This window comes from Enterobacter sp. CFEC122, assembly GCF_052983755.1.
In genome coordinates, this window is sequence record NZ_JBRIQR010000012.1 from 57,672 (window position 1) to 140,784 (window position 83,113).

At 59.0% G+C, this 83,113-nt stretch carries 72 protein-coding genes, 5 tRNA genes and 1 pseudogene (1 of these 78 running past the window's edge); 36 read left to right on the forward strand and 42 right to left on the reverse strand.

Going from position 1 to position 83,113, the window contains the following annotated elements; translation table 11 throughout:
• A protein-coding gene (locus ACVCAM_RS10580) for an isocitrate lyase/PEP mutase family protein (protein ID WP_407223600.1) crosses the window boundary here: on the reverse strand, positions 1–421 show its 5' portion. It extends 356 nt beyond the left edge of the window; only the first 421 of its 777 coding nucleotides appear in the window; it begins with the start codon at positions 419–421; its stop codon lies off the left edge, out of view.
• Positions 422–578: 157 nt separating this feature from the next.
• Positions 579–776: pseudogene (locus ACVCAM_RS10585) on the reverse strand (nucleotidyltransferase domain-containing protein); the annotation flags it as partial.
• 387 nt (positions 777–1,163) lie between these two features.
• Between ACVCAM_RS10585 and ACVCAM_RS10590 the strand changes: the two are divergent.
• Both ACVCAM_RS10590 and ACVCAM_RS10595 read left to right on the forward strand, forming a co-directional pair.
• The gene (locus tag ACVCAM_RS10590) at positions 1,164–1,520 is read left to right on the forward strand and encodes a hypothetical protein (RefSeq protein ID WP_407223601.1); all 357 of its coding nucleotides are present in this window, start codon (positions 1,164–1,166) and stop codon (positions 1,518–1,520) included.
• Between the two features lie 105 nt (positions 1,521–1,625).
• Positions 1,626–2,186 carry a YceI family protein gene (locus ACVCAM_RS10595; protein WP_407223602.1) on the forward strand — a complete coding sequence of 187 codons (561 nt, stop codon included), beginning with the start codon at positions 1,626–1,628 and terminating at the stop codon, positions 2,184–2,186.
• Here ACVCAM_RS10595 and ACVCAM_RS10600 read toward each other — a convergent pair.
• The 3 genes from ACVCAM_RS10600 to ACVCAM_RS10610 are packed head-to-tail and all read right to left on the reverse strand — an operon-like array spanning position 2,178 to position 4,031.
• Positions 2,178–2,969: an anti-sigma factor family protein gene (locus ACVCAM_RS10600; RefSeq protein WP_407223603.1), complete on the reverse strand. Its 792-nt coding sequence runs from the start codon at positions 2,967–2,969 to the stop codon at positions 2,178–2,180. The genes ACVCAM_RS10595 and ACVCAM_RS10600 overlap by 9 nt on opposite strands.
• Positions 2,966–3,523 (reverse strand): RNA polymerase sigma factor, encoded by a 558-nt coding sequence (locus ACVCAM_RS10605; RefSeq protein ID WP_032675368.1) that lies wholly within the window; start codon positions 3,521–3,523, stop codon positions 2,966–2,968. The genes ACVCAM_RS10600 and ACVCAM_RS10605 overlap by 4 nt, the downstream gene beginning before the upstream one ends.
• Positions 3,504–4,031: a tetratricopeptide repeat protein gene (locus ACVCAM_RS10610; RefSeq protein ID WP_008502544.1), complete on the reverse strand. Its 528-nt coding sequence runs from the start codon at positions 4,029–4,031 to the stop codon at positions 3,504–3,506. The genes ACVCAM_RS10605 and ACVCAM_RS10610 overlap by 20 nt, the downstream gene beginning before the upstream one ends.
• 757 nt (positions 4,032–4,788) lie before the next feature.
• On the opposite strand from ACVCAM_RS10610, the gene ACVCAM_RS10615 reads away from it, so the two are divergent.
• The 4 genes from ACVCAM_RS10615 to ACVCAM_RS10630 all read left to right on the forward strand — a co-directional run bounded on the left by ACVCAM_RS10615 (position 4,789) and on the right by ACVCAM_RS10630 (position 19,715).
• Positions 4,789–14,853 carry a BapA/Bap/LapF family large adhesin gene (locus tag ACVCAM_RS10615; protein ID WP_447093591.1) on the forward strand — a complete coding sequence of 3,355 codons (10,065 nt, stop codon included), beginning with the start codon at positions 4,789–4,791 and terminating at the stop codon, positions 14,851–14,853.
• An 80-nt stretch (positions 14,854–14,933) separates the two neighbouring features.
• A complete protein-coding gene (locus ACVCAM_RS10620; protein ID WP_025912356.1) occupies positions 14,934–16,337 on the forward strand; it encodes a TolC family outer membrane protein in 1,404 nt (467 codons plus the stop codon).
• Positions 16,334–18,535 (forward strand): type I secretion system permease/ATPase, encoded by a 2,202-nt coding sequence (locus ACVCAM_RS10625; protein ID WP_025912357.1) that lies wholly within the window; start codon positions 16,334–16,336, stop codon positions 18,533–18,535. Before ACVCAM_RS10620 ends, ACVCAM_RS10625 begins: the two co-directional genes overlap by 4 nt.
• Before the next feature lie 10 nt (positions 18,536–18,545).
• Complete coding sequence (locus tag ACVCAM_RS10630) at positions 18,546–19,715, forward strand: HlyD family efflux transporter periplasmic adaptor subunit (RefSeq protein ID WP_086374946.1); 1,170 nt, start codon at positions 18,546–18,548, stop codon at positions 19,713–19,715.
• 83 nt (positions 19,716–19,798) lie between these two features.
• On the opposite strand, the gene ACVCAM_RS10635 is transcribed toward ACVCAM_RS10630, so the two are convergent.
• The 3 genes from ACVCAM_RS10635 to ACVCAM_RS10645 all read right to left on the reverse strand — a co-directional run bounded on the left by ACVCAM_RS10635 (position 19,799) and on the right by ACVCAM_RS10645 (position 22,483).
• Positions 19,799–20,308, reverse strand: a complete 510-nt coding sequence (locus tag ACVCAM_RS10635; RefSeq protein ID WP_025912358.1) for a DUF6622 family protein — start codon at positions 20,306–20,308, stop codon at positions 19,799–19,801.
• A gap of 85 nt (positions 20,309–20,393) precedes the next feature.
• Positions 20,394–21,575: an aminotransferase-like domain-containing protein gene (locus ACVCAM_RS10640; protein WP_008502551.1), complete on the reverse strand. Its 1,182-nt coding sequence runs from the start codon at positions 21,573–21,575 to the stop codon at positions 20,394–20,396.
• A 20-nt stretch (positions 21,576–21,595) separates the two neighbouring features.
• Positions 21,596–22,483 carry a LysR family transcriptional regulator gene (locus ACVCAM_RS10645; protein WP_023294388.1) on the reverse strand — a complete coding sequence of 296 codons (888 nt, stop codon included), beginning with the start codon at positions 22,481–22,483 and terminating at the stop codon, positions 21,596–21,598.
• A 97-nt stretch (positions 22,484–22,580) separates the two neighbouring features.
• Here ACVCAM_RS10645 and ACVCAM_RS10650 point away from each other — a divergent pair, with 97 nt between their 5' ends.
• Positions 22,581–23,183: a short chain dehydrogenase gene (locus ACVCAM_RS10650; protein ID WP_008502553.1), complete on the forward strand. Its 603-nt coding sequence runs from the start codon at positions 22,581–22,583 to the stop codon at positions 23,181–23,183.
• Here ACVCAM_RS10650 and ACVCAM_RS10655 read toward each other — a convergent pair.
• The 7 genes from ACVCAM_RS10655 to ACVCAM_RS10685 form a co-directional block, all read right to left on the reverse strand.
• On the reverse strand, positions 23,177–23,911 hold the full coding sequence (locus ACVCAM_RS10655) for a class I SAM-dependent methyltransferase (protein ID WP_407223605.1): 735 nt from the start codon (positions 23,909–23,911) through the stop codon (positions 23,177–23,179). The genes ACVCAM_RS10650 and ACVCAM_RS10655 overlap by 7 nt on opposite strands.
• 126 nt (positions 23,912–24,037) lie before the next feature.
• Entirely contained in the window at positions 24,038–25,417 is a 1,380-nt protein-coding gene (locus ACVCAM_RS10660; protein ID WP_407223606.1) for an amidohydrolase family protein, read from the reverse strand.
• A gap of 1 nt (position 25,418) precedes the next feature.
• Positions 25,419–26,375, reverse strand: coding sequence for a carbamate kinase family protein (locus ACVCAM_RS10665; protein WP_407223607.1), 957 nt, complete (start codon positions 26,373–26,375; stop codon positions 25,419–25,421).
• Entirely contained in the window at positions 26,372–27,925 is a 1,554-nt protein-coding gene (locus tag ACVCAM_RS10670) for a xanthine permease (protein WP_447093592.1), read from the reverse strand. The genes ACVCAM_RS10665 and ACVCAM_RS10670 overlap by 4 nt, the downstream gene beginning before the upstream one ends.
• Positions 27,926–27,936: 11 nt before the next feature.
• Entirely contained in the window at positions 27,937–29,352 is a 1,416-nt protein-coding gene (locus ACVCAM_RS10675; RefSeq protein WP_407223608.1) for a YlbE family protein, read from the reverse strand.
• The gene (fdrA, locus tag ACVCAM_RS10680) at positions 29,352–30,893 is read right to left on the reverse strand and encodes an acyl-CoA synthetase FdrA (protein WP_407223609.1); all 1,542 of its coding nucleotides are present in this window, start codon (positions 30,891–30,893) and stop codon (positions 29,352–29,354) included. The genes ACVCAM_RS10675 and fdrA overlap by 1 nt, the downstream gene beginning before the upstream one ends.
• Positions 30,894–31,001: 108 nt before the next feature.
• Positions 31,002–31,607: an ankyrin repeat domain-containing protein gene (locus ACVCAM_RS10685; RefSeq protein WP_021241968.1), complete on the reverse strand. Its 606-nt coding sequence runs from the start codon at positions 31,605–31,607 to the stop codon at positions 31,002–31,004.
• Positions 31,608–31,926: 319 nt separating this feature from the next.
• Between ACVCAM_RS10685 and ACVCAM_RS10690 the strand changes: the two genes are divergently transcribed.
• Complete coding sequence (locus ACVCAM_RS10690) at positions 31,927–32,856, forward strand: LysR substrate-binding domain-containing protein (protein WP_008502561.1); 930 nt, start codon at positions 31,927–31,929, stop codon at positions 32,854–32,856.
• Here ACVCAM_RS10690 and ACVCAM_RS10695 read toward each other — a convergent pair.
• On the reverse strand, positions 32,853–33,011 hold the full coding sequence (locus ACVCAM_RS10695) for a YqaE/Pmp3 family membrane protein (protein ID WP_008502562.1): 159 nt from the start codon (positions 33,009–33,011) through the stop codon (positions 32,853–32,855). The genes ACVCAM_RS10690 and ACVCAM_RS10695 overlap by 4 nt on opposite strands.
• Positions 33,012–33,201: 190 nt before the next feature.
• On the opposite strand from ACVCAM_RS10695, the gene ACVCAM_RS10700 reads away from it, so the two are divergent.
• The 3 genes from ACVCAM_RS10700 to ACVCAM_RS10710 all read left to right on the forward strand — a co-directional run bounded on the left by ACVCAM_RS10700 (position 33,202) and on the right by ACVCAM_RS10710 (position 34,291).
• A complete protein-coding gene (locus ACVCAM_RS10700) occupies positions 33,202–33,501 on the forward strand; it encodes an ArsR/SmtB family transcription factor (protein ID WP_008502563.1) in 300 nt (99 codons plus the stop codon).
• Between the two features lie 9 nt (positions 33,502–33,510).
• A complete protein-coding gene (locus ACVCAM_RS10705; RefSeq protein WP_021241967.1) occupies positions 33,511–34,032 on the forward strand; it encodes a rhodanese family protein in 522 nt (173 codons plus the stop codon).
• Between the two features lie 79 nt (positions 34,033–34,111).
• Complete coding sequence (locus tag ACVCAM_RS10710) at positions 34,112–34,291, forward strand: hypothetical protein (protein ID WP_008502565.1); 180 nt, start codon at positions 34,112–34,114, stop codon at positions 34,289–34,291.
• A 38-nt stretch (positions 34,292–34,329) separates the two neighbouring features.
• Here the strand turns inward: ACVCAM_RS10710 and stpA are convergent, their stop codons facing one another.
• Positions 34,330–34,734: a DNA-binding protein StpA gene (stpA, locus tag ACVCAM_RS10715; protein ID WP_008502566.1), complete on the reverse strand. Its 405-nt coding sequence runs from the start codon at positions 34,732–34,734 to the stop codon at positions 34,330–34,332.
• 493 nt (positions 34,735–35,227) lie between these two features.
• Here stpA and alaE point away from each other — a divergent pair, with 493 nt between their 5' ends.
• Complete coding sequence (gene alaE, locus ACVCAM_RS10720; RefSeq protein ID WP_008502567.1) at positions 35,228–35,677, forward strand: L-alanine exporter AlaE; 450 nt, start codon at positions 35,228–35,230, stop codon at positions 35,675–35,677.
• 32 nt (positions 35,678–35,709) lie between these two features.
• Here the strand turns inward: alaE and ACVCAM_RS10725 are convergent, their stop codons facing one another.
• Positions 35,710–36,054: a DUF2002 family protein gene (locus ACVCAM_RS10725; RefSeq protein ID WP_008502568.1), complete on the reverse strand. Its 345-nt coding sequence runs from the start codon at positions 36,052–36,054 to the stop codon at positions 35,710–35,712.
• Between the two features lie 160 nt (positions 36,055–36,214).
• Here ACVCAM_RS10725 and ACVCAM_RS10730 point away from each other — a divergent pair, with 160 nt between their 5' ends.
• The 13 genes from ACVCAM_RS10730 to leuA all read left to right on the forward strand — a co-directional run bounded on the left by ACVCAM_RS10730 (position 36,215) and on the right by leuA (position 51,051).
• A complete protein-coding gene (locus ACVCAM_RS10730) occupies positions 36,215–36,541 on the forward strand; it encodes a DUF883 domain-containing protein (RefSeq protein ID WP_008502569.1) in 327 nt (108 codons plus the stop codon).
• 243 nt (positions 36,542–36,784) lie between these two features.
• Positions 36,785–37,024, forward strand: a complete 240-nt coding sequence (gene nrdH, locus ACVCAM_RS10735) for a glutaredoxin-like protein NrdH (protein ID WP_407223610.1) — start codon at positions 36,785–36,787, stop codon at positions 37,022–37,024.
• Positions 37,021–37,431: a class Ib ribonucleoside-diphosphate reductase assembly flavoprotein NrdI gene (gene nrdI, locus ACVCAM_RS10740; protein WP_045353541.1), complete on the forward strand. Its 411-nt coding sequence runs from the start codon at positions 37,021–37,023 to the stop codon at positions 37,429–37,431. Before nrdH ends, nrdI begins: the two co-directional genes overlap by 4 nt.
• Entirely contained in the window at positions 37,404–39,548 is a 2,145-nt protein-coding gene (gene nrdE, locus ACVCAM_RS10745; protein WP_407223611.1) for a class 1b ribonucleoside-diphosphate reductase subunit alpha, read from the forward strand. The genes nrdI and nrdE overlap by 28 nt, the downstream gene beginning before the upstream one ends.
• Positions 39,549–39,557: 9 nt before the next feature.
• Positions 39,558–40,517 (forward strand): class 1b ribonucleoside-diphosphate reductase subunit beta, encoded by a 960-nt coding sequence (nrdF, locus tag ACVCAM_RS10750; RefSeq protein WP_348581898.1) that lies wholly within the window; start codon positions 39,558–39,560, stop codon positions 40,515–40,517.
• A 330-nt stretch (positions 40,518–40,847) separates the two neighbouring features.
• Entirely contained in the window at positions 40,848–42,050 is a 1,203-nt protein-coding gene (gene proV, locus ACVCAM_RS10755) for a glycine betaine/L-proline ABC transporter ATP-binding protein ProV (RefSeq protein WP_008502574.1), read from the forward strand.
• Positions 42,043–43,107, forward strand: a complete 1,065-nt coding sequence (gene proW / locus ACVCAM_RS10760) for a glycine betaine/L-proline ABC transporter permease ProW (RefSeq protein WP_008502575.1) — start codon at positions 42,043–42,045, stop codon at positions 43,105–43,107. The genes proV and proW overlap by 8 nt, the downstream gene beginning before the upstream one ends.
• Positions 43,108–43,116: 9 nt before the next feature.
• Positions 43,117–44,112, forward strand: coding sequence for a glycine betaine/L-proline ABC transporter substrate-binding protein ProX (gene proX / locus ACVCAM_RS10765; RefSeq protein ID WP_021241961.1), 996 nt, complete (start codon positions 43,117–43,119; stop codon positions 44,110–44,112).
• A 186-nt stretch (positions 44,113–44,298) separates the two neighbouring features.
• Complete coding sequence (locus ACVCAM_RS10770; RefSeq protein ID WP_023325947.1) at positions 44,299–45,483, forward strand: MFS transporter; 1,185 nt, start codon at positions 44,299–44,301, stop codon at positions 45,481–45,483.
• Between the two features lie 314 nt (positions 45,484–45,797).
• Entirely contained in the window at positions 45,798–46,328 is a 531-nt protein-coding gene (mprA, locus tag ACVCAM_RS10775) for a transcriptional repressor MprA (RefSeq protein ID WP_008502578.1), read from the forward strand.
• Between the two features lie 126 nt (positions 46,329–46,454).
• Positions 46,455–47,627 (forward strand): multidrug efflux MFS transporter periplasmic adaptor subunit EmrA, encoded by a 1,173-nt coding sequence (gene emrA, locus ACVCAM_RS10780; RefSeq protein ID WP_021241959.1) that lies wholly within the window; start codon positions 46,455–46,457, stop codon positions 47,625–47,627.
• Positions 47,628–47,643: 16 nt separating this feature from the next.
• Positions 47,644–49,191, forward strand: a complete 1,548-nt coding sequence (gene emrB, locus ACVCAM_RS10785; RefSeq protein ID WP_008502580.1) for a multidrug efflux MFS transporter permease subunit EmrB — start codon at positions 47,644–47,646, stop codon at positions 49,189–49,191.
• 204 nt (positions 49,192–49,395) lie between these two features.
• Positions 49,396–51,051, forward strand: a complete 1,656-nt coding sequence (gene leuA, locus ACVCAM_RS10790; protein ID WP_407223612.1) for a 2-isopropylmalate synthase — start codon at positions 49,396–49,398, stop codon at positions 51,049–51,051.
• Here leuA and ACVCAM_RS10795 read toward each other — a convergent pair.
• The 19 genes from ACVCAM_RS10795 to mltB form a co-directional block, all read right to left on the reverse strand.
• Positions 51,038–51,802: an AraC family transcriptional regulator gene (locus ACVCAM_RS10795; RefSeq protein WP_032638030.1), complete on the reverse strand. Its 765-nt coding sequence runs from the start codon at positions 51,800–51,802 to the stop codon at positions 51,038–51,040. The two genes, leuA and ACVCAM_RS10795, sit on opposite strands and share 14 nt — an antisense overlap.
• Before the next feature lie 64 nt (positions 51,803–51,866).
• The gene (luxS, locus tag ACVCAM_RS10800) at positions 51,867–52,382 is read right to left on the reverse strand and encodes an S-ribosylhomocysteine lyase (RefSeq protein ID WP_008499539.1); all 516 of its coding nucleotides are present in this window, start codon (positions 52,380–52,382) and stop codon (positions 51,867–51,869) included.
• Between the two features lie 153 nt (positions 52,383–52,535).
• A complete protein-coding gene (gene gshA, locus ACVCAM_RS10805; protein ID WP_008499540.1) occupies positions 52,536–54,080 on the reverse strand; it encodes a glutamate--cysteine ligase in 1,545 nt (514 codons plus the stop codon).
• A gap of 83 nt (positions 54,081–54,163) precedes the next feature.
• Positions 54,164–54,592 (reverse strand): YqaA family protein, encoded by a 429-nt coding sequence (locus ACVCAM_RS10810; protein WP_021241956.1) that lies wholly within the window; start codon positions 54,590–54,592, stop codon positions 54,164–54,166.
• Entirely contained in the window at positions 54,589–55,155 is a 567-nt protein-coding gene (gene yqaB / locus ACVCAM_RS10815; RefSeq protein ID WP_021241955.1) for a fructose-1-phosphate/6-phosphogluconate phosphatase, read from the reverse strand. Before yqaB ends, ACVCAM_RS10810 begins: the two co-directional genes overlap by 4 nt.
• 117 nt (positions 55,156–55,272) lie before the next feature.
• Positions 55,273–55,349 (reverse strand) — tRNA-Arg (locus tag ACVCAM_RS10820).
• A 28-nt stretch (positions 55,350–55,377) separates the two neighbouring features.
• Positions 55,378–55,454, reverse strand: a tRNA-Arg gene (locus ACVCAM_RS10825).
• Positions 55,455–55,483: 29 nt separating this feature from the next.
• Positions 55,484–55,560: transfer RNA gene (locus ACVCAM_RS10830), tRNA-Arg, on the reverse strand.
• A gap of 64 nt (positions 55,561–55,624) precedes the next feature.
• Positions 55,625–55,701, reverse strand: a tRNA-Arg gene (locus ACVCAM_RS10835).
• 4 nt (positions 55,702–55,705) lie between these two features.
• Positions 55,706–55,798 (reverse strand) — tRNA-Ser (locus ACVCAM_RS10840).
• A 342-nt stretch (positions 55,799–56,140) separates the two neighbouring features.
• On the reverse strand, positions 56,141–56,326 hold the full coding sequence (gene csrA / locus ACVCAM_RS10845) for a carbon storage regulator CsrA (protein ID WP_000906486.1): 186 nt from the start codon (positions 56,324–56,326) through the stop codon (positions 56,141–56,143).
• A 241-nt stretch (positions 56,327–56,567) separates the two neighbouring features.
• Positions 56,568–59,195 carry an alanine--tRNA ligase gene (alaS, locus tag ACVCAM_RS10850; RefSeq protein ID WP_227880432.1) on the reverse strand — a complete coding sequence of 876 codons (2,628 nt, stop codon included), beginning with the start codon at positions 59,193–59,195 and terminating at the stop codon, positions 56,568–56,570.
• Between the two features lie 131 nt (positions 59,196–59,326).
• Positions 59,327–59,827, reverse strand: coding sequence for a recombination regulator RecX (recX, locus tag ACVCAM_RS10855; RefSeq protein ID WP_447093593.1), 501 nt, complete (start codon positions 59,825–59,827; stop codon positions 59,327–59,329).
• A gap of 68 nt (positions 59,828–59,895) precedes the next feature.
• Positions 59,896–60,954, reverse strand: a complete 1,059-nt coding sequence (gene recA / locus ACVCAM_RS10860) for a recombinase RecA (protein ID WP_008499546.1) — start codon at positions 60,952–60,954, stop codon at positions 59,896–59,898.
• 89 nt (positions 60,955–61,043) lie between these two features.
• Positions 61,044–61,541 (reverse strand): nicotinamide-nucleotide amidase, encoded by a 498-nt coding sequence (gene pncC, locus ACVCAM_RS10865; protein WP_008499547.1) that lies wholly within the window; start codon positions 61,539–61,541, stop codon positions 61,044–61,046.
• A gap of 130 nt (positions 61,542–61,671) precedes the next feature.
• Positions 61,672–62,556 (reverse strand): metal ABC transporter substrate-binding protein, encoded by an 885-nt coding sequence (locus tag ACVCAM_RS10870; protein WP_128301404.1) that lies wholly within the window; start codon positions 62,554–62,556, stop codon positions 61,672–61,674.
• Between the two features lie 14 nt (positions 62,557–62,570).
• On the reverse strand, positions 62,571–63,431 hold the full coding sequence (locus ACVCAM_RS10875) for a metal ABC transporter permease (RefSeq protein ID WP_021241951.1): 861 nt from the start codon (positions 63,429–63,431) through the stop codon (positions 62,571–62,573).
• On the reverse strand, positions 63,428–64,081 hold the full coding sequence (locus ACVCAM_RS10880; protein ID WP_128301403.1) for a metal ABC transporter ATP-binding protein: 654 nt from the start codon (positions 64,079–64,081) through the stop codon (positions 63,428–63,430). The genes ACVCAM_RS10875 and ACVCAM_RS10880 overlap by 4 nt, the downstream gene beginning before the upstream one ends.
• Positions 64,082–64,381: 300 nt before the next feature.
• On the reverse strand, positions 64,382–65,482 hold the full coding sequence (gene mltB, locus ACVCAM_RS10885; protein ID WP_008499552.1) for a lytic murein transglycosylase B: 1,101 nt from the start codon (positions 65,480–65,482) through the stop codon (positions 64,382–64,384).
• A gap of 251 nt (positions 65,483–65,733) precedes the next feature.
• Between mltB and srlA the strand changes: the two genes are divergently transcribed.
• From srlA to gutQ, 7 genes are all read left to right on the forward strand, one after another.
• Positions 65,734–66,297 carry a PTS glucitol/sorbitol transporter subunit IIC gene (gene srlA / locus ACVCAM_RS10890; protein WP_003862164.1) on the forward strand — a complete coding sequence of 188 codons (564 nt, stop codon included), beginning with the start codon at positions 65,734–65,736 and terminating at the stop codon, positions 66,295–66,297.
• Positions 66,294–67,253 carry a PTS glucitol/sorbitol transporter subunit IIB gene (gene srlE / locus ACVCAM_RS10895; RefSeq protein ID WP_008499553.1) on the forward strand — a complete coding sequence of 320 codons (960 nt, stop codon included), beginning with the start codon at positions 66,294–66,296 and terminating at the stop codon, positions 67,251–67,253. The genes srlA and srlE overlap by 4 nt, the downstream gene beginning before the upstream one ends.
• A gap of 12 nt (positions 67,254–67,265) precedes the next feature.
• The gene (srlB, locus tag ACVCAM_RS10900; RefSeq protein ID WP_008499554.1) at positions 67,266–67,628 is read left to right on the forward strand and encodes a PTS glucitol/sorbitol transporter subunit IIA; all 363 of its coding nucleotides are present in this window, start codon (positions 67,266–67,268) and stop codon (positions 67,626–67,628) included.
• Between the two features lie 14 nt (positions 67,629–67,642).
• A complete protein-coding gene (gene srlD, locus ACVCAM_RS10905) occupies positions 67,643–68,422 on the forward strand; it encodes a sorbitol-6-phosphate dehydrogenase (protein ID WP_008499555.1) in 780 nt (259 codons plus the stop codon).
• 92 nt (positions 68,423–68,514) lie between these two features.
• Positions 68,515–68,874, forward strand: coding sequence for a transcriptional regulator GutM (gutM, locus tag ACVCAM_RS10910; RefSeq protein WP_032653148.1), 360 nt, complete (start codon positions 68,515–68,517; stop codon positions 68,872–68,874).
• Positions 68,875–68,937: 63 nt separating this feature from the next.
• The gene (gene srlR, locus ACVCAM_RS10915; RefSeq protein WP_008499558.1) at positions 68,938–69,711 is read left to right on the forward strand and encodes a glucitol operon DNA-binding transcriptional repressor SrlR; all 774 of its coding nucleotides are present in this window, start codon (positions 68,938–68,940) and stop codon (positions 69,709–69,711) included.
• Entirely contained in the window at positions 69,704–70,669 is a 966-nt protein-coding gene (gene gutQ, locus ACVCAM_RS10920) for an arabinose-5-phosphate isomerase GutQ (protein WP_063616796.1), read from the forward strand. Before srlR ends, gutQ begins: the two co-directional genes overlap by 8 nt.
• Here the strand turns inward: gutQ and norR are convergent.
• Positions 70,666–72,177, reverse strand: coding sequence for a nitric oxide reductase transcriptional regulator NorR (norR, locus tag ACVCAM_RS10925; protein WP_320751228.1), 1,512 nt, complete (start codon positions 72,175–72,177; stop codon positions 70,666–70,668). The genes gutQ and norR overlap by 4 nt on opposite strands.
• Positions 72,178–72,365: 188 nt before the next feature.
• Here norR and norV point away from each other — a divergent pair, with 188 nt between their 5' ends.
• On the forward strand, positions 72,366–73,808 hold the full coding sequence (gene norV / locus ACVCAM_RS10930; protein WP_407223613.1) for an anaerobic nitric oxide reductase flavorubredoxin: 1,443 nt from the start codon (positions 72,366–72,368) through the stop codon (positions 73,806–73,808).
• A complete protein-coding gene (gene norW / locus ACVCAM_RS10935; RefSeq protein WP_407223614.1) occupies positions 73,805–74,938 on the forward strand; it encodes an NADH:flavorubredoxin reductase NorW in 1,134 nt (377 codons plus the stop codon). The genes norV and norW overlap by 4 nt, the downstream gene beginning before the upstream one ends.
• An 81-nt stretch (positions 74,939–75,019) precedes the next feature.
• Here norW and ACVCAM_RS10940 read toward each other — a convergent pair whose 3' ends face one another.
• The 4 genes from ACVCAM_RS10940 to ACVCAM_RS10955 all read right to left on the reverse strand — a co-directional run bounded on the left by ACVCAM_RS10940 (position 75,020) and on the right by ACVCAM_RS10955 (position 79,959).
• A complete protein-coding gene (locus ACVCAM_RS10940) occupies positions 75,020–76,042 on the reverse strand; it encodes a HoxN/HupN/NixA family nickel/cobalt transporter (protein ID WP_021241944.1) in 1,023 nt (340 codons plus the stop codon).
• Between the two features lies 1 nt (position 76,043).
• Complete coding sequence (hypF, locus tag ACVCAM_RS10945) at positions 76,044–78,260, reverse strand: carbamoyltransferase HypF (RefSeq protein ID WP_447093594.1); 2,217 nt, start codon at positions 78,258–78,260, stop codon at positions 76,044–76,046.
• A 5-nt stretch (positions 78,261–78,265) separates the two neighbouring features.
• The gene (gene hydN / locus ACVCAM_RS10950; RefSeq protein WP_008499565.1) at positions 78,266–78,811 is read right to left on the reverse strand and encodes an electron transport protein HydN; all 546 of its coding nucleotides are present in this window, start codon (positions 78,809–78,811) and stop codon (positions 78,266–78,268) included.
• Between the two features lie 134 nt (positions 78,812–78,945).
• Positions 78,946–79,959 carry a LacI family DNA-binding transcriptional regulator gene (locus tag ACVCAM_RS10955; RefSeq protein ID WP_023325960.1) on the reverse strand — a complete coding sequence of 338 codons (1,014 nt, stop codon included), beginning with the start codon at positions 79,957–79,959 and terminating at the stop codon, positions 78,946–78,948.
• Between the two features lie 213 nt (positions 79,960–80,172).
• Here ACVCAM_RS10955 and ascF point away from each other — a divergent pair, with 213 nt between their 5' ends.
• Both ascF and ACVCAM_RS10965 read left to right on the forward strand, forming a co-directional pair.
• Positions 80,173–81,624: a PTS cellobiose/arbutin/salicin transporter subunit IIBC gene (gene ascF / locus ACVCAM_RS10960; RefSeq protein ID WP_008499568.1), complete on the forward strand. Its 1,452-nt coding sequence runs from the start codon at positions 80,173–80,175 to the stop codon at positions 81,622–81,624.
• Positions 81,625–81,642: 18 nt separating this feature from the next.
• Positions 81,643–83,067, forward strand: a complete 1,425-nt coding sequence (locus ACVCAM_RS10965; protein WP_021241941.1) for a 6-phospho-beta-glucosidase — start codon at positions 81,643–81,645, stop codon at positions 83,065–83,067.
• The last annotated feature ends 46 nt before the right edge of the window (positions 83,068–83,113 follow it).

Genomic DNA, 83,113 nt, shown 5'->3' on the forward strand with positions numbered 1-83,113 from the left:
TGTAATTTTCGCTTCTCAGCGTATCGCATACTGTTCTCAGGTTACGGGAAAAATCAGAGGCATCGTCAAGCTGACGAACCCCGTTTATGACTCGGCTGTCTTCGAGATTAACGCCTGCGACGCCTGTCTGAGCAAGGCGCCGCAGATTGTCTGCTATCTCTTCGGCTGAATCACCATACCCTGCTTCCATGTCAACGCTCAATGGCAGGCTGCTGGCAGCCCGGATCCGGGTGACCATATAAAATAACTCATCAAACGGCACTCCCTGCCCGTCGTCATATCCCAGTGTGGACGCTATAGCTGCACTGGACGTTCCCAGAACCTGGTAGCCTGCTTTTTGCGCTGCGACAGCACTGGCGGCATCCCAGACGTTGGCGATAAGAAGAGGCTCATGCTGATAGTGGCGTTCGGCAAAGTTCATATTCATATCCTCTCGATAGATTGAAAATGAATCTAAGCACTCAGGAAGAACCTCACAACCGAAATTCAGACGACCATTTTTTAGCAAACGTCGTCTGAACATGGGGGCGGAACAGACCAAAACCTTTCAGGCCCGGGCTCCGGCTTTCAGCATGGCTAAGCAGACGAGGTTCTCCCACATGTTCCCCGGTGAAAGCATGGAGCAGGTGACCCAGTGTTCCGGCGAACACAATACGCTGAGCCATGATTTCGTCATAGTAGAGAGGGTCTACCACAACGACAAAATTAAGATCGGAGTATTGATCGAACCCGCCATGAACAAGCGAGCCGCCAGCGAGAAGGGAGTGAATCTGCGATCATTCCACCACAATCACTACGTCCAGCCCTGACAGAGCTCATTCATCTTCTCGCTTGAGAAGCTATCCTCTCCCTTTGACCAACATCAACGACACCGCCCCTCCCCCTATGGAGAATAAAAAAAACACCCCTACCCAGCGCTACGGAATAGCCGCTTAACCCGGAAGGAACGCCACCATGTACAGACCCATAACCGTCATAATATTCATTCTCCTGACGCTCGCCGCCCTCGCGGAAATAGGCGTATTATCCTTTGGATAATCCTCAGGCGAAATACCTCTCATCAGGGCATGTTGATCTCATTACAGTTTTTTCCTAAAGCCATCCCGTTTCGCCTGTGCCATGCTGAATCACGCTCATAACCGATAACGTTAAATGAGGATATTATGAAAAAAACAATTATCGCATTATCTGCCGTTCTGCTGGCTTCCCCAGTATTTGCTGCGACCACACATGCAACTGACGATACCGTCGCGGCGGCGAACGCAAACGCCAACGAGGCGAAGCAAAAACTGCACGAAGAGCAGAACAAAGGTGAAGAGCTGAAGCTGAAACAGAAGCATGCTGCGGAAGGTAAAAGCGAAAGCTTTGGCAGCAAGGTCAGCGAAGATTCCCAGGAAGCCTGGCATAAAACCAAAGAAGGCACCGAGAAAGGGTGGGATGCCACCAAAGAAGGCGCGGAGAAAGGCTGGAACAAAACCAAAGAAGGTGCCAGCGAGCTGGAAAAGAAAGTCACTGAGTAATTAGTTATCCTCACGAAAAGGTCGCACTTGCGGCCTTTTTTATTTCTTCGAATATAATTAGCACCTCAGGCGTTTACGCAGTGCGCACTTATCGGAGAAACCACTATGTATCGCCTTTTGGCCTTTCTGACCGTTCTGCTGTTATGCCCTTCCCTGCATGCTGCCCCGAAAAGCTACCTTATCGACACCAAAAACACCGCCATTCGGCTCTCGTGGCACGCCTTCGGCGGCATCCTCTCCTGGGCGACGTTCAGCGGCGTGACGGGTGCCGTAACGCTCAATCCGGATAACGACGTTGACGACCACATCCACGTCACCATTCCCGTGGCCACCCTGGTGGCCTCAAACACGCTGCTCACCTGGCAATTAAAAAGCGACATGTTTTTTGATGCGGAGCACTACCCGACCATCGAGTTCATCAGCTCTCGCGTGGTCGACCAGGGCGCCGGACGGTTCAGGGTGTTCGGCACGCTGACCGTGCGAAACATTGCCCGGCCGGTGATCCTGGAGGCCGCGGTGAAAGACCCGCATGCGCAGGCCCCCACGCTGGACGCCACCACGGCGATCTCGCGCGCGTCCTATGGGATGGATAAGTTTGCCCTGGTCGTGGACGATCGTATTGCCATCGCCATTGCGATACAGACTAACAAGGTGCCGTCATCCTGAGATCACGCGCTGCAGCCGCTCAGCGTTTCCCCGCAGGTGAGACGGCGGGTTGCGGCCAATCAGGACAAACTGATAGCCCGCCTCCTGCCACCACGCCAGGTTCATGCTGTGCCGCTGCTCCTGTTGGAGCGAGACCGTCGTCTTCTCATCAACAGGCGAAATACAGAGGGCCATCGGGCCGTAGTCGGCGTTGATCCAGGCTATCTGCGCGATAGACGTCGTTTCATAGCGCAGCATGCGCACCATTTTAAGCTCTGCCCCCTGCAGGGTAAGCTGCGACAGGTTTAGCGTCATGCCGATGTCCTGCGCGGCCCGTTCCAGCCCGCGCTGCAGAACCGGCGTTGCGCCGTCCATATCCAGCAGCGTCTCGACGCTGTACAGGGACATATATTGCGCTTCGAGGTCGCGGATATGGGCGTTCTCATCCGCAGGCGCTGCTGAGGGACGCAGCAGATACCCCAGCCCGGAACCCACCAGCAAAAAGCTGGCCGAGGCGGCGATCAGCGCCCGTCGGCTGACGCCAGCCGCCGTCGAGACCTGCGGGTCGGGAAGTGCCGCGAGACGCGCCTGCATCCTCTCAAGAGGTGCATCATCCAGCAGGGAGGCAAACGCCCCGGCGTAATCCTGGCTGCTTTTCATCAGTTCGTCGGTTCGCCCGGCGAGGCGTTCGTCACATTTTAACTGTTCTTCAAATAACTGCGCGTCGGCGCGGCACATCTCGCCATCTATCCAGGCCACGATGGCGTCGTCGTTATAGGGCGGTGCAAAACGGTGCGCGTTCAAGAGCGTTTCTCCTTTACCGGAGGCAGTGCGTCAGCGGATTTGGCAAGCCGAGCCCGCGCCGTCGCCAACCGGCTCATCACGGTACCGATCGGCACCGCCAGGGTCTCCGCCGCCTCCTGGTAGGTAAAGCCTTCGACATAAACCAAAAATACCGCGTTGCGCTGGGCTTCGGGCAGCGCATTAACGCGCTGCATCACCTTCAAGTAATGAAGGCGCGTCTCATCCTGTTCGCGGGTGTCGGGCGCCAGCAGCTCGTCGCTGGGGACAAATCCCTGCCCCTGGCGAACGTGTCGTGCCCGAAGCTCAGAGATCCAGATAGAGTGCAGGATCGCGAACAGCCACCTGTCGATGCGCGTGCCCGGCGTATACTGGCCGCTTCTTTCAAGCGCGCGCACGCAGGTGGACTGAACCAGCTCTTCGGCGATATCCCTGTTTCGCGACAGCACCAGCCCATAGCGCCAGAGGCGCGGCAGGTGTGCGGCAAGCTGTTGACGAACCTCACGGGTTGCGATGGGTTTTCCCTCCACGAGAAGATCAGGATTCCGGGTGTCCATTAATGGCGGCCTGCAGGTCACGGTACTCCTCGCAGGACTGGCCACAGATTCCGGCAATGACCTTCAGCTGTTCTTTCGCGAGGTCGGGACGTCCTTTCACCATCCACGCTTCACCGAGATACTCCCGGGCTTTGGCGTAATCCGGGGCGATAGCCAGCGCACGCTGGTAATAACCAATCCCTTCGTCCGTTCGGCCCAGTTTGCGCGTGGCGAACCCGCGATAGTTCCACGCTTCAGCCGTGTTGCCATTTTTCAGCGAATCCAGCAGGTTCAGCGCCGCCTGGTACTCGCCTTTCTTCGCGAGATGGTACGCATAGTTGGTTTTGTCCTGGTCGCTGAGGCTGCTGCTCTTGTCCGGCACGCATTTCTGCGTGGCGCTGTCATACACCTGTCCGGAAGGACAATCAGGCGTTTTGCTCTCGGTACTATTATTGCCCATGGCCAGCGCCAGCGGGGACAGCAAAGAAAAAATCAGCACCGGGATCAAACGAAACGAGGTTGTGCGCATATAAAACTCCAGGGTGAGTGGGGAGTGACGTCAGTAAACGTCCGGGTGAGGATTTTTATTCATTCTTCGGTGAATTTTTTTCTGTCCTAAAACCCTGCCTGCACTTCAGTTGTAAAGGTAATAAACCAGGTTATTTTTTGTTTTCTCGTTATTATTCCTTGCGCCTATTAGCAGAGTTTTAACCCTGTACAAGAATATATTTCATTACCTAAGTGACATAATATATCTTACATCAAAAACGTTACCCTAACTTAAACACACATTAAGCGCACTTAAATAACAACGTTTGACATGATATTTAAAATGCTCCCTACCAATTATCATACTGGGTCATAAACGTTAAATAACAGAACCACAAAAGAAAACAAAAAGACAATAAAAACAATTATATAAAAAACAACAATTATAAAAAAGAGCAATCCATTAATGCCCCACTCATTGTTTCCATCTTTATTTACCAAAGCTTAATTTGCACAATCCTCATTTTCTGTCTATATCATTTTTATATTCCAGAAACCAATTCCTCTATTAATTACAGGGTTTTATAAAATACAAAACACCCATTAAACGGTTTTTTCATAAGTCATTAGATTCGCTCTGATGTTGCCACTCTGACGCATGGCGGGCATCGTGCGCGCTGAATTCTACGGTGAACGCTGTTTTATAACAGCAACTGCGCCGGGGGCGCCCTTTACCTTCAGCAGAGATGGCCCGTCTTGCTCGCCGTTCATGACACTTCTGCTGGAGTAATAACAAAATGAGCCAAATCTCTGTTATTTCAAAACTTACTGGCGTAGAAACGACCCTGGAAGGCACACAGGTTACGCTGAACCATTCCTCTGTCGTTGAGCTTCACGTCGAGCGAGCGAGCGTCTCCCACTTCGCGCGAAGCGGTAACGACCTGCTGGTGACATTGCACTCCGGCGAGGTGATCACCCTTAAAAACTTCTATGTGGCGGACGCGCAGGGCGTGAGCCAGCTGGTTCTGCAGGACAGCAACGGCGCATTATGGTGGATTGAAGATCCGACCGGGGCCGCCACGTACGAATCTATCGCGTCCACGGACGTGCTGCTTGCGGCGTCAGGAAGTGACGCTGGTGGCGCCGCCATCTGGCCATGGGCCCTGGGTGGTATTGCCGCTGCAGGGGGCATCGCGGCCGCGGCAAGTAGCGGCGGCGGTGGCGGCGGTGGTGGCAGCAGTAACAATTCGGCCGATCCGGATACGACTGCACCAAATGCACCTTCCGGCCTTAAGTTCTCCTCAGACGGTAAAACCGTCACCGGTTCCGCCGAACCCGGCAGTACCATCACGCTGAAAGACGCGAACGGCAACGTCATTGGCACAGGAAAAACGGGCAGCGACGGCAACTTTAGCGTCTCCCTCGGGACACCGTTGACCAACGGCGAGCAGGTAACCGCCACCGCAACGGATAGCGCCGGGAATACCAGCCAGGGTTCAAGCGTCACCGCACCGGATCTCACCGCACCCGATGCACCAACGATTGGCAGCGTAATCGACGATATCGCCCCTCAGACGGGGACGGTGACCAACGGCGGCAGCACCAACGATCGGCGGCCGCAGCTCTCCGGCACCGCCGAAGCAGGCTCCACCGTGACGATTTATGACGGCGGAACAGCCATTGGCACCGCGGTCGTCGCCAGCAATGGCACATGGACATTCACCCCGTCCGTCGACCTGAATGAAAGCACCCACCAGATTACCGTACGGGCAACCGACGCCGCCGGCAACACCGGGCCAGCCTCACCGGTATTCACCCTCACCGTCGATCTTACCCCTCCGACAGCGCCCACCGCGATTGTGCTGCTCGACGATACGGGCCTTATCCGAGGAACAATCACGTCGGGCGTGCCTACCGATGCCTCGCAGCCGATCCTGGCGGGAACGGGCGAACCCGGTGGAACCATCAACATTTACGATAACGGCGTGGCGATTGGCACAACGACGGTGCTGCCTAACGGTACATGGAGCGTTACCCCAGGGGGCCCGCTCCCGGACGGAACGCACTCGATCACCGTCACTGAAACCGATGCCGCCGGAAACCAGAGTACGGCCTCTGAGCCTATCATCTTTACCGTGGACACCACGCCGCCGTCAGCCCCAGGAAACCTCGTGGTGTCGAATGATGGCGGCACCATCAGCGGCATCGGAGAAGCAGGCAGCACGGTGACCATTCGTGAAGGCGATTTCACCCTTGGCACAGTGGTTGTTGATAGCCAGGGGAACTTCAGCCTGACGCTGAGCCCGCCGAGGATCAACGGCGAAATCCTGACCGCTGACGCCACCGACACGGCGGGCAACACCAGTCCGACCACCTCCGCGGCGGCACCGGACATTACCCCGCCGCAGACCCCGGTCATCCTGTCGGTGATTGATGACGTCCAGGCCACCACCGGCCCGGTGGCCCAGAATGGGCTGACCAACGACCGGGCACCGACCCTGAACGGCACGGGCGAGGCAGGTTCGACCATCACGATTTATAACGGCAGCGATGCCCTCGGTACGGTGGTTGTTCCCTCCTCCGGCCAGTGGAGCTTTACGCCGCCCACACCGCTGACCGACGGCACCTGGGTGCTGACCGCGAAGGCGACGGATCCCGCCGGTAACCCGAGCGGGATATCAAACACGTGGACAATTAACGTTGACGGGACGGCACCTGGCGCCCCGGTGATTTTACAGGTTGTAAACGATATCCCAGGGCAGACTGGCGCGATCGACGTGAACGGGACCACCAACGACGCCACCCCGACGCTCAGCGGTACCGCTGAAGCAAACGCGACGATCAGCCTGCGCGTGGACGGTGTTGAAATTGGTACAACCGTCGCCAATGGCCTCGGCGTATGGAGCTTTACCCCTTCCTCCCCAATCGGTGAAGGCCCCCACGCTCTGACCGCCGTCGCGACCGATGTGGCAGGCAACCCCGGCCCCGTCTCCAACACCTGGACTCTGACGGTTGACAGCGTCGCGCCTGCGGCGCCGGTCATTACCCAGGTGCTGGATGATGTGCCGGAGCGCCTCGGCGCCCTCAATTCTGGCGACAGCACCAACGACACCACGCCAACGCTCAACGGCACGGCTGAACCGGGCTCAACCGTTACCATTCGCCTGGATGGTGCCGATCTTATTACGATCCCGATTGACGGCAGCGGCACCTGGACCTATACCCTTCCCACGCCGCTTGACGAAGGTCCTCATACCTTTAGCGTCGTCGCCACCGACGCGGCGGGTAACACCAGCCAGCCGTCAGACGACTTCACCCTGAACGTCGATATCACTGCGCCAGCGGCGGCCACCATCGTCACCGTGACCGACGACGTCGGCGGCGTACTGGGTTCGCTCAACAGCGGCGATACCACGGATGACACTCGCCCCCTGCTGCAGGGCACCGCCCCTGCAGACACGGTGATCACCGTCTATGACGGCACGACTCTGATCGGCACCGCCATCCCCAACGGCAGCGGCGGCTGGAGCTTCACGCCCGTGACCCCGCTCACCGACGGTCCGCATTCCCTGACGGTGCACGCCACGGACGCCGCGGGCAATACCACCATCTCAACGCCATTTGAACTGACGGTGGATACCGTTGCGCCTGCCACGCCGGATATCCCGGCCATTACCGTCAATCCTGACGGCACAGCAACGCCGCTGAACCCGGGCGAAATCACCCGCGACACCACGCCGACTCTGAGCGGTACCGGCAATCCGGGTGATACCGTGACGATCTACGACAGCGGCGTCAAAATCGGCGACGCTGTCGTGGACAATACCGGCAACTGGACCTGGACGCCGCCATCCCCCCTGGCTGGCGGCACCTATGACATCACCCTGACCGTCACCAACGTGGACGGCACGGGCAACGAAAGCGCCCCGTCGCAGCCGGTTACTATCACCATTGATACCGAGGCGCCGGCTACGCCTGCGGCACCGATCGTCACCGACAGCGTCACCCAGATCACCGGCCCCGTCCCCAATGGCGGCACCACCAACGATCCGCGCCCGGTGCTGAGCGGCACCGGTACGCCAAACGACGTTATCAACATCACTGACACCGTTAACGGTACACCGACCGTTGTGGGCACCGTCACGGTAGACAGCAACGGCAACTGGAGCTGGCGTCCCGGCAGCGACATTGCCGAGGGCAGCCACGCCTATACCGCCACCGCCACGGATGAAGCGGGCAACGTCTCTGACCCGTCGTCAGCGATTACGATCATCGTGGATACCCTGGCGCCGGATACACCGGTGATTAGTGCAGTGGGCGGTGCGCCTGATGGTGGCTTTATCACAGATACCACGCCGACAGTGGGCGGAACCGGGGTTAACGGTGAGACGGTGATCGTCTACAACAACGGCGTCGAATTGGGCCGTGTCGTGGTGGTGAACGGAGAATGGAGCCTGACGCTTCCAGCGCAAACGGACGGCCCGCTGAACATTACCGTAGCGGGCGTGGACGCAGCGGGCAACCTCAGCGCGCCGAGTTCGGTCTTTACCGTCACGCTCGATACCGTTGCGCCCGGGATACCGCAAATTAATGCCGTCTCAGACAGCCAGCTCACCAACAACGTGCTCTACACCCGCGACGGCACGCCGACCCTAACCGGGACCGGCGAGCCCGGCACCACCGTTATCGTCTCCGTCGACGGTACCGCGTCAGGTGTGCCGATCACGATCCAGCCGGACGGCAGCTGGAGCTGGACCGCAGGCACAACGCTCCTGGATGGTTCGCATACCTTTACTGTCTCGTCAGTCGATCAGGCAGGCAATCCGTCAAACGGTTCAGCGTCACTGAGCGTGACGGTGGATACCCAGGACCCAACCGCACCGGGCAATCTTAGCCTTGCTCCAGAAGGTACACCGCTGACCGGTACCGCCGAAGCAGGCGCACTCATCACCGTTAAGGATAGTGGCGGTAACGTCATTGGTACCGGGGTGGCGACCGGCGGCAGTTTCTCCATTGCGGTCAGCCCGGCCCCGCAGGATGGCGCGACCCTGACCGTGACCGCGACCGATGCTTCCGGACGTACCAGCGTTGATGCAACTTATAACGTCACCGGTACGCTTCCGAATCTTCCTGACGTGCCCGTGATCGTGGCCATCAACGATGACGTCGACCCAATCATTGGCGACGTGAAAGGCAAAACGACCAACGACACCACCCCAACCCTCACCGGTACGGCTCAGGCGGGAAGCCAGATCGCTATCTACCTGGACGGTGGCGTGACGCCCGTCTCGACGGTCACTGCCGACGGCAGCGGCAACTGGAGCTATACGCCGGCCGCGCTTGGCGAGGGGCTGCACACCTTTGAGGTGACTGCGACCCTCAACGGCCAGACCAGCGGCCGCTCTCCGGCGGCCAGCGTCACCGTTGACCTTACCGCGCCGGGCACGCCGACCATCGGCGCCGTGATTGACGACGTTGGTCCGGGCACCGGCCCGCTGACCAGCGGCCAGACCACCAACGACAACCAGCCGACCCTCACCGGCACCGGCGCGGTGGGCGATACCATCTCCATCTACAACAACGGCGTGCTGCTGGACAGTGTGGTAATCGGCAATACCGGCACCTGGAGCTACACCACGCCTGTCTTGGCAGAGGGCAATCACGTCCTGACCATCCGCGAGACCGATCCGGCGGGGAACCAGAGCGGTCCTTCGGCGGGCTTCACCGTCGTGGTGGATTCCGTTTCCGCCACGCCGGTCATCACCAACGTCACGGATAATGTGGGCAATGCCGCCACCACGGTGGTCAGCGGCGAGCTCACCAACGACGCCACGCCAACCCTTACAGGGACAGCGGACGCAAACAGCGTGGTGACCCTTTTCGACGGCGGCACGCAGATTGCCGTAGTGACGGCTGACAGTACCGGCGCATGGACGTTTACCCCTGATACCGCCCTCGGCGAAGGCTCGCACAGCTTTAGCGTCCGGGCGACCGACCCGCAGGGTAACCTCAGCGCGGTCTCCGCCCCCTGGAGCGTGGTGATTGACCTGACTGCACCGACGGTTCCGACGCTGGATAATGTGAGCGACGACGTCCCTGGCGGCGTCCAGGGTAACCTCACCAGCGGCCAGGTGACCAACGACAGCACCCCAACCATCAGCGGCACCGGGCTGGCGGGCAGCACTATCCACATCATGAATAACGGCACGCAGATTGGTACAACGACCGTTGACGGAAGCGGGAACTGGTCCTTTACGCCGACCGCGCCGCTGGGCGACGGCAGCTACGCCCTGCGCGCGTATGCAACGGATACTGCAGGCAACGCCTCGGCCAACTCATCGGTCTTCACCTTTACCGTGGATACCGCAGCCCCCGGCGTGCCGGTGGTGACCAGCGTGGTTGATGATATCGGTCCGGTCACCGGGACGCTCACGTCGGGTAACAGCACCAACGACGCGCGTCCGACCTTCAGCGGCACGGGCGAAGTGGGTTCTACCGTGCACGTGCTCGTTGATGGCAACGAAATTGGCACTGCGGTGGTGAATGCCCAGGGCAACTGGAGCTTCACCCCGGGCAGCGATCTGGCCGAAGGTCCACACGCCATCACTTTTAACGCGACCGATGCGGCAGGCAACACCGGCGCCACAACGGCACCGTTTAACCTGACGGTCGATACGGGCGTGCCGTTAGCGCCGGTCATCTCGACCGCGGGTGACAACGTGGGCAGTATTCAAACCCCGCTCTCTTCCGGGCAGAGCACCGACGACACCACGCCGACGCTGAACGGCACCGCGACCGCCAACGCCACGGTCACTGTTTATGAGAACGGACAGCCGGTCGGCACCGTGCAGGCGGACGGCACCGGCGCATGGAGCTTTACGCCATCAGCGCCGCTGGGCAACGGCAGCCATACCTGGACCGCCACGGTCACCGATGCAGCGGGCAACGTCAGCCCGACCTCGCCGGGCTTTACACTGATTGTTGATACCGCGGCACCGAACGCGCCGGTTATCAGCCAGGCGATAGACGACGTGGGCAGCATCACCGGCCCGCTCACGTCCGGGCAGACAACCGACGACACCGTACCTCGGCTTGTTGGAACCAGCGAACCGTTTGCCACCGTGAAGATCTATGAGGGCACCACTCTGGTCGGCACGGGCACCGCGGACGGCAGCGGCAGCTGGAGTATCTTGCTCACCACCACGCTGGCGAGTGGCCCGCACAGCTTTACCGCGCAGGCCACGGATGCGGCAGGCAATACCAGCGTGTCGTCCACCAGCTTCAGCCTCACCGTCGACACCACGCCGCCTGCGCTGCCGGTGCTGACCAGCATTCTGGATGACGTGGGCAATGCGGCGACGCCGGTTGCCAACGGTGGGTTCACCAACGACGCGCAGCCGACCCTCAGCGGTACGGCGGAAGCGGGAGCCACGGTGAAAATCTTTGATAACGGCGTACAGATCGGCAGCGTGACGGCGACCGGCGGCGCGTGGAGCTTTACGCCATCTCCGGCGCTGAGCAACGGCGCGCACACGTTGACCTTCACCGCCACCGATGCGGTGGGCAACGCCAGCGCCCCCACCGCCGGATATGTCATTAACGTCGATACCCTCCCGCCAGCCGCGCCGGTCATCAGTTCGGTCATTGATGATGTCGGCAGCGTCACCGGGCCCGTGACCGGTACGAACCCGACTAACGACACCCGTCCAACGCTGAGCGGGACTGCCGAAGCGAATGCCACGGTCCGGATCTACGACGGCATCACGCTGGTGGGTACGGTCACCGCCGATGGCAGCGGCAACTGGACCCTGCCACAAACCACCACCACGCTGACGCAGGGCACGCATAACTTCACCGCCACGGCCACCGATACGGCGGGCAACACCAGCGTGGCGTCTGCCGTGACGACGATTATCGTCGATACGACCGCGCCAACGGCACCGACCGGCACCTTCAACGCCGACGGTAGCGTCCTGACCGGGAGCGCGGAGGCGGGCAGCACCGTCACAATCCGCCTTGCGGACGGTTCAACGGTGACCGCCATTGCGGGCAGCAACGGCACCTACAGCTACACCTTCACGAACAAGCAGGTCGAAGGCCAGACGCTGCAGATCACCGCGACCGACGTCGCGGGCAACACCTCCCTGCCGGGCTCCGCCCTTGCGCCGGTGGTGCCGCTCTCCGCCAGCAATAACGTTGAGGAGCTGAACCTCAGCACCACGGCGACCGTGACCAACAGCCAGTACAGCGACTACGGCTTCCTGCTGGTCGGCGCCGTGGGCAACGTCCTGACGCTGCTGGGCAATGACACCGCGCAGGTGAACTTCACGGTGGGCAACGGCGGCAGCGCGGACATCGTGGTAAACGCCAATGCCACGGGGGCGGTGCTCTCTCTGCTCAATACCCTTGAGCTGGTGGTGCAGCACTACGTCAACGGTGTCTGGACAACCGTGGTGGATACCGGCCAGCCGCAGTTTGCCGATCTCCTGACCCTCGGCGCCACCGGCGTCTCGCTGAACCTGACCGGGCTGGCCGACGGCAACTACCGCGTGCTGAGCTACAACACCAACCTGCTGGCGACCGGTTCCTACACCAGCCTCGACGTGGCGGTGAAAGAGACCGGTCCGGGTACGGTCACGGGCGATACCAGCCTCAACGGCAACGTGATCCTCGATACGGACCCGACCGCCGGCAGCGACAACGCGCCGGCCGGCACCACTATCTCCACGGTCACTAACGCGCAGGGCGTGACCACCAGCGTGAACGCCGACGGCACGGTGATCCAGGGCAAATACGGTACGCTGACCATCAACCGCGACGGCAGCTATACCTACAACCTGACCGACACCAGCGCCGCGGTCGTTGGCCGGACGGAGAGCTTCACCTACACCATCACCCATAACGGCGTCAGCGCGTCGGCAAACCTGGTGCTGTCTCTGGGTGCCGGTACGGTCATCAACGGCATTGTGGCAGTGGACGACACGGCCTCGCTGACCTTTGACACCACCGTGAGTGAGGTGAATAACGGCGCCTCGTCTCAGAACGGTTTTACCCTGGTGGGCATTAATCTCGGCAGCACGCTGGGGCTTAACCTGCTGGACGACCTGACCAACCCGATTATTTACAACGTGGAGGAAGGGACGACCCGCACCATGACCATCCAGGCCTCCGTGGGGGGCGTGGCGCTGGCATCGGTGTTCGATCTGTACGTCTATAAGTTCAACAATGCGACCCAGACCTTCGAGCAGGTTCGCGTCGAGTCGGGCTGGCTGCGCGCGCCGCTGCTGGGGGGCACGTCACCGCAGCTGACGCTGAACCTGCCTGCCGGGGAGTACCTGTTCCTGCTGAATACCGCGTCCGGGATCACTGCCCTGACGGCCTACACGCTGAGCGTCCTGCAGGACCATGTCTACAGCGTGGCAAGCATCAGCGAAACGACCACGGGCGACGTGCTGGCGAATGACCCGGTTCCAGCGGGCACGCTGGTTACCGAAGTGAACGGCGTGACGGTCAACAGCAGCGGCACCACCACCATTCAGGGGGAATACGGCACGCTGACCATCAATGCGTCCGGTCAGTACACCTATACCCTGAGGAGCGGCGTAGGCGCGGACCATATCAGCACGCCGGATACGTTCGTCTACACCGTTACCGCGCCTGACGGCTCGAAGGATACGGCATCGCTCAACATCACCCCAACCGCGCAGGCAATGAATGCGGTCAACGATGTCAGCGCCACGATGGACCTTACCTCGGTGCACCACACGTCGGTCTACTCGGATACCACCGTGGGCGTCGCCAGCTGGACGACGGCCCTGTTCTCATCAACCCAGGGCAGCGGCAGCGGAACCTTCGTGGTCGACCCGAACACCGCGCTGCACAACGCGTCGCTGCACTTTAGCGTGGCCTCGCTGCTGGCGCTGGGCGGGCTGACGGTGAACTGGACGATTAGCGATGCCAACGGCGCGATCCGCAGCGGCTCCTTCAGCGGCGCCTCGCTGCTGGGCGGCAGTATCGACGTCCCGCTGACCGGGCTGGATCTCAACGCCGGGACCTATACGCTGAGCTTTACCGGTAGCGTACCGGGGCTCAGCGTCGGGACCATCACCATCACGCCAAGCGTAAACGGCACCACCTACTCGCTGAGTAATTTCGACGTCACCGGCAGCCACACCGTCAACGGCAATATCTTTGACGGCACCGACTCTGGCGGCGTGCTGGATCAGCTCCACTCGGTGGATACCCGTCTGAGCGTGACCGGCTACAACGGCGTAACCACCACGCTGGATCCGTATACCGGCAGCGCAACGGTGAACATTGTCGGCCACTACGGCACGCTGGCGATCGGCGCTGACGGCCATTACACCTATACCCTCAACAGCGGGGTATCGCTCTCAACCATGACCTCGAAGGAGACCTTCAACTACACCCTGACCGACTCTGCCGGAAGAACGGATACCGCTACGCTGACCATCAATATGGCGCCGCAGTTCATCAGCTCGGAACATAACGACGCCATCACCGGTACGGCCTACGGCGATACGCTGATTTACCAGGTGCTGAACAGTACGGTGGGGAATGCCACGGCGGGTAACGTCAGCAGCGCCGGAGGCGATCACTGGACCGGGTTCTCGCTGGCGCAGGGAGACAAGATCGACATTGGCGATCTGCTGGTGGGCTGGGACGGTAATACCGCCTCGTTGGGGAATTATATCCATGTCACACAAAGCGGTAGCAACACTGTGATCTCCATCGACCGTGATGGTGCAGGGTCCACCTACACTAATACTGCACTCGTTACGCTTGATAACGTTCAGACCACGTACGACGAGCTTGTTAACCAGCAACACATCATTACCTGATAGCACCTGCAACAGATGACCCGGGCGCACAGCGCCCGGGCATTAATAATAAAGCTGTACTTTTTTATTAGGGACATGACATGGGAATGAAGATGCCTTACTGGTGGCTCTCGTGCTGCCTGATATCTGTGCCCGCTTTCTGCGCAAATCCGGCGGCAACCATCAATACCGGACAGCTTCGCGAAACGCAGGAACTCCCCTCGCTCAACGGTCGCGTGGCCCCGGTGGCTGGCAACGCCGCGCCCGGCTCATTACAGCTTGGCGAGGCCGTCAACCGTGCCGTCACCTGGCATCCGGCCATCAGCGAAGCCGTGGGCAAACTTTACCAGCAGAGCGAAGAGGTGGACGTCGCGAAGTCAAAATACTATCCGCAGATTAATGCCGGCGTGGACAACGGGTATTCCCACGACGGCGACCAGAACGGCTTTACGCCGTCGCTGGTGCTTTCCCTCTCGCAAATGCTCTACGACTTCGGCAAGGTGGCCAGCCAGGTACGCGCCGAAAGCGCCGGCGTGGCCCAGCAGCAGGCTAACGTGCTGGTGAGTATCGACACCATCGCCCACGATACCGCCATCGCCGTGGTACAGGTGCAAACCTGGCAGCAGATGGTCGACACCGCCAAAGAGCAGCTTGAGGCCCTCTCCTCCATTGGCACGCTGACCCGCCAGCGTAACGACGAGGGGGCTACGTCGCTCTCTGACGTGGTACAGACCGATGCCCGTATCGAAGGCGCGCGCGCGCAGCTGATGCAGTACCAGGCCAGCCTGGACAGCGCCCGCGCGACGCTGATGAGCTTTCTCGGCTGGAACAGCCTGAACGCGATCAGCAATGATTTTCCGCAAAAGCTGGCCCGCAGCTGCGATGTCGCCGAGCCGGACGACCGCCTGGTCCCTGCGGTGCTCGCCGCCTGGGCGCAGGCTAACGTCGCCCAGGCTAACCTCGACTACGCCGACGCGCAGATGACGCCCACCGTCTCGCTGGAGCCGGAGGTCCGCCACTACATGAACGATCGCTACGCGGGCAGCGACACGCGGGATCGCACCCAGTATTCCGCCTGGGTGAAAGTGCAGATGCCGCTCTACCAGGGCGGCGGCCTCACCGCCCGGCGTAACGCCGCCGGACACGCGGTGGAGGCGGCACAGTCCACCATTCAGCGCACGCGCCTTGACGTTCGCCAGAAACTGCTGGAAGCCCGCAGCCAGGTGATGAGCCTGCAAAGCACGCTGCAAATTCAGGGTCGCCAGGAGGCGCTCAGCGCACGCACCCGCGAACTGTACCAGCAGCAGTATCTTGACCTCGGCTCGCGCCCGCTGCTCGACGTGCTCAACGCCGAACAGGAGGTTTATCAGGCGCGCTTCACCCAGCAGCAGACCCTCGGTCAGCTGCACCAGCTGCAGCTCAACTGCCTGTATAACACCGGGCAATTGCGTCATGCGTTCGACCTTGATAACCGCACCATCCAGACCGTGGAGATCCAGCCATGAAGCAGCGTGATATCCCGCAAGGTGAAAACATGACGGATGCGGCCCTGGCCCAGTGGGCGCAGGCCTTTGGCTTTATCGCCACCCGCTACCGCGTCGCCTGCTCGCCCGGCGCGCTGATCGCAGGCGCACCGTGGCTGAAAGGCAAACCGATGGTGCCCGCCCTCACCCAGCTGGCGCGTGAGGCGGGGCTGTCGTTTCAGCTGCTCACCGCTGACCAGCAGTCAATCAACAGCTGGCGTCTGCCGGTGGTGGTGGCGCTGAATGACGGCCGGGTCGGGGCGATCGAGCACTTCGACGGCGACGATACGCTGGAAGTCAGCTTCTTCGGCGATGAGACCTACACCAACCGGCTGTCGATGACGGCCATGCTGCCCGCCATCCGCCACGTCATTGCCCTGCGTCCCCTTGCCGCGCTGAAGGACAGCCGCGTGGATGCCTATATTTCAAAGTACCGCCCGGACTGGCTCTACCGGCTGGTGATGCGCGATCTCCGCCCCTACAGCTGGGTGATGCTCGCCGCGCTGTTTATCAACGTGCTGTCGCTTTCCGGGATCGTCTTTTCCATGCAGGTCTATGACCGGGTGATCCCCGCCCAGTCCTACCCGACGCTGTACGTCCTGACCATCGGGGTGCTGATCGCCACCCTGTTTGGCTTCGTGCTGCGCGTGGCGCGCGGCCACATTATGGATCTGCTGGGCAAGCGCTCGGATATGCGCGTCTCGGATCGCGTCTTCGGCCACGCGCTGCGGCTGCGCAACAGCGCGATTCCCCGCTCAACCGGGAGCTTTATCTCACAGCTGCGCGAGCTGGAGCAGATCCGCGAGATGGTCACCTCGTCCACCATCTCGACGATTGTCGACCTGCCCTTCTTTTTACTGTTCGTGGTGGTGCTGGCGATCATCGCCCCACAGCTGGCGTGGATCGCCCCGGTCGCGGCGGTGATCATGGTCCTGCCCGGCCTGCTGCTGCAGAAAAAGCTGGCGGAGCTGGCAAAGCAGTCGGCCCATGAATCAACCCTGCGCAATGCGGTGCTGGTGGAGAGCGTGCAGGGGCTGGAGGACATCAAGCTGATGCAGGCGGAAAACCGCTTTTTGCAACAGTGGAACAGCTATATCCAGATCACCGCGGAATCCGGCCTGCGCACCCGCGAGCTGACGCAGAACCTGATCAGCTGGGGGATGACCATTCAGAGCCTGGTTTACGCCGCCGTGATTGTGGTCGGCGCGCCGATGGTGATCGACGGTACCCTGACCACCGGCTCGGTGGTCGCCGCGTCGATGCTGGCCTCCCGCATGATCGCCCCGATGGCGACGCTGTGCGGCGTGCTGGCCCGCTGGCAGCAGGTCAAAGCGGCAAAAGAGGGGCTGGACAGCATCATGCAGCTTCCCACCGAAAACCAGCGCGAGGAGACGCCGATCCGCCAGGACGTGCTGCGCGGCCACTACCTCTTCGAGCAGGCGCAGTTCCGCTATCAGCCGGACGATCCGCGCATGGCGCTGCGCATTAACCGCCTTGAGATCGGGCCGGGTGAGAAAGTGGCGATCCTCGGACGCAACGGCGCGGGCAAATCGACCCTGCTGCAGGCGATGGCGGGCGGGATGGACCTGGCGGCGGGCGAGCTGCGGCTCGACGGCTTCAGCCTGCCGCATCTCGACGTGGCGGACGTGCGGCGCAACGTCGGCTTTATGACCCAGAACGCGCGGCTGTTTTACGGCACCCTGCGCGAGAACATCACCCTCGGCATGCCGCGCGCCACCGACGAAGAGATCTTCGAGGCGCTGGAACTGACCGGCGCGGCGGGCTTCGTGCAGAAGCTGCCCAAGGGGCTGGACTACCCGATCATGGAAAACGGCGTGGGGCTCTCCGGCGGGCAGCGCCAGTCGATTCTGCTGGCGCGAATGCTGCTGCGCGATCCGAATATCGTGCTGATGGATGAACCCACCGCGTCGCTCGACGAGCACACCGAGCGGGAATTCATCCAGCGTCTGGGCGACTGGCTCGGGCACCGCACCCTGATCGTCGCCACCCATCGCGTACCGGTGCTGGAGCTGGTGGAGCGCGTCGTGGTGTTGAAAGAGGGCATGCTGGTGATGGACGCGCCAAAAGCCCAGGCGCTGAGCAACAGCCGCATGCAGCAGCAACAGCAGCAACAGGCAGCAACCGGACGGGAGTGGAAAAATGAAAATCAGTCAGCGTGACGTGGCGGCAATGGACGATCTGGATAACGCCCTCGACTCCGAAAGCGGCTACACCGGCGCGCGTCGGATCGTGATCTTCTCGCTGCTGATGTTTGTGGTGCTGGGCGTCTGGGCGTGGTTTGGCGTGCTGGATGAGGTGTCAACCGGATCGGGGAAAGTGATCCCCAGCTCGCGCGAGCAGGTTTTACAGTCGCTGGACGGGGGGATCCTCACCGAGCTGAACGTCCACGAGGGCGATCAGGTGCAGGCCGGGCAGGTGCTGGCGCGGCTTGATCCGACCCGTTCCGAGTCAAACGTCGGCGAAAGCGCGGCGCGCTACCGCGCCTCGCTGGCCTCCAGTGCCCGCCTGTACGCCGAGGTAAACGATCTGCCGCTGAAATTCCCGCCGTCGCTGGCGAAATGGCCGGATCTGATTGCCGACGAAACCCGGCTGTACAACTCGCGCCGCGCGCAGCTGGAGGATACCCAGCGGGAGCTTCGCGCCGCGTTAGATCTGGCGAATAAAGAGCTGGCCATTACCCAGCGGCTGGTAAAGACCGGGGCCGCCAGCCACGTGGAGGTGCTGCGCCTGCAGCGGCAGAAAAGCGATCTGGAGCTGAAGCTCACCGACGTGCGTTCGCAGTATTACGTCCAGGCGCGCGAGGCGCTCTCCAAGGCCAACGCGGAGGTGGATATGGTGTCGGCGATCCTCAAGGGCCGCCAGGATTCCGTCACCCGCCTGACGGTGAAATCGCCGGTGCGCGGGATCGTGAAAAACATCAAGGTCACCACCATCGGCGGGGTGATCCCGCCCAACGGCGAGCTGATGGAGATCGTGCCGGTGGACGATCACCTGCTGATTGAAACCCGCCTCTCGCCGCGTGATATCGCTTTTATTCATCCGAACCAGGAGGCGCTGGTCAAAATCACCGCCTACGACTACGCCATTTACGGCGGGCTGCACGGCGTGGTCGAGACCATTTCCCCGGACACCATTCAGGACGAGGCCAAGCCGGAGGTGTTTTACTACCGGGTGTTTATCCGCACCAGCCAGGATTACCTGGTCAATAAGGCGGGCAGGCATTTCTCGATTGTGCCGGGGATGATTGCCACGGTAGACATTAAGACCGGCGAGAAAACGGTGCTGGATTATCTGATTAAGCCGTTTAACCGGGCGAAAGAGGCGCTGAGGGAGCGGTAGTCAATCGCCGGGTGGCGGCTGCGCCTTACCCGGCCTACATGGTTTTCTCCCTCTCCCTGCGGGAGAGGGTTGGGGTGAGGGCATCAGACCGGAACCCTGGCGACATACACTCCAACATAGCGCGCAAATTTCCCGATAAAGACGCCGGCAAACATGCCGCCGGAGACGATCGCCAGCGCGCTCATGGCGGGCTGCTGCATCGTCTGGGGAGAGACCGCGCTCATCACGCCCAGCACATACTTCACCCCGAACGCCAGCATCATAAACGGCAGCGCGGTGTAGTCGGCCTGGCGGTAAAGGCTGCGCGGCGCCTCTGCGCGGGTAATCACAGCCTGCTTAATCAGGACATACCCCAGCGCGGCACCGGCAAGGATCCCCGCCGTCCACAATGCAACAGTCCCGGGAGTCAGCGTGCGATAGACTATCAGATCGTAAATATCCCAGATAAGAAAGATGCCCGGAATAATGGCAAGCCGCTCCAGCGTCACGGTGGCGGGCCGTCGGGCTTTAAGGCCGCGGGAGATAAGGAAGATAAACAGCACCCACACCCAGACGGGCGTGTGCTTCACAACACCGATCAGAAATTCAAACATGGAGTTCTCCATGGACGATTGCGGCCCGTGCCGCCCTGAACGCGTATTGCGCATAACGGCAAAACCACCGTTATGCGCAGGTCTTTTACAGCGATTTTTTCAGGCGTCGAACCGCTTCTATCAGCTGCTCATCCGTTGGGGTGACGAATGACATGCGCAGCGTTGTCTGGTCCGGCTCGTTGCAGTAGAAAAATTCGCCCGGCACAAAGACCACGCCGTTGCTTAAGGTTTTTTCCAGCCAGCGGGTAGTGTTCATGCCGTTGTTCATTTTCGCCCACAGGAACATGCCGCCCTTCGGCTTGTGGAACGACATCACGTCGCCCAGCTCGGCTTCCAGCTCCGTGGCGAACGTCCGGTATTTCTGGCGATAGGCCTCGCGGATCGTTTTAATCTGATCGGCCAGACGGCCGGTCTTCAGGTACTCGTATGTCATCAGCTGCGACAGCGTGCTGGTGTGCAGATCGGTGGTTTGCTTAAGGTTCACCACCGCGCGCTTCAGCCACTCCGGTACCACCACCCAGCCCACGCGGGTACCCGGCGCGAGGATTTTAGAGAAGGTGGAGGTATACACCACGTTCTCTTCGTTGCCGATATCTTTGGCATGGGCAATTAACGGGCGGAAGACGTCATCGGTATAGTTAATTTCGCTGTACGGATCGTCTTCGATAATCACGAAGTCATAGCGCTTCGAGAGTGCCACCAGCTGTTTACGGCGCGCCTCAGACAGCGTAACGCCACCTGGGTTACCAAAGGTTGGAACGATATAGACCGCTTTGATGGTTTTCTTTGCCACCAACGCCTCAAGTTCATCGACCTTCATGCCGTCACCGTCGGTGCCGACGGATTCAAAGTTGGCCTGCGCCAGGCCAAAGACCTGCAGCGCAGCAAGATAGGTTGGACGCTCAACGACAACCGTATCGCCCGGATTCATTAACGCGCGCGCCAGCACGTCCAGAGATTGTTGAGAGCCGGAGGTAATGACGACATCATCGGCCTTACAGGTGATGCCGCGCCCCTCGCAGATGCGTTTAATTTCCTCGCGCAGCCCCGGCACGCCTTCCGTCAGGCCATACTGGAATGCTTCCCCAAAATGCTGCGATAAGACGGCATCAGAGGCAATTTTCAGCCCTTCGCGATCGAACAGGTCCGGGTTTGGGATACCCCCACCCAGCGAAATCACGCCCGCCATTTTGCTATGTTTTAATAATTCACGGATGGCAGAGGATTGCAGGCCCTGCGCGCTGCGGGCGAGTTTGTTTGCAGACATTCTTTGATTACCTTCTTTTTTTATATTGTGCCCAATCTTAGCAGAATATGGGCAATAAATTCCGTCAGCTTAGGCAGCGGCCGCAAATCCTGACGCCACAGTAAATGCACCGGCCTCGGCGCGGGCGTGAACGGTTCCATTACCCGAACCAGCCTGCCGCTTGCCAGCTCTTCCGCCACCAGCACCTCCGGCTGCAGCAACAGCCCCGCCCCCGCGCGCGCCGCCATGCGTAAGCCATAGCCGTCGTTACACCTTAATACAGCATCGCGTTTCCAGCGCACCTCCCCTTCCACGCCCGGCAGCCGCCACTCGTTGCGCGCGGTCCACACCGTGTGCGAAAGACAGAGGTGATCCACCAGATCGTCTGGCGTTTGCGGCGTGCCGTGTTGCGCTAAATAGTCCGGCGCGGCACAGATCACCATGTTGTAGGGGCACAGGTATTTCGCCACCAGATCGTCGTTGTGAATGTCGCCAATGCGAATGGCCAGATCGACGCCCTCTTCCACCAGATCGACCATCCGGTTAGTCAGATCCAGCTCGATGCGTACCTCCGGGTAGCGCTGCAAAAAGGTTGCCGTCAGCGGGGCGATCGCGCAGCCGCCAAACGACGTAGGCGCCGTGACGCGCAGGGTTCCTGCGGGGGTGGCACGCAGCCGTTCAACCGCGCTTTCGGCAATCGACACCTGCTCCAGAACCCGTCGGGCTTCTTCAAAATAGACGCGTCCGGCATCCGTCAGGCTCTGGCGGCGCGTGTTACGCTCCAGCAGTCGGGTGCCCAGCTGTGCTTCCAGCAGCGCAACGTATTTGCCCACCATCACCGCCGACATCTCCAGCCGTGCCGCCGCGCCGGTGAAGCTGCCGCTTTCCACCACGGCAATAAACGTCTCCATGCTGCGAAGCTTATCCATATTCCAAACCTCTGGTTAGCAATCTTCTAACTTTAGCCCAGTTTATCCGACTTTTAATTTATTAAAGAATGAAGGCTCACAACATAAGGAGTCGGCTATGAAAATCGTCATTATTGGTGCCAGCGGTACGGTCGGTCGTGCGGTAACGGATGAGCTGAGTCGTCGCCACGAGGTCATCCGCGTGGGCCGCACGCAGGGCGACGAGCAGGTGGATATCACCTCGCAGGCGAGCGTTCAGGCGCTGTTTGAGAAAATCGGCCCGGTGGATGCCATTGTGTCCGCCAGCGGCGGCCTCTACTTCGGCCCACTCGCGACCATGAAGGACAGTGACTTCAACCAGGGCCTGCAGGATAAGCTGCTCGGACAGGTGCGTCTGGCGCTGACCGGCCAGCACTACCTGAACGAAGGCGGCTCGATTACGTTGATAAGCGGGATCGTGGCGCACGAGCCGATTGCGCAGGGGGTAAATGCCACCACGGTGAACGCGGCGCTGGAAGGGTTTGTTCGCGCCGCAGCCTGCGAACTGCCGCGCGGGATCCGCATCAACCTGATTAGCCCAACGGTGCTCACCGAATCGGTCGACACGTACGATGGCTTCTTCCCGGGCTTCGAAAGCGTGCCTGCCGCCACGGTGGCGCAAGCCTATCGTCGCAGCGTGGAAGGCGTGCAGACCGGGCGGGTGTACAAGGTCGGCTACTGAGCCTTGCGGGCGGCGATCAGCACCAGCATCGGGCGCTCCGCCTCTTCGGCCAGCGCGGGCCAGGCGTCAATCTGCGCCTGCGTTGGCCCCCATTCGTTGACGTTGCTTATCGTTAATCCGGCTTTAATCAGCGCGTTAAGCGTGGTGCCCAGCGTACGATGGTATTTGATCACCCCGTCCGCCAGCCAGTTGCTGACGCGCTGGCCTTCGTCCTGATAATGATTCACGCCCCAGAACCGCTCGCCGTTATCGTCGGTCAGCCAGCCCTGACGCGAGGCGCAGGTGTAAATCGGGTGCTCCATGGAAAAGACCAGGCTGCCGCCGGGCTTGAGCGCGCGCTGAACCCTGGCGAATAACGTGTCCAGTTCCGGAAGGTAGTGCAGCGCCAGCGAGCTGTAGACGAGGTCGAGGCTGCTTTCGTCGAGCTTGAGAGCGTCCAGATCGCTGCGCTGATAGTGAATCTGTGGATCCGCCGTAAGCTCCGCTGCGCGGGCGAGCATCTTTTCGGAGATATCAACGCCCGTGACCTCAGAGGCGCCCAGTTCGCGCGCGGCGCGGCAGAACCAGCCGTAGCCGCAGCCGAGATCGACAACCGATTTACCGGTTAAATCCGGCAGCATGGCCTTAAGCACGGGCCACTCCGGCGCACCGTCCAGCCCCTGCACCGAGCGCGGAAGCTGGGCGTAGCCTTCGAAAAACGCCGGGTTGTCGTAGATGTTTTGTGCCATGGCAGATCCCTCTTTAATAATGTGACTGCCAGTATAAAACATTGCCGGGTGGCGCTGCGCTTACCCGGCCTACGATTTGAGGGTTTCAGTAGGCCGGGTAAGGCGAAGCCGCCACCCGGCTCGCTTTTAGCCCACCGTACCCCAGACCAGATTGCCCTTATGGAACGTCGCGGTGCGCGGGGAGATGCGCGCCACGGCTTCGGCGGAACAGGAGGCGTTCACCAGCACAAAGCTGGCGTCGTCCTGCGCTTTCGGCCACACGCGTTCGCCTTTGTCGTTCAGCGGCAGCACGTCGCCGGTCGCAATTCCCAGCGCGCGGGAGAGCGTCTGCTCGTTCGGGCGGATGTAGAGATGGGCGTAGAGATTCGCTTTTTCCAGCATGTCCCCCAGACCGTACGGTGACCAGTGGTCGATTACGCTGTCGGTGCCGGTCATCACAAACACGCCCTTGTCCCGCAGCTGCTTCAGCGGCATATGCAGGGCGCCAATCGGCACGGTGGAGGTGATAGTCACCTGCTGCGCCGCCATGCGGGTGGCAATCTCATCCACCTGCTGCTCGTTGAGCGTTGCCAGCGCGAAGGCGTGGCTGATGGTCAGTTTTCCCTTCAGCTCCGGCGTTTTCTCCACGGTTTCCACCATGTAGTTCACCGCCGCCACGCCCGCCGGGCTGGTTTCGTGCAGGTGAATATCCACCCCTTTGTCGTAGTCCAGCGCAATCTGGAACATCAGATCGAGGGATTTCTCCATCGCCCCGTCGACGTTGGTCGGGTCCAGCCCGCCCACGTAGTGCGCCCCGGCCTGCATCGCTTCGCGCATCAGCTTTTCGGAATTCGACAGCAGCAGCCCGTGCTGCGGAAACGCCACGATCTCGCAGTCAAATCCGGGCTTGCGGCGCGCCAGCACCGCCTGCAGGTTTTCGAGATTCTTCAGGCCGGAGGTCGGCTCGATATTGCAATGGCTGCGGGCGAGGGTGGAGCCTTTCGACTGGATCAGGTCGATCAGCTTTTCCGCACGCTCCTGGGTGTAGGGCTGGAGCTCAGGCAGCAGCTTCTGTTCCAGGCGGATCATATCCTGAATGGTGGTGCCCGCCGGGCGGTTGAGGGAACGCCACGGGCCGCCGTAAAAGGTTTTATCCAGGTGGATGTGCATGTCGCGCATTGCCGGGAGCATCAGCGTGTTGCCCGCATCGTAGTGCGGCAGCGTGGCGTCGTCGTGGCGCTTGTTGTCGCGCAGGGCGACGATCTTCCCGTCCTTGATCTCCAGCGTTTTCAGCTCGGTGCGGGTGCTCGTCGCCACGTTGCCGTCAAAATTAAACCCGGCTTCGAGCAGCACGTTGTCCAGATAGTAATGTTTCGCGGTGATGGTCATCGGTTTACCCGTCTCGCAGGTTGGTTTTGCGGAGTCGGCAGCATACGCGACGGAACCGGTCGCGCCAAACAGCGCGCAGGCGGTCACCATTTTGCCGCTCTGGCTGATGAATTCACGGCGGCTTTTATTTTCACTCATCTTATCTTCCTTCAGTCACAATATGGGTACCGGTTTCTCCGCGCAGCGCGGCGGGCAGGCAGTCCGGCGAGGTGATAATCACGCGCTTGCCGCCGTGGTGTAAAAACGCCAGCGAGGCGACGATTTTGGGCAGCATGCTGCCCGCCGGGAAATGGCTCTCGTCTTTGTAGCGCGTCATCTGCGCCACGCTCACCGTGTCCAGCGCCTGCTGGTTTGGCTTGCCGAAGTTGACGCACACCTTCTCCACGCCGGTGGTAATCACCAGCACGTCGGCGCGGATCTCGCGCGCCAGCAGCGCGGTGGAGAGATCTTTATCAATCACCGCGTCGACGCTCTGGTAATCGCCCTGCTCAGTGCGCACCACCGGAATACCGCCGCCGCCCGCGCCAATCACCACAAAGCCTTTTTGCGTCAATGTCTTGATCGCATCGGCCTCGACAATGCGCAGCGGCTGTGGGGAGGCCACCACGCGACGATAGCCCCGGCCCGAATCCTCAACAAAGTGCCAGTCCGGATGCGCACGCTGCAGCTCGTCGCGCTGCGCCTCGCTGAAGAACGCGCCGATCGGCTTCGTGGGGTGCGTGAAACCGGGATCGTTTTTATCCACCTCCACCTGCGTGACGACCGTGACCGCTTTTTGCTCCCCGCGCGCGGCAAGGCGGTTGTTCAGCGCCTGCTGAATGAGGTAGCCGATGCCGCCCTGGGTGTCCGCCACGCAGTTTGCCAGCGGGGTCAGCGGGAGCCCTTCCCGCTCGTGGGCGATTTCGGCGCGGCGCAGATCCAGCCCCACCTGCGGACCGTTGCCGTGGGTGAGCACGATGTCATAGTCGGAGGCCAGCATTTCGAGCACCGACTCTGCCACCGCTTTAACCGCCTGCGCCTGATGTTCAATCGACTGGCTGGCGTTGTCTTTGATAATGCTGTTGCCGCCGATGGCAACGACCATAAGCTCTTTCATACGTGTTCCTTCTCAACAGTACCCGACGCAGCGCTCGTCACTTCCCGGCTGTCGAGAAAATGCTTCACCACAAACATGCCGCCCATCATCAGATACGCGGTGACGAACATCAGCGAACTGCCTTCGGCAAAGCCCACCACCGGCGCGTGGATCACCCCGAACAGCGCCAGCAGTGCCCCGCCCGCGGCAGCCACGGCGCCGCGCAGCGGTTTATTGATGATGGCGAAAATGACGATACAGCCCCAGAGCATACTGGCGAGCGGTGCCCCGTTCCCCAGATGGACGAGTCCTTCGTAGTAGATCCCTTTGCTGTGCAGCACGTCGGTACCGATTTTGGCTGCATTCGTGCCCGCCGCCCCCATCACGCTGTTCATCATGGTCAACGCCCAGTTGGCGATCCACGGGAACAGGCAGATGAAGATCACCGGCACTTCCACTTTCGGCGTCTCCCTCACCACCTGGTTGGCGGTGACGACGCCGATAAACACCAGAATCGGCACGATGGCGGTCATCGGGATGATGGCGAGCATAAAGGCTCCCAGCCCGAACAGCGGCACGATGAACATGGTCACGCCGGAAGCCAGCGTGTAGCCGATGCTCGCGCCCATCGCTTTCCAGCCCGGGTGGCCGACGTAAACCGTCACCGGGAACGGGTTGCCCATCAGGCAGCCGAGCATGGAGGCCAGACCGTTCGCCAGCATGACTTTACGCGTCGGGTATTCATCCCCCGCCGCGTGAGCGCTTTCGATGTTCTCCAGGTCAAAGATGTAGTTCGCCAGCCCCAGCGGCACGGCAGAGGCCAGATACGGCAGCGCATGCGGCAAGCCCTGCAGGAAGCCCTCCACATGCACCTGCGGCGGGTTAAAGCCGAACGATGACATGGAGGCTTTGATCGCTTCCGGGCTTTGCAGACCGGAGATCCACGCCAGGGCCGTACCGGCAATCAGCAACAGCAGACCGGTCGGGATTTTGGCGAAAATCGGCTTTTTACCGAACCAGTTGATGAAGATCAGCAGCAGGACGATGAACGACACGGTCGGCGCTTCGAACGCCTGCAGCATCGGGTTCATCGCCAGCAGCAGCAGGCCCAGGCCGGAGAGGCACGACAGCAGCACGGTGCGCGGGATCATCTTGCGGATGGTTTCACCGAGGAACGAACCGCCCGCCAGGATCATCGCCTCCACGAAGCACCACACCAGGCCAATCTGAATCGCGAACTCCGCATCGCCCGTTTGCTGATAGACCGGCATCAGCACCAGGAAGGTCACGGTAAAAATGGACGGCGCGCTGGGGCCGGACGGCAGCGCGGTGACGTCCGTACGCCCGGTCTGGCGCGCCATCTGCATGCCGAACCACGCATAGCAAATACTCGCGGCCAATACCGCCAGCCCGAAGGCTGGCGCAATGCGTCCATAAACAATCTCCTTCGGGATGCCGACGACAAAAATGAGCAACCCCATCATGGTCAGCAGATTGGTCAGGTTGTTGGTCATCAACCCGAAATACGCCGCCCAGTCACCTCTTTTCCACTCCAGTTTCATGTTTTTCATGGATGCATGCCTTATAAAAAGTAGCGATCGCGGAAGGTCAACAGCGCCTTTTCAAAACAGCTAAACGGCGGGTGAACGATGCCCGCCCCTATCATGCCGATGCCCGCGTCTTTGTGGGCAATGGCGGTATTGATGACCGGCAGAATGCCGCTGCCCGCGACCTTCGTGATGTCGATGGCGGTCGGGATCCCCATAAAGGAGAGCAGCGGAATGGTGACGTTCGGGTTTTCACCGAGGGTGATTTCGCGCATCTGACGGGAGAAGTCGATGGCTTCCTCCACCGTGCCGCCCACCAGCGCCACGATTGCCGGGGCCGTCGCCATCGCAAAGCCGCCGATGCCGTAGGTTTCGGTGATCGCGCTGTCGCCGATGTCCAGCCCGGAATCCTCCGGCTTATAGCCCGCGAACATCGGGCCAATCACCTGCTGCGCCGGGCCGGTGAACCACTGCCCCGGCAGGCCGGAAACGCGCAGGCCGAACTCGTAGCCGTTACGCGCCATGGTGGTAACCACGGTGCTGTATTCAATGCCGTGGGCGGCGTCCAGCGCGGCTTTACACATCGCCATCCACGTCGGGCCGGAGAAGTAGTCGCTGCTGGCGACAAACTCGAACACCTCGCGCTGCTGCGCTACCGGATAGCCCGCCTGGATCAACCCCGGGGTCAGCGCCTGGATCAGCAGCGTGGTGCCCGCATTGTTGCGGTTGTGGCACTCGTCGCCCATGTGCAGCGCCTGGGCCAGCATCAGGCGCAGGTCGATTTCGCCGATAATCTTCATCGCGTCGCGCAGCATCGGGCCGAGCACGTCGCGCATCCAGTTCAGACGATCGATCACGCTCTGGTCGTTGGCCCCCATGCGCAGGATCTTCGCCATCTGCTCGCTGAGGTTGGTGAAGGCGCGGTTGCCGTAGGTTTTGTTCTCAACAATGTGCATAAACATCGACGCAGAGGTGACGCCCGCCATCGAGCCCACGCAGTCGTGCTCGTGGCACGGCGAGAAGGCGATCTCCCCTGAGGCGGCAAGCCGTGCCGCGTCGTCCAGATCTTTCGCCAGACCTTCAAACACCAGCGCCCCGGTGACCGCGCCTTTCATCGCGCCGCACATGTTTTCCCAGGAGACTGGCGGACCGGCGTGCAGAATGGTGGTGCGGGTCATCCCCGGCACAACGTTAATCGCCTGGTCATAGCCCACCAGCACCGGATGGGACTGAATAATGCGCTCCAGGGCGATTTGGTTGGCGGCGGCGATCTTCTCCGCCAGCGGTTTTTTCGCCAGCTGGTCGAGCGCTTCCACCACCTGCATATTGCCCTGCCCCGGCGGCGTCCAGTCGAGCTGGGTGACGGGAACGTGCTGTTTTTTGAGATCGTCACTGAACATCGCGATGCCGACGTTAATCACGTCCAGCGGCTGGTTAAATAAGATAGTCATTATGCTTTCTCCCCTTTGCAGACAAATTCACGGGCCAGTAATCCGGTGTTGGTGCTGCTGCTGGCCCAGATGACGCCGGCATCGGTGAGCCGCTGGCACTGCTGCGCCAGCTGCTGCGGATCCTGATCGGTACCCAGCACGTAGCCGAGGATCTCCAGCGGACGGTTATCGGCTTTCGCAATGGCCTGCGCCTCTTTGATGGCGTCGAGCATCACCCCGACCGGATCCTCGTGCGCGCCGAAGCCCAGCACGAAGTCCATCACAATCACCCCCACTTCCGGATCGCGGGCTTCCTGCAGCAGGCGGCTGATGCGGTTGGTCGGGTCGATCATCGGGTGCGGCTTGCCGTTGGTGAACTCATCGTCGCCAAAGTCGAGGAAGGTATGGGCTTTACTGACGCTTATGTCGCTCAGGCGCTTCGCCGGATCCGGCTGAATGTTGCTGTAAACGTCGTCGAATTTCGCAAGCGCCGCAAACATCGCCTCGTCGCACAGGGTGCCGCCGCAGAACAGGCCGCGAATGTATTTCTGCTGCGGGGTCAGGCGGGCGCGCACCGCTTCAATCAGCGGCCAGTTGAGCGGGTGCAGGTCCAGAGACGCTTTTTTGATGCCGGTGAGCAGGACGGCCTTCAGGGCCGCCTCTTTGGTGCCGCGCGCAAACTGCAGCCCGTCTTCATCTGCTGGCGGCTCATTGCGCCCAAGGAAACAGACGACAACGGGCTTGCGGCAGGCGCGCGCGCGGGCCAGCACTTTTTCGGCCACGGCGGGGGCCGGCGGCTTGGAGATCAGCGCAATCACCTCTGTGCCCTCGTCGGCCTCCAGCATCCCGATGGCATCAAGCATCATCAGGCCGCCGATCTTCTCGCTAAGATCGCGCCCGCCGGTGCCAATCAGCTGCGACACGCCGCCGCCGAATTCATGGATGCGCACGCTCAGCTCCTGGCTGCCGGTGCCGGACGCGCCGACGATGCCAATCGGCCCGCGACGCACCGCGTTGGCGAAGCACAATCCCGCGCCGTTGATAATGGCGGTGCCGCAGTCCGGCCCCATCATCAGCAGTCCTTTCTGGTGCGCCAGCTGCTTCAGCGCCAGCTCGTCGTCGAGCGACACGTTATCGGAGAAGAGCATCACGTTGAGATCGTGTTCCAGCGCCTGGCGCGCTTCGCGGGCAGCGAAGGTGCCGTTGACGGAAATCACCGCGAGGTTGCTCTCCGGGCGATGTTTTTTGGCGCTGGCAATCGTCGCGTAGCGCGCTTCATGGGAGCCCGCGCTCTCTTTACGCGTGAACAGCGCTTCGATGGCCGCCAGGGTTTCATCATTCGCCGCGTCGCCTTTAATGACGATCATCAGGTCGCCGTTTTTCGCCTCATTTAATTCCGGCGTTAACAGCCCGAGGTTTTTTAATACGCCCTTATTCATTTCCGTCGCCATGGCGACAAAGGCCTGCTCGACGCCCGGCAATTTATTGGCTTTGGTGGAAACGGACATTAATGACACGGAGTCAAAATACGTATTCTTTTTAATCACGATTTTCGTTGGCATTATTTGCACCTGTTTACGGATAAAAGGGGGCCGCCGTCGCGCAAAATGCACGTCGGTAAAAATGCTTTTTTAAATTAGCGGCCAGCCGGAACGGGCTGACCGGTCGTCTTACGCGCCCGCCGCCAGCAGCAGGTCGGCAATCTCAGAGAAGCCTTTCTCCCGCGCCAGTTCGAGCGGGGTTTTGCCGTATTTGTCGGTCATGTGCGGGTTCGCGCCGTGATCCAGCAGCAGCTTCACAATCTCTTGCTGTTTCGCACCGCCGTCGTTTAAAACAATGGCTTCCAGCAGCGGCGTCCAGCCGACAAAGTTGGTGTGGTTAACGTTAATGTCGGTTTTTTCCAGCAGCTCGCGCACGATCTCTACGTGCCCTTTTTCACTGGCAGGGGTAATGCCCACGCCGCCGAAGCGGGTAAGGCGGTCGAGATCCGGATTCGCGGGTAATACCAGCCGCAGGAGGGTTAAATCGTTCGTCAGGCAGCTGATCAGGAAGGGGTTAAAACAGGTCTGGTCCTGTTTATCAATATCTGCCCCGGCGGCAATTAATAACGCCACGCAGGAATAGTGTTTTTTCAGGCTGGCAATCGTAACGGCGGTTCTTTTCTGGCGGTTAGTGGCGTTAATATCCACGCCTTTTTCCAGACAGGCTTTTAGCGCATCGCTATTTCCCTCTTCTGCCGCCAGCAGAAATTCCGTAACCAGTTCAGTTGCAGACATATTCAGACTCCCGATGTTTTATTGCTCTTGACCCGAGAATAGCAACAGCCTGGTCATAAAAGAATCCGCTTAAAAATGATTCATCGACAGTGAATTCATTGTTGAGATAAATTCAACAGTCGGGATAAAACGTGCGTCCGTGCAACCTTTTTCTTATGTTTAACCGCTTTTTAGCGCCTCAGGCTGCATTATCCTTATGGTTGAAAAAGCCTTGCATGACGCGGCTCTGCGTAAAAAGTCAGAACTGTGATCGGCTTCAAATGTGTTGTAAAGGTGTTGTTAAAATATGTTCAAAACTGATGACTGAGGAAGCTGTGATATGAATTCCATCTTTACCGAAGAGAACCTGCTGGCCTTCACCACCGCCGCACGCTTCGGCAGCTTCAGCAAGGCGGCTGCCGAGCTGGGCGTCACCACCTCCGCCATCAGTTACACCATCAAGCGCATGGAAACCGGGCTGGACGTGGTGCTGTTTGTGCGTAACACGCGCAGCATTGAGCTGACCGAGTCCGGATTCTACTTTTACCGCAAAGCCACCGACCTGCTTAACGACTTCCACGCCATCAAGCGCGGGATTGATACCATTTCACAGGGCATCGAGGCGCGGGTGCGCATCTGTATCAACCAGCTGTTATATACGCCGCGCCATACCGCGCGGCTGCTCCAGGTGCTGAAAAAGCAGTTTCCTACCTGCCAGATCACCGTCACCACGGAGGTCTATAACGGCGTGTGGGATTCGATCATCAATAACCAGGCCAATATCGCCATTGGCGCACCGGACACGCTGCTCGACGGCGGCGGAATTGACTACACCGAGATCGGCGCCATCCGCTGGGTGTTTGCCATTGCGCCGGCGCATCCGCTGGCGTTCGTTCCGGAACCGATAGCGGAGAGCCAGCTGCGCCTGTATCCCAACATCATGGTGGAAGATACCGCACACACCATTAACAAGAAGGTGGGCTGGCTGCTGCACGGTCAGGAGGCGATTCTGGTGCCGGACTTTAATACCAAATGCCAGTGTCAGATCCTGGGAGAGGGGATAGGTTTTTTACCGGAGTATATGGCGCGGGACGCGGTGGAAGACGGGCTGCTGGTGACGCGGCGTATCAATAACCCGCGTCAGGACTCGCGCATGCTGCTCGCCACGCAGCATGCCGCGACAGGCCAGGTCACGCGCTGGATCAAACAGCAGTTTGGTCCAGCGGGGGTGCTGACCGATATCTATAGCGATTTACTGTGGCGCGCTTAGCTTTTGCTCTGTACCCAAAACGCGTGAATGAGGCCGGGGAAGTAGCCCAGCAGCGTCAGAAGAATGTTGATGATAAACGCCCAGCCAAGCCCTTTGCCCAACAGCACGCCCAGCGGCGGCAGCAGGATGGTAAAAACAATACGCCAAAAACCCATATTAACACTCCGTGCAAGCTAATCCATTGAAAATAATAGAGAGAACCCTTTCTAAGCATAGCCAGTTTACCTGTCTGCGCCAGATCCCTGCTCCGCGTTTACCCTCTTTTACGCTTTTTACGCTTTTTACGCTGGCGGAATGCGCGCAAGTACTTTAGCATTACCTTAATTAAGCAAACTCTAAAGTACTATGACTGAACTCGAACAGCTTCAGGCCAGCGCAGAGCAGGCCGCAACGCTTTTAAAAGCGATGAGCAACCCGCGTCGGCTGCTGATCCTCTGCACGCTGTGCGGCGCCCCCGGCACCAGCGCGGGGGAGCTGGCCCGCGCGACGGGTCTTAGCCCTTCCGCCACGTCGCAGCATCTGGCGCGCATGCGTGAGGAAGGCCTGATCGCCAGCACCCGCGAGGCGCAGCGCATTCTCTATTTCATTAAAAACGACGCGGTGCATCAGCTTATCAGCACCCTGAAAACCCTTTATTGCCCGTAAGGAGCCGCCATGTCACTTCCCCTTCTTTCGCCGCGCGAGGCCAATGCCCGCATCGCCGATGGCGCAAAACTGATTGATATTCGTGATGCCGACGAGTACGCCCGCGAGCATATTCCCGCCGCGCAGTCCGTGCCGCTGGATACCTTACCCGGCGGACTTAAAACGCAGGCGGGTGAAACGGTGATTTTTCACTGCCAGTCTGGCGCCCGCACCTCAGGCAATGCCGATCGCCTTGCGCAGGCTGCCGCCCCCGCTCAGGCATTTGTGGTCGAAGGAGGCATTCAGGGCTGGAAGCAGGCGGGTCTGCAGACAGTCGAAGACAAAACCCAGCCGCTGCCGCTGATGCGTCAGGTGCAAATCGCTGCCGGGCTGCTCATTCTCTGCGGCGTAGTGCTGGGCTATAGCGTCTCAGATGGCTTTTTCCTGCTCAGCGGCTTCGTGGGGGCCGGGCTGCTGTTCGCCGGTGTGACCGGTTTTTGCGGCATGGCGCGGCTGCTGAAGGTGATGCCCTGGAACCGGCGTACCTCATAAGCAGTAATCGGTGAAATACGCTGTACCCGGTGTCATACGTGGGCTAAGGTGAAGATCGCTAAAACGATGAGGAGGTAATATGTTTTCTGTCGGTGATTATGTACAACCGCGTAAAGGCGGCCCGAAGCTGAAAGTGCTCGAAGTGAACGGTGAAAGCGTGGTGGCGGTACAGGCCAGCAATGAACAAGGCGAGAAATATACCCTGAAAGCCGCCGAGCTGGCGCCGTATACCGAAGACGGTGATTTCGGCGTCTGCTGAAAAGAGTGCCGGGCGGTATGTTCCGCCCGGTTTACGCATTAGATCAGAAAATCATCCAGTGATTTCCCCTCTGCCAGCGCGCTGGCAATAGGCTTCGGCGTACGGCCCTGGCCGGTCCATGTTTTCTCTTCACCGTTCTGGTCAATAAAGCGGTATTTCGCTTCACGCGGCTTACGCTTTTTCGTGGATTTACCCGTCTGCGCCAGTTCAGAGCCCAGCAGATCGGTCGGTGAAATACCATCGGCTTTCATCCGCTCCAGCAGAGCATTAATTTTCTCCTGCTGCTCGGCTCTCTGCTGCTCTAATTCCGCCAGCTCACTACGTTTCTCTTCAGCAACGACCCTGACTTTTTCCAGCATTTCCTCAAGAACGTCCAGGGATAATTCGCGTGCCATGGCGCGCAGAGTTCGGATATTATTAAGATTCTGTAACGTCAAAGACATATTATTTGAAAACCTTTTGTTTAGGGTAAATAGATAAATCACCGACAGAATAATTCATTTGCGCTGAAATATCTACCCGCAGGCTGGCCAGTCAATAGCGTAAATATGTTTAACTGTCGCCGTTAATATTATCTTATAACGTCTGAGCGATACGCAGGGATTCAATCATCACTGCAATATAAAGGGTCAACCTTAATCCAAATTTCAGCATTCTGCGCTACCCACAAAAGCACTGACTCACCTTTCAACATCAAGATAGTTAAGCTCATGATTTAAAACCAAAAACCATCGCACGAGACAGATTATAACGAAGCGAACAAAAAACCATCAATTTTAGAGAATTTTGTGGACAAAACGCGATTAAATAAAAATTAATCACTAGTTGTTAGTTCAAACGCAGAGATATACGCTATACACGTCAAACAAACCAACCTAAAGCACTAACCGCTTCGGGAAAATCGTTTCTTTTGTGTTCTTCTCAAGGAGTTCAGACATGTTCTCACCGCAATCACGCCTTCGCCATGCTGTGGCGGATACTTTCGCGATGGTTGTCTACTGTTCCGTTGTGAACATGTTGATCGAAATATTCCTCTCCGGAATGTCCTTCGAGCAGTCACTTTCTTCTCGTCTGGTGGCGATTCCGGTCAATATTATTATTGCCTGGCCTTACGGTTTATACCGCGATGCCGTCATGCGCTTCGCGCGGCGTATCAGCCCCGCAGGCTGGGTGAAAAACCTGGCAGACGTTCTGGCCTATGTGACGTTCCAGTCGCCGGTTTACGTGGCCATTCTGCTGACGGTGGGCGCGGACTGGCACCAGATCGCGGCGGCGGTCAGTTCGAATATTGTGATTTCAATGCTGATGGGGGCGGTGTATGGCTATTTCCTCGACTACTGTCGCCGCCTGTTTAAGGTCAGCCAGTACAGCCAGGCTAAAGCGTGATGTGAAGCGACTGGCGCAGGCCAGTCGCAAATTTACTGTACGTCGCCAAACAGTCCCTTCAAAAACCGTTCCAGCGCCATACGCGAGCTGAAACCATGCGGAATACCATAATGCTCATGCGTCTCTCCGCCTAAATAGAGCGGAAATTGCTGATAATGATCGCAGGTTTTAATATCCGAGGCAGGCTCAGCAAATGACAGACTTCTGTCTTTCAGCGTCGGGTGAATAATGAGAGCGGTACGTCCCATTCTTGCTTCACGATTAACGTAAACATAATTCTCGCCACGGCGATATCCATACGCTTTTGGCGTCACCTCATCCATGGTGAATCCCTCTTTTTCAAGAACGCGTGCCACCTCGTCAGGTCGTAAATACATATCTTTTCCTCGTTATCTTTTCCTGCCCGGCAACCTTACAGTATTCAGCATTAGCAGGGCTTTCAGAATAGTCCATAAACTGGCGGATATCGCGTGATGCGCTTCAGATATTAAATTTCTGAACTAAACTGAACGGGAACACAAAATTACGGAGGATCGTATGTTTAACAGACCGAACCGAAACGATATTAACGACGACGCTCAGGATATTCGTAATGATGTCAGCCAATTAGCAGACACGCTGGAAGAGGTGCTGAAATCCTGGGGAAGTGACGCGAAGGACGAAGCGGATGCCGCAAAACGTAAGGCTCAGTCTCTGCTCCGTGAAACCCGCGCACGCCTAAATGGCCGCACGCGTACCACACAGGCTGCCTGCGATGCCGTCAGCTGCGCAACGACCTTCGTGCGCGAAAAACCGCTCTGCACGCTCGGCACGGTAGCGGCAGTCGGGATCTTCGTCGGCGCTCTGCTTAGCCTGCGTAAGTAAGCGCGAGCCATTAGCCCCGGTCGCCGCTGGCGCCGGGGCTTTTTAATGCCCGCAAGCCTGAAAAACCCGTACAACACCCCCTGCCCCGCTGTGCTCATCATCAGGGCATCATCAATCTAAATTTCCCATATCTTGTATGGTTGAAACTTAAGACAACTACATCTAGTATTCCTTTTAGCAAGATACACACAACCTGACGCGATGATTCGCGCCGCTCTCTCATTTTAAATGGAAATACGAATCATGAGCATTATTATTTACACTCGTAACGATTGTGTTCAGTGCCACGCGACCAAACGGGCGATGGAAAGCCGCGGCGTGGCGTTTGAGATGGTGAATATTGACCAGCAGCCCGAAACCGCCGATACCCTTCGCGCGCAGGGTTTCCGTCAGCTTCCGGTGGTGGTGGCCGGGGAGACCAGCTGGTCTGGCTTCCGTCCGGACATGATCAACCGCATCGCCGCGCAGGCCGCACGGGCATGAGTCGGCTGGTTTTCTTCTCCAGCAGCTCGGAAAACACGCTCCGTTTTATGGAGCGCGTCGGGCTGCCTGCGGTGCGCATTCCCCTCAACGAGCGGGAGCGCATCCGGGTAGAAGAACCGTACATTCTGGTGGTGCCCAGCTACGGCGGCGGCGGTACGGCGGGCGCAGTGCCTCGTCAGGTGATCCGCTTTCTGAACGATCCGCATAACCGCGGGCTAATCCGAGGCGTGATCGCGGCGGGCAATCGCAATTTCGGCGATGCCTTTGGCCGCGCCGGAGATGTCATCTCTCAAAAATGCGGCGTGCCGTATCTCTATCGCTTTGAGCTGATGGGGACGCAGCAGGACGTCGAAAACGTGCGTAAAGGAGTGAACGAATTTTGGCAACGACAACCGCAGAACGGGTAATACAGGCGACGCCGGATTACCACGCATTAAACGCGATGCTTAACCTCTATGACCGGGAGGGACGCATTCAGTTTGATAAAGACCGTGAGGCGGTGGACGCCTTTTTTGCCGCCCACGTGCGGCCCAACAGCGTGACCTTCGCGAGCCAGGATGAACGTCTCGACCACCTGGTTAACGAAGGTTACTACGACGCCCGCGTCCTCACCCGCTACGCACGCGCCTTCGTCGTGAAGCTGTTTGAACGCGCCCACGCTAGCAGCTTTCGTTTCCAGACGTTCCTTGGCGCGTGGAAGTTCTACACCAGCTACACCCTGAAGACCTTTGACGGTAAGCGCTACTTAGAAAGCTTTGAAGATCGCGTGGTGATGGTCGCGCTGACCCTGGCGCAGGGCGATGAAGTGCTGGCGCAACAGCTCACCGACGAGATCCTCTCAGGCCGCTTCCAGCCCGCCACGCCAACGTTCCTTAACTGCGGAAAAGCCCAGCGCGGCGAGCTGGTCTCCTGCTTCCTGCTGCGCATTGAAGATAATATGGAGTCGATAGGCCGCGCGGTGAACTCGGCGCTGCAGCTCTCCAAACGCGGCGGCGGCGTGGCGTTTCTGCTCTCGAACCTGCGTGAAGCGGGCGCGCCGATTAAGCGCATCGAAAACCAGTCCTCCGGCGTGATCCCGGTCATGAAGATGCTGGAAGATGCCTTCTCCTACGCCAACCAGCTTGGCGCGCGTCAGGGCGCGGGCGCGGTTTATCTGCACGCGCACCACCCCGACATTCTGCGTTTCCTCGATACCAAGCGCGAAAACGCCGACGAAAAAATCCGCATCAAAACCCTGTCGCTGGGCGTGGTGATCCCGGATATCACCTTTAAGCTGGCTAAAGAGAATGCCGACATGGCGCTCTTCTCGCCGTATGACGTTGAGCGGATTTACGGCAAAGCCTTTGGCGACGTGGCGATAAGCGAGCTGTACGACGAGCTGCTGGCCGACGATCGCATCCGCAAAAAAACCATCAACGCCCGCGATTTCTTCCAGACGCTTGCCGAAATTCAGTTTGAGTCCGGCTATCCGTACATCATGTACGAGGACACGGTGAACCGCGCAAACCCAATTGCCGGGCGCATCAACATGAGCAACCTGTGCTCGGAGATTTTGCAGGTCAACAGCGCCTCCCGCTATGACGAGAATCTGGACTACGCGGAGATCGGCAAAGACATCTCCTGCAACCTCGGGTCGCTGAATATCGCCCACACCATGGATTCCCCCGACTTTGGCCGCACGATAGAAACCGCCATTCGCGGGCTGACGGCGGTGTCGGACATGAGCCACATCCGCAGCGTGCCGTCCATCGAGGCGGGCAACGCCGCGTCGCACGCCATTGGCCTCGGGCAGATGAACCTGCACGGCTACCTGGCGCGGGAAGGCATCGCCTACGGCAGCCCGGAAGGGCTGGACTTCACCAACCTCTATTTTTACACCGTCACTTGGCACGCGCTGCATACCTCAATGATGCTGGCGCGCGAGCGCAACCAGCGTTTCGCGGGCTTTGAACAGTCGCGCTATGCCAGCGGAGAGTATTTCAGCCAGTATCTGGAAGGCGACTGGCAGCCGAAAACGGCGCGAGTAAGGGAGCTGTTTGCCCGCGCCGGGATCGTTCTGCCCACGCGCGAGATGTGGCAGCGGCTGCGTGATGACGTGATGCGCTACGGCATCTACAACCAGAACCTGCAGGCGGTGCCGCCAACCGGCTCTATCTCCTACATCAACCACGCCACGTCGAGCATTCACCCGATCGTGTCGAAGATTGAAATTCGCAAAGAAGGCAAAACCGGACGCGTTTACTACCCTGCCCCGTTTATGACCAACGAGAACCTGGCGCTGTATCAGGACGCATACGAGATTGGCCCGGAAAAAATCATCGATACCTACGCCGAGGCGACGAAACACGTGGATCAGGGGCTGTCGCTGACGCTGTTCTTCCCGGATACCGCCACCACGCGGGACATCAACAAAGCGCAGATCTACGCCTGGAAGAAAGGTATCAAGACGCTCTACTACATTCGCCTGCGCCAGCTTGCGCTGGAAGGCACCGAAATCGAAGGCTGCGTGTCCTGCGCGCTGTAAGGAGAAAGGATGAAACTGTCACGCGTGAGCGCCGTTAACTGGAACAAGATCCAGGACGAGAAAGATCTGGAAGTGTGGAACCGCCTGACCAGCAACTTCTGGCTGCCGGAAAAGGTCCCGCTCTCCAACGATATTCCGGCCTGGCAAGCCCTGAGCCACACCGAGCAGCAGCTAACGATCCGCGTCTTTACCGGCCTGACGCTGCTGGACACCATTCAGAATACCGTTGGCGCACCGGCTCTGATGGGTGACGCGCTGACGCCGCACGAAGAGGCGGTGATGTCGAACATCAGCTTTATGGAGGCGGTGCACGCCCGCTCCTACAGCTCGATTTTCTCCACGCTGTGCCAGACCAAAGACGTGGACGCGGCCTACGCCTGGAGCGAAGCGAGCGAGTCGTTACAAAGAAAGGCGGAGCTGGTACTGACGTATTATCGGGCAGACGAGCCGCTGAAGAAGAAGATCGCCAGCGTGTTTCTGGAATCATTCCTGTTCTATTCTGGCTTCTGGCTGCCCATGTACTGGTCGAGCCGGGGCAAGCTGACCAACACCGCCGATTTGATCCGGCTTATCATTCGGGATGAAGCGGTACACGGGTATTACATTGGCTATAAATATCAGAAAGGGCTGGAAAAGGTCAGCGACGCGGAGCGCGAGGAGCTCAAAGGGTTTGCGCTCGATTTGCTGATGGATCTGTACGACAACGAGCTGAGCTATACCGAGGAACTGTACGCCGGCACCGGCTGGGAGGAGGACGTGAAAGCCTTCCTCTGCTACAACGCCAACAAGGCGCTGATGAATCTCGGCTACGACGCGCTGTTCCCGCCAGAGATGGCGGAGGTTAACCCGGCGATTCTCTCCGCGCTGTCGCCCAACGCCGACGAAAACCACGATTTCTTCTCCGGATCGGGTTCGTCGTACGTGATGGGCAAAGCGGTGGAAACCGAGGATGAGGACTGGGATTTTTAATGAACGTTAACGTTCGTTAATTTAATATAAACCCAACAATTTCCTCTCCAATATTTACAAAGCAACTACACTGTCATTTCCGCGCCCTATTCGCCTGAATCACCCGATTCAGGCGAAATTCCCCGATGCCGCAGCAAAAAATTGAGAAAAATTCAAATCCCGCTCAGCCCTTTACTCATGGGAAATTCAGCCGTTTCGCCTCCCTGAAAATTTACGTCATAAGCAAACCCAGGGTTGTCTCAGATTCTCAGTATGTTAGGGTTATGCCCGTTAACAATTTACCATGGTAATCATATCGACATAAACAAATAACAGGACACTCTCTATTGCATGGCAATTAAATTAGAAGTGAAAAATCTTTATAAAGTATTTGGCGAGCATCCTCAGCGCGCATTCAAATATATTGAGAAAGGCCTTTCGAAAGAGCAAATTCTGGAAAAAACCGGGCTATCGCTTGGCGTTAAAGACGCCAGTCTGGCCATTGAAGAAGGCGAGATTTTTGTCATCATGGGATTATCCGGTTCGGGTAAATCCACTATGGTTCGCCTTCTCAATCGCCTGATTGAACCCACCCGCGGACAGGTGCTGATTGACGGCGTGGATATCGCCAGAATATCAGACGCCGAGCTTCGCGAGGTGCGCAGAAAGAAGATTGCGATGGTATTCCAGTCATTCGCGCTGATGCCGCACATGACGGTGCTGGATAATACCGCTTTCGGCATGGAATTAGCCGGCACACCCGCGCAGGAACGTCAGGAAAAAGCCCTTGACGCCCTGCGTCAGGTTGGGCTGGAAAATTATGCGCATGCGTACCCGGATGAACTTTCCGGCGGTATGCGTCAGCGCGTGGGATTAGCCCGCGCATTAGCCATTAATCCAGACATTTTATTAATGGACGAAGCCTTCTCTGCCCTCGATCCGTTAATTCGCACCGAGATGCAGGATGAGCTGGTAAAATTACAGGCGAAACATCAGCGGACCATTGTCTTTATTTCCCACGATTTGGATGAAGCCATGCGTATTGGCGACCGTATTGCCATTATGCAAAATGGTGAAGTGGTGCAGGTCGGCACGCCGGATGAAATTCTCAATAATCCGGCAAATGATTATGTGCGCACCTTCTTCCGCGGCGTGGATATTAGCCAGGTCTTTAGCGCCAAAGATATTGCCCGTCGAACGCCAAACGGCATTATCCGTAAAACGCCTGGCTTCGGCCCGCGCTCCGCGCTGAAGCTGCTGCAGGACGAAGACCGTGAATACGGTTATCTGGTTGAACGCGGCAATAAATTTGTCGGCGTTGTCTCCATCGACTCTCTGAAAACCGCGCTCAGCGAAAACCAGGGCATCGATGCGGCGTTAATTGACGCTCCGCTTGCCGTGGACGCCGAAACGCCGCTCAGCGAGTTGCTCTCTCACGTGGGGCAGGCGCCTTGCGCCGTACCGGTCGTGGGTGAGGAACAACAGTACGTCGGCATCATCTCCAAACGGATGCTGCTGCAGGCTTTAGATCGCGAGGGGGCAAATAATGGCTGATCAAACTAACCCGTGGGGCACCACTGAAGCGGCGGACAACGCAGCGCAATCCGCCGACGCGTGGGGTTCCACGCCAGCACCCGCCGACGGTGGCGGTGCGGCGGACTGGCTGAACAGCGCACCCGCGCCTGCGCCAGAGCACTTCAATATTATGGATCCGTTTCACAAGACGCTGATCCCGCTGGACAGCTGGGTCACGGAGGGGATCGACTGGGTGGTCACGCACTTCCGCCCCGTTTTCCAGGGGATCCGCATCCCGGTGGATTACATCCTGAACGGCTTCCAGCAGCTGATGCTGGGCATGCCGGCACCGGTGGCGATTATCCTGTTCTCCCTGATCGCCTGGCAGTTTGGCAGCGCCGGGATGGGTGTCGCCACGCTGATTTCGCTGATTGCCATCGGCGCGATTGGGGCCTGGTCGCAGGCGATGATCACCCTGGCGCTGGTGCTGACCGCCCTGCTCTTCTGCATCGTCATCGGCCTGCCGATGGGGATCTGGCTGGCGCGCAGCCCGCGGGCCGCGAAGATTATCCGCCCGCTGCTGGATGCAATGCAGACCACCCCGGCATTCGTCTATCTGGTGCCGATTGTGATGCTGTTCGGCATCGGCAACGTGCCGGGCGTGGTGGTCACCATTATCTTTGCCCTGCCGCCGATTATTCGTCTGACCATTCTCGGGATCAATCAGGTGCCTGCGGACCTGATCGAAGCGTCACGCTCGTTCGGCGCCAGCCCGCGCCAGATGCTGTTTAAGGTTCAGCTCCCGCTGGCGATGCCGACCATCATGGCGGGCGTGAACCAGACGCTGATGCTGGCCCTGTCGATGGTGGTGATTGCCTCGATGATCGCCGTTGGCGGTCTCGGTCAGATGGTGCTGCGCGGCATTGGCCGTCTCGACATGGGGCTGGCTACCGTCGGCGGCGTCGGGATTGTGATCCTCGCCATTATTCTTGACCGCCTGACCCAGGCCGTCGGTCGCGATTCACGCAGTCGCGGCAACCGTCGCTGGTATTCCACCGGCCCTGTTGGGTTACTCACCCGCCCCTTTAGAAAATAAGGAACAACGATGCGACATAACGTACTTTTTGCCACAGCGTTTGCCACCCTTGTCTCCACCAGCACGTTCGCGGCTGACCTGCCGGGCAAAGGCATTACCGTGCAGCCGGTGCAGAGCACTATTTCGGAAGAGAGCTTCCAGACCCTGCTGGTCAGCCGCGCGCTGGAAAAACTGGGCTATACGGTTAACACGCCGAGCGAAGTGGATTACAACGTGGGCTACACCTCGATTGCCTCCGGTGACGCCACCTTTACCGCCGTAAACTGGCAGCCGCTGCATGACGATATGTATGCCGCCGCCGGTGGCGATAAGAAATTCTACCGTGAAGGCACCTTTGTCACCGGCGCGGCGCAGGGGTACCTGATCGACAAGAAAACCGCCGACCAGTACCACATCACCAACATCGAACAGCTGAAGGATCCGAAGATCGCCAGACTGTTTGACACCAACGGTGACGGCAAGGCCGACATGATGGGCTGCTCGCCGGGCTGGGGCTGCGAAGCGGTGATTAACCACCAGAACAAGGCGTTCGATCTGGCGAAAACGGTCGACGTGAGCCACGGCAACTATTCAGCGATGATGGCCGACACCATTGCCCGCTTCAAAGAGGGTAAACCGGTGATCTACTACACCTGGACGCCGTACTGGGTGAGCGACGTGCTGAAGCCGGGTAAAGACGTGGTGTGGCTGCAGGTGCCGTTCTCCTCCCTGCCGGGCGAGCAGAAAGATATCGACACCAAACTGCCGAACGGCATGAACTACGGCTTCCCGGTGAACACCATGCATATCGTGGCGAACAAAGCCTGGGCGGAGAAAAACCCGGCCGCGGCGAAGCTGTTCTCGGTGATGAAGCTGCCGCTGGCAGACATCAACGCCCAGAACGCGATGATGCACGCGGGCAAATCGTCTGAGGCGGATGTTAAAGGCCACGTCGACGGCTGGATCAAGGCCCACCAGCAGCAGTTTGACGGCTGGGTGAAAGCGGCGCTGGCGGCGCAGAAATAAAACCTTTTCCCTCACCCTAACCCTCTCCCCGGATCGTACACACTGGGAGAGGGCCGGGGTGAGGGGATCAGACCGCACCCAACCTAAACCGCACAATCCAGCACGTAACAATCCCCCCACATTCACAATCATTGGCTATTATGGTTTCCGGAAAAATAATCACTTCACTAACGATTCCTGAAACTAATGACAAAAACCACTCAAGGGCTTAGCCCCGCACTCATCCTTTTAATGTCCGTGGCAACGGGTCTGGCCGTCGCCAGCAACTATTACGCGCAGCCTCTTCTCGACACCATCGCCCGCGCGTTCAATCTCTCCGCCAGTTCCGCAGGCTTTATCGTCACCGCCGCCCAGCTCGGCTATGCCGCCGGGCTGCTGTTCCTGGTGCCGCTTGGCGATATGTTTGAACGCCGGATGCTGATCGTCTCCATGACGCTTCTGGCCGCCGGCGGGATGCTGATCACCGCCAGCAGCCAGTCGCTGACGATGATGATTATCGGTACCGCGCTGACGGGGCTGTTCTCCGTGGTGGCGCAAATCCTGGTGCCGCTCGCCGCGACCCTCGCCTCACCGGAAAAACGTGGCAAGGTGGTGGGCACCATCATGAGCGGCCTGCTGCTGGGGATTTTGCTGGCGCGTACCGTCGCCGGGCTGCTGGCAAGCCTCGGCGGCTGGCGCACCGTATACTGGGTGGCGAGCGTATTGATGGTCGTCATGGCGCTGGCGCTGTGGCGCGGGCTGCCAAAAGTGAAGCAGGAAAATCACCTGAATTACCCGCAGCTGCTGGCCTCCGTTTTCAGCCTGTTCACCCAGGATAAACTTCTGCGCACCCGCGCCCTGCTGGGCTGCTTCACCTTCGCCAACTTCAGCATTCTCTGGACGTCGATGGCGTTTCTGCTTGCCGCGCCGCCGTTTAATTATTCCGAAGGGGTGATTGGCCTGTTCGGCCTGGCCGGTGCCGCAGGCGCACTGGGCGCGCGTCCCGCAGGCGGGCTGGCCGACAAGGGCAAATCCCACCTGACCACCTCCGCGGGGCTGGTGTTACTTCTGCTCTCCTGGGCGGCAATCTGGTATGGGCACGTCTCGGTGCTGGCGCTGATCGTCGGTATCCTGGTACTCGATCTCACCGTGCAGGGCGTTCACATTACCAATCAGACCGTCATCTATCGCGTGAAGCCGGAGGCGCGTAACCGCCTGACGGCCGGGTACATGACCAGCTACTTTATTGGCGGCGCGGCGGGCTCGCTCATTTCCGCCTCGGCGTGGCAGCATGCTGGCTGGTCAGGGGTATGTGCAATTGGTGCCATCGTCGCCACGATTAACCTGCTTGTATGGTGGCGCGGCTACCATCGCCAGGATGCAATTCACTAAGTTTTACATTGCTTTGGGCCTCTTAGGGTGTAAAGGGGCCCCTCACTCTGTTAATGTAAACGTAATCATTTATCCCAGAAATTTTAATGTGGGTGACATATTTACAATCGGCATGAATAGTTCAGACCCCCGTCCTCACATCCTCTCTTCAGCGGGTTCATCCCCTACGCTTTCTGTGCTCACCGGGTCACGGACTTACCCGGCGCTTTCTGATGGTGACATTAATTTGGCGGATATAACCGCACAAATAATTCATTTACATTATTTGTCACTATCGTTACTATATCGGCTGTAATTAATGAGGTTATGCCCAAATGGATAGTTCGTTTACGCCCATTGAACAAATGCTTAAATTCCGCGCCAGTCGCCATGAGGACTTCCCGTATCAGGAAATCCTGCTGACTCGCCTGTGCATGCACATGCAGGGTAAGCTACTGGAAAACCGCAATAAAATGCTGAAAGCTCAAGGGATTAACGAGACATTGTTTATGGCGTTGATCACGCTGGAGTCTCAGGAAAACCACAGCATTCAGCCTTCTGAGCTGAGCTGCGCGCTGGGCTCCTCCCGCACCAACGCCACCCGAATTGCCGATGAGCTGGAAAAGCGCGGCTGGATTGAGCGCCGTGAAAGCGATAACGATCGCCGCTGCCTGCATCTGCAACTGACCGATAAAGGTCACGAATTCCTGCGCGAGGTGCTGCCACCTCAGCACAATTGCCTGCACAAACTCTGGTCCGCTCTCAGCACCGCCGAGCGCGACCAGCTTGAGCACATCACTCGCAAGCTGCTCACCCGTCTGGACCAGATGGATGAAGAAGGCGCCGTTCTTGAGGCGCTGCGCTAACGCGACGACACGCTCAACAATCCAGATTTATAAGAAAACCGACAGGCCAGCACGTCACACTGCTGGCCTTTCTGACAACAGGTCGGCTCAGCCGATGTGAAAATAAGAAGATCGTGGAGAACAACAATGAGCGCAAATGCGGAGAGCACTACCCCGCAGCAACCGGCCAACAAGAAAGGCAAACGTAAGAGCGCCCTTCTTCTGTTGACCTTGCTCTTTATCATTATTGCCGTGGCATATGGGATCTATTGGTTTTTAGTACTGCGTCATGCTGAAGAGACTGACGACGCGTACGTGGCAGGGAACCAGGTACAAATTATGGCGCAGGTGTCGGGCAGCGTGACGAAAGTCTGGGCTGACAATACCGACTTTGTGCAAAAAGGCGATGTGCTGGTGACGCTCGATCCAACCGACGCCCAGCAGGCGTTTGAAAAAGCGCAGACCGCGCTGGCCTCCAGCGTTCGTCAGACCCGCCAGCTGATGATCAACAGCAAGCAGCTGCAGGCCAACATCGACGTGCAGAAAACCGCACTCGCGCAGGCGCAGAGCGATCTGAACCGCCGCGTGCCGCTCGGCACCGCCAACCTGATTGGCCGTGAAGAGCTGCAGCACGCCCGCGACGCCGTCGCCAGCGCTCAGGCACAGCTGGACGTGGCCATTCAACAGTACAACGCCAACCAGGCGATGGTGCTGGGCACCAGCCTGGAAAACCAGCCTGCCGTTCAGCAGGCGGCGACCGAAGTGCGCAACGCGTGGCTTGCCCTGCAGCGTACTAAAATCGTCAGCCCAATGACCGGCTATGTCTCCCGTCGTTCCGTCCAGCCAGGGGCGCAGATCAGCCCAACCACGCCGCTGATGGCGGTTGTGCCGGCGGACAACCTGTGGGTCGACGCCAACTTTAAAGAGACGCAGCTTGCGCATATGCGTATCGGCCAGACCGCAACGGTTGTCAGCGACATCTATGGCGATGACGTGAAGTACACCGGCAAAGTGGTGGGTCTGGATATGGGGACCGGCAGTGCCTTCTCCCTGCTGCCTGCGCAGAACGCCACCGGTAACTGGATAAAAGTCGTACAGCGTCTGCCCGTGCGTATCGAACTGGATGCCAAACAGCTGGCGGATCACCCGCTGCGTATCGGCCTCTCCACGCTGGTGACGGTTGACACCGCCAACCGCGACGGTCAGATCCTGGCAAGCCAGGTGCGTAGCAGCCCGGTTTATGAAAGTAACGCCCGTGAAATTAGCCTCGATCCGGTCAACAAGCTGATCGATGACATCGTGAAGGCAAACGCCGGTTAATCCGAAGGTGAGCGTTATGCAACAGCAAAAGCCGCAAAAACCGCTGGAAGGCGCGCAGCTGGTCATTATGACCATCGCGCTGTCGCTGGCGACATTCATGCAGGTGCTGGACTCCACCATCGCAAACGTGGCGATCCCGACCATCGCCGGTAACCTTGGCTCGTCGCTGAGCCAGGGGACCTGGGTCATTACCTCGTTTGGGGTGGCAAACGCCATCTCCATTCCGATCACCGGCTGGCTGGCAAAGCGCGTCGGTGAGGTGAAGCTGTTCCTCTGGTCCACGGTGGCGTTTGTTCTGGCCTCGTGGGCGTGCGGCATGTCCAGCAGCCTGACGATGCTGATTTTCTTCCGCGTCATTCAGGGGATTGTCGCGGGGCCGCTGATCCCGCTCTCCCAGAGTTTGCTGCTGAGCAACTACCCTCCCGCAAAACGTTCCGTCGCGCTGGCGCTCTGGTCGATGACCGTTATCGTCGCGCCTATCTGCGGACCGATTCTGGGCGGGTACATCAGCGATAACTACCACTGGGGCTGGATCTTCTTCATCAACGTACCGATTGGCGCCGTCGTGGTATTGATGACGCTGCAGTCGCTGCGGGGACGAGAGACGCGCACCGAACAGCGCCGTATCGACAGCATCGGGCTGGCGCTGCTGATCCTGGGTATCGGCAGTCTGCAGATCATGCTCGACCGCGGTAAAGAGCTCGACTGGTTCAACTCGCAGGAGATCATCATCCTGACCATTGTCGCGGTGGTGTCGATAAGCTTCCTGATTGTCTGGGAGCTGACGGACGACAACCCGATCGTCGATCTCTCGCTCTTTAAGTCGCGAAACTTCACCATCGGCTGCCTGTGTATCAGCCTCGCCTATATGCTCTACTTCGGCGCGATTGTTCTGCTGCCGCAGCTGTTGCAGGAGGTGTATGGCTATACCGCCACCTGGGCGGGTCTGGCGTCGGCACCTGTCGGGGTGATCCCGGTCCTGCTGTCGCCGATTATTGGCCGCTTCGCCCATAAGCTCGACATGCGTCGGCTGGTGACGTTCAGCTTCATCATGTATGCGGTGTGCTTCTACTGGCGTGCGTATACCTTTGAGCCGGGAATGGACTTTGGCGCCTCGGCGTGGCCGCAGTTCATTCAGGGCTTTGCGGTGGCGTGCTTCTTTATGCCGCTGACCACCATCACGCTCTCTGGCCTGCCGCCCGAGCGTCTGGCGGCCGCGTCGAGCCTGTCGAACTTCACCCGTACGCTGGCGGGCTCTATCGGGACGTCGATCACCACCACTCTGTGGACAAACCGCGAATCAATGCACCACGCGCAGCTGACCGAAGCGGTGAACCCGTTCAACCCTAACGCACAGCAGATGTACAGCCAGCTGCAGGGAATGGGGATGACGGAGCAGCAGGCGTCCGGCTGGATTGCCCAGCAGATCACCAACCAGGGGCTGATTATCTCGGCCAACGAGATTTTCTGGATATCGGCAGGGATCTTTATCGTCCTGCTGGGGCTGGTGTGGTTTGCCAGACCGCCGTTTGGTGCCGGTGGTGGCGGTGGCGGCGCGCACTAGTCTTGTGCGCAGGTTGCTCGTTCTGTGCGACGGTTGCCCGGTGGCGCTACGCTTACCGGGCCTACGAACGTAGGCCGGATAAGGCGGAGCCGCCATCCGGCAAAAAACCGCACTGTGTCCAGAACGCGACAGCCATTGTCAGTGCCGATAAAGCAGCGCGCCTTAAATCGATTCACGATAGTGAAAAGACAACAGGAGCGCATCATGCTGAACACACCCGCCGACAAGTACCAACCCTTTCCCACCCTTTCCCTGCCCGACCGTCGCTGGCCGGAACAACGCATCACCCGCGCGCCGCGATGGCTCTCGACCGACCTGCGCGACGGAAACCAGGCTCTGGCCGAACCGATGGACAGCACGCGCAAGCTGCAGTTCTGGGACCTGCTGTTAAGCTGCGGGTTTAAAGAGATTGAAGTTGCCTTTCCTTCCGCCTCGCAGACGGATTTCAATTTCGTTCGCCAGCTGATTGAAGAGAACCGCATCCCGGATGACGTGACGATTCAGGTGCTCACTCAGGCACGGGAAGATCTCATCCATCGCACTTTTGAATCCCTGCGCGGCGCGAAGCAGGCTACCGTGCATCTGTATAACGCCACCGCTCCGCTGTTCCGCCGCCTGGTATTCGGCATGGAGAAAGCACAAATCGTTGAGCTGGCGACGCGTGCCACGCGGCTTATTCGTCAGCTGTGTGAAGAAAATCCGGACACCCGCTGGCAGTACGAATACTCTCCGGAAACCTTCTGCTTTACCGAGCCGGAATTTGCGCTGGAGATTTGTGAAGCCGTGACGGAGATCTGGCAGCCTTGCGACGAACGCCCGATGGTGATCAACTTACCCGCCACCGTCGAAGTGAGCACGCCGAACGTCTATGCCGACCAGATCGAGTACTTCTGTCGCCACTTCAGCCGCCGCCGCGATGTCTGCATCAGCGTGCATCCGCATAACGACCGCGGTACCGGCGTCGCCTGCGCGGAGCTGGCCGTAATGGCGGGGGCTGACCGCGTGGAGGGCTGTCTGTTCGGTAACGGCGAGCGCACGGGCAACGTCTGCCTGGTGACGCTGGCGATGAACCTCTACAGCCAGGGTATCAGCCCGACTCTGGACTTTAGCGATATGAACCGGGTGGTGGACGTGGTGGAAACCTGCAATCAGCTGCCGGTGCACCCGCGCCATCCGTGGGCGGGACGGCTGGCCTATACCGCCTTTTCCGGCTCGCACCAGGACGCCATCAAGAAAGGCTTTGATGCCCGCAGGCCTGGCGATCGCTGGGAGATGCCTTACCTGCCCGTCGATCCCCAGGATATCGGCTGCACCTACGAAGCGGTGATCCGCGTGAACAGCCAGTCAGGGAAAAGCGGCAGCGCGTGGCTGATCGAACAGAATCATGGTCTGAAACTGCCCCGCGCCCTGCAGCAGGATTTCAGCCAGCACGTGCAGCAGGAAACCGACCGTCACGGAAAAGAGATGACGCAAAATGCGCTGTGGCAGCTGTTTCGCACCCGCTACGGTCTGGTGGCCACGCCGCATTATGCGCTGCAATCCTACCGCAGCGACAGCCAGCAGGACGGCCAGCTGCGTTTGACGGCCAGCGTCGCCACACATGGGGGTACGCGCCAGCTGGAAGGTCACGGCAACGGTCTGCTCTCCGCCGCCGCTCACGGCCTGAGCCGCTGGGTCAACGCGCCGTTTGTGATTAAGGACTATCACGAGCATACGTTAGGCGAGCGCAGCGACAGCCGCTCGGTGGCGTACATTCGCTGCCTGTTCCAGGACGGCAGCAGCCGCTGGGGCGTGGGCATTGATAGCGACGTGGCGCGCGCGTCGCTTCAGGCGCTCTTTAACGCCGTCAGTCGTTCTTAAAGTAATCGCTGGGGGAGACGCCCATCACCCGACGGAACATTGCCGTAAAGGCGCTGTGGCTCCCATACCCCAGATCCAGCGCCACGCGCAATACCGGCTGGCCCTGCGCCAGCCGCACTAAGGCTTCCAGCAGACGCGCCCTTCTCAACCACTCGCCGTAGCTTAAACCCGTCTGCTGTTGAAAATGACGGTTCAGCGTGCGCTCGCTCATGTTCATCATGCTCGCAACCTGCGCGCTGCTCCAGCTTTCCCCCGGGTTTTGTCGGATTTGCAGGCACAGGCGACGTAGCGCCTCGCTTTCCGGCTCCGGCAGGTGAAACGGCAGCACCGGCATAGTGCGGATTTCATCGAGAATCAGTTCATAGACGCGTTCATCCCGGCTTCCGGGTGAGTACGATTCAGGCAACGCAAGGGAGACGAGGATCAGCTCGCGCAGCAGCGGCGCGATCTGCACGATCTGGCAGGTGGCGGGAAGATCGGCCCGCGCCAGCGGATCGATAAACAGCGTTCGCGCCGCAACGTTGCCGGTAATGCGCAGGGAATGCTGCGTGCCCGCAGGCAGCCAGACGCCGCGACCGGGAGGCACAACCCAACAGCCCGATGCGGTATCCACCCTTACCACGCCGCTCAGGGTGTGCAGCAGCTGCGCGCAGTCGTGCTTGTGCCAGGGTTCGCTGTCACCATGAACGTAATCATGGGCAAACGGAACGAGGGGTCGGTGGGTAAAAGAGAAGGTTAAGGTTGTGGTCAAAGGAGGCACCAACACAATGTAGGCCCGGCAAGCGAAGCGCCACCGGGCATCCACAGGCACAATACTAGATGTGCAGTTCCTGCAGTTTTTCTTTCGGCAGGGCCAGCTCTTCGTTGCTGTTCACGCGAACGTCGCGTTCGATGATGTGGCGCGCGATCTCCTGCGCTTCTTCCAGAGAGTGCATCTGGTAGGTGCCGCACTGGTAAACGTTCAGCTCAGGGATCTGGTTCTGCTCTTTCACCTTCAGTACGTCTTCCATGGCCGCTTTCCAGGCATCTGCCACACGTTTCTCTTCAGGCTGACCAATCAGGCTCATGTAGAAACCGGTACGGCAGCCCATCGGAGAGATATCGATGATCTCAACGCCGTTGCCGTTCAGGTGGTCACGCATGAAACCAGCGAACAGGTGTTCCAGCGTATGAATGCCTTTCTCCGGCATCACTTCTTTGTTTGGCACGCAGAAACGCAGATCGAAGACGGTGATCGTGTCGCCGTGCGGGGTGTGCATGGTCTTCGCCACGCGGACTGCAGGTGCTTCCATACGGGTATGGTCGACAGTAAAGCTATCTAATAACGGCATACGTCACCTCCGATAGTGATTTTTTTTAAAATAAACTGAACTCTTCTACAGAATGCGCGTCTGAGTATATGAAAGACGCGCATTTGTTATCATCATCCCTGAATTCAGAGATGTATATTTTGGCCACAGCGATGTGGCCTTTTTCTTTTCTGCTTAAGCCTGCTTCGCCAGAAACGCCTCAAACGACTCGGTATCCGCCGCTTCAACCTCTTTCTGACGCACAACGGACGCTTCGCGTTCCGCGACAAAATCTGATTCGCTCAGGATTTCTAACGGCTCCTGGATCAGCATTTCACGGTACTCCGCCGAGAGTGAGCGCCCCGTACCACCAATGCCCTGATCAATCATAGAACGCAGAATGCGCGCTGAGAACGTCAGTTCCGGGTTATCAAAGCACGCCACCAGCTGGTCGCAAATCTGTTGATACGCGTCGCCGCCGTCGATGCTGTCCATCGTCCGGGCAACACGCTTCAGGTCACGGAACAGATCTTTGCCGACTTTCGTCAGCGGGAACTGTGCCGTTTCGCAGCCGATACCCAGCGTCAGGCCCGGTTTACGCCCTTCCAGAATCACGCGGTTCCAGTTTGTACGGGTGCAGAGCAATTCGTCTGAACTCATTTCCGGCGCATCCGCCAGCACGCACCAGACCATAAACAGATCCAGGAAGCGAATCTGCTGTTCATCAACGCCAATCGGTGAGAACGGGTTGATATCCAGCGAGCGCACTTCAATGTATTCGATCCCGCCGCGCTGCAGCGCATCCGACGGGGTTTCGCCGCTGCGGGTTACGCGCTTAGGACGAATTGGCGCATACAGCTCGTTTTCAATCTGCAGGACATTGCTGTTGATCTGCAGACGCTTACCGTCTTTTTCGAGGCCGATTTTTTCGTACTCTTCCGACGGGGTTTTGATCGCCCGCTTCAATCCTGCCACATATTCGTGCAATTCGTTAAACGTAATACCGAGATTGCTTTGCGATTTATTGGTATAGCCGAGATCACTCAGACGCAGAGAGGTGGCGTACGGGAGATAGTACATTCCGCAGTCGGTCTTCTCGAACGGCAGCGTCGTCGGTTTTCCCTGCAGGAAGGATGAGCAAATAGCCGGCGACGCGCCGAACAGATACGGGATCACCCAGCCGAAACGGTAATAGTTTCTGATCAGGCGGAAGTAGCCTGCAGAGATGGCGTCTTTATCCGTTTCACCGCATTTCGCCTGCCAGAACGCCATTGGCAGCGAGAAGTTGTAGTGCACACCAGAGATGGTCTGCATCAACGCGCCGTAGCGGTTCTTCAGCCCCTCACGGTAGAGCGTTTTCAGCCTGCCGATATTTGACGTGCCGTACTGCGCCAGCTCAATCTCCTGCCCCTGCTCGATATAGCACGGCATGCTGAGGGGCCACATACGCTCATCGCCGAGATTGCGCGCGGTGTAGCGATGGATATCGCGCATAATCGTCAGCATATGATCAATATCACCCTCTACTGGGGTGATGAACTCCAGCAGCGCTTCAGCGAAATCGGTTGTGATCCATTTATGTGTCAGCGCCGAGCCTAACGCCTTCGGGTGACCCGTCGTCGCTAAACTGCCGTCCGCGTTAACGCGCAGCGTTTCACGCTCAAGACCACGCTGAATACCCTTCAATGCCTGAGGGTGGTTTTCCAGCCAGGCCAGCGCCTGAGATACGTCCGGGATCAAATTGACCTCCCGCCTGTCAAAGTAATGTTACTCAGCATAATTGTAATGGTTGACGATTGAAGGTCGCGTATTCATTCCACCAATTAGTGCCACCACGTCATACCCTGTAGTGTTGCCCACGCCACGAGAACATAGCGCAACGCCTTGCCAAGGCACAAAAAAAAGAGCACCGGTCCCCAGGAGATGCGCATCCATCCCGCCAGCAGACACAGTAAATCGCCTATTACAGGCATCCAGCTTAATAACAGCGTGGCAGCGCCATAGCGTTTTAGCCAGCCGACTGCCTTTTCCTGCCAGCGCGATTTTTCACGCAGCGGAAAGAAACGCCCAAGAATAACGTTAGTCAGCCCTCCAAGGCTATTACCCATTGTTGCTATTACTACAAGCAGCCAGGGCTGACTCACGCCGGACAACAGCATCGCCACCAGCACCACTTCCGAATTGCCCGGTAACAGCGTGGCGCTGAGAAAACTGCTGGCGAATAATGAGGCAAGTGACAGCGCGTCACTCACAGTAAGCGTACATCCACCGCATCCATTCCGGCATCACGCGCGGCCTGGATCCCAAAATCGGCATCTTCAAACACGACGCACTTTGCCGCCGGGACGCCCATTAATTCTGCGCAAAGCAGGAAGGTGTCCGGTGCGGGCTTGTGACGTTTAACATGATCGGCGGCGACCACGGCAGAAAAAAAGTGGCGCAGGCCAAGATGATTGAGCAAGGCTTCTGCAATCGCGCTTTCGCTGCCCGTCCCCACCGACATCGGGCGACGCCCGTGCCACTCTTTTACCACATCAATCAGTGGTAACGGACGTACCGTATCTAAAAGCATGGCTTTTACCGCATCGGTTTTTTCGCGCGCGAGCAGGTGCGGGTCGAGATCGGCCTGATTCAGTTCAATCACGGCCTGCGCAATACGCCAGGTGGGGGAGCCGTTGAGGGCGATCATCGCCTGAAGGTCGAAACGCATGCCGTAGCGGCCCAGGACGTCGGTCCAGGCTTGACGATGCGTGGGTTCGGTGTCCAGGAGGGTACCATCCATATCGAAGATCAAACCGTCATACTGTGCGTACATCGTGCTCTCGCTAACCGATTAACAAAGCATTACTTTATCGTAAATGGTGGTTTTTGTCGCTGACAGAGAGTGTGATTGCTGACGGAACGTCGAAGGAATAAACAAAGAAGGAGAAGATGGTGCATCCGGGAGGATTCGAACCTCCGACCGCTCGGTTCGTAGCCGAGTACTCTATCCAGCTGAGCTACGGATGCATCAGGGAACTACTTTCAGAAATAATAATGGTGCATCCGGGAGGATTCGAACCTCCGACCGCTCGGTTCGTAGCCGAGTACTCTATCCAGCTGAGCTACGGATGCATCAGGGTACTGCTTTCAGAAATAGTAAATGGTGCATCCGGGAGGATTCGAACCTCCGACCGCTCGGTTCGTAGCCGAGTACTCTATCCAGCTGAGCTACGGATGCATCGGGATTTACTACTGTACTGCTCGATATTCATATCACTTCTAAAGCAATATGAAGTAATAGATGGTGCATCCGGGAGGATTCGAACCTCCGACCGCTCGGTTCGTAGCCGAGTACTCTATCCAGCTGAGCTACGGATGCAAAATGGCGGTGAGGCGGGGATTCGAACCCCGGATGCAGCTTTTGACCGCATACTCCCTTAGCAGGGGAGCGCCTTCAGCCTCTCGGCCACCTCACCACACAACGCCTCTTTCGAGTGCTTCGAGCTACTCGTTAAGAGCTTCTCGTCGCTGCGTGGCGCATATATTACTTTCTGGGACTTATAAGTCAAACAATTTTCCAAAAGCTTTTATCGTTTGCACAAATCACACGCAATTCGCATGTAAAAGCCGCAAAGAGGGTGTTTTATAAGCGGATTTTGCAGGCATCTTCGCAGAAAACTGATGCGGAAAGAACGGTGTTGGGACGAGATAAGGGTAGCGGAGTGGTCAAAAAGAGAGCGATTGAAATTAAACGGTAACTTTGAGCAGGAAAAATAGCGGGAGGGTTGCGTCTCGCCCGACAGCGAGACGCGACAATATCAGTAACTGGACTGCTGGGATTTTTCAGCCTGGATACGCTGGTAGATCTCTTCACGGTGGACAGATACTTCTTTAGGAGCGTTAACACCAATACGTACCTGGTTACCCTTTACCCCTAAAACTGTCACGGTGACCTCATCCCCAATCATGAGGGTCTCACCAACTCGACGAGTCAGAATCAGCATTCTTTGCTCCTTGAAAGATTAAAAGAGTCGGGTCTCTTGTATCCCGGCATTATCCATCATATAACGCCAAAAAGTAAGCGATGACAAACACGTAAAGTGTAAGCAGTCACGGCATCACATTCTGTTAAACGTAAGTTTAGCCGATATACACAAACTCAACCTGACTTTATCGTTATCGATAGCACAGTGAACAAGACGCCATAACGTTACCGCTATGGCGTCTGCTTGTGCTTTGTAGTTATTACAGTTTCGCGCTTACCCAGCTTTCAACGCTGGCTAATGCCGCAGGAAGTGCCGCCGCATCCGTACCACCGGCTTGCGCCATGTCCGGACGACCGCCACCCTTGCCGCCCACCTGCTGAGCGACCATACCAATCAGTTCCCCTGCTTTTACGCGGTCAGTCACATCCTTAGAGACGCCCGCAATCAGAGAAACCTTACCTTCTGCTACTGTCGCCAGCACGATAACGGTAGAACCGAGCTGGTTCTTGAGATCGTCGACCATAGTACGCAGCATCTTAGGCTCAACGCCCGCCAGATCGCTGACAAGCAGTTTGACGCCCTTAATGTCTACAGCCTTGCTGGAGAGGTTTGCACTCTCCTGCGCCGCAGCCTGCTCTTTCAGCTGCTGCAGCTCTTTTTCCAGCTGACGCGTGCGTTCCAGCGCAACGCGCACTTTCTCGCCCAGGTTCTGGCTATCGCCTTTCAGCAGTTGCGCGATGTCGTGCAGCTGATCGCTCTGCGCATGCAGGCTGGCTACCGCACCTTCACCGGTCACCGCTTCAATACGACGCACGCCTGCCGCCGTACCCGACTCGGAAACGATGCGGAACAGGCCGATGTCACCGGTGCGCGAGGCGTGTGTACCGCCGCACAGTTCGGTAGAGAAGTCGCCCATGCTCAACACGCGAACACGTTCGTCGTATTTCTCGCCAAACAGCGCCATCGCACCTTTTTTCTTCGCGTCCTCGAGATCCATGATGTGGGTCTCGATTGGCAGGTTACGACGGATCTGCGCGTTCACCAGATCTTCCACCGCGCGGATTTCAGACGGCTTCATCGCTTCAAAATGCGAGAAGTCGAAGCGCAGCACTTTATCGTTAACCAGAGAACCTTTCTGTGCAACGTGGGTACCGAGTACGTCGCGCAGGGCAGCGTGCATCAGGTGGGTTGCAGAGTGGTTCAGACGAATGCGCGCGCGGCGAGCTTCATCAACGTTAGCCCGGACGCCCTCGCCCACTTTCAGAGAACCGGAAACCAGTTTGCCCTGGTGGCCAATTGCCTGACCGTATTTCTGGGTGTCGGTCACGCTGAAGCTGAAACCATTGCCCTTCAGTTCGCCTTTATCGCCAACCTGGCCGCCGGATTCGGCGTAGAACGGCGTTTTGTCCAGAATGACTACGGCTTCCTGACCTGCGCTGATGCTGTCCACGGCTTTGCCGTCAACAAATAGGGCGGTCACTTTGCCGGTCAGTTCCAGCGCCTCATAGCCTTTGAATTCAGACGCACTATCAACGCGGATCATCGCGTTGTAGTCTGCACCGAAACCGCTGGACTCGCGCGCACGACGGCGCTGCTCTTCCATCGCGGCTTCGAAGCCCGCTTCGTCAACTTTGATGTTACGCTCGCGGCAAACGTCCGCAGTCAGGTCAACCGGGAAGCCGTAGGTGTCGTACAGGCGGAAAGCGGTTTCGCCGTCCAGGGTATCGCCCTTAAGCTTCGCCAGCTCTTCGTCCAGCAGCGCCAGACCGCGCTCCAGCGTACGGGCAAACTGCTCTTCTTCGGTTTTCAAAACCTGCTCAACCTGCGCCTGCTGGCGTTTCAGCTCGTCACCCGCTGACCCCATCACGCCAATCAGTGGCCCAACGAGTTTATAGAAGAAGGTGTCCTTCGCGCCCAGCATGTTGCCGTGACGAATAGCACGACGAATGATACGACGCAGCACGTAGCCACGGTTTTCATTCGACGGGATAACGCCGTCGGCAATCAGGAACGCGCAGGAACGAATGTGGTCTGCGATAACGCGCAGCGATTTGTTGTTCAGATCGGTCGCGCCGGTGACTTCGGCAACGGCTTTGATCAGGGTGCTGAACAAGTCAATCTCATAGTTGGAGTTAACGTGCTGCAGTACCGCGGCAATACGCTCCAGACCCATACCGGTATCAACGGAAGGCTTCGGCAGCGGCTCCATGGTACCGTCGGCCTGACGGTTGAACTGCATGAAGACGATATTCCAGATCTCAATGTAGCGATCGCCGTCTTCTTCCGGGCTGCCTGGAGGGCCACCCCAGATGTGGTCGCCGTGATCGTAGAAGATCTCGGTGCACGGACCGCAAGGACCGGTGTCACCCATCTGCCAGAAGTTGTCAGACGCGTATGGCGCGCCTTTGTTATCACCGATGCGAATGATACGCTCGCGCGGGATACCGACCTCTTTTTCCCAGATTTCGTAGGCTTCGTCATCGGTTTCATAGACGGTAACCCACAGACGCTCTTTCGGCAGGTTGAACCAGTTTTCACCGGTCAGCAGTTCCCACGCGTATTGAATGGCATCGTGTTTGAAGTAGTCGCCGAAGCTGAAGTTACCCAGCATTTCGAAGAAGGTGTGGTGACGCGCGGTGTAACCGACGTTTTCCAGGTCGTTGTGTTTACCGCCCGCACGCACGCAACGCTGTGAGGTTGTGGCGCGGGAATAATTACGCTTGTCGAGACCAAGGAACACATCCTTGAACTGGTTCATCCCGGCGTTGGTAAACAGCAGAGTCGGATCGTTGTTCGGTACCAGGGAGCTGCTGGCAACAACCTGGTGTCCCTTACTATGGAAAAAATCGAGAAACGCCTGACGGATCTCAGCGGTGCTCTTGCTCATAATTATCCTGAAATCAAGCTAACGAAATGTCGTAGCCAGCCTGTATCGGTAAACCGTTGGACAGACCAGCTACTGGAAAAAGTGGGAATAAGATAAGTTTTCTTTAGTGGGAAGTAAAATCCCGCATGCGTTCAATCGGCAAAATTACGCCAGATATCCTGAATATCTTCCATCAGGAAGCCGCGGTAGAGCAAAAAGCGCTGGATTTTGACTTTTTCTGAAAATTCACGCGGCAGCGGTTCGCCGTACTTGCGAATCGCCTGCTCTTTTGCCAGCTCGCACCATTCAATGTCGCACTCGCGCATCGCTTTTTCGATGGACTCCCGGGCCACCCCTTTCTGGTTCAGCTCCTGCCGGATGCGCGCAGGGCCGTAGCCCTTGCGGCCGCGGCTGGCGAGAAAGCGGGAAGCAAAGCGATCGTCGTCCAGGTAATGATGCTCATAGCACCAGGCCACCACGCGGTCGTAGTCTTCCGCCGTGGCATCAATCTCTTCCGGCCCGTTTTTACTCATCACCGGAGCCGACAGCTTCCGCCGCAGCTCCTGCTCACTGTGGTCACGCACGGCCAGGATGCGCACCGCACGATCCAGCAAGCGCGCGTAGGCGGGTCGGCGTGATGTCGGTTCACTCATAAAAAACCTGTAGAATCAGAAATGCAAAAAGGGCCGCATCAGCAGCCCTTCATCTTTACACGAGAGACTTAAAAGTCTTCGTTGGTTTCTTCAGCATCCGCAGCATCGACTACGAAATCAGGTTTGGAGTCCTGGTTGTTCAGCAGAAGCTCGCGCACCTTCTTCTCAATCTCTTTCGCCGCAGCCGGGTTCTCTTTCAGCCAGGAGATAGCATTCGCTTTACCCTGACCAATCTTGTCACCGTTGTAGCTGTACCAGGCGCCCGCTTTTTCAATCAGCTTCTCTTTCACGCCCAGGTCAACCAGTTCACCGTAGAAGTTGATCCCTTCACCGTAGAGGATCTGGAACTCAGCCTGTTTGAACGGTGCAGCGATTTTGTTCTTCACCACCTTCACGCGGGTTTCGCTACCGACGACGTTTTCACCCTCTTTCACCGCACCGATACGGCGGATATCCAGACGGACAGACGCGTAGAATTTCAGGGCGTTACCACCGGTTGTGGTTTCCGGGTTACCGAACATCACACCAATTTTCATACGGATCTGGTTGATGAAGATCAGCAGCGTGTTGGACTGCTTCAGGTTACCGGCCAGCTTACGCATCGCCTGGCTCATCATACGTGCCGCGAGGCCCATGTGAGAGTCGCCGATTTCACCTTCGATTTCCGCTTTTGGCGTCAGTGCGGCAACGGAGTCAACAACGATAACGTCAACCGCACCGGAGCGCGCCAGCGCGTCACAAATTTCCAGCGCCTGCTCACCGGTGTCCGGCTGAGAACAGAGCAGGTTGTCGATGTCCACGCCCAGCTTACGCGCATAAACAGGATCCAGCGCGTGCTCGGCATCGATGAACGCACAGGTTTTACCTTCGCGCTGTGCCGCAGCAATCACCTGCAGCGTCAGGGTAGTTTTACCGGAGGATTCTGGCCCGTAGATCTCTACGATACGGCCCATTGGCAGGCCGCCCGCGCCCAGCGCGATATCCAGAGAAAGCGAACCGGTGGAGATCGTTTCCACATCCATGGTACGGTCTTCACCCAGGCGCATGATGGAGCCTTTACCGAATTGCTTTTCGATCTGGCCCAGTGCTGCCGCCAACGCTTTCTGTTTGTTTTCGTCGATAGCCATTATTACTCCTGTCATGCCGGGAGAAGCGACTGTGCTTCACCGTGGATTTCTGTTCTGTTGGTGCAATTATACTGTATGGTCATACAGTATCAAGTGTTTTGTAGAAATTGTTGCCAGAGCGTTTTTAACGCATATTCCGTTGCCTGACGGCGCACGCTTTCGCGATCGCCGCTGAAGCACTCCCGGCGGGTGATCCCTTCCCCTTTAGACGTGGCAAACCCAAACCAGACGGTGCCAACAGGCTTCACGTCGCTGCCGCCGTCCGGCCCCGCGATGCCGCTAATGGAAATCGCGTAATCTGCCCGCGCCGCCTTGAGCGCGCCAATGGCCATTTCAATGACCACCGGTTCACTGACCGCGCCATGCTGTTCCAGCGTGGCTTCTCGCACGCCAATCATTTGTGCCTTAGCTTCGTTACTGTAGGTCACAAAACCGCGTTCAAACCAGGCGGAACTGCCGGCAATATCGGTAATCACTTTCGCCACCCAGCCGCCGGTGCAGGATTCCGCGGTGGTCATTGTCGCCCCACGCTGCTTAAGCGCCAGGCCAACGATCTCGCTAAGCTGCATCAATTCATGGTCAGTCATTCTCGCTCCAGGCATCAGAAAAACGTGCTGCACAAGATAGCACTTTCTCGTCAGATGTGGGGATACGCTTCAGGTTTTACGAGGGGGCTTCAGAAAAAAGCCGGTGCAAACGCACCGGCCGTGGAAGAGGTTATTTCATGCTGTCGGCGAGCGTATTCACGTTGTGGCGGAACGCCTTGACGTAGGTGTCTGCCACGCCGCCTTTTGCTGACAAGGCCTCCGGGTAAAGTTCTCCCCCTGGCTGCGCGCCCGTCGCCGAGGCAATCTGCTTCACCAGACGCGGATCGAGCTGGTTTTCCATAAACCAGGTTTTTACGCCGTCGGCTTTAATCTGATTGATGATCTCAGCAACCTGCGCCGCGCTGGCCTCGCTCTCTGAAGAGAGTCCTTGAGGTGCCATGAAGGTTACGCCATAAGCGCGGCTGAAATAGCCGAAGGCGTCATGGCTGGTCAGCACCTTGCGCTTCGCCTGCGGGATCTGGCTAAAGCGCGTTTTGGCCCAGCTATCCAGCTGGTTGAGCTGCGTGATATAGGGTTTACCGGAGGCTTCCAGCGCGGCTTTGTCCTGCGGATCGGCTTTCACCAGCCCGTTCAGAATATTTTGTGCATATAACGCCCCGTTCGCCGCGCTGTTCCACGCGTGCGGATCGGTCACGGTCTTTCCATCTTCCTCAAGCGTGTGCGTTTTCACGCCTGTTGAGGCGATGACCAGTTGCCCTTTGAACCCGGAGGCTTTCACCAGGCGGTCAAGCCAGCCCTCCAGCCCCAGACCGTTCACCACCACCACATCGGCCTTGCTCAGCGCCGCGCTGTCCTTCGGCGACGGTTCGAAGGTATGCGGATCGCCGTCCGGCCCCACCAGCGTCGTCACCTTCACATGATCGCCGCCCACCTCCTTGGTGATATCCCCCAGTATCGAGAAGCTGGTGACCACATTCAGCGTTTTCGCCATCACGCCCTGCGACATCATCCCCAGCGCGAGCGCCACTGCCACTACTAGTCCTGTACGTTTCATCGTTTCCCCTTGCGTTAAAAATACGCCCGCAGACTGCCAGCGAGCCTGCTTCGCGTACCCAATAAAATGGAAATAAAGAACAGCGCGCTGGCGGTGAGCACAATGGATGGCCCGGCCGGGAGACTCATCGCCCAGGAGAGGCTCAACCCCAGCCATGCGCAGACAATACCGCTGATGCCCGCCATCAGGAGTAACGCCGGTAGCGTGCGTACCCAGCAGCGTGCCGCCACGGCTGGCAGCATCATCAGCCCGACGGCCATCAGCGTGCCGAGCACCTGAAAACCGGCCACCAGGTTAAGAACCAGCAGCGCCAGAAACAGTCCGTGCAGCAGGCCGGGCAGCCAGCGGGCGTTCACCTGTAGCCAGGCGGTGTCAAACGCTTCGGTAACCAGGCCGCGATAAAACATCGCCAGCACGATAAGAGTGAACATGCACACGCCCGTGACAAACAGCGCGGCGTCGTTGTCCACGGCGAGGATAGAGCCAAACAGTAAATGCAGCAGATCGACATTCGACCCACGAAGCGATACCAGCGTGACCCCCAGCGCCAGTGAGCCAAGATAAAATCCGGCAAAGCTGGCATCTTCCTTAAGCGGCGTGCGTCGGCTGACCAGACCGGCCAGCAGCGCCACGGTAATGCCCGCGACAAAACCGCCGATACTCATTGCCAGCAGCGACAGGCCGCTGAGCAGGTATCCCACGGCGACGCCCGGCAAAATAGCGTGAGAAAGGGCATCGCCCATCAGGCTCATCCGGCGCAGTTGGAGGAATACGCCGAGCGCGGTGGTGCTGATAGAAAGCGCCAGGCAAACCACCAGCGCGCGGCGCATAAAGCCGTACTCGATGAACGGCTGGAAGAATGTGTGCCAGATCATGCCACCCTCACCCGCTCGGTTTTCCACTGAGGCACATCAGCATCCAGCCGCAACGTCTGCGGGAAGTGGCGCGACACGCGCTCGCTGTCGTGCAGTACCGCGAGCAGCGTTTGCCCCTGCATATACATCTCCAGCATTACATCCATCAGCACGTTACAGGTGGCTTCATCGATGCCGGTAAAGGGCTCGTCCAGCATCACCAGCGGCGCCTGCTGTACCAGGACGCGGGCAAACAGCATGCGCTGGAACTGGCCGCCGGAGAGCTCATCAATGGTGGATGATGCCATGGATTCCAGCCCGACCCGCTCAAGCGCGCTGGCAATACGCAACCGCGTTTCGCGACGAAACCCGGAAAGCAGCGAAATGCCCGGCCAGCAGCCCATGCTGACGACATCGCGCACGGTCAGCGGAAACTGCGCCTCCAGCGCGTGACGCTGTGCCAGCCAGCCAATCACCGGGCGCTTCCCCTGCCAGCGAAAACCGCCGCTTACGGGTGGGATAAAACCGGCGAGCGTTTTCAGCAGCGTGGATTTGCCGCAGCCGTTGGCCCCAACAATGGCGGTCATGCTGCCGCGTTCAATGACGCCCGAAAGCGCGCGCATGACGGGCTGGTGGTCGTAACCCGCAACCAGTTCATTCATCACGATCATGGCAATGCCACCGCCCAGCGCACGGCCAGGCCGAGAAAGACGATAAGCACCAGCGCCAGCAAAAGCCGAACCGGCGCAGAAAGAGAGAAAAGGGACGTTGACATCTCGGCACCAATTTAAATGTTATAACATAACAATAATGAAAGGTGATTAGGATGTAAATGGCAGGTTTGAAAAGGGAGTGTGGCGAAATGTTTCTGCAAAACGCCCTCTCCCATGGGAGAGGGCAACAGGCCGCACCGTGCGCGCAGCCATGCCGGGTGGCGGCGTTGCCTTACCCGGCCTACCCGTCGGGGTAACTTACTGACTAAACGGTGACGCCGCCGGCACGCGGGCCTGCGATACCGCCAGCCCCAGCTGCCACACGGCCATCGCATAGTGGGTGCTGTGGTTATAGCGGGTGATGGTGTAGAAGTTCGGCAGCCCGTACCAGTACTGATAGCCCGTTCCGACATCGAGACGCAGCAGACTCGCCTGCTGTGCATTGCCCAGCGGCTGCGTTGGCGTTAGGCCTGCCGCGGACAGCTGCGAAATGCTGTAGTTGGTTTTGAAGCCGTTTTCCAGCCCCGGCGCCTGACCGTTCGCCTGTACCGCCACCTGGCCGCCCGGCACCCAGCCGTGCGCTTTGAAGTAGTTCGCCACGCTGCCGATGGCATCCACCGGATCCCACAGGTTGATATGGCCATCTCCGTTAAAGTCGACGGCATACTGCTTATAGGACGACGGCATAAACTGGCCGTAGCCCATCGCGCCGGCAAACGACCCTTTCAGATCGAGCGGATCGTCCTGCTCGTTGCGCGCCATCAGCAGGAAGGTTTCCAGCTCGGAAGAGAAATACTCCGCGCGGCGCGGGTAGTTAAAGGAGAGCGTCGCCAGCGCATCCAGAATGCGGGTTTTGCCCATCACGCGGCCCCAGCGGGTTTCCACGCCGATAATCCCGACGATAATTTCAGGCGGCACGCCGTACACCTGCCACGCGCGGTTAAGCGCATCTTCATACTGATTCCAGAACGCCACGCCGTTTTGCACGTTGTCCGGGGTAATGAACTGTTTGCGATAGCGCAGCCACGCCCCATTTGGCCCGCTCGGCACCTGGGCCGTCGGCGCCTGTCTGTCCATCAGGCGCAGCACGTAGTCCAGACGCTTGGCCTGAGACAAAATTTCGTGCAGCTGCTGTCTGTCAAAGCCGTGCTTGCTCACCATTTTATCGATGAACTGCTCGGCCGCCGGGTTATTCGCGAAGTCGCCGCCCATCTGCATCATATTGTGCTGCGGCTCCAGCAGGAATCCTCCGGAAGGCGCGCCCGCCGTTTGCTGAACGGCTTCGGTCTTAGGTTTGCTACTACAGGCAGACAGCAGAATAAGCGCAGGCAACAGCGCTGCATAACGACGCTTGAACATGAGACATCCATTTAACGGGTTCGATAAGAACCCAGTATGGTAAAGCATCCGCAACACCTCAAGGAAGCGGTACGCACCTCCCCAACGCAAATCCATGCTTTTTTCCCCCGAAAATCATTCACCACGTCAATTATCTTTCAAAATAATCCATTTTTCTTTCATTGTGAGATCTAACTAACACTTTAAAACCTTTCAAAGTGATTATTATTAGCCACAGATAGACAAAAACAAACGCCCTACAGGAGAGAAGAATGATAGAAACCATCACCCACGGCGCCGAGTGGTTCATCGGGCTGTTTCAGAAAGGCGGGGAAGTGTTCACCGGCATGGTGACCGGGATCCTGCCCCTGCTGATCAGCCTGCTGGTGATCATGAACGCGCTGATTAACTTTATCGGCCAGCAGCGCATTGAGCGCTTCGCCCAGCGCTGCGCCGGAAACCCGCTGTCCCGCTACCTGATACTGCCCTTTATCGGCACCTTCGTGTTCTGCAACCCGATGACCTTAAGCCTCGGCCGCTTTATGCCAGAGAAGTACAAGCCGAGCTATTACGCCGCCGCCTCGTACAGCTGCCACTCCATGAACGGCCTGTTCCCGCACATCAACCCCGGCGAGCTGTTCGTTTATCTCGGGATCGCCAGCGGCCTTACCACGCTTGGCCTGCCGCTCGGCCCGCTGGCGGTGAGCTACCTGCTGGTCGGTCTGGTGACCAACTTCTTCCGCGGCTGGGTGACCGACCTCACCACCGCTATTTTCGAGAAAAAAATGGGCATCCAGCTTGAACAGAAAGTCCATCTTTCAGGAGCAACAGCATGAACCGGATCCGCATTGAGAAAGGCACGGGCGGCTGGGGCGGCCCGCTGGAGTTCGACGCCACCGAAGGCAAAAAGATTGTGTACATCACCGCGGGCACGCGCCCGGCGATCGTCGACACGTTGCGCGATCTGACCGGCTGGGAAGCGGTCGACGGCTTCAAGGAAGGCGAACCGCCGGAAGCGGAAATTGGCGTGGCGGTGATCGACTGCGGCGGCACGCTGCGCTGCGGCATCTATCCGAAGCGCCGCATTCCGACGGTAAATATTCACTCCACCGGGAAATCCGGCCCGCTGGCGCAGTACATCCTCGAAGACATTTATGTCTCAGGCGTGAAGGAAGACAACATCACCCTGGTAAAGGGGACGTCTGCACCGCAAAAAGCGGCCCCGCGCGAGTACGACACCAGTAAGAAAATCACCGAGCAGAGCGACGGCCTGCTGGCGAAGGTCGGGATGGGGATGGGGTCCGCCGTGGCGGTGCTGTTCCAGTCCGGGCGCGACACCATCGACACGGTGCTGAAGACCATTCTGCCGTTTATGGCGTTCGTCTCGGCGCTGATCGGCATCATCATGGCCTCCGGCCTGGGCGACTGGATTGCCCACGGCCTCGCCCCGCTCGCCAGCCACCCGCTCGGGCTGGTCACGCTGGCGCTGATCTGCTCCTTCCCGCTGCTGTCGCCGTTCCTCGGCCCGGGCGCGGTGATTGCTCAGGTTATCGGCGTGCTGATTGGCGTGCAGATTGGTCTGGGGAATATTCCTCCGCACCTCGCCCTGCCCGCCCTGTTTGCCATTAACGCCCAGGCAGCGTGCGACTTTATCCCCGTGGGGCTGTCGCTGGCGGAAGCACGCCAGGACACCGTGCGCGTGGGCGTGCCGTCCGTGCTGGTCAGCCGCTTCCTGACGGGGGCGCCGACGGTGCTGATTGCCTGGTTTGTCTCCGGCTTTATTTATCAATAAGAGGTTCCTGCCATGACCGTGATTTACCAGACCACCATTACCCGCATCGGCCAGAGCGCGGCGGATGCGCTGAGCGACCAGATGCTGATCACCTTTCGCGAAGGGGCGCCTGCGGATATCGAAGAGTTTTGCTTCATCCACTGCCACGGCGAGCTGAACGGTGAGCTAAAGGCCGGGAGCCAGCTGGAGCTGGGCGAGGCGCGCTATGCCGTGACCGCCGTCGGCGACGTCGCTGAACAAAACCTGCGCGAGCTGGGCCACATCACCCTGCGTTTCGACGGCCAGCCGCAGGCGGAGTATCCCGGCACGGTTCACGTAGCGGGCCCGGTTCCGCAGGCTGTCACCCCAGGCTGCACGTTAAAATTTGTTGCGTAATTAAGGAGATAGACATGAGTCAGGTTGCCGTTGTCATTGGTGGGGGACAAACCTTAGGCGAGTTCCTCTGCCGTGGGCTTGCCGCTGAGGGTTACCGCGTGGCGGTAGTGGATATTCAGAGTGAAAAGGCCGCCCGCGTGGCGGACACCATCAACACCGAGTTTGGTGAAGGAATGGCGTACGGGTTTGGCGCCGACGCCACCAGCGAACAGAGCGTGATGGCGCTCGCGCGCGGCGTGGACGACATTTTTGGGCGTACCGACCTGCTGGTTTACAGCGCCGGCATTGCGAAAGCGGCCTTTATCAGCGACTTCGAGCTGGGGGATTTTGACCGCTCGCTGCAGGTCAATCTGGTGGGCTATTTCCTCTGCGCCCGCGAGTTTTCCCGTCTGATGATCCGCGACGGCATTCAGGGGCGCATCATTCAGATCAACTCAAAATCGGGGAAAGTGGGCAGCAAGCACAACTCCGGCTACAGCGCGGCGAAGTTTGGCGGCGTGGGGCTGACGCAGTCTCTGGCGCTGGATCTGGCCGAATACGGCATTACCGTCCACTCGCTGATGCTGGGCAATCTGCTGAAATCGCCGATGTTCCAGTCCCTGCTGCCGCAGTACGCCACCAAGCTCGGCATTAAAGCGGAAGAAGTGGAGCAGTACTACATCGATAAAGTGCCGCTCAAGCGCGGGTGCGACTATCAGGACGTGCTGAATATGCTGCTGTTTTACGCCAGCCCGAAAGCCTCGTACTGCACCGGACAGTCGATTAACGTCACCGGTGGGCAGGTGATGTTCTGAGTTCATTCCCCGGTGGCGCTGCGCTTACCGGGGCTACAATCCCCGTAGGCCGGGTAAGGCGCAGCCGCCACCCGGCAATTAAAGGAGCCGATATGGTCACCGCACTCATTACCGTCGCCGCCCTCGCCTGGATCTGCCAGATGGCGTTTGGCGGCTGGCAAATCCATCGGTTTAACCGCGCGTTTGACGCCCTGTGCCAGAAAGGCCGCGTGGGCGTCGGGCGTTCCGGTGGACGTTTCAAGCCGCGGGTCGTCGTCGCTGTTGCGCTGGATGAAAACAATAAGGTCTGCGATTCCCTCATCATGCGCGGCATGACCGTCTTTGCCCGTCCGGTGAAAATCCAGGCAATCAACGGCATTTCGCTGCAGGAATTGCAGCCCGATGTGATCTTTCCCCATGATCCACTTTGTCAGAATGCACTATCATTAGCGCTTAATCTGAAACATGGATAATTTCGTTGTGAAAGATATAGACTTGCGAAATTATCATTTCGCAACCTAAGGAACGAAGCGCCTATGAAACCTCGTCAGCGGCAGGCGGCCATTCTTGAGCATCTGCAAAAGCAGGGAAAATGCTCGGTGGAGGATCTGGCCCACTACTTTGACACCACCGGCACGACGATACGCAAGGACCTCGTATTGCTCGAAAACTCTGGCGCCGTCATTCGAACCTACGGCGGCGTGGTGCTCAATAAAGACGAAGCGGACCCGCCTATCGACCACAAAACGCTGATCAATACCCACCAGAAAGCGCTGATTGCCGAAGCCGCCGTAAAATTTATCCACGATGGCGACTCGATCATTCTGGATGCAGGCAGTACCGTCCTGCAGATGATCCCCCTGCTCAGCCGCTTTAACAACATCACGGTGATGACCAACAGCCTGCACATCGTCAACGCCCTGTCGGAGAACGACTGCGAGCAGACCATCCTGATGCCCGGCGGCACCTTCCGTAAAAAATCCGCGTCGTTCCACGGGCAGCTGGCGGAGAACGCCTTCGACCACTTCAGCTTCGATAAACTGTTTATGGGTACCGACGGCATCGACCTGAACGCGGGCGTCACGACGTTTAACGAGGTGTTCAGCGTCAGTAAAGCCATGTGCAACGCCGCGCGGGAAGTGATTCTGATGGCAGACTCGTCTAAGTTTGGCCGCAAAAGCCCCAACATTGTCTGTAGCCTTGAAAGCGTCGACAAGCTGATTACCGACGCGGGTATCGACCCGGCGTTCAAAAAAGCGCTGGAAGAGAAAGGCATCGACGTGATCGTAACCGGAGAGAGAGATGAGTGATTTTCTGTTAGAAACGGGCCGCCAGACGCTAATGCTGGAGCTGCAGGAAGCCAGCCGCCTGCCGGAACGTCTGGGCGAGGATTTTGTCCGCGCGGCCAACACCATTATCCACTGCGAAGGCAAAGTGATCGTGGCGGGCATCGGTAAATCCGGCCATATCGGCAAAAAGATTGCCGCGACGCTGGCCAGCACCGGCACCCCGGCGTTCTTCGTGCACCCTGCCGAAGCGCTGCACGGCGATCTGGGAATGATTGAAAGCCGCGACGTGATGCTGTTTATCTCCTACTCCGGTTCGGCGAAAGAGCTGGACCTGATTATTCCACGCCTGCAGGAAAAATCGGTCGCCCTGCTGGCGATGACCGGGAAATCCCGCTCGCCCCTGGCGCTGGCCGCCAAGGCAACGCTGGATATTTCCGTTGAGCGTGAAGCCTGTCCGATGCACCTCGCCCCCACCTCCAGCACCGTGAATACCCTGATGATGGGCGACGCGCTGGCGATGGCGGTGATGCAGGCGCGCGGGTTTAACGAAGAAGATTTCGCCCGCTCGCATCCGGCGGGGGCGCTCGGGGCGCGCCTGCTCAACAAGGTCCACCACCTGATGCGCACAGAAGATGCGATTCCACAGGTCAAACTCAATACCAGCGTCATGGACGCGATGCTGGAGCTCAGCCGCACCGGTCTGGGGCTGGTGGCGGTGTGCGACGACGACGGGTACGTCAAAGGCGTGTTCACCGACGGCGACCTGCGCCGCTGGCTGGTGGGCGGTGGCAAACTGGAAACCAAAGTGTCGGACGCCATGACCCAGGGCGGGCTGACGCTGAACGCCGAGAGCCGCGCCATTGAAGCCAAAGAGGTGCTGATGAAGCGCAAAATCACCGCCGCACCGGTGGTGGATGACACCGGCAGGCTGTGCGGTGCCATCAACCTGCAGGATTTCTATCAGGCCGGGATTATCTAACCCTTCAGCCCGAGACGCTTCGCCAGCCGGTGCAGGTTGGCGACGTCCATCTCCAGCGCTCGGGCGCACGCCGCCCAGTTGCGGTTATTCTGCTCCAGCGCGCGGGTAATCATCTGACGCTGAAACGCCTCTGTCGCGTCACGCAGATTTTCATGCGCTCTCTCTGGTACAGCCTGCGCAATAGACGAAATTTCATCATGCTGCGCAAAATGCCGGGCATGTATAACCACTTCATCACCCGAACGCGTCGCTCGCGCCAGCACCACCGCGCGGTGAATCGCGTGTTCCAGCTCGCGCACGTTGCCCGGCCAGCCGTAGCTCAGCAGATGCGATCTCGCCCCCGGGCTTAACACCACGCGGGAAAGCCCCATCCTGAGACGGCACTGTTCGCAGAAATAGCCCGCCAGCAGCACCACGTCGTCCCCGCGCTCGCGCAGCGGCGGCACGGTAAGCGGGAACACGCTCAGGCGGTGGAACAGGTCGGCGCGGAAGTTTCCGTCCAGCACCGCTTCACGCAGGTCGCGGTTCGTCGCCGCCAGCACGCGAACGTCCACTCTGTGACTGCGGTCGTCCCCCACGCGCTGGATATCGCCGTACTGCAATACGCGCAGGAGTTTGGCCTGGAGCGACAGGGAAAGCTCGCCAATTTCATCCAGAAACAGCGTGCCGTTATCGGCCATTTCGAACTTGCCGCTGCGGTTGCTGATGGCGCCGGTAAACGCCCCTTTGACGTGGCCAAACAATTCGCTTTCCGCCACGCTTTCCGGCAGCGCGGCGCAGTTGAGGTACACCAGCGGACTGACCGCGCGCGGCGACGCTTCGTGAATCGACTTCGCCACCAGCTCCTTGCCGGTGCCGGTCTCCCCGAAGATCAGCACGTTCAAATCGGACGCGGCAACAATCTCAATCTCTTTTTTGAGCTGCGCCATGCCCGGCGAGAGGCCAATCATCTCCGTGTGCGTCACCTGCTCAAACGCCGCCGGGCTGCCGGGAGAAATATTCTGACTCTCCAGCTGTTCAATCAGCAGCGCATTGTTCAGCGCCCCGGCGGCCAGGGCGGCAATCAGGCGAAGCTCCTCATCGCTGAAGGTATCGAACTGGTCCGGCGACAGGCCGTCGAGGGTCAGCGCCCCAATCAGATTCTGCCCGGCAAACAGCGGCAGGCCGATACAGGCGTGCACCTTCAGGCTCTCCTGGCCTGGAATCAGCCCGTCGTACGGGTCGGGCAGATCGCTGTCCGCCGGGAAACGCACCACGTCACCCGCGCGGGCGATGGTCTCCAGACGCGGATGGCCTTCAAGGGTAAAGCGCCGCCCGAGCACGTCCTTCGCCAGGCCGTCGATGGCCAGGGGAATAAACTGCCGCCCCTCGTAGCGCAGCAGCGCCGAGGCGTCGCACGCCAGCACGTGGCGCAGCGTGGAGATCAGCCGCTGGAAGCGGTCCTGATGACCAATACCGGTTTGCAGTTCAATGGCGATTTTCGCCAGCACGTCTACGGAAAAGCTCATCTCTGCCTCGCTGTCATTTTGACAATGCATGTTGTCATAGTGACACTGTTTTTAATAGTCATAATGACTACCCATTTCGGATCGTCAAAGTATTAACCTATAAAAATCAATATGTTAAAAGTTGGCACGCGGCTTGATATAAGCAAACCATCCTATTTGAAAAACGCGATATTACGCTGAGGTTTGCTATGTCTATTCTGGTTAAAAATAACATTCATTGGGTGGGTCAACGTGACTGGGAAGTGCGCGATTTCCACGGGACGGAATATAAAACGCTGCGCGGCAGCAGCTACAACAGCTATCTCATTCGTGAAGGTAAAAATGTGCTGATCGATACCGTCGATCACAAGTTCAGCCGCGAGTTCGTGCAGAACCTGCGCGGCGAAATCGATCTGAACGCCATCGACTACATCATCATCAACCACGCGGAGGAGGATCACGCCGGGGCCCTGACCGAGCTGATGTCGTATATTCCGGACACTCCGATCTACTGCACCACCAACGCCATCGACTCGATCAACGGCCACCACCACCATCCGGAGTGGAACTTCCACATCGTGAAAACCGGCGACGCGCTGGATATCGGCAACGGCAAGCAGCTGATCTTCGTGGAAACGCCCATGCTGCACTGGCCGGACAGCATGATGACCTACATGACCGGCGACGCGGTGCTGTTCAGCAACGACGCCTTCGGCCAGCACTACTGCGATGAACGTCTGTTCAACGACGAGGTGGATCAGACCGAGCTGTTCGAACAGTGCCAGCGCTACTACGCCAATATCCTGACTCCGTTCAGCCGTCTGGTGACGCCTAAAATCACCGAGATCCTCGGCTTTAACCTGCCGGTGGAGATGATTGCCACCTCCCACGGCGTGGTGTGGCGTGAAAACCCCACCCAGATCGTGGAGCTGTACCTGAAGTGGGCGGCGGATTATCAGGAAGATCGCATCACGATCTTCTACGACACCATGTCCAACAACACCCGCATGATGGCGGACGCCATTGCCCAGGGCATCAACGAGGTGGACCCGAACGTGGCGGTGAAAATCTTCAACGTGGCGCGCAGCGATAAAAACGAGATCCTCACCAACGTCTTCCGCTCCAAGGGCGTGCTGGTGGGCACCTCCACCATGAACAACGTGATGATGCCGAAGATTGCCGGTCTGGTCGAAGAGATGACCGGCCTGCGTTTTCGCAACAAGCGCGCCAGCGCCTTTGGCTCCCACGGCTGGAGCGGCGGCGCGGTCGACCGCCTTTCCACCCGTTTACAGGATGCAGGGTTTGAGATGTCGATGAGCCTGAAAGCGAAATGGCGGCCGGATATCGACGCCCTGGAAATCTGCCGCCAGCACGGCCGCGACATTGCCCGTCAGTGGGCGCTCGCACCGCTGCCGGAAACCGCCCCCGCTGCGGCGGTTGCGCCGGAAGCCGTAGCTGAAGCCGCCGCTACCGACCTCGGTCCTTGCATGCAGTGCAGCGTGTGCCAGTGGATTTACGACCCGGAACGGGGCGAGCCGCTGCAGGATGTCGCGCCGGGCACGCCGTGGAGCGAGGTGCCGGACACCTTCCTCTGCCCGGAATGTTCCCTCGGGAAAGACGTTTTTGATGAACTGGCAACGGAGGCAAAATGAGCCACGGTATCGTCATTATCGGCTCGGGCTTTGCCGCCCGCCAGCTGGTGAAAAATATCCGCAAGCAGGACGCTAACGTGCCGTTGACGCTGATCGCCGCCGACAGCATGGACGAGTACAACAAGCCTGATTTAAGCCACGTCATTAGCCAGAACCAGCGCGCCGACGATCTCACCCGCCAGACGGCGGGGGCGTTCGCAGAACAGTTTAACCTGCGTCTGTTTCCGTACACCTGGGTCACCGATATCGACGCCAACGCCCGTCTGGTGAAAGCGAAAGATAAAACCTGGCAGTACGACAAGCTGGTGCTGGCCACGGGTGCCTCTGCGTTTGTGCCGCCGGTTGAGGGCCGCGAGCTGATGGTCACGCTCAACAGCCAGCAGGCGTATCAGGCGAGCGAAACGGAGCTTCGCGACGCCACGCGGGTGATGATTGTCGGCGGCGGGCTGATCGGTACCGAGCTGGCGATGGATTTCTGCCGTGCGGGAAAATCCGTGACCCTGGTCGACCACGCGGCGAGCATTCTGTCGGCGCTGATGCCCGCTGAAGTGAGCTGCCGCTTACAGCATCGTCTGACCGACATGGGCGTGCATCTGCTGCTGAAATCGCAGCTGCAGAGCCTGAGCAAAACCGGCAGCGGCATACGTGCAACGCTCGACCGCAGCCGCAGCGTGGAGGTGGATGTGGTGATTGCGGCGACGGGGCTGCGCCCGGAAACGGCGCTGGCGCACCGCGCAGGCGCCGAAATCAACCGCGGCGTAAAGGTTAACAGCTACCTGCAAACCACCCAGCCGGACATGTATGCCCTGGGCGACTGCGCGGAAATTAACGGCCAGGTGCTGCCGTTCCTGCAACCGATTCAGTTAAGCGCCATGTGCCTGGCGAAAAACCTGCTCGGGGGCAACGCTCCGGTGAAATTACCCGCCATGCTGGTGAAGGTAAAAACGCCGGAAGTGCCGCTGCATCTTGCAGGCGAAACGCAGCGTCAGGATCTGGACTGGCAGATTGCCCTTTCGCCGCAGGGCATGGTGGCGCGCGGCACCGATACCGACGGTCAGATGCGCGCCTTTGTCGTCAGTGAGGACAGGATGAAAGAGGCCTTCGCCCTGCTGAAATCGCTCCCTGCTTAACCCTCCTGTTGCCGGGTGGCGCTCCGCTTACCCGGCCTACATGCAGACCCGTGCAAGCGGAGCGCCACCGGACTGGGTCGTTCAGGAACGTACCACCAGCGCGTCGTAGCCGCGCCAGCGGTAATTCGCCATGGAGATCAGCCAGCAGGCGACAAACAGACCCACGACGACAAATCCGGCGTTGCCCAGATTGTCGTTCACCGCGCCAATCAGATCCCAGAGGCCGCCGCTGAGGGCAAATTTATCCATCAGCAGACCCAGCGCTTCCAGCCCGCCGATAAACAGCGCCACCACCACGGAGGTGCCGGTGATGGTCATGTTGTAGTAAAGCTTGCGCTGCGGTTTGTTAAACGCCCAGCCGTAGGCACCCACCATCAGCAGGTTGTCGAGGGTATCCACCAGCGCCATGCCGCTGGCGAAGAGTGCCGGGAAGATCATGATTGACCACACCGACATTCCGCTGGACGCGCTGGCGGCAGAGATCCCCAGCACGCCGATCTCGGTGGCCGTATCAAAGCCGAGACCAAACAGGAAACCGACCAGGTACATCTGCCAGCTTTTATTGACGAGGCGGAAGGTCTTGCCAAACAGCCAGTTCATTACCCCGCCCTGAGCCGGTAGCGTGATGTCGTCCTGCACCGGCCTGCCGCGTTTTAGCGCCTGAAAACTGCGCCAGACGCCGCGCAGGATCACCATATTCACCAGCGCCATCGCCAGCAGGAAGGTCGCGGAAACGGCGGTGCCTATCAGGCTGCCGGTTTCGTGGAACCACGCCATGTTCTTCTGAAACGCCGTGGCGGTGGCGGCGATGGCAATGGAGGCCAGCACCACGATGGTGGAGTGGCCCAGCGAGAACCACGCCCCCACGCCGGACGGGCGTTTGCCCTGCTGCATCATCTTACGCGTCACGGTATCAATGGCGGCAATGTGGTCAGCGTCCACCGCATGACGCAGTCCGTAGCACCACGCCAGCAGGCTTGCCGCCATCAGCGCCGTGCTGCCGCTAAAGGTGTGCCATGCCCATCCCCAGGCCAGCAGGTTTGCCATTACCAGAGCCAGCAGCAGAAGCGCGGCGCGAGGTTCATTGCGTAACAGTCGTAACATTTTAAGTCCTTTGTAAACATGACCGGGCAGCGGCGACCACCGCCTGCCCGAAGGAGATCGCTCCGTCACCTGCGGGCAGGCGCGAAGGAAAAAGAAGCGTAAAGTCAGAAAGATAATGACGCAGACGCGCGCGCATCAGACGGTTGTGCAATACCCCGCCGCTGAGGCAGATTGTCGACAGCGACAGGCGCCGGGCGTGAAACGCGGCGAGCTGCGCCAGCCCTTTTGCCAGCGCGTCGTGAAACGCCCAGGCGCGCGCGCAGGGCTCCGCCTGCCAGCTCAGCCACTGCTGCCAGAAAAGCGCGAGATTATCCGCGTCCAGCGTCACCGGATGGTCGACACCCGCGCACTGCGATGCCAGGGCTTCCAGCCGGCAGGCGGCCTCACCTTCCCAGGATTGGGTTTCGATACCCAGCGCGCAGGCGACTGCATCAAACAGGCGACCGCAGGACGAGGCCCGCGGCGCGTTGAGGCCACGCTGGATCGCCGTCGCCAGCAGCGGCCAGTTCTGGCGCTGTACCGCGTGGGTTTCCGGGTACTGCTGCCAGTCAGGCACAAACGCCAGGCAGTGGGCGAGCAGATTGCGCCACGGCTGCCGCGCCGCCAGATCGCCACCCGGCAGCGCAACGGCAGGCAGGCCACCCAGATGCGCGTATTCGAGATAGCTGACCCGCAGGCACTCTCCGCCCCACAGCGCGCTGTTTTCCCCCATGCCGATCCCGTCCAGCGTCAGGGCGATAACGTCTCCGCCCTCGCGCGGCCAGCCGTTTTCGGCCAGGCACGCCGCGGCGTGAGCGTGATGGTGGTGTACCTCTTCAAGGGGCAACGCCTGCGCCTGCGCCCACTGGCGAGCGCGATACCCCGGATGGGCATCGCACACCACGCGCGTCGGCTGAAAGGCGTAAATGTCCTGCATCACCGACAGCGCGGAACGCCACTGCGCTTCCACACCCTCGTCTCCGAGATCGCCAAAATGCTGGCTCAGCACCGCCTGGTTCCCACGCACCAGGCAGAAGGTGTTTTTCATCTCCGCCCCGGTGCACAGCATGGCGGGAATATTGTCGAACCCGGCAGGCAGCGTGATGGCATCCGGCACAAAACCGCGCGCGCGGCGCAGCATCGCACCGTCCCGATCCATCACCGAATCGTCCATCCGCTGCAGGATATCGCGGTTATGCAGCAGGAAGCCGTCCGCGATGCCGCTGAGCTCATCCAGCGCCTGGCGGTTGGTGACGGCAGGCGGTCTGCCGCTGAGGTTGCCGGAGGTCATCACCAGCGGGCGCTGACAGTCCATCATCAGAAGATGCTGCAGCGGGTTCGCAGGAAGCATGATGCCCACGGTATCCAGACCGGGCGCGATACCTTCCGGGAAGGCGGGCAGCCAGGCTTTTGGCGTGAGCACAATGGGTGCGGCGGGTGAGCGTAGCAGCGCCTGAACCGTCTCCGGCAGGTCATCCGCATGCGGGATCATTACCGCCAGCGGCTTCGACGGGCGCTGCTTGCGTGACCGAAGCGTCGCGACCGCCTGCGGGTTACGCGCATCGCAGACGAGGTGAAAGCCGCCCAGACCTTTAACCGCAACAATACCGCCGCTTTTCAGCATCGCTACCGCCGCGCGCAGCGCAGCCTCGCGCTCAGCGGTCATGTCGCCCGCACGCCACGCCAGCGCGGGTCCGCAGTCCGGGCAGGCGACCGGCTGGGCGTGAAAACGGCGGTCGGCAGGATTACGGTACTCTGCTTCACACGGCACACAGAGCGGGAACGGCGCCATTGCCGTGGCCGGGCGGTCGTAGGGCATGGCGCGGATAATGGTAAACCGCGGCCCGCAGTGGGTGCAGTTGATAAACGGATAGCGATAGCGGCGTTCGCGTGGGTCGCCCATCTCAGCCAGACACGCCGGGCATGTCGCGGCATCGGGGACAATCTGGGTGTCCATCGTCCCGCCTGCGCTGTGGCGGATGGTAAAGTCCTCCGGCACGTGCGCCCAGGTAAACGGCTGCGCTTCCACGCGATCAATGCGTGCCAGCGGCGGGCAGTCCTGATGCAGCCTCGCGGTAAAGGCCCCCCCATTACCCGCGAGGCGCACCAGCACGCCCTCTCCGTCATTGCAAACGTCACCGGTCAGCTGAAGCGCCTGCGCCAGCTGCCAGACGAAGGGACGAAACCCCACGCCCTGCACCTTGCCGCGCACCCGCAGCTGAACGCCGTTGCTGCTCATACGGTTCAGAACAGCAGTGATGACGAGGTGTCGAACGCCGCGCGACGGCGCTTTTCGGCGCTCATCTGCTCAAGCTTGTCGCGATCCACGCAGACCAGCGCGTGCGTCGGGCAGGCTTCCATACAGGCCGGGCCGGCCTCACGGTGGTAGCACAGGTCGCACTTGTTGGCTTCGGCTTTCTCCGCCCGCACGCTCAGCCCCATGCCGCTGTTGCGCACCACCGGACGGACCACCACCTCCATCGCGCCATACGGGCAGGCAACCACGCAGGTTTTGCAGCCAATGCAGCGCTCCTGCATCACGTGCACAAAGCCTTTCTCGCGTTTAATCGCCCCGTTCGGGCAGACGTTCGCGCACGGTGCGTCTTCGCACTGGCGACAGATGGCGGCGGTAGAAATATTCACGCCTTTGATGACGTGGATGCGCGGCAGGAAGGTGTCAGGGGTGAGCGACGCGCAGTCCTGCTCCGCCTGATGGGAAACCACGCACGCCACTTCACAGGTACGGCAACCAATACACTTACTGGCATCGGCCATAATAAAACGGTTCATCTGCTTCTCCAGCATTACAGTTATGCGCGGAGATATTCATAAACCGTGCCAATAATTAACACATTGATTTTATGGGGCTTTTAAAATCACAGCGGCGCTGTCATCGTCACTTATGACGATGACAGCTGTCGACATCAGCGGTGCGGGCCGTCAATAACCGAGTCGCGCAGGACAAGTTCGCCGGAGAAGGTTTGCTGATATTTAAACTCGCCGCCGTCGAGCATGAAGATCAGGCGGCTGATGGTCTCCTGAATCATCTCCGTTACCGGAATGCGTACGCTGGAGAGCGACGGCACGATGTAGGGCGCGATGGCCACATCGTCGAAACCGATCACCGACACCGCGTCCGGCGTGGCCACGCCGCTGTCGTGCAGCTGCTTCAGGGCACCGATGGCCATATCGTCATTGCTCGCCACCAGCGCCGTAAAGCGCTCACCGCGCGCAAGCAGGTCGGACACCGCCGCCGCGCCGCTGGCGGGGTTCCACTTCCCCTGCGCGATCAGCCCCTCGCGCAGCGGAATACCGTGCTGCGCCAGCGCGTCCTTGTAGCCGGAGAGACGCTCGACCCCGGTGGGGGAATCCATCGAGCCGGTGATAAAGGCGATCTCCCGATGCCCTTTCGCAATCAGCTGTGACACCGCGTCCTGGCTGGAGGCTTTATGATCGGACCAGACGCTGTGGCTGCTGTTTTTCCGCAGGCGGCGGTTGAGCACCATAATAGGCTGCTCGCACTTCTCGACGATCGCATCCATCTCATCCACGCTCAGAAAACGCGGATAGATGATCACCGCGTCGCAGCGCATATCCAGCAGATACTGGATCGCCTCGCGCTCCTCATCGGCGCTGTGCTTGCCGTCCGCGAGGATCAGCTGTCGCCCTTTCTCTTCGGTCATGCGCGCGGCGTGAAACAGCAGTTCGCTAAAGTAGACGCCGTGATAAAGGGTGTTCGTCACCACCAGGCCCAGCGTCTGGGTGCGTTTGGTCGCCAGGTTGCGCGCCAGCAAATTTGGGCGATAGCCGCTCTCTTCAATGGCCTGAAACACCCGGTCTTTGGTCTCCTGGCTGACGTAGCCATTACCCGACAGCACCCGGGACACCGTCGCTTTCGAAACGCCTGCCCGCTTCGCCACTTCCAGCATCGTGGTCATGTTTTTTTTCCATCCGAAACTCATGCGGGCAGTGTACTGCACTGCAGAAAAATTGTCGCAGCGGCGACATCACGCTTTCGGCACCTCATTGCGACATTCATCACGAAACGAAAAAATGGTCAAAAAGCGATCTTGTTTCATTCATAAAAACTCATGATGATTATGTGGAACCGGTTTCCTACATTTCACACAACGATAACAGGATCACATCCGATGGCCAAAAATTACGCTGCGCTGGCGAACGACGTTATCAGCGCGCTGGGCGGCAAAGAGAACATCGTCGCCGTCACCCACTGCATGACGCGACTGCGTTTCGTTCTGAAAGACGAAACCCTCACCGACGCCGCGCGCCTGAAAAGCATCAGCGGCGTGCTCGGCGTGGTGCGTAACGACAACCAGTGCCAGGTGATTATTGGCAATACCGTCTCTCAGGCGTACCGCGAGGTGGTAAGCCTGCTGCCCGCTGACCTGCAGCCCGCGGTGCCGGAAGGCCCGCAAAAGCTGACGTTACGCCGCATTGGCGCCGGGATCCTCGACGCGCTGATCGGCACCATGTCCCCGCTGATCCCGGCGATCATCGGCGGCTCGATGGTCAAGCTGCTGGCGATGATCCTCGAGATGACCGGCGTGCTGCCCAAAGGCGCACCGACGCTCACCATTTTGACCGTCATCGGCGACGGCGCGTTCTTCTTCCTGCCGCTGATGGTGGCGGCCTCGGCGGCGGTGAAATTCAAAACCAACATGTCGCTGGCGATAGCCATTGCGGGCGTGCTGGTGCACCCGAGCTTTATCGAGCTGATGGCGAAAGCCGCGCAGGGCGAGCACGTTGAGTTCGCCTTTATCCCGGTGACGGCGGTGAAATACACCTACACCGTCATCCCCGCCCTGGTGATGACCTGGTGCCTTTCGTACATCGAACGCTGGGTGGATCGCATCACCCCGGCGGTGACGAAAAACTTCCTCAAGCCGATGCTGATCGTGCTGATTGCCGCCCCGCTCGCCATCGTGCTGATTGGCCCGCTGGGGATCTGGATCGGTAGCGCCATCTCCGCGCTGGTCTACACCATTCACGGCTACCTGGGCTGGCTCTCCGTGGCGATCATGGGCGCATTGTGGCCGCTGCTGGTGATGACCGGGATGCACCGCGTCTTTACGCCGACCATCATTCAGACCATTGCCGAAACGGGCAAGGAAGGGATGGTCATGCCGTCGGAAATTGGCGCCAACCTGTCGCTCGGCGGTTCGTCGCTGGCGGTGGCGTGGAAAACGAAAAACCCGGAGCTGCGCCAGACGGCGCTGGCGGCGGCGGCCTCCGCCATCATGGCGGGGATCTCTGAACCGGCCCTGTACGGCGTCGCGATCCGTCTGAAACGCCCGCTGATTGCCAGCCTGATCAGCGGCTTTATCTGCGGCGCGGTGGCGGGCATAGCCGGTCTTGCCAGCCATTCGATGGCGGCACCGGGGCTGTTCACCAGCGTGCAGTTCTTCGACCCGGCCAACCCGATGACCATCGTCTGGGTGTTTGGCGTGATGGGTCTGGCAGTGGTGCTGTCGTTTATTCTGACCCTGATACTGGGCTTTGAGGATATTCCGGTCGAAGACGAGGCTGAAAAAGCGCGCGCCCTGCAGACCGCACCGGTACAGAACAACGCAGCAAAAGCATAAATTGAAAGCGAGGTAAGAATGTCTGTTTTTCCACAAGGATTTTTATGGGGCGGCGCGCTTGCCGCCAACCAGAGCGAAGGGGCTTACCGTGAAGGCGGCAAAGGGCTGACGACGGTCGATATGATCCCCCACGGCGCGAATCGCCTGGCAGTGAAGCTCGGTAAGGAAAAGCGTTTCTCGCTGCGTGACGACGAGTTCTACCCGAGCCACGAGGCGATTGATTTTTACCATCGCTATAAAGAGGACATCGCCCTGATGGCGGAGATGGGCTTTACGGTGTTCCGCACCTCGATCGCCTGGAGCCGCCTCTATCCGAACGGCGACGAGCCGCTGCCGAACAAAGAAGGCATTGCCTTTTACCGCGCGGTGTTCGAGGAGTGCAAAAAGTACAACATCGAGCCGCTGGTGACCCTCTGCCACTTTGACGTGCCGATGCACCTGGTGACGGAGTACGGCTCCTGGCGCAACCGCAAGATGGTCGATTTCTTCGCCCGCTACGCCCGCACCTGCTTCGAAGAATTTAACGGGTTGGTGAAATACTGGCTGACCTTCAACGAAATCAACATCATGCTGCACAGCCCGTTTTCCGGCGCGGGACTGGTGTTTGAGGAAGGCGAAAACGAAGACCAGGTGAAATACCAGGCCGCGCACCACGAGCTGGTGGCGAGCGCGCTGGCGACCAAAATTGCCCACGAGGTAAACCCGGAAAACCAGGTCGGCTGCATGCTGGCGGGCGGTAACTTCTACCCCTACTCCTGCAAGCCGGAAGACGTGTGGATGGCGCTGGAGAAAGACCGCGAGAACCTGTTCTTTATCGACGTGCAGGCGCGCGGAAGCTACCCGGCCTACTCTGCCCGCGTGTTCCGTGAGAAAGGCGTCGTGATTGTGAAAGACCCGGGCGATGACGAACTGCTGAAAAATACCGTCGATTTTGTCTCGTTTAGCTACTACGCCTCGCGCTGCGCCTCGGCGGACATGAACGCGGGCAACACCAGCGCGGCGAACATCGTGAAGTCCCTGCGCAACCCGCACATCCAGGTAAGCGAATGGGGCTGGGGCATCGACCCGCTCGGGCTGCGCATCACCATGAACATGATGTACGACCGCTACCAGAAGCCGCTGTTCCTGGTGGAAAACGGCCTGGGGGCGAAAGATGTCGTTGATGAAAACGGCGAGATCAACGACGACTACCGCATTAGCTACCTGCGCGAGCACATCCGCGCAATGGGCGATGCGATTGAGGACGGCGTGCCGCTGATGGGCTACACCACCTGGGGCTGCATTGACCTGGTCTCGGCCTCGACGGGGGAGATGAGCAAACGCTACGGGTTTGTGTACGTTGACCGCGACGACGCCGGGAACGGCACGCTGGAACGGAAACGCAAGAAATCGTTCGGATGGTATAAGAAGGTGATTGCGAGTAACGGGGCGGATCTCGAGTAGCCTGTTTTGCCGGGTGGCGGCTTCGCCTTACCCGGCCTACAAATCC

Bases quoted from the DNA above. Each gene is read 5' to 3' on its own strand.
- ascF (WP_008499568.1), top strand. From the start codon at position 80,173: ATGGCCAAAAATTACGCTGCGCTGGCGAACGACGTTATCAGCGCGCTG.
- ACVCAM_RS10675 (WP_407223608.1), bottom strand. From the start codon at position 29,352: ATGACTATCTTATTTAACCAGCCGCTGGACGTGATTAACGTCGGCATC.
- ACVCAM_RS10690 (WP_008502561.1), top strand. From the start codon at position 31,927: ATGAATTCCATCTTTACCGAAGAGAACCTGCTGGCCTTCACCACCGCC.
- ACVCAM_RS10620 (WP_025912356.1), top strand. From the start codon at position 14,934: ATGGGAATGAAGATGCCTTACTGGTGGCTCTCGTGCTGCCTGATATCT.
- mprA (WP_008502578.1), top strand. From the start codon at position 45,798: ATGGATAGTTCGTTTACGCCCATTGAACAAATGCTTAAATTCCGCGCC.
- alaS (WP_227880432.1), bottom strand. From the start codon at position 59,195: ATGAGCAAGAGCACCGCTGAGATCCGTCAGGCGTTTCTCGATTTTTTC.
- stpA (WP_008502566.1), bottom strand. From the start codon at position 34,734: ATGTCTTTGACGTTACAGAATCTTAATAATATCCGAACTCTGCGCGCC.
- gutM (WP_032653148.1), top strand. From the start codon at position 68,515: ATGGTCACCGCACTCATTACCGTCGCCGCCCTCGCCTGGATCTGCCAG.
- nrdF (WP_348581898.1), top strand. From the start codon at position 39,558: ATGAAACTGTCACGCGTGAGCGCCGTTAACTGGAACAAGATCCAGGAC.
- ACVCAM_RS10650 (WP_008502553.1), top strand. From the start codon at position 22,581: ATGAAAATCGTCATTATTGGTGCCAGCGGTACGGTCGGTCGTGCGGTA.
- mltB (WP_008499552.1), bottom strand. From the start codon at position 65,482: ATGTTCAAGCGTCGTTATGCAGCGCTGTTGCCTGCGCTTATTCTGCTG.
- ACVCAM_RS10625 (WP_025912357.1), top strand. From the start codon at position 16,334: ATGAAGCAGCGTGATATCCCGCAAGGTGAAAACATGACGGATGCGGCC.
- ACVCAM_RS10940 (WP_021241944.1), bottom strand. From the start codon at position 76,042: ATGTTACGACTGTTACGCAATGAACCTCGCGCCGCGCTTCTGCTGCTG.
- ACVCAM_RS10640 (WP_008502551.1), bottom strand. From the start codon at position 21,575: ATGTCTGCAAACAAACTCGCCCGCAGCGCGCAGGGCCTGCAATCCTCT.
- pncC (WP_008499547.1), bottom strand. From the start codon at position 61,541: ATGACTGACCATGAATTGATGCAGCTTAGCGAGATCGTTGGCCTGGCG.
- ACVCAM_RS10700 (WP_008502563.1), top strand. From the start codon at position 33,202: ATGACTGAACTCGAACAGCTTCAGGCCAGCGCAGAGCAGGCCGCAACG.
- nrdH (WP_407223610.1), top strand. From the start codon at position 36,785: ATGAGCATTATTATTTACACTCGTAACGATTGTGTTCAGTGCCACGCG.
- ACVCAM_RS10665 (WP_407223607.1), bottom strand. From the start codon at position 26,375: ATGAAAGAGCTTATGGTCGTTGCCATCGGCGGCAACAGCATTATCAAA.
- ACVCAM_RS10870 (WP_128301404.1), bottom strand. From the start codon at position 62,556: ATGAAACGTACAGGACTAGTAGTGGCAGTGGCGCTCGCGCTGGGGATG.
- emrA (WP_021241959.1), top strand. From the start codon at position 46,455: ATGAGCGCAAATGCGGAGAGCACTACCCCGCAGCAACCGGCCAACAAG.
- ACVCAM_RS10610 (WP_008502544.1), bottom strand. From the start codon at position 4,031: ATGCGCACAACCTCGTTTCGTTTGATCCCGGTGCTGATTTTTTCTTTG.
- norV (WP_407223613.1), top strand. From the start codon at position 72,366: ATGTCTATTCTGGTTAAAAATAACATTCATTGGGTGGGTCAACGTGAC.
- hydN (WP_008499565.1), bottom strand. From the start codon at position 78,811: ATGAACCGTTTTATTATGGCCGATGCCAGTAAGTGTATTGGTTGCCGT.
- ACVCAM_RS10630 (WP_086374946.1), top strand. From the start codon at position 18,546: ATGGACGATCTGGATAACGCCCTCGACTCCGAAAGCGGCTACACCGGC.
- proW (WP_008502575.1), top strand. From the start codon at position 42,043: ATGGCTGATCAAACTAACCCGTGGGGCACCACTGAAGCGGCGGACAAC.
- ACVCAM_RS10880 (WP_128301403.1), bottom strand. From the start codon at position 64,081: ATGATCGTGATGAATGAACTGGTTGCGGGTTACGACCACCAGCCCGTC.
- ACVCAM_RS10730 (WP_008502569.1), top strand. From the start codon at position 36,215: ATGTTTAACAGACCGAACCGAAACGATATTAACGACGACGCTCAGGAT.
- ACVCAM_RS10590 (WP_407223601.1), top strand. From the start codon at position 1,164: ATGAAAAAAACAATTATCGCATTATCTGCCGTTCTGCTGGCTTCCCCA.
- ACVCAM_RS10660 (WP_407223606.1), bottom strand. From the start codon at position 25,417: ATGAGTGAAAATAAAAGCCGCCGTGAATTCATCAGCCAGAGCGGCAAA.
- ACVCAM_RS10635 (WP_025912358.1), bottom strand. From the start codon at position 20,308: ATGTTTGAATTTCTGATCGGTGTTGTGAAGCACACGCCCGTCTGGGTG.
- ACVCAM_RS10670 (WP_447093592.1), bottom strand. From the start codon at position 27,925: ATGAAAAACATGAAACTGGAGTGGAAAAGAGGTGACTGGGCGGCGTAT.
- alaE (WP_008502567.1), top strand. From the start codon at position 35,228: ATGTTCTCACCGCAATCACGCCTTCGCCATGCTGTGGCGGATACTTTC.
- proX (WP_021241961.1), top strand. From the start codon at position 43,117: ATGCGACATAACGTACTTTTTGCCACAGCGTTTGCCACCCTTGTCTCC.
- ACVCAM_RS10955 (WP_023325960.1), bottom strand. From the start codon at position 79,959: ATGACCACGATGCTGGAAGTGGCGAAGCGGGCAGGCGTTTCGAAAGCG.
- recA (WP_008499546.1), bottom strand. From the start codon at position 60,954: ATGGCTATCGACGAAAACAAACAGAAAGCGTTGGCGGCAGCACTGGGC.
- srlR (WP_008499558.1), top strand. From the start codon at position 68,938: ATGAAACCTCGTCAGCGGCAGGCGGCCATTCTTGAGCATCTGCAAAAG.
- ACVCAM_RS10725 (WP_008502568.1), bottom strand. From the start codon at position 36,054: ATGTATTTACGACCTGACGAGGTGGCACGCGTTCTTGAAAAAGAGGGA.
- ACVCAM_RS10875 (WP_021241951.1), bottom strand. From the start codon at position 63,431: ATGATCTGGCACACATTCTTCCAGCCGTTCATCGAGTACGGCTTTATG.
- ACVCAM_RS10615 (WP_447093591.1), top strand. From the start codon at position 4,789: ATGAGCCAAATCTCTGTTATTTCAAAACTTACTGGCGTAGAAACGACC.
- proV (WP_008502574.1), top strand. From the start codon at position 40,848: ATGGCAATTAAATTAGAAGTGAAAAATCTTTATAAAGTATTTGGCGAG.
- emrB (WP_008502580.1), top strand. From the start codon at position 47,644: ATGCAACAGCAAAAGCCGCAAAAACCGCTGGAAGGCGCGCAGCTGGTC.
- ACVCAM_RS10605 (WP_032675368.1), bottom strand. From the start codon at position 3,523: ATGGACACCCGGAATCCTGATCTTCTCGTGGAGGGAAAACCCATCGCA.
- csrA (WP_000906486.1), bottom strand. From the start codon at position 56,326: ATGCTGATTCTGACTCGTCGAGTTGGTGAGACCCTCATGATTGGGGAT.
- leuA (WP_407223612.1), top strand. From the start codon at position 49,396: ATGCTGAACACACCCGCCGACAAGTACCAACCCTTTCCCACCCTTTCC.
- srlE (WP_008499553.1), top strand. From the start codon at position 66,294: ATGAACCGGATCCGCATTGAGAAAGGCACGGGCGGCTGGGGCGGCCCG.
- ACVCAM_RS10695 (WP_008502562.1), bottom strand. From the start codon at position 33,011: ATGGGTTTTTGGCGTATTGTTTTTACCATCCTGCTGCCGCCGCTGGGC.
- srlB (WP_008499554.1), top strand. From the start codon at position 67,266: ATGACCGTGATTTACCAGACCACCATTACCCGCATCGGCCAGAGCGCG.
- srlD (WP_008499555.1), top strand. From the start codon at position 67,643: ATGAGTCAGGTTGCCGTTGTCATTGGTGGGGGACAAACCTTAGGCGAG.
- recX (WP_447093593.1), bottom strand. From the start codon at position 59,827: ATGAGTGAACCGACATCACGCCGACCCGCCTACGCGCGCTTGCTGGAT.
- norR (WP_320751228.1), bottom strand. From the start codon at position 72,177: ATGAGCTTTTCCGTAGACGTGCTGGCGAAAATCGCCATTGAACTGCAA.
- gutQ (WP_063616796.1), top strand. From the start codon at position 69,704: ATGAGTGATTTTCTGTTAGAAACGGGCCGCCAGACGCTAATGCTGGAG.
- yqaB (WP_021241955.1), bottom strand. From the start codon at position 55,155: ATGTACGCACAGTATGACGGTTTGATCTTCGATATGGATGGTACCCTC.
- ACVCAM_RS10655 (WP_407223605.1), bottom strand. From the start codon at position 23,911: ATGGCACAAAACATCTACGACAACCCGGCGTTTTTCGAAGGCTACGCC.
- ACVCAM_RS10685 (WP_021241968.1), bottom strand. From the start codon at position 31,607: ATGTCTGCAACTGAACTGGTTACGGAATTTCTGCTGGCGGCAGAAGAG.
- ACVCAM_RS10595 (WP_407223602.1), top strand. From the start codon at position 1,626: ATGTATCGCCTTTTGGCCTTTCTGACCGTTCTGCTGTTATGCCCTTCC.
- ACVCAM_RS10710 (WP_008502565.1), top strand. From the start codon at position 34,112: ATGTTTTCTGTCGGTGATTATGTACAACCGCGTAAAGGCGGCCCGAAG.
- norW (WP_407223614.1), top strand. From the start codon at position 73,805: ATGAGCCACGGTATCGTCATTATCGGCTCGGGCTTTGCCGCCCGCCAG.
- ACVCAM_RS10705 (WP_021241967.1), top strand. From the start codon at position 33,511: ATGTCACTTCCCCTTCTTTCGCCGCGCGAGGCCAATGCCCGCATCGCC.
- luxS (WP_008499539.1), bottom strand. From the start codon at position 52,382: ATGCCGTTATTAGATAGCTTTACTGTCGACCATACCCGTATGGAAGCA.
- srlA (WP_003862164.1), top strand. From the start codon at position 65,734: ATGATAGAAACCATCACCCACGGCGCCGAGTGGTTCATCGGGCTGTTT.
- ACVCAM_RS10770 (WP_023325947.1), top strand. From the start codon at position 44,299: ATGACAAAAACCACTCAAGGGCTTAGCCCCGCACTCATCCTTTTAATG.
- ACVCAM_RS10645 (WP_023294388.1), bottom strand. From the start codon at position 22,483: ATGGATAAGCTTCGCAGCATGGAGACGTTTATTGCCGTGGTGGAAAGC.
- ACVCAM_RS10965 (WP_021241941.1), top strand. From the start codon at position 81,643: ATGTCTGTTTTTCCACAAGGATTTTTATGGGGCGGCGCGCTTGCCGCC.
- nrdI (WP_045353541.1), top strand. From the start codon at position 37,021: ATGAGTCGGCTGGTTTTCTTCTCCAGCAGCTCGGAAAACACGCTCCGT.
- hypF (WP_447093594.1), bottom strand. From the start codon at position 78,260: ATGAGCAGCAACGGCGTTCAGCTGCGGGTGCGCGGCAAGGTGCAGGGC.
- fdrA (WP_407223609.1), bottom strand. From the start codon at position 30,893: ATGCCAACGAAAATCGTGATTAAAAAGAATACGTATTTTGACTCCGTG.